Source organism: Methanolobus profundi, assembly GCF_900114835.1.
Classification (GTDB): Archaea; Halobacteriota; Methanosarcinia; order Methanosarcinales; family Methanosarcinaceae; genus Methanolobus; species Methanolobus profundi.
Window position 1 is genome coordinate 171,758 of sequence record NZ_FOUJ01000001.1, and the last position, 115,343, is coordinate 287,100.

At 43.1% G+C, this 115,343-nt stretch carries 119 protein-coding genes, 4 tRNA genes and 1 pseudogene (2 of these 124 running past the window's edge); 72 read left to right on the forward strand and 52 right to left on the reverse strand.

Annotated elements, in window-relative coordinates:
- From cobT to BM008_RS00925, 3 genes are all read left to right on the forward strand, one after another.
- Positions 1-444: the end of a nicotinate mononucleotide-dependent phosphoribosyltransferase CobT gene (gene cobT, locus BM008_RS00920; protein ID WP_091931901.1), read on the forward strand. It extends 633 nt beyond the left edge of the window; only the last 444 of its 1,077 coding nucleotides appear in the window; the start codon falls outside the window, past its left edge; it ends in the stop codon at positions 442-444.
- 81 nt (positions 445-525) lie between these two features.
- A tRNA-Trp gene (locus BM008_RS14790) sits at positions 526-720 on the forward strand.
- Positions 721-925: 205 nt separating this feature from the next.
- Positions 926-1,687, forward strand: coding sequence for a response regulator (locus BM008_RS00925; RefSeq protein WP_091931902.1), 762 nt, complete (start codon positions 926-928; stop codon positions 1,685-1,687).
- 31 nt (positions 1,688-1,718) lie between these two features.
- Here the strand turns inward: BM008_RS00925 and BM008_RS00930 are convergent, their stop codons facing one another.
- On the reverse strand, positions 1,719-2,009 hold the full coding sequence (locus tag BM008_RS00930; protein WP_091931905.1) for a DUF4405 domain-containing protein: 291 nt from the start codon (positions 2,007-2,009) through the stop codon (positions 1,719-1,721).
- A gap of 222 nt (positions 2,010-2,231) precedes the next feature.
- On the opposite strand from BM008_RS00930, the gene BM008_RS00935 reads away from it, so the two are divergent.
- From BM008_RS00935 to BM008_RS01025, 19 genes are all read left to right on the forward strand, one after another.
- The gene (locus tag BM008_RS00935; RefSeq protein ID WP_091931907.1) at positions 2,232-2,822 is read left to right on the forward strand and encodes a 50S ribosomal protein L15e; all 591 of its coding nucleotides are present in this window, start codon (positions 2,232-2,234) and stop codon (positions 2,820-2,822) included.
- Positions 2,819-3,274, forward strand: coding sequence for an RNA-binding protein (locus BM008_RS00940; protein ID WP_091931909.1), 456 nt, complete (start codon positions 2,819-2,821; stop codon positions 3,272-3,274). Before BM008_RS00935 ends, BM008_RS00940 begins: the two co-directional genes overlap by 4 nt.
- The gene (rnp3, locus tag BM008_RS00945) at positions 3,267-3,989 is read left to right on the forward strand and encodes a ribonuclease P protein component 3 (RefSeq protein WP_091931912.1); all 723 of its coding nucleotides are present in this window, start codon (positions 3,267-3,269) and stop codon (positions 3,987-3,989) included. The genes BM008_RS00940 and rnp3 overlap by 8 nt, the downstream gene beginning before the upstream one ends.
- Positions 3,986-4,360: an Rpp14/Pop5 family protein gene (locus BM008_RS00950; RefSeq protein ID WP_091931914.1), complete on the forward strand. Its 375-nt coding sequence runs from the start codon at positions 3,986-3,988 to the stop codon at positions 4,358-4,360. The genes rnp3 and BM008_RS00950 overlap by 4 nt, the downstream gene beginning before the upstream one ends.
- Before the next feature lie 71 nt (positions 4,361-4,431).
- A complete protein-coding gene (gene psmA, locus BM008_RS00955) occupies positions 4,432-5,220 on the forward strand; it encodes an archaeal proteasome endopeptidase complex subunit alpha (RefSeq protein ID WP_091931917.1) in 789 nt (262 codons plus the stop codon).
- Positions 5,221-5,250: 30 nt separating this feature from the next.
- The gene (locus BM008_RS00960) at positions 5,251-5,943 is read left to right on the forward strand and encodes a ribosome assembly factor SBDS (protein WP_091931919.1); all 693 of its coding nucleotides are present in this window, start codon (positions 5,251-5,253) and stop codon (positions 5,941-5,943) included.
- A gap of 9 nt (positions 5,944-5,952) precedes the next feature.
- Entirely contained in the window at positions 5,953-6,729 is a 777-nt protein-coding gene (gene rrp4 / locus BM008_RS00965) for an exosome complex RNA-binding protein Rrp4 (protein WP_091931922.1), read from the forward strand.
- A 53-nt stretch (positions 6,730-6,782) separates the two neighbouring features.
- Entirely contained in the window at positions 6,783-7,799 is a 1,017-nt protein-coding gene (gene rrp41, locus BM008_RS00970; RefSeq protein ID WP_091931924.1) for an exosome complex exonuclease Rrp41, read from the forward strand.
- 9 nt (positions 7,800-7,808) lie between these two features.
- A complete protein-coding gene (rrp42, locus tag BM008_RS00975) occupies positions 7,809-8,591 on the forward strand; it encodes an exosome complex protein Rrp42 (protein ID WP_394328906.1) in 783 nt (260 codons plus the stop codon).
- A 51-nt stretch (positions 8,592-8,642) separates the two neighbouring features.
- The gene (locus BM008_RS00980; RefSeq protein WP_091931929.1) at positions 8,643-8,936 is read left to right on the forward strand and encodes a 50S ribosomal protein L37ae; all 294 of its coding nucleotides are present in this window, start codon (positions 8,643-8,645) and stop codon (positions 8,934-8,936) included.
- A gap of 7 nt (positions 8,937-8,943) precedes the next feature.
- The gene (locus tag BM008_RS00985; protein WP_084323965.1) at positions 8,944-9,081 is read left to right on the forward strand and encodes a DNA-directed RNA polymerase subunit P; all 138 of its coding nucleotides are present in this window, start codon (positions 8,944-8,946) and stop codon (positions 9,079-9,081) included.
- 6 nt (positions 9,082-9,087) lie between these two features.
- Positions 9,088-9,555: a Brix domain-containing protein gene (locus BM008_RS00990; protein WP_143072235.1), complete on the forward strand. Its 468-nt coding sequence runs from the start codon at positions 9,088-9,090 to the stop codon at positions 9,553-9,555.
- Positions 9,552-9,779 carry a KEOPS complex subunit Pcc1 gene (locus tag BM008_RS00995; RefSeq protein WP_245747898.1) on the forward strand — a complete coding sequence of 76 codons (228 nt, stop codon included), beginning with the start codon at positions 9,552-9,554 and terminating at the stop codon, positions 9,777-9,779. The genes BM008_RS00990 and BM008_RS00995 overlap by 4 nt, the downstream gene beginning before the upstream one ends.
- A gap of 133 nt (positions 9,780-9,912) precedes the next feature.
- Entirely contained in the window at positions 9,913-10,266 is a 354-nt protein-coding gene (locus tag BM008_RS01000; protein WP_091931937.1) for a prefoldin subunit beta, read from the forward strand.
- Positions 10,267-10,326: 60 nt separating this feature from the next.
- Entirely contained in the window at positions 10,327-11,316 is a 990-nt protein-coding gene (locus tag BM008_RS01005) for a DHH family phosphoesterase (protein ID WP_091931940.1), read from the forward strand.
- A gap of 30 nt (positions 11,317-11,346) precedes the next feature.
- Positions 11,347-12,651: a phenylacetate--CoA ligase family protein gene (locus BM008_RS01010; RefSeq protein ID WP_091931942.1), complete on the forward strand. Its 1,305-nt coding sequence runs from the start codon at positions 11,347-11,349 to the stop codon at positions 12,649-12,651.
- Between the two features lie 43 nt (positions 12,652-12,694).
- Positions 12,695-13,132, forward strand: a complete 438-nt coding sequence (locus BM008_RS01015; RefSeq protein ID WP_091934050.1) for an ACT domain-containing protein — start codon at positions 12,695-12,697, stop codon at positions 13,130-13,132.
- A 135-nt stretch (positions 13,133-13,267) separates the two neighbouring features.
- A complete protein-coding gene (locus BM008_RS01020; protein ID WP_091931945.1) occupies positions 13,268-13,615 on the forward strand; it encodes a DUF2103 domain-containing protein in 348 nt (115 codons plus the stop codon).
- Between the two features lie 11 nt (positions 13,616-13,626).
- Positions 13,627-14,607, forward strand: coding sequence for a methanogenesis marker 12 protein (locus BM008_RS01025; protein ID WP_091931948.1), 981 nt, complete (start codon positions 13,627-13,629; stop codon positions 14,605-14,607).
- A 125-nt stretch (positions 14,608-14,732) separates the two neighbouring features.
- Here BM008_RS01025 and BM008_RS01030 read toward each other — a convergent pair whose 3' ends face one another.
- From BM008_RS01030 to radC, 3 genes are all read right to left on the reverse strand, one after another.
- On the reverse strand, positions 14,733-16,274 hold the full coding sequence (locus BM008_RS01030; RefSeq protein ID WP_091931951.1) for a thiamine pyrophosphate-dependent enzyme: 1,542 nt from the start codon (positions 16,272-16,274) through the stop codon (positions 14,733-14,735).
- A gap of 13 nt (positions 16,275-16,287) precedes the next feature.
- Positions 16,288-17,199, reverse strand: coding sequence for a methanogenesis marker protein 11 (gene mmp11 / locus BM008_RS01035; protein ID WP_091931953.1), 912 nt, complete (start codon positions 17,197-17,199; stop codon positions 16,288-16,290).
- A 63-nt stretch (positions 17,200-17,262) separates the two neighbouring features.
- Positions 17,263-17,952, reverse strand: a complete 690-nt coding sequence (gene radC / locus BM008_RS01040; RefSeq protein WP_091931955.1) for a RadC family protein — start codon at positions 17,950-17,952, stop codon at positions 17,263-17,265.
- Between the two features lie 144 nt (positions 17,953-18,096).
- Between radC and BM008_RS01045 the strand changes: the two genes are divergently transcribed.
- Positions 18,097-18,927, forward strand: a complete 831-nt coding sequence (locus BM008_RS01045; RefSeq protein ID WP_091931958.1) for a molybdopterin synthase — start codon at positions 18,097-18,099, stop codon at positions 18,925-18,927.
- A 24-nt stretch (positions 18,928-18,951) separates the two neighbouring features.
- On the opposite strand, the gene BM008_RS01050 is transcribed toward BM008_RS01045, so the two are convergent.
- Positions 18,952-19,362: a winged helix-turn-helix transcriptional regulator gene (locus BM008_RS01050; protein WP_091931961.1), complete on the reverse strand. Its 411-nt coding sequence runs from the start codon at positions 19,360-19,362 to the stop codon at positions 18,952-18,954.
- 249 nt (positions 19,363-19,611) lie between these two features.
- Between BM008_RS01050 and BM008_RS01055 the strand changes: the two genes are divergently transcribed.
- Together BM008_RS01055 and clpB are read left to right on the forward strand one after the other, a co-directional pair.
- Positions 19,612-20,073 (forward strand): Hsp20/alpha crystallin family protein, encoded by a 462-nt coding sequence (locus tag BM008_RS01055; protein WP_091931964.1) that lies wholly within the window; start codon positions 19,612-19,614, stop codon positions 20,071-20,073.
- Between the two features lie 178 nt (positions 20,074-20,251).
- Positions 20,252-22,867, forward strand: a complete 2,616-nt coding sequence (clpB, locus tag BM008_RS01060; protein ID WP_091931967.1) for an ATP-dependent chaperone ClpB — start codon at positions 20,252-20,254, stop codon at positions 22,865-22,867.
- A gap of 91 nt (positions 22,868-22,958) precedes the next feature.
- Here clpB and BM008_RS01065 read toward each other — a convergent pair whose 3' ends face one another.
- Together BM008_RS01065 and BM008_RS01070 are read right to left on the reverse strand one after the other, a co-directional pair.
- Positions 22,959-24,659: a hypothetical protein gene (locus BM008_RS01065; RefSeq protein WP_091931971.1), complete on the reverse strand. Its 1,701-nt coding sequence runs from the start codon at positions 24,657-24,659 to the stop codon at positions 22,959-22,961.
- 213 nt (positions 24,660-24,872) lie between these two features.
- The gene (locus BM008_RS01070; protein ID WP_091931973.1) at positions 24,873-25,724 is read right to left on the reverse strand and encodes a TrmB family transcriptional regulator; all 852 of its coding nucleotides are present in this window, start codon (positions 25,722-25,724) and stop codon (positions 24,873-24,875) included.
- 193 nt (positions 25,725-25,917) lie between these two features.
- On the opposite strand from BM008_RS01070, the gene BM008_RS01075 reads away from it, so the two are divergent.
- The 8 genes from BM008_RS01075 to BM008_RS01110 all read left to right on the forward strand — a co-directional run bounded on the left by BM008_RS01075 (position 25,918) and on the right by BM008_RS01110 (position 35,131).
- On the forward strand, positions 25,918-26,097 hold the full coding sequence (locus tag BM008_RS01075; protein ID WP_091931976.1) for a hypothetical protein: 180 nt from the start codon (positions 25,918-25,920) through the stop codon (positions 26,095-26,097).
- 637 nt (positions 26,098-26,734) lie between these two features.
- Positions 26,735-28,993, forward strand: a complete 2,259-nt coding sequence (locus tag BM008_RS01080) for a hydrophobe/amphiphile efflux-3 (HAE3) family transporter (RefSeq protein ID WP_245747899.1) — start codon at positions 26,735-26,737, stop codon at positions 28,991-28,993.
- Positions 28,990-30,087, forward strand: coding sequence for a COG1361 S-layer family protein (locus tag BM008_RS01085; protein ID WP_091931979.1), 1,098 nt, complete (start codon positions 28,990-28,992; stop codon positions 30,085-30,087). The genes BM008_RS01080 and BM008_RS01085 overlap by 4 nt, the downstream gene beginning before the upstream one ends.
- A gap of 57 nt (positions 30,088-30,144) precedes the next feature.
- The gene (locus BM008_RS01090) at positions 30,145-31,203 is read left to right on the forward strand and encodes a COG1361 S-layer family protein (RefSeq protein WP_342707553.1); all 1,059 of its coding nucleotides are present in this window, start codon (positions 30,145-30,147) and stop codon (positions 31,201-31,203) included.
- Between the two features lie 42 nt (positions 31,204-31,245).
- Positions 31,246-32,049: a TrmB family transcriptional regulator gene (locus tag BM008_RS01095; RefSeq protein WP_091931982.1), complete on the forward strand. Its 804-nt coding sequence runs from the start codon at positions 31,246-31,248 to the stop codon at positions 32,047-32,049.
- 19 nt (positions 32,050-32,068) lie between these two features.
- Complete coding sequence (locus BM008_RS01100) at positions 32,069-33,118, forward strand: PGF-pre-PGF domain-containing protein (protein WP_177187918.1); 1,050 nt, start codon at positions 32,069-32,071, stop codon at positions 33,116-33,118.
- 20 nt (positions 33,119-33,138) lie between these two features.
- On the forward strand, positions 33,139-34,239 hold the full coding sequence (locus BM008_RS01105) for an AI-2E family transporter (protein ID WP_091931988.1): 1,101 nt from the start codon (positions 33,139-33,141) through the stop codon (positions 34,237-34,239).
- A gap of 196 nt (positions 34,240-34,435) precedes the next feature.
- On the forward strand, positions 34,436-35,131 hold the full coding sequence (locus BM008_RS01110) for a DUF169 domain-containing protein (RefSeq protein ID WP_091931990.1): 696 nt from the start codon (positions 34,436-34,438) through the stop codon (positions 35,129-35,131).
- 68 nt (positions 35,132-35,199) lie between these two features.
- Here the strand turns inward: BM008_RS01110 and BM008_RS01115 are convergent, their stop codons facing one another.
- The 3 genes from BM008_RS01115 to BM008_RS01125 all read right to left on the reverse strand — a co-directional run bounded on the left by BM008_RS01115 (position 35,200) and on the right by BM008_RS01125 (position 37,252).
- On the reverse strand, positions 35,200-35,862 hold the full coding sequence (locus BM008_RS01115; RefSeq protein ID WP_177187919.1) for an MBL fold metallo-hydrolase: 663 nt from the start codon (positions 35,860-35,862) through the stop codon (positions 35,200-35,202).
- A gap of 14 nt (positions 35,863-35,876) precedes the next feature.
- Positions 35,877-36,449 carry a DUF1847 domain-containing protein gene (locus BM008_RS01120; protein ID WP_091931992.1) on the reverse strand — a complete coding sequence of 191 codons (573 nt, stop codon included), beginning with the start codon at positions 36,447-36,449 and terminating at the stop codon, positions 35,877-35,879.
- Positions 36,450-36,553: 104 nt separating this feature from the next.
- Entirely contained in the window at positions 36,554-37,252 is a 699-nt protein-coding gene (locus BM008_RS01125; protein ID WP_091931994.1) for a DUF169 domain-containing protein, read from the reverse strand.
- Between the two features lie 392 nt (positions 37,253-37,644).
- Here BM008_RS01125 and BM008_RS01130 point away from each other — a divergent pair, with 392 nt between their 5' ends.
- Complete coding sequence (locus BM008_RS01130; RefSeq protein WP_091931997.1) at positions 37,645-38,919, forward strand: GTP-binding protein; 1,275 nt, start codon at positions 37,645-37,647, stop codon at positions 38,917-38,919.
- Positions 38,920-38,951: 32 nt separating this feature from the next.
- On the forward strand, positions 38,952-40,019 hold the full coding sequence (locus tag BM008_RS01135) for a GTP-binding protein (RefSeq protein WP_091932000.1): 1,068 nt from the start codon (positions 38,952-38,954) through the stop codon (positions 40,017-40,019).
- Between the two features lie 77 nt (positions 40,020-40,096).
- On the opposite strand, the gene BM008_RS01140 is transcribed toward BM008_RS01135, so the two are convergent.
- The 9 genes from BM008_RS01140 to BM008_RS01180 all read right to left on the reverse strand — a co-directional run bounded on the left by BM008_RS01140 (position 40,097) and on the right by BM008_RS01180 (position 48,247).
- Complete coding sequence (locus BM008_RS01140; RefSeq protein ID WP_091932002.1) at positions 40,097-40,528, reverse strand: N-acetyltransferase; 432 nt, start codon at positions 40,526-40,528, stop codon at positions 40,097-40,099.
- Positions 40,529-40,612: 84 nt separating this feature from the next.
- Positions 40,613-41,008: a sirohydrochlorin nickelochelatase gene (gene cfbA, locus BM008_RS01145; protein ID WP_091932005.1), complete on the reverse strand. Its 396-nt coding sequence runs from the start codon at positions 41,006-41,008 to the stop codon at positions 40,613-40,615.
- A gap of 582 nt (positions 41,009-41,590) precedes the next feature.
- A complete protein-coding gene (gene cfbA, locus BM008_RS01150; RefSeq protein ID WP_091932007.1) occupies positions 41,591-41,986 on the reverse strand; it encodes a sirohydrochlorin nickelochelatase in 396 nt (131 codons plus the stop codon).
- 123 nt (positions 41,987-42,109) lie between these two features.
- Positions 42,110-42,853, reverse strand: a complete 744-nt coding sequence (fdhD, locus tag BM008_RS01155; RefSeq protein ID WP_245747800.1) for a formate dehydrogenase accessory sulfurtransferase FdhD — start codon at positions 42,851-42,853, stop codon at positions 42,110-42,112.
- Between the two features lie 86 nt (positions 42,854-42,939).
- Complete coding sequence (locus BM008_RS01160) at positions 42,940-44,253, reverse strand: formylmethanofuran dehydrogenase subunit B (RefSeq protein ID WP_091932012.1); 1,314 nt, start codon at positions 44,251-44,253, stop codon at positions 42,940-42,942.
- Between the two features lie 2 nt (positions 44,254-44,255).
- Complete coding sequence (locus BM008_RS01165) at positions 44,256-44,645, reverse strand: molybdopterin dinucleotide binding domain-containing protein (protein ID WP_091932015.1); 390 nt, start codon at positions 44,643-44,645, stop codon at positions 44,256-44,258.
- Positions 44,646-44,655: 10 nt separating this feature from the next.
- Positions 44,656-45,465 (reverse strand): formylmethanofuran dehydrogenase subunit C, encoded by an 810-nt coding sequence (locus BM008_RS01170; RefSeq protein ID WP_091932018.1) that lies wholly within the window; start codon positions 45,463-45,465, stop codon positions 44,656-44,658.
- A gap of 5 nt (positions 45,466-45,470) precedes the next feature.
- Positions 45,471-47,225, reverse strand: coding sequence for a formylmethanofuran dehydrogenase subunit A (locus BM008_RS01175; protein WP_091932020.1), 1,755 nt, complete (start codon positions 47,223-47,225; stop codon positions 45,471-45,473).
- Between the two features lie 2 nt (positions 47,226-47,227).
- Positions 47,228-48,247, reverse strand: coding sequence for a 4Fe-4S binding protein (locus tag BM008_RS01180; protein ID WP_091932023.1), 1,020 nt, complete (start codon positions 48,245-48,247; stop codon positions 47,228-47,230).
- A 551-nt stretch (positions 48,248-48,798) separates the two neighbouring features.
- Here BM008_RS01180 and BM008_RS01185 point away from each other — a divergent pair.
- From BM008_RS01185 to BM008_RS01200, 4 genes are all read left to right on the forward strand, one after another.
- Positions 48,799-49,347, forward strand: coding sequence for a hypothetical protein (locus BM008_RS01185; protein ID WP_091932025.1), 549 nt, complete (start codon positions 48,799-48,801; stop codon positions 49,345-49,347).
- A gap of 147 nt (positions 49,348-49,494) precedes the next feature.
- Positions 49,495-50,358, forward strand: a complete 864-nt coding sequence (locus BM008_RS01190) for a shikimate kinase (protein ID WP_091932028.1) — start codon at positions 49,495-49,497, stop codon at positions 50,356-50,358.
- 72 nt (positions 50,359-50,430) lie between these two features.
- Complete coding sequence (locus BM008_RS01195; protein ID WP_091932031.1) at positions 50,431-50,718, forward strand: chorismate mutase; 288 nt, start codon at positions 50,431-50,433, stop codon at positions 50,716-50,718.
- A gap of 11 nt (positions 50,719-50,729) precedes the next feature.
- Entirely contained in the window at positions 50,730-51,119 is a 390-nt protein-coding gene (locus BM008_RS01200) for a 5-(carboxyamino)imidazole ribonucleotide mutase (protein ID WP_091932033.1), read from the forward strand.
- On the opposite strand, the gene BM008_RS01205 is transcribed toward BM008_RS01200, so the two are convergent.
- Entirely contained in the window at positions 51,113-52,042 is a 930-nt protein-coding gene (locus BM008_RS01205; RefSeq protein ID WP_394328908.1) for a response regulator, read from the reverse strand. The two genes, BM008_RS01200 and BM008_RS01205, sit on opposite strands and share 7 nt — an antisense overlap.
- 137 nt (positions 52,043-52,179) lie before the next feature.
- A complete protein-coding gene (locus BM008_RS01210; RefSeq protein WP_091932039.1) occupies positions 52,180-52,977 on the reverse strand; it encodes an ATPase domain-containing protein in 798 nt (265 codons plus the stop codon).
- 380 nt (positions 52,978-53,357) lie between these two features.
- On the opposite strand from BM008_RS01210, the gene BM008_RS01215 reads away from it, so the two are divergent.
- Positions 53,358-55,085 carry a 2-oxoacid:acceptor oxidoreductase subunit alpha gene (locus BM008_RS01215; RefSeq protein WP_091932042.1) on the forward strand — a complete coding sequence of 576 codons (1,728 nt, stop codon included), beginning with the start codon at positions 53,358-53,360 and terminating at the stop codon, positions 55,083-55,085.
- A gap of 1 nt (position 55,086) precedes the next feature.
- Positions 55,087-55,941 carry a 2-oxoacid:ferredoxin oxidoreductase subunit beta gene (locus BM008_RS01220; RefSeq protein ID WP_091932044.1) on the forward strand — a complete coding sequence of 285 codons (855 nt, stop codon included), beginning with the start codon at positions 55,087-55,089 and terminating at the stop codon, positions 55,939-55,941.
- An 8-nt stretch (positions 55,942-55,949) separates the two neighbouring features.
- Here BM008_RS01220 and BM008_RS01225 read toward each other — a convergent pair whose 3' ends face one another.
- The 10 genes from BM008_RS01225 to thiD all read right to left on the reverse strand — a co-directional run bounded on the left by BM008_RS01225 (position 55,950) and on the right by thiD (position 66,489).
- Positions 55,950-58,625 carry a PAS domain-containing sensor histidine kinase gene (locus BM008_RS01225; protein ID WP_091932047.1) on the reverse strand — a complete coding sequence of 892 codons (2,676 nt, stop codon included), beginning with the start codon at positions 58,623-58,625 and terminating at the stop codon, positions 55,950-55,952.
- A gap of 149 nt (positions 58,626-58,774) precedes the next feature.
- Entirely contained in the window at positions 58,775-59,365 is a 591-nt protein-coding gene (locus BM008_RS01230; protein WP_091932050.1) for a HemK2/MTQ2 family protein methyltransferase, read from the reverse strand.
- Between the two features lie 10 nt (positions 59,366-59,375).
- On the reverse strand, positions 59,376-60,185 hold the full coding sequence (gene rsmA / locus BM008_RS01235; protein ID WP_091932053.1) for a 16S rRNA (adenine(1518)-N(6)/adenine(1519)-N(6))-dimethyltransferase RsmA: 810 nt from the start codon (positions 60,183-60,185) through the stop codon (positions 59,376-59,378).
- Positions 60,186-60,200: 15 nt separating this feature from the next.
- Positions 60,201-60,797, reverse strand: a complete 597-nt coding sequence (locus BM008_RS01240; protein WP_091932055.1) for a DUF655 domain-containing protein — start codon at positions 60,795-60,797, stop codon at positions 60,201-60,203.
- 78 nt (positions 60,798-60,875) lie between these two features.
- Positions 60,876-61,229, reverse strand: coding sequence for an RNA polymerase Rpb4 family protein (locus BM008_RS01245; protein ID WP_091932058.1), 354 nt, complete (start codon positions 61,227-61,229; stop codon positions 60,876-60,878).
- A gap of 146 nt (positions 61,230-61,375) precedes the next feature.
- A complete protein-coding gene (locus tag BM008_RS01250) occupies positions 61,376-61,669 on the reverse strand; it encodes a 50S ribosomal protein L21e (RefSeq protein ID WP_091932061.1) in 294 nt (97 codons plus the stop codon).
- Between the two features lie 78 nt (positions 61,670-61,747).
- Positions 61,748-63,040 (reverse strand): tRNA pseudouridine(54/55) synthase Pus10, encoded by a 1,293-nt coding sequence (locus BM008_RS01255; protein WP_091932063.1) that lies wholly within the window; start codon positions 63,038-63,040, stop codon positions 61,748-61,750.
- Between the two features lie 84 nt (positions 63,041-63,124).
- Complete coding sequence (gene trmY, locus BM008_RS01260) at positions 63,125-63,721, reverse strand: tRNA (pseudouridine(54)-N(1))-methyltransferase TrmY (protein ID WP_091932066.1); 597 nt, start codon at positions 63,719-63,721, stop codon at positions 63,125-63,127.
- Between the two features lie 65 nt (positions 63,722-63,786).
- The gene (locus BM008_RS01265) at positions 63,787-65,091 is read right to left on the reverse strand and encodes a DEAD/DEAH box helicase (RefSeq protein ID WP_091932069.1); all 1,305 of its coding nucleotides are present in this window, start codon (positions 65,089-65,091) and stop codon (positions 63,787-63,789) included.
- Between the two features lie 54 nt (positions 65,092-65,145).
- Positions 65,146-66,489 (reverse strand): bifunctional hydroxymethylpyrimidine kinase/phosphomethylpyrimidine kinase, encoded by a 1,344-nt coding sequence (gene thiD, locus BM008_RS01270; RefSeq protein WP_091932071.1) that lies wholly within the window; start codon positions 66,487-66,489, stop codon positions 65,146-65,148.
- A 258-nt stretch (positions 66,490-66,747) separates the two neighbouring features.
- Between thiD and BM008_RS01275 the strand changes: the two genes are divergently transcribed.
- From BM008_RS01275 to purF, 3 genes are all read left to right on the forward strand, one after another.
- A complete protein-coding gene (locus tag BM008_RS01275) occupies positions 66,748-66,966 on the forward strand; it encodes an LSm family protein (RefSeq protein ID WP_023844185.1) in 219 nt (72 codons plus the stop codon).
- A 114-nt stretch (positions 66,967-67,080) separates the two neighbouring features.
- Positions 67,081-67,251 carry a 50S ribosomal protein L37e gene (locus tag BM008_RS01280; RefSeq protein ID WP_091709748.1) on the forward strand — a complete coding sequence of 57 codons (171 nt, stop codon included), beginning with the start codon at positions 67,081-67,083 and terminating at the stop codon, positions 67,249-67,251.
- 23 nt (positions 67,252-67,274) lie between these two features.
- A complete protein-coding gene (purF, locus tag BM008_RS01285) occupies positions 67,275-68,690 on the forward strand; it encodes an amidophosphoribosyltransferase (RefSeq protein ID WP_091932074.1) in 1,416 nt (471 codons plus the stop codon).
- A gap of 321 nt (positions 68,691-69,011) precedes the next feature.
- On the opposite strand, the gene BM008_RS01290 is transcribed toward purF, so the two are convergent.
- The 3 genes from BM008_RS01290 to BM008_RS01300 form a co-directional block, all read right to left on the reverse strand.
- Positions 69,012-69,086 (reverse strand) — tRNA-His (locus tag BM008_RS01290).
- 114 nt (positions 69,087-69,200) lie between these two features.
- A complete protein-coding gene (locus BM008_RS01295) occupies positions 69,201-69,977 on the reverse strand; it encodes a sulfide-dependent adenosine diphosphate thiazole synthase (protein WP_091932078.1) in 777 nt (258 codons plus the stop codon).
- 77 nt (positions 69,978-70,054) lie between these two features.
- Positions 70,055-72,376, reverse strand: a complete 2,322-nt coding sequence (locus tag BM008_RS01300) for a sensor histidine kinase (RefSeq protein WP_091932080.1) — start codon at positions 72,374-72,376, stop codon at positions 70,055-70,057.
- A gap of 138 nt (positions 72,377-72,514) precedes the next feature.
- Here BM008_RS01300 and BM008_RS01305 point away from each other — a divergent pair, with 138 nt between their 5' ends.
- A complete protein-coding gene (locus tag BM008_RS01305; protein ID WP_177187920.1) occupies positions 72,515-73,642 on the forward strand; it encodes an AAA family ATPase in 1,128 nt (375 codons plus the stop codon).
- Between the two features lie 38 nt (positions 73,643-73,680).
- A complete protein-coding gene (locus BM008_RS01310) occupies positions 73,681-73,947 on the forward strand; it encodes a hypothetical protein (RefSeq protein WP_091932083.1) in 267 nt (88 codons plus the stop codon).
- Between the two features lie 43 nt (positions 73,948-73,990).
- On the opposite strand, the gene BM008_RS01315 is transcribed toward BM008_RS01310, so the two are convergent.
- Positions 73,991-74,911 carry a ribonuclease Z gene (locus BM008_RS01315; protein ID WP_091932085.1) on the reverse strand — a complete coding sequence of 307 codons (921 nt, stop codon included), beginning with the start codon at positions 74,909-74,911 and terminating at the stop codon, positions 73,991-73,993.
- 229 nt (positions 74,912-75,140) lie between these two features.
- Between BM008_RS01315 and BM008_RS01320 the strand changes: the two genes are divergently transcribed.
- From BM008_RS01320 to BM008_RS01330, 3 genes are read left to right on the forward strand one after another with little or no spacing between them, the layout of a single operon-like run.
- On the forward strand, positions 75,141-75,515 hold the full coding sequence (locus BM008_RS01320; RefSeq protein WP_091932087.1) for a 30S ribosomal protein S8e: 375 nt from the start codon (positions 75,141-75,143) through the stop codon (positions 75,513-75,515).
- A gap of 57 nt (positions 75,516-75,572) precedes the next feature.
- Positions 75,573-76,064 carry an Lrp/AsnC family transcriptional regulator gene (locus BM008_RS01325; RefSeq protein WP_091932090.1) on the forward strand — a complete coding sequence of 164 codons (492 nt, stop codon included), beginning with the start codon at positions 75,573-75,575 and terminating at the stop codon, positions 76,062-76,064.
- A gap of 30 nt (positions 76,065-76,094) precedes the next feature.
- On the forward strand, positions 76,095-77,270 hold the full coding sequence (locus BM008_RS01330) for an aminotransferase class I/II-fold pyridoxal phosphate-dependent enzyme (RefSeq protein ID WP_091932093.1): 1,176 nt from the start codon (positions 76,095-76,097) through the stop codon (positions 77,268-77,270).
- 139 nt (positions 77,271-77,409) lie between these two features.
- Here the strand turns inward: BM008_RS01330 and BM008_RS01335 are convergent, their stop codons facing one another.
- Both BM008_RS01335 and BM008_RS15265 read right to left on the reverse strand, forming a co-directional pair.
- Positions 77,410-77,616 (reverse strand): DUF5683 domain-containing protein, encoded by a 207-nt coding sequence (locus BM008_RS01335; protein WP_091932096.1) that lies wholly within the window; start codon positions 77,614-77,616, stop codon positions 77,410-77,412.
- A gap of 816 nt (positions 77,617-78,432) precedes the next feature.
- A pseudogene (locus BM008_RS15265) lies at positions 78,433-78,654 on the reverse strand (hypothetical protein); the annotation flags it as partial.
- A gap of 262 nt (positions 78,655-78,916) precedes the next feature.
- Between BM008_RS15265 and BM008_RS01345 the strand changes: the two are divergent.
- Positions 78,917-79,150: a sulfurtransferase TusA family protein gene (locus BM008_RS01345; protein WP_091932099.1), complete on the forward strand. Its 234-nt coding sequence runs from the start codon at positions 78,917-78,919 to the stop codon at positions 79,148-79,150.
- Positions 79,151-79,274: 124 nt separating this feature from the next.
- On the opposite strand, the gene BM008_RS01350 is transcribed toward BM008_RS01345, so the two are convergent.
- Positions 79,275-80,234, reverse strand: coding sequence for an inorganic phosphate transporter (locus BM008_RS01350; RefSeq protein WP_091932102.1), 960 nt, complete (start codon positions 80,232-80,234; stop codon positions 79,275-79,277).
- Between the two features lie 201 nt (positions 80,235-80,435).
- Here BM008_RS01350 and BM008_RS01355 point away from each other — a divergent pair, with 201 nt between their 5' ends.
- The 4 genes from BM008_RS01355 (at position 80,436) to cysN (ending at position 84,667) form a co-directional block, all read left to right on the forward strand.
- Positions 80,436-81,296 (forward strand): 4Fe-4S binding protein, encoded by an 861-nt coding sequence (locus BM008_RS01355; protein ID WP_091932105.1) that lies wholly within the window; start codon positions 80,436-80,438, stop codon positions 81,294-81,296.
- Between the two features lie 106 nt (positions 81,297-81,402).
- Entirely contained in the window at positions 81,403-82,140 is a 738-nt protein-coding gene (locus BM008_RS01360; RefSeq protein WP_091932108.1) for a phosphoadenylyl-sulfate reductase, read from the forward strand.
- Positions 82,141-82,217: 77 nt separating this feature from the next.
- Positions 82,218-83,126, forward strand: a complete 909-nt coding sequence (gene cysD / locus BM008_RS01365; protein ID WP_091932111.1) for a sulfate adenylyltransferase subunit CysD — start codon at positions 82,218-82,220, stop codon at positions 83,124-83,126.
- Positions 83,123-84,667 (forward strand): sulfate adenylyltransferase subunit CysN, encoded by a 1,545-nt coding sequence (cysN, locus tag BM008_RS01370; RefSeq protein WP_218146675.1) that lies wholly within the window; start codon positions 83,123-83,125, stop codon positions 84,665-84,667. The genes cysD and cysN overlap by 4 nt, the downstream gene beginning before the upstream one ends.
- A 387-nt stretch (positions 84,668-85,054) precedes the next feature.
- Here cysN and BM008_RS01375 read toward each other — a convergent pair whose 3' ends face one another.
- Positions 85,055-85,963, reverse strand: coding sequence for an ABC transporter substrate-binding protein (locus BM008_RS01375; RefSeq protein ID WP_091932116.1), 909 nt, complete (start codon positions 85,961-85,963; stop codon positions 85,055-85,057).
- A 41-nt stretch (positions 85,964-86,004) separates the two neighbouring features.
- Entirely contained in the window at positions 86,005-86,280 is a 276-nt protein-coding gene (locus tag BM008_RS01380; protein ID WP_091932119.1) for a ubiquitin-like small modifier protein 1, read from the reverse strand.
- Between the two features lie 334 nt (positions 86,281-86,614).
- Here BM008_RS01380 and moeB point away from each other — a divergent pair, with 334 nt between their 5' ends.
- From moeB to BM008_RS01395, 3 genes are all read left to right on the forward strand, one after another.
- Complete coding sequence (gene moeB, locus BM008_RS01385; protein ID WP_245747801.1) at positions 86,615-87,478, forward strand: molybdopterin-synthase adenylyltransferase MoeB; 864 nt, start codon at positions 86,615-86,617, stop codon at positions 87,476-87,478.
- Positions 87,479-87,659: 181 nt separating this feature from the next.
- Positions 87,660-89,207 (forward strand): tetratricopeptide repeat protein, encoded by a 1,548-nt coding sequence (locus BM008_RS01390; RefSeq protein WP_091932125.1) that lies wholly within the window; start codon positions 87,660-87,662, stop codon positions 89,205-89,207.
- Between the two features lie 103 nt (positions 89,208-89,310).
- Positions 89,311-90,849, forward strand: a complete 1,539-nt coding sequence (locus BM008_RS01395) for a tetratricopeptide repeat protein (protein ID WP_091932128.1) — start codon at positions 89,311-89,313, stop codon at positions 90,847-90,849.
- Positions 90,850-90,978: 129 nt separating this feature from the next.
- Here BM008_RS01395 and BM008_RS01400 read toward each other — a convergent pair whose 3' ends face one another.
- Complete coding sequence (locus BM008_RS01400) at positions 90,979-92,001, reverse strand: AI-2E family transporter (RefSeq protein ID WP_091932130.1); 1,023 nt, start codon at positions 91,999-92,001, stop codon at positions 90,979-90,981.
- A 106-nt stretch (positions 92,002-92,107) separates the two neighbouring features.
- Between BM008_RS01400 and BM008_RS01405 the strand changes: the two genes are divergently transcribed.
- The gene (locus BM008_RS01405; RefSeq protein WP_091932133.1) at positions 92,108-92,935 is read left to right on the forward strand and encodes a YihY/virulence factor BrkB family protein; all 828 of its coding nucleotides are present in this window, start codon (positions 92,108-92,110) and stop codon (positions 92,933-92,935) included.
- Between the two features lie 312 nt (positions 92,936-93,247).
- Complete coding sequence (locus BM008_RS01410; RefSeq protein WP_091932135.1) at positions 93,248-93,733, forward strand: TspO/MBR family protein; 486 nt, start codon at positions 93,248-93,250, stop codon at positions 93,731-93,733.
- A gap of 173 nt (positions 93,734-93,906) precedes the next feature.
- On the opposite strand, the gene BM008_RS01415 is transcribed toward BM008_RS01410, so the two are convergent.
- Entirely contained in the window at positions 93,907-94,206 is a 300-nt protein-coding gene (locus tag BM008_RS01415) for a carboxymuconolactone decarboxylase family protein (protein WP_091932137.1), read from the reverse strand.
- A gap of 156 nt (positions 94,207-94,362) precedes the next feature.
- Here BM008_RS01415 and BM008_RS01420 point away from each other — a divergent pair, with 156 nt between their 5' ends.
- The 4 genes from BM008_RS01420 (at position 94,363) to BM008_RS01435 (ending at position 98,974) form a co-directional block, all read left to right on the forward strand.
- Complete coding sequence (locus tag BM008_RS01420) at positions 94,363-94,974, forward strand: TetR/AcrR family transcriptional regulator (protein WP_091932140.1); 612 nt, start codon at positions 94,363-94,365, stop codon at positions 94,972-94,974.
- A 3-nt stretch (positions 94,975-94,977) separates the two neighbouring features.
- A complete protein-coding gene (locus tag BM008_RS01425; RefSeq protein WP_091932142.1) occupies positions 94,978-95,961 on the forward strand; it encodes an ATP-binding cassette domain-containing protein in 984 nt (327 codons plus the stop codon).
- A gap of 4 nt (positions 95,962-95,965) precedes the next feature.
- Complete coding sequence (locus tag BM008_RS01430) at positions 95,966-96,715, forward strand: ABC transporter permease (protein WP_091932145.1); 750 nt, start codon at positions 95,966-95,968, stop codon at positions 96,713-96,715.
- A 297-nt stretch (positions 96,716-97,012) separates the two neighbouring features.
- Entirely contained in the window at positions 97,013-98,974 is a 1,962-nt protein-coding gene (locus BM008_RS01435; RefSeq protein WP_091932147.1) for a PAS domain-containing sensor histidine kinase, read from the forward strand.
- A gap of 124 nt (positions 98,975-99,098) precedes the next feature.
- Here the strand turns inward: BM008_RS01435 and BM008_RS01440 are convergent, their stop codons facing one another.
- Positions 99,099-99,473, reverse strand: a complete 375-nt coding sequence (locus BM008_RS01440) for a helix-turn-helix domain-containing protein (RefSeq protein WP_091932150.1) — start codon at positions 99,471-99,473, stop codon at positions 99,099-99,101.
- Positions 99,474-99,586: 113 nt separating this feature from the next.
- Here BM008_RS01440 and BM008_RS01445 point away from each other — a divergent pair, with 113 nt between their 5' ends.
- Positions 99,587-100,276, forward strand: coding sequence for a DUF5591 domain-containing protein (locus tag BM008_RS01445; protein ID WP_091932152.1), 690 nt, complete (start codon positions 99,587-99,589; stop codon positions 100,274-100,276).
- 44 nt (positions 100,277-100,320) lie between these two features.
- On the opposite strand, the gene BM008_RS01450 is transcribed toward BM008_RS01445, so the two are convergent.
- The gene (locus tag BM008_RS01450) at positions 100,321-101,049 is read right to left on the reverse strand and encodes an RAD55 family ATPase (protein WP_091932155.1); all 729 of its coding nucleotides are present in this window, start codon (positions 101,047-101,049) and stop codon (positions 100,321-100,323) included.
- A gap of 304 nt (positions 101,050-101,353) precedes the next feature.
- Here BM008_RS01450 and hmgA point away from each other — a divergent pair, with 304 nt between their 5' ends.
- On the forward strand, positions 101,354-102,598 hold the full coding sequence (gene hmgA, locus BM008_RS01455) for a hydroxymethylglutaryl-CoA reductase (NADPH) (protein ID WP_091932157.1): 1,245 nt from the start codon (positions 101,354-101,356) through the stop codon (positions 102,596-102,598).
- 71 nt (positions 102,599-102,669) lie between these two features.
- Here the strand turns inward: hmgA and BM008_RS01460 are convergent, their stop codons facing one another.
- From BM008_RS01460 to BM008_RS01480, 5 genes are all read right to left on the reverse strand, one after another.
- A complete protein-coding gene (locus BM008_RS01460) occupies positions 102,670-103,521 on the reverse strand; it encodes a cohesin domain-containing protein (protein WP_218146676.1) in 852 nt (283 codons plus the stop codon).
- Positions 103,479-103,682, reverse strand: coding sequence for a DUF8180 domain-containing protein (locus BM008_RS01465; protein ID WP_091932163.1), 204 nt, complete (start codon positions 103,680-103,682; stop codon positions 103,479-103,481). Before BM008_RS01465 ends, BM008_RS01460 begins: the two co-directional genes overlap by 43 nt.
- A gap of 37 nt (positions 103,683-103,719) precedes the next feature.
- The gene (locus tag BM008_RS01470) at positions 103,720-104,961 is read right to left on the reverse strand and encodes a 3-isopropylmalate dehydratase large subunit (protein WP_091932167.1); all 1,242 of its coding nucleotides are present in this window, start codon (positions 104,959-104,961) and stop codon (positions 103,720-103,722) included.
- A 157-nt stretch (positions 104,962-105,118) separates the two neighbouring features.
- Entirely contained in the window at positions 105,119-105,493 is a 375-nt protein-coding gene (locus BM008_RS01475; RefSeq protein ID WP_091932169.1) for an MreA family transcriptional regulator, read from the reverse strand.
- A 470-nt stretch (positions 105,494-105,963) separates the two neighbouring features.
- Positions 105,964-106,040, reverse strand: a tRNA-Ile gene (locus BM008_RS01480).
- Positions 106,041-106,220: 180 nt separating this feature from the next.
- Between BM008_RS01480 and BM008_RS01485 the strand changes: the two genes are divergently transcribed.
- Positions 106,221-106,292: transfer RNA gene (locus BM008_RS01485), tRNA-Ala, on the forward strand.
- Positions 106,293-106,454: 162 nt separating this feature from the next.
- On the opposite strand, the gene BM008_RS01490 is transcribed toward BM008_RS01485, so the two are convergent.
- Positions 106,455-107,285, reverse strand: a complete 831-nt coding sequence (locus tag BM008_RS01490; protein ID WP_091932172.1) for an archaellin/type IV pilin N-terminal domain-containing protein — start codon at positions 107,283-107,285, stop codon at positions 106,455-106,457.
- A gap of 273 nt (positions 107,286-107,558) precedes the next feature.
- On the opposite strand from BM008_RS01490, the gene BM008_RS01495 reads away from it, so the two are divergent.
- The 4 genes from BM008_RS01495 (at position 107,559) to BM008_RS01510 (ending at position 110,766) form a co-directional block, all read left to right on the forward strand.
- Complete coding sequence (locus BM008_RS01495) at positions 107,559-108,092, forward strand: FKBP-type peptidyl-prolyl cis-trans isomerase (RefSeq protein ID WP_245747803.1); 534 nt, start codon at positions 107,559-107,561, stop codon at positions 108,090-108,092.
- A gap of 12 nt (positions 108,093-108,104) precedes the next feature.
- Positions 108,105-108,488 (forward strand): OB-fold nucleic acid binding domain-containing protein, encoded by a 384-nt coding sequence (locus BM008_RS01500; RefSeq protein WP_091932174.1) that lies wholly within the window; start codon positions 108,105-108,107, stop codon positions 108,486-108,488.
- Positions 108,489-108,552: 64 nt separating this feature from the next.
- On the forward strand, positions 108,553-109,713 hold the full coding sequence (locus BM008_RS01505) for a nucleotidyltransferase family protein (protein ID WP_091932177.1): 1,161 nt from the start codon (positions 108,553-108,555) through the stop codon (positions 109,711-109,713).
- A 30-nt stretch (positions 109,714-109,743) separates the two neighbouring features.
- Positions 109,744-110,766, forward strand: a complete 1,023-nt coding sequence (locus tag BM008_RS01510; protein ID WP_091932180.1) for a lysylphosphatidylglycerol synthase transmembrane domain-containing protein — start codon at positions 109,744-109,746, stop codon at positions 110,764-110,766.
- A 30-nt stretch (positions 110,767-110,796) separates the two neighbouring features.
- Here BM008_RS01510 and BM008_RS01515 read toward each other — a convergent pair whose 3' ends face one another.
- Positions 110,797-112,473 carry a radical SAM protein gene (locus BM008_RS01515; RefSeq protein WP_091932182.1) on the reverse strand — a complete coding sequence of 559 codons (1,677 nt, stop codon included), beginning with the start codon at positions 112,471-112,473 and terminating at the stop codon, positions 110,797-110,799.
- 503 nt (positions 112,474-112,976) lie between these two features.
- On the opposite strand from BM008_RS01515, the gene ilvD reads away from it, so the two are divergent.
- A complete protein-coding gene (ilvD, locus tag BM008_RS01520; protein ID WP_091932185.1) occupies positions 112,977-114,638 on the forward strand; it encodes a dihydroxy-acid dehydratase in 1,662 nt (553 codons plus the stop codon).
- A 109-nt stretch (positions 114,639-114,747) separates the two neighbouring features.
- Entirely contained in the window at positions 114,748-114,924 is a 177-nt protein-coding gene (locus BM008_RS14675; RefSeq protein ID WP_245747806.1) for a hypothetical protein, read from the forward strand.
- Between the two features lies 1 nt (position 114,925).
- On the opposite strand, the gene BM008_RS01525 is transcribed toward BM008_RS14675, so the two are convergent.
- Positions 114,926-115,343, reverse strand: partial view of a hypothetical protein gene (locus BM008_RS01525; RefSeq protein ID WP_091932187.1) — the 3' portion only. The gene runs 1,613 nt beyond the window's last position; only the last 418 of its 2,031 coding nucleotides appear in the window; its start codon lies off the right edge, out of view — the gene reads right to left on this strand; it ends in the stop codon at positions 114,926-114,928.

The window sequence follows — 115,343 nt, forward strand, 5'->3', positions numbered from 1 at the left end:
ATAGAGGCCGTGGGTGATCCTATGATGGTTGCAGTTGCAGGTATCACTGCAGGTCTTGGTGATACTCCTGTGATACTTGCAGGTGGTACTCAGATGGCCTCGATATTTGCTGTTGTCAAGCACATGGGATATGCTATGGATGATGTCAAGATAGTCACCACCAGCTATGTGGTTCGTGATGAGACTGCTAACTTTGCAGAGCTTGCTGCTGAGATCGGTGCTGAGTATGAAGGTGCTGATCCGGAATTTGGCAGATCATCTTTCAAAGGTCTCCAGCAATATGAAGTGGGCTTTGTAAAAGAGGGCGTAGGTGCAGGTGGAGCGATCTATCTGACCGCCATGTTCGGTCATACCATGGAAGAGCTGCGCCTGAAGATAGAAGAACTCTGTGATGAGCTATGTAAGTTCGGTGATATCAACAGGGTTGCTGAAGCGGATATATAAAGATAATAGCAAAGAAGAGCGAGTGGTACCGCTAAATATATCTTTGATAAGATGTATTGTGGGGGTACTGCCCGAATATATGGGGCTGTGGCCTAGCCCGGCATGGCGATGGGCTCCAGCGGATAAATGATGAACAACGGGTCTACTGAGACCAACCCGACGGGGTAGGTCTGTGAGGAACCGTTGGAGCACTGATGTGTGCTCAAGAACCTAGGCTGTTATACGCAGCTGTTCGGAGAGACCCGTCGATCGTGAGTTCGAATCTCACCAGCCCCACTATCACCCTTGCAGCATTTGTTTCTGCAAGGTGGGTATTTTCTTTTCTAAGCCTAACCTTTATATGTAGATAGAACTATATAATTAATAGTAAAATTAAAACCAATAATTTTACCACTTTAATGGACCTGATCAAGAGTTAACCATTAAATTTATATTGGAATGTATTTATTTAATTTACTTGTAAAAAGGGAGCCTATTATTCATGCATGACAGGGATAAAGTACTCATAGTTGATGACGAACAAGCCATAGTGGAGTTAATGGGCCTTTACCTTAAGTCAGACTATGAAGTGATTCCTGCATATAGTGGTCAGGAAGCACTGGACAAGGTAAAAAGTGAAAAACCTGATATCATTCTTCTTGATGTAATGATGCCGGATATGAATGGCTATGAGGTCTGTCGTGTCCTTAAGACGTCGGTTGAGACCCAGTTCCTTCCTGTTGTGATGGTCACTGCTCTTTCCGGTAAGGATGACCGTATCAAAGGTATCGAAGTAGGTGCTGATGAATTCCTTGGCAAGCCTGTAAATCGTCTTGAGCTTGTTACAAGGGTAAGATCTCTTTTAAGGATAAAACATCTTCAGGATAAGATCCTTGCTGAAAGGAATGAGGCAATGAACTATCTGGATGTTGCTGGTTTTATTGTTTTTGTCCTTGATGCTGACATGAAGATACATCTTGTCAATACCAAGGGTAACGATATTCTGGGCTATGGTGAGTTCGAACTAATAGGTAATGATTTCATCAAGTCACTTGTTCCTGAAGCTACAGGGGAATCTCTCAGGGAAACATTGTCTCAGGCAGTTGGTGGTGAAGCTGAACTTCCAGAGTTCACTGAACATCCTGTTATTACAAAAGATGGTAATGAGATACCTGTGCGCTGGTATGATGTTGTTCTGAAGGATAATTCAGGTAATGTCACCGGGATATTACGTTCAGGCGAGGATCTGAGCAAGTTCCAGTGATCATTGTTCTGTTATCCGTATAATATCTCTTTTATTCAAGGGTACAGTCCGTATCCTCTTTTCTCAGAACGTTCTTTGTAACGCAACACATCCATTTTTTATGTAGTGCAAGGTGTATTCCAGTGAATAGTATCATCAGGAATGCTGACCTGTTGTGTATGAGTGTCCATGTGGCTTTTGTGATCCCTATATATTCCTGATATCTTCCTCTGGGAACGCCGGAAGGCATCATGAAGTACATAACGGCTCCGGTTATGGCAACTATCAGGAACAGTATTATTAAAACAAGGTCTATGGAATAGTTGAGCTTTGTTCTGTTCATTTTATCTCTCTTTTTTAATCTGCATTGTCTTATATGCTATATTTGCAATGTATCAGTTGTTATTCAAGTATTATATTCTTTTATTCAGTTCAGCTTGGTGCAAAGGTTTAAATTCGATCACGTTAAGTAGTAGTCCTGTTTCATTACCGGGATAAGTCCCGTGGGAATGTAGCTTCAAAGGAGCTGAACCGTGAAACTAGAAATGAAACTTAGGTGAACAAATTGTCAAAATCATTTTACGCATACGTAAGGGACGCATGGAAAGACCCGGACAGCACATATGTCCAGGAACTAAGATGGGAAAGACTCCAGGAATGGAGGAAGGAAGGCTCTGTCACAAAGATCAGACGTCCAACCCGTATTGACCGTGCCCGCTCCCTTGGATACAAGGCAAAGCAGGGAATCGTTGTAGCTCGTGTAAAGGTACGCAGAGGAGGTCTCCGAAAGTCAAGGTACATTCGTGGAAGACGTACACAGCGCATGGGTAAGAACAAGATCACCGGCGGAATGAGCATTCAGAGAATTGCTGAAGAGCGTGCTGGAAGGAAATTCCCTAACATGGAAGTTCTCAACTCATACTGGGTTGGAGAGGACGGAAAGGCAAAATGGTACGAGGTCATTCTCGTAGACCCAAGCCACCCTGTGATAAAGAGTGACAAGAACCTCAACTGGATATGCGCTAACACCCAGAAGGGACGTGCACAGCGCGGTAAGACCAGTGCAGGCCGTAAGGGCAGAGGTATGATGTCACGTGGTACAGGTACTGAGAAGAACAGACCAAGTATCAGGTCAAACCTTAACAGGGGCAAGTGATCCATTATATTAGCCTGCGCGTGATCGCGCACTCAACTGAGGATCTTTCCAGGGTACGAGCTGCCCTGGACTTATTTTTACGGAATGCCATGGGCATGCCCGATGATGCTGTTACTGATGAATTTGTTGATGTAACTGATATTGAAGGTCATTATGGTAATTCCTCTGTGATGCTCAGTTCTCAGATCACTCGCAGATCGGACTCTGTAAGACTTGCCAGGTTCATCCGGGAGAATATGTCCCAGGATGATGTGGATACCCTGCGCAGTGAAATGCCTGACAGGCTGGATGATGATCAGTTGTTCCACATGAGGTTCGATAAACAGTCCGCTTTCCTTGGAAAGATGGTACTTAGTTCCTCATCAGATTCCATTACTGTAAAGGTAAAGATAGCCACTTACCCTAAGGACCGTCTTCAGGCGGGTCGTATAGTGGAGGAATTATTTGGCTAGACCCAAATTCTATGACCTGAATGTCCACACTGCTCCTGAAGGCAAAAACACGATCGAAGAAATGGTCCCTCTTGCAAAGCGCTTTGGCTATGCAGGAGTTGCCGTAACGGATCCTTCAAATTCCTGTAAACCTCTCAGATCTGCTGTAACTGATGGTTTCGAGATCATCAGTGGGGTCGAACTGAGTCCTGAGAATGCTTCTAAATTACATGGACTTGTAGGCAAGTACCGGCAAATGGTCGATGTGGTCGTTGTCCGTGGTGGCAGTGAAAGCATTAATCGGGCAGCGGTGGAGAATTCAAATGTGGATGTCCTATCTAACTTTGGTTCTATGAAGGAAAATGGTCTTAACCATGTTCTGGCAAAGTCCGCAAGCGACAATGATGTTGCTATTTCTTTTGATCTTTATGATATTATATATCTGCGTGGTGGCAGGAGAGTAAAAGCACTTTCTAATTTCAGGAAAGACCTGTCCCTTGTTCGTAAGTATGATGTTCCTTTCATTCTCACAAGCAATGCAAGGTCATTATATGACCTGCGTGCTCCTCGTGAACTGATGGCCCTTGCATCTCTTTTTGGTATGACCCGCGAGGAAGCTTTACATGGGCTTTCTGTGGTACCTCAGAGGATCCTTGCAAGGAATTGTCCGCCCGCTAATTATGTTATGGATGGCGTGGAGATCGTGGACCCGTCGGAAGGAGGTTGTGATCAATGAAGGTACTTCCACCCACACTTCGTGAGAACAAAAGGTATCTTGCATTCGAGCTCATTGCAGAGGGGCAAGTGAGCAGGGATGAATTGATAAGAGAGATATTTTCCGCATCGGGGAGTTTACTTGGTGATCTTGGCTCAAGTGAATGCAATATATGGCTTTTCGAATTCGAGGACCTCAAAGGTGTCATTAGTTGTGACAGGGATCATGTCTGGCAGACACGTGCTGTTCTTGCTACGATCAGTAGTATCAAGGGTAAAAAAGTGATCCTCCATGTGCTTGGTGTGTCCGGTACGGTTCTGGGTGCAACAAAAAAGTATTTAGAGGGTGCAGATATATTTAACCCCAAAGAACAGTCACATATAAATGAATAGAAAGCATATTTCAGTTAGTTATCGTATATATTCTATTATTATTTACAAATAAATTAGGAGATGAAGTGAAGATGCAAATGGCACCACAAATGGGTTATGATCGTGCAATTACAGTTTTTAGTCCAGATGGACGTCTCTTTCAGGTAGAATATGCAAGAGAGGCCGTTAAGAGAGGTACAACTGCAGCAGGTGTAAAAGCAAAGGACGGTGTGGTAATACTTGTGGACAAGAGGATCACAAGCAGATTGATCGAGGCGGAGTCCATTGAAAAGATATTCCAGATCGATGACCACATAGGTGTCGCCACTTCAGGACTTGTTGCCGATGCCCGTGCACTTGTGGACAGGGCAAGGGTCGAGGCCCAGGTCAATATGGTCTCATATGATGAGCCTATTGGTGTTGAAGTGATCGCCAAGAAGATATGTGATCACAAGCAGACCTACACACAGTATGGTGGTGTCCGTCCTTATGGTACTGCTCTTCTTATAGCAGGTGTTGACGATTCAAGACCACGTCTGTTCGAAAGCGACCCAAGCGGTGCACTCCTTGAGTACAAGGCAACAGCTATCGGAGCTGGAAGGAATGCATTTATGGAGATATTTGAAGCAGATTACGATGATGACATGGACATCGACGCTGCTATCATGCTGGGTATGAAGGCACTTTATACTTCCACTGAAGGAAAGGTAGATGCAGCAACCCTTGAGCTTGGTGTAGTGACCCTTGAGGACCGCCAGTTCAGAAAACTGTCCGAAGAAGAGGTCTCAACCTTTGTTACAAGAGTTAGCGAAGAGCTCAAGGACGAAGTAAAAGAAGAAGATGCTGATGGCTCTGAAGGTCAGGAAGGGTCAACTGAATAATATTAATTAAGGTCGCGGGGTGAATGTAACATGGTATCTCTTGATGAGTCGGTCATTGCAAGACTCAAGAAAGGAAAGAATCATTTTGAAGTATTCGTCGAACCAGAGGGTGCTTTTGCACTTAAGAGGGGAGAAAAGGCGAATATGGAGGATATAATCGCTGTAGAATCTATCTTCTATGATGCAAGTCAGGGTGACCATGTTGCAGAATCTGATCTGGTAGCCGCATTTGGCACCAATAATGTTCTGGAGATCGCTGAACAGATACTTGTTCACGGTGATCTTCAACTTACAAAAGAACAAAGGAAACGCATTCTGGAAGAGAAGACCAAACAGGTCATCACCATCATAGCACAGAATGCTATTAACCCCCAGACAAAAGCCCCTCATCCACCTACAAGGATCGAAAGAGCAATGGAAGAAGCAAAGGTCCATATCGATCCTATCAAAGGTGTTGATGAACAGGTGAACATTGTAATGAAGGCGATCCGTCCGATAATACCCATAAGGTTCGAAGAGGTCGATGTTGCTGTGAAGGTTCCAGGTGAATACGCAGCAAAAGCTTACGGGGATATCGCCGGTTTTGCAACCCTTGTCAAGAATGAATGGCAGAGCGATGGTTCATGGGTTGCGGTTGTAAAAATGCCTGCAGGTCTGCAGAATGATTTCTATGGGCTTATCAATCATCTCACCAAAGGGGATGCTGAAACTAAATTATTATGAGGCTGCATAATGGAGCGTGAAATTGTAATTCCGGGGCAGCTATTGTCCGAAAACAAGGCAGATTCCGGTCCTGGTACATATGTAAAGGACGGAAAGGTCTATTCCCTTTTATATGGAGTAAAGAACGCAAAGAACAAGATAACTGTTATTCCTTTTTCCGGTAAATATATTCCATCACCCCGGGATTATGTCATAGGTACGGTCATCGATGTTACTCCTTCCAACTGGATATTCGACATAGGTTCCCCGTATGACGGGCTACTGCATGTTTCGGAGTATCCAAGACGTGTGGATTCCGATAAGATGGTAAGTACAATGGATTTCGGAAGTTCTGTTTTGCTTCGTATAAAAGATGTAAATTCATCCATGAAGGTCGAACTGACCATGAGAGAACGTGGTCTTAGGTCACTTGATGTTGGCCGTGTAATTGAAGTGACACCTACGAAGGTCCCGCGTATCATAGGACACGGTGGTTCTATGGTATCCCTGCTTAAGAAAGAGACGAATTGCGAGATGTTCGTTGGTCAGAATGGAAGAATATGGATAAACGGTAAAGATAGTGAAATGGACCTTCTCACAGAAGCTATTGAGCTTATTATGAAACATTCTCACACATCCGGATTGACGGATAGGATATCTCATTTCCTGAATAATGAGGATGATGTTGTTTCTGAGAAGGATGACGCTGTTTTGGAGAAGGATCTCGCTGAGGATGAAGAAGATGAAGGCGAGATAAGGGAAGATACCTACAGAAAAGTAGATGCTCTTCTGGAAAATGATGATTGATCCGGAGTATCTCTTTTTGATCAGAGAGAATGTGCAAACATTGGAGAATTAATATGAGTGATAAACCTGAAAAGTTCATTGATGAAAATGGATTGCGTCTAGATGGCAGACGCATCGACGAGATCAGGCCTATGAAGATGGAGATCGGTGTGCTCTCCAGGGCTGATGGTTCCTGTTATCTGGAGTGGGGTAAGAACAAGATACTCGCAGCAGTATATGGCCCAAGGGAACTCCATCCAAGAAGATTACAAAAAGCTGATTCTGTATTGATCAGATATCGTTATAATATGGCTGCTTTCTCTGTAGAGGACCGTATAAGGCCGGGACCAAGCAGAAGAAGTACTGAGATCTCAAAGGTAAGCAGAGAGGCATTCGAGCCTGTAGTTCTTACTCATCTTTATCCTGGTGCTGTTATAGATGTATTTGCTGAGGTTCTTCAGGCAGATGCCGGAACCCGTACAGCAGCTATCAATGCAGCTTCCATGGCTCTCGCAGATGCCGGTATCCCTATGAAGGGACTTGTCTCTGCATGTGCTGTAGGAAAGGTCGACGGACAGCTTGTTCTTGACCTTAACAAGGCAGAAGATAATTTTGGTGATGCTGATATCCCTATGGCTATCACTTCCGAAGGTGAGATATCCCTTATCCAGATGGACGGTGACGTTACACAGGAAGAGTTCAAGAAAGCTATCGAGATGTGTAAGGAAGGATGCCGCCAGATCCTTGAGATACAGAAAGAGACCCTCAAGAACAAGTTCACGAAACTCGATGAGGTCGAGATCCCTGAGGATGAGGAAGAGGATGTTTCAGCTCTTGTTGAAAGCACACTCACATCCGCTGATGAGGGTGAGGCTTGCGAGGACGAAGAGGTCGTTGAGGAAGCTGATGCCGAGGATGACTCTGAAGATGTCGATGATGTAGAGGATGTTGAGGACGACGAAGAGGCCGAAGATGAGGATGACGTTCCTGAAGAAAAGGCTGACGAGGTCGTTGAAGCAGATCCTTCATTCGAGGATGTCGAAGAAGAGGAAGATGAAAACCCGGAAGATGATGAAGAAGAGACTGTCTGAGGTGTGATCATGGGTAACGAAGTAATGTCTGTACTTAAGAAAGATTATATTTACAACCTTATGCTCAAAGGAAAACGTCAGGATGGTCGTTCCTTTGATGAGATAAGAAACATCGATCTTAGAACCAATGTCATTGAAAAGGCAGAAGGTTCTGCATGGATCAAACTTGGAGAGACCGAGATACTTGTTGGTGTAAAGTTACAGGTAGGTTCTCCATTCCCTGACTCTGCCGGAGAGGGTGTCATCATAACAAGCATGGAGCTGAATCCAATTGCTTCTCCTGACTTCGAGGCTGGTCCTCCTAAGGAGAAAGCTATAGAGATGGCACGTGTTGCTGACAGGGGAATTCGTGAATCAGGCGCAATTGATTTAAGTAAGCTCTGTATTACGGAGGGAGAAGAAGTTTGGATCGTATTCATCGATATCCATGTTCTCAATAACACAGGGAACATTCAGGATGCTGCATCTCTGGGTGCAATTGCCGCCCTGCTTACCGCAACAGTCCCTGGTGAAAGAGAGGGACGCGGAGAGGATATGCCTATGCCTATCAGGGACATGCCTGTGGCCGTTACACTGGCAGACCTCGGCGGTGAGATGATGGTAGACCCTGATCTTGGTGAAGAAACAGTTTGTGACTCCCGCATAACCATTGTTTCCAATCAGGATGGCTCAATATCAGGAATGCAGAAGAGCGGTGATGGTGCACTTACAGAGGAACAGTTGTTAAAGGCTGTGTCACTGGCATGTGAGAAAGCATCTGAGCTAAGGGAAAACTATCTGTTGAATATCTGAACGGAACATTCAATATCATAGAATTCACACAATTTCAAGGAGATAAGATTCATGGCAAAAAAGTATACACGAAAAGGACGTGTATCCAGATCAGCTGGTAGGTTTGGTACACGTTATGGTAGAAGGGACCGTAAACTGGTGGCAGATCTTGAAGAAAAGATGCGTGCCCCTCATAAGTGCTCAAAGTGTGCACGTCCAAATGTAAAGAGAATAGGTACAGGTATATGGAAATGTACAAAATGTGGCCACACATTCGCTGGCGGTACATTCCTCCCTCAGACCAACGTAGGCAAGACTGTAGCCCGTTCTGTAAAGAAGGCAAAGGAAGCAGCAGCAGCAGAGTAAGGTTAATATGGCCTATAAATGTACAAGATGCAAAAGGAATGTTGAGATCGACTACGAGTATACAGGTATACGCTGTCCATACTGTGGACACCGTATCCTTGTGAAAGAGCGTCCAACAACCATCAAACGCATCAAAGCAGAGTAAGAAGCGATGCTTATCACTTCTTCTCGCAAACCATCTGCCAGTACGCGTACTTTATGTAAGCATCTGGCATCTTTTTTCGGTTGTGAATATCCCAACCGGGGTAAGATGGGTATGGGTGAGGTCATTGACCTTGCTCAAGACTCACTTCTTATTATTATTGGTGAATATCACGGTAACCCCGGCAGTATTGTATTCTATGGTCCGGGAGGTCACTGTTTACTTTCGCTTTATATCTCAGTGTTATCTGTACCTGCTTCATACTCGAGGACTTCTGGTCCTGTAATAGAAGGGGACAATGAGCTTGTACCTTTGATGTCCGAGCTCCTTTCAGAGGATACTGAAGGATCTTCACAGTCTCTTGTACTGGACATATCCGGTAATACCATGGAGTTCAAAGAGAATGGAAAGGTGCTTTTCAGCCTGAGGATCAAGAGCTATATGGTCTATGAAGGTGATGAGGATTGCTCCTTGTGACCAGGTCCGTTTTTGAAACTCCTGCAGCTTCATCCATATATCGCTCTCTGCGACCGGAACTTGAGAGTCAGGTAACTGAAAGGTCCTCTGTGGAAATGAAAGTGGAGGATTCCTGTCTTTTACTTACTGTGAGCTCTGATGATCTTGTGGCCATGCGTTCGACCATGAACACCTGGTTGCGTCTGATCCAGGTGGCTTCAGAGACCGCAGAATGTCTTGCATAGTCATTTTTGCAGTGTAGTTATGTAGCTCTTAAATTTCCAGTGTATGCCACCTTCACATCATTGTTTTTTGTTTTGAAGGACATAGAAACATTAAAATCACTTTAGGTTTATTGGTATGCCAGGTGAAACCAAAATGAGTACGCAAATACCCCCACAGATACAGAACCAGCTGGCACAGTTGCAGCAGGTCCAGCAACAGGCACAGTCTCTTGCGATGCAGAAATCTCAGATGGAGTCCATGCAGAAAGAGTCTGAAATGGCACTCGAAGAGCTTGATAAGGTCCCTGAGGATGCTGTCATCTACCGTACAGTAGGTGAGCTTCAGATCAAGTCCAGCAAGGAAGAAGCAGTTTCTAAACTGAACGAAAAAGTAGAGACACTTTCACTCAGATTACAGTCTATTTCCAGACAGGAAGAAAGGATCTCAAAGCGTTTCACACAACTTCAGGAACAGATCGAACAGTCCATGGGGAACCAGGCTCAATAAGCCCCTCCCTATACTGATGACATGACCAGCATCAATGCCTGGTAATGTCCAGAGGTTTCCATGCAAGTTGAAGAAACGGAGTTTTTCAATAAACTCCTGGATTACAATAATATTCTTTATCTTTGCCACCGGAATGCTGATCCAGATGCAGTAAGCAGTGCTTTTGCCCTTTCTGAAGCCTTAGGCGGGACTATTGGTCTTGTAGATGGCTGCAACAGAGTTGCTTCACTTCTTATTGACAAACTCAATATAGATGTGGTCGAAAAACCTGACCCGTCTGAATATGATATTACTCTTGTAGTTGACACTTCGACCAGTTCACAGCTCAATGATATCCAGCTTGGGAAGTATTGTGTGATAGATCACCATGCCACCACAGCTCTCATTGAGAATGCCGAATTCTACCTTCATCGTCATGCAACATCAACTGCAGAGATGGTCTTTGATATACTCCGTTCCATTGGTGCTCCTGTAATGCGTCGCACTGCTATGGGTCTTTTGACGGGTATAATAACCGATACGGGTCATTTCAAACATGCCACCCAGGATACTTTCAAGACCGTTTCTGAGATCATAGCATGTAGTGGTGTGGAATATGCAGATGTACTGGAGATGATGGCTGCAACTCCACAGGACATATCAATGCGCATAGCTATGCTGAAATGCGCTACAAGGGCGACCATCGAAAGAGTGGATGACTGGCTTCTGGTTGATTCTCACGTCAATTCTTTTGGAGGTGCTGCTTCTTCGATGTTCCTTAACATCGGGGCGGATGTTGCTCTTATAGGCACTTCGCGTGATGCTAACATAAGGGTCAGTGGCAGGGCCAAGCGTGAAGCGGTCGCTGCAGGTGTTAACCTGGGCAAGATAATGGAAGACATAAGTAAGAACTATGATGGTACCGGAGGAGGGCATGCAGGTGCTGCCGGTATAGATGTGGTAGCAGACATGGATACCATCATCTGGGAATGCAAGTACAGGATACGTGATATCCTCCAAGGCAAACCAAATCCTTCAATATGTGATTCATTGAATGAAGAAAATAAATGATCTTGATCGATCTTATCAAGGGGCAGTTAGATGATAGAGTATTGGAACCCATTGGTTGAAAGGATGCCAGTCGATGAACTGGAGAAGTTACAGGAAAAGAAGCTCAGAAATCTGGTAGACTATGTCTACAATCATTCTGATTTCTATAAGAAGCGATTTGATGATGCAGGTGTGAAGCCGGAAGATATCCAGACGCTTGATGACCTGAAAAAATTGCCATTTACATATAAATCAGACCTGAGGGATACCTATCCAACAGGCATGTTCTGTGTACCCAATGAACAGCTTGTTCGTTTCCATGTTTCATCAGGGACCACTGGTAAACCTACTGTTGTAGGTTACACACGCAATGACATCAATGAATGGTCAACCTCCCTTGCAAGGGCATTGACCTCCATAGGTGTAGGTCGTGGAGATGTCATCCAGGTAAGTTATGGCTACGGTCTTTTCACAGGTGGTCTTGGTCTTCACTATGGTGCAGAGGAAGCAGGTGTCACTGTTCTGCCTACAAGTTCTGGTAATACAGAAAAGCAACTTGATCTCATGAGGGACCTTGGTACCAGTGTAATGGCATGTACACCATCTTATTTCCTCTTCATGAACGAAGTGGCTAACAACATGGGTGTAAGTATAAATGACGATACTAAGCTCCGTGTTGGGATATTCGGTGCAGAACCATGGTCCGAAGAAATGAGGGCAAGGATCGAGGAAGCTACAGGTATCAAAGCCTATGATGTCTATGGTACCTCAGAGCTCAGTGGTCCTCTCTGTACGGAATGCCAGTACCAGGATGGTATTCATATATGGGGTGACCAGTTCCTTATAGAGGTCATCGACCCTGTTACCGGTGAACAGCTCGGTGAAGGTGAGCGCGGTGAACTTGTCATAACAACACTTGCAAAGGAAGCACTTCCACTTATCAGGTACCGTATAGGTGATATTACGGTCATCAACAAGGAACCATGTAAATGTGGACGTACACATCCACGTATCATGAGGGTACTTGGACGTGCAGATGATATGCTTATAGTTCGTGGTATCAACGTGTTCCCCGGACAGGTTGAATCTGTATTGATGACAATTCCTGAGGTGGGTGAACACTTCATGATCGTTGTGGACAGGGTAAATGAACTTGACACCATGACGATACAGATCGAGATGACAGATGAAGCATTCAGTGACAAGGTAAATGATATCATTGCTCTGGAGAAAAAGGTCCAGGCTGCACTGAAGAATGTACTTAACCTTGCAGTGAAGGTCGAACTTGTAGAGCAGGGTACCATTCCAAGGTCAATGGGCAAGGCCAAGAAGGTAATGGACAACAGAAAGCTATAATATGCCACAGGACATAACTTCTAATAGAATTGCAGGTGTTAACATGGAAGAGAAGATAATCAAACAGATCTCCCTTTTTGCCGAGAACAAGCCAGGTCGTCTTGCTAACATTGCAGCGAACTTCAGGAAAGCCGGTATCAATATCAGAGCTTTCACCATAGCTGAAGCAGGTGATTTTGGTATCATAAGAATGGTGGTTGACCGGCCCGATGCTGCACATGAGGTCCTGCATGATGCGGGATTTACTGTCTCTGAGACCAGTGTACTGGGAATTGAGATGGAGGATGTGCCAGGAGGTCTCGGAAAGATCGCTGACGTGCTTGGTGACAGGGATATCAATATTGATTATGCGTATGCATTTGTCACAAAGACCGAGAAGGCGCTTCTTATTCTCAGGGTAAGTGATATCGAAGCAGCTATTGAGGTACTGCATGGGGCAGGTATCAAACTTATAGATATGGCTGACATTCAGGAGATATGATCTAAAAGATCATTCTCTTTTTATCTTTCATACTTTTTAATAACGTATCTTTCATATTCTCTTCCGGTTCTTGTTCCTGCTATTTAAAAGTCAACCACTACTGTTTTATAGTACTTCTTGTCATTCCCCTTGAAAATGAGTGATACTACTGGCAACAAAGAAGTTAGCAGGCCAAAGTCCAAACTGGGAGGTTCACATTCCACTATAATAGGTGGCAGAACCGGCAAAAAAGTAGTATCATTGGTAAGCCAGCATCCTGAAGTAAAAAAGATAATACCTTCTGTGATAACAGTCAAAGGGAAGGGGAATTCAGGAGGGATGCTGAATGCCAGGGTACAAAGACCTGATGACAGGGGTAACCTCAGATTGTTAATATCGCACGGTACCTCTTTTCAGGAGCTGCGTCTGATAACTACGGTAGGTAGCTTTTCAGATGGTGAGCGTATCATGGAAGAACTCAATTCATTATTATCTGATGACTAAGGTGGAATAATATGTTCGTTGGAATTGATCACGGTACTACTGCAATGCGTTTTGCTGCACTTTTCCCGGGGGGAGATGTGCTGAGACTTGAAATTCCGCGAACCGAAGCTGCTAATATGACCGAAACCCAGCTAGTTGCAGCTATGGAGGATGCTTTTGGTGTGAAGAGCAAGGACATCTCTCTTATGGCTGTTACATACTCAATGGGTGACGGTATCAGTGATATAGAGGACATTAGGACTGTAAAGGACCGTGGTGTCAGAAGCATAGAGGGAGCCGGTAAGAAGACTGGTGGTGGAGGCAGGGTATTTGATGCAATAAGATCCTCCGGTATCTCTGCTGTTGTTATTCCTGGTATTCATGACGGAAGCGATACAGATGCCCGTATGAACATCTTCTCACATTCTACAAGTCCTGAAAAGATCGGTATAGCCTATCATGCATATTCACTTGGACTGAAGGACTTCGTTCTTTCTGATATAAGTTCCAACACTGTCACCGTAGGTGTTGCAGCAGGAAAACTGATAGGTGCCATAGATGCCTGCATCTTTGCTCCTGGTCTGCAGCATGGTCCGCTGGATGTAGGGGCATTGAGGGAAGTGGATGCCGGGAAGATGAGTGCCAATGAAGCATTCGTCCATTCAGGTGTTCTCAAGAACACTCCTTTCTTGAACAGGCATGATCTTCTTGAAGCATTTGAAAAAGGTGACCCTCAGGCAATATTTGCACTGGACAGCATCGCTCTTTTTGCATCCATGGAGGTTGCAGGTATGCAGATCCTGATGCGAGATCATGGTTCAGATGGTGAGATCGTCATCGAGGGTTCAGTTGGTGAGATACCTTATGTGGTCGAAAGGATCGAGCAACATCTTGGTGTAAAAGCTCATGTGCTTGACAGGTGGAGTGCAGCTATCGGTTGTGCTGAGATAGCACGTGATATTCATGAAGGTTCACAGGATATACTTGGTCTTCGTGTGAACTTATCTAATTAATTGTTTGATATTTCAAATTTGAAATTATAAATATGAAACGATATATTTCAAACAACCAATTTGAAACTTCAAATAACTCCTATCACTGATCAGGCTAAAAATAAGTTTGCATCAATTAAAATAGACTAGAATTTTATGCATTTTCCTTCCAGATAGAGAACAGAAACTCCTTTTGCTTTTCTTTGTTCATCTATCAGTTCCTTTAGCATATGCTGCGTGTTCAAGATCCCTTGTGAACTGATACTCCTGTCAACGTCAATGATCGTCATATCCGGGACCAGTGCTCTTACAAGTTCGCGCAGGTCTGGTGTTCCCTGTCCTCCTGTCATTGCAGCGACCTCATTCTGCAGTATTATTACAAGGAGGTCGAAACCGCCATCCACTGCATTTATGAGTCCAATGATGCCGGAGTGTGCAAGTCCGAAATCTCCTATTACAGCTATGCCCTTTCCGGGGAACCCGCATGCTGTGGAAATAGCACCTCCAAGTGCAAATCCTGTGTCAACAGCATTCAATGGGTCAGGTGCTGTGCGTATTGAACAGCCCATATCTCCTGCCACTGGTCTGATGTCATGCAATACATTGTATAGTGGCATGAATGGGCAGTCACTGCAGATCGGCCTTGAACCCCTGTTAGCTATCGTCTGGATCTCGGTGTATTTTGAGACCGTGTCCTTATCGATGTTCTCAAGTGCAAATTCCACATGTTCCTTCTCTATCATTCCGGTGGGCAGATGTCCGCTCTTTTTCCCGAGAATGGTGTTACATGTGCTGATGTGTGATTCTATGAATGCCTCACTTTCTTCGATAACGATGATGCGTTCGTGTTGATCTATGAACTTTCTGACAAGTTTATCCGGGAATGGTGAGACCACTCCAAGTGCCAGATGTGAATAACCTGAATAGACAAGTTGTGTGGACAGCAGACCATCTATGATCGCTGTTGGATAGCCAGATGATATTATCCCTGTCCTATCTCCATTTATCGTCATACGGTTGAAATGTGAACCTTCAGCTTCATGTATCAGGATGGGTTCTGATCTGATGTGGAAACGCTGGTGCTTTCCATGCATGGTCAGTTTCCAGATGTTCCTGTCAAATTCTTGCCCAGAACCTTCAGTGAACTTTCCTGTATTCGATCTTACAAGATCCTGCATGTCCTTTTCCAGTCTGTCCGTAATTCTCATTATTACGGGGACCTTAGCTTCCTCTGAGAGCTCAAAGGCCCTGTTCAATGAGTCATAGGCATCCTGTGGTGTTGCCGGGTCAAAGACCGCAGTCTCTGATATCGAACCATAGAACCTTGAATCCTGCTCGTTCTGTGATGCCTTTGCAGCGGGGTCATCGCCTGCAAGTATAACGATCCCTGCACCGGTGGTGTGCATCATTGCGGTCATGAGCGGGTCAGACAGCAGGTTCATTCCAACGTGCTTCACCATTACCATGGATCTCCTTCCGGTAACGGATGCGCCCAGTGAAGCCTCCATGGCTGCCTTCTCATTGGTGAACCAGTGAATATCATACCCACTGGATCCCTTATTCTCAAAAAAGTGGTCTATGACAGCGGTCATTGGATATCCGGCAACGGCAGTAATGAACCTTACATTACTGTCGAGGGCTGCAAGGTATATTGCCTCAAGACCGGTTATATCCTTCTTGTCTGTCATTTCTCTTTAGTAATTATTCTAATTGTGCCTTCAGCTTTACTGAATCATCGGGACGAGCGAACCATGCCAGTGCAGCAAGCGCTCCTATGACGCCATTTCCATCAAGCCAGACATCGACGCCGCTGTCCTTTGCATATTCCATGGCGTATTCTTTTGTGAGCTCTCCACTGCGGCACTGTTTGCTGTACTCATTTATTTTCTTAGCATCGAAATCTGAGAGTACGACCATTCCGGTCTCATCGGACACACTATATTTAAGGAGTGCTGCTTTGATGCTTTCGAGCAATTCCTGTTTAGCATTCTCATCCACGCATGCGAATTCCAGTACTGTTGATACACAGTTCTGTGTTCTTGCAGATACCGGGAAAAGCTGTACCAGTGAGTGTGAGAGGTAAACGGATTCGTTGCAGTCCAGTTCCTTTGCCATGTTGTGTGTAAGTGTCCAGGTAGCACCTTCTTCCTTGGTGTCGGTATCATCGATACCAATGAGCACTCTTTCTCTCTTAGGGACTGTGATCGTGCCTTTTGCTGCACGGCCGCCACCTGATTCGGTGTAGTCGCAGCACAGTACTCCCTGCGCGAATGCTCTGCATTTGGTGGCACCTACTCCGCCTCCGCCAAGTCCTGCATATGTGATATGGACCTTATCGTCTTCCACAACAACGGACTCTATCCCTGCTGCTGCGGTTGATGGCTTAAGCTCAAGGGTTGATGTACCTGTCTTTACATTGTATCTGATCATGTTCCCGATGGAACGTGTGTTCAGGATAAGCGGCGAGTGTGAATAATGGAACTTAGACCATGCAGCACCACCATAACAGTTAGTATGCTCGATGATCTCAGCATATTCGTTCTTGCTGTCGCATATTGCATATATGCCCCTGTATGGAGTGGTATAGGGGTCACTAAGTTCGATCTCTTTCATCTGGGTGTTAATTGCTGGTCAATACCTTAAATGTTTTGTTAGGTATGAGCGATTATGAGAATATCATCTGATATATCCTTCATCTTTCAGGCTGACATACCTGCCATCTCCTATCACAACATGGTCCAGTACATCAATTCCAAGCAGTTTTCCACCGTCTACTAACTTCTCGGTAACAGCAATATCCTCTCTGCTTGGTGTTGGGTCGCCTGATGGATGATTATGTGAAAGAATAACTGAAGCACACGATTCCATGAGTGCTGCTTTGAATACCTCTCTGGGATGCACGATGTTCGCGTTCAGGCTGCCGATGGATATGATCTCTTCCCGCATAACATGGTTCTTTGTGTCAAGTAGAAGTGCCACAAGTCTCTCGCGCTTATGTTCGCGCATCCGGGGATAAAGGAGTGAGTAGACATCAGCAGGTGACCTTATCTTTCTTTTAGGCTCGTCGGTGTATCCTTCAAGCTTGCGGGCAAGTTCAAAGACCGCAGCTATCTGCGTTGCCTTTGCATTTCCAACTCCATGTATCTGGGTGAGCATGGAAATGTTCGCCTGGCTTAGCTGCTTGATATTGTACTCAGAGAATATGCGTCCGCACATATTGACAACATTTTCTTTTCTGGAGCCGGTTCTGAGGATTATCGCCAGCAGTTCTGCATTAGATAATGACTCCGGTCCGTATTTCAGAAGTCTTTCACGCGGCCTGTCATCTTCCGGCATATCGTGGATACTTATTTTGTACTCACTCATTGCAATTGCTACAGAACGGATGAATATAAATTATTCGTAATTGTCATATTATAATTTTTAACTAATCAAAAAGATAATGTCTATGACCTGCCAGGGTGCATTCTCGTTGTGTACTTATAGAATGACCTGGCATAATGCCATCACATGAAAGTTATTTGCGTTGCAGGTTACAAGAATTCCGGCAAGACCACGCTGGTAACACGTCTTGTTGATGCTCTCTCTAAAAAAGGGTCCACAGGAACTGTAAAACAGATGCTGCATCATCGTTTCAATCCGGAGAACACAGATACTGGCAAACACTTCGATGCAGGTGCTGACGTGGTTGCAGCTATTACTGATAGCGAGCTTGTAACGATAAAAAGGAATCCTACACTTGAAGATTCCCTCAATGCCCTTGCTGACAGTGGAGTTGAATTCGCCATAGTCGAAGGTGCAAAGAGCAGTGATCTCCCAAAGATATTCCTTGGGGACGTTGAAGGTTCTGATGATATTTCTAACATCATTGTCCAGTTGCCTGTAAGGTCGGAGTGGGACATAGATGCTCTTGTGGAGCTGGTCCTTGACCAGCCGGAATGGGTGACACTCGATTCTCTTATCAGGAAAGTACGTTCCAATCCTGATATTCGTCTTTCAGGTGGTATTGCAACATTTACCGGGATCGTCAGAAGGATCAATGGGGATGTTGAGACCACAGCAATCGATTTTGAAAAGTATGAAGGTGTTGCTGACAGGGCCATCGAGAAAATATGTTTTGATCTAAAACAAGAGGATAATATCATAGATGTGCTCATTCACCACAGAACAGGCCTTATCAGGTCAGGTGAGGACATTGTCTACATCGTGGTAGCTGCTGCACACAGGCAGGAATTATTTGAAACCTTGACCGAGGCACTTGAGCGTATAAAAGATGATGTGCCAATATGGAAAAAAGAATTCACCATCGAGGGTGATTTCTGGGTACACGATAAATTATAAATTAATTTTGTTTATGGAAATGGCTTACCTGTTCTTCAGGCCCATTTCCTCATCGATCTCTTCGGCTATCTTTTCCAGTTCCTGGAACATACGTTCGGAGTCTTTTCTCATTTCCTGAACTGCGGCCTTGAGGCTTCCTCCACGAAGGCAGAGTGCTCTCTTCTCTCTATATATAAGACCTGCATTGACAAGGTTCCTTATGTGATGGTTCACTCTTGAGAGGTTAACGTCAAGGTTCTCTGCAATAGCATCAGAAGATATTCTTTCCTCTCTTTCTGCGAGTTGCTGCAACAGGTCATGAACTATCTGTGTTGCAATGTTCTCAGTATCCCTTCCCGAGGATAATCCAAAGCTATTACAGAACCAGCGGATATCTTCTTCCAGCTTTTTTTCCCTGGGTTTTTCCAGGTTGATCAGGATTATCTGTTGTGGCATAGGATTACTCTATTGAACTATCAGTATATATAAGTTTCTTCTATTTTGTTGATATCATATCGATAAAACCGATAAAATAGCGATTTTTTGCAAAAGATTTATATAGGAGTTCTGCAATATAATTGCTCAGTTGACCGGAACTATTCTGGTCATATCGTAACAGGACAAGAACAATACATCGATAAAAATATTGAACCGTCGGACGAACAAAGAACAACTGAATATCCATAAGCTAAAAGGAGTGATAACATGAGATTTGGTTTAACAAAAGTAACACCTGCAAGTGGAGGATTATGGGATCCTATGGGAGATATCGTACAGATGCAGGATATGCTGAACAACATGTTCAAAGAGCGAAGCCTTGGGGAAAGATGGTCAGAGGCAGGAATACTTGCACCTCTTGTGGATGTAAAGGATGAAGGTTCTGGGATCCTTGTAACCACTGATCTTCCGGGTGTTGAGAAAGGTGATGTGGATCTTGATGTCAGTGACAACATGTTAACGATATCTGCAATGCGCAGTGCAAGCAATGAGGACAAAGATGAAGGCTATCTTCGCAGGGAAAGGACCTATAGTTCATTCTCAAGGACCGTGACATTACCGGATGCTGTGACCAGTGACGGTGCGAAGGCAAAACTTGAGAATGGAGTGCTCACTGTCTCTCTTCCGAAGTTGCTGATCGAGGAAAAGAAGAAGATACTCATTGAGTAGATGGTCTTGTACATGAGTGATCATGCCTGCAACTTATCCCTGATCGGGAGTATTGCAGGCTTTCAACTTTAATTTTCGCCGGGTTGGGCATGGCCCTATAAAAACGTGTCAAAAGTGATTTAAGCTAATTATTCACAAATAAAATAATGGGGATGTTGATCCCGGGGAGTTTACAATAATGGACATTGAACGTTTCACACAGAAAGCCCAGGAAGCTATTCAGGGCTCAAGCACTATCGCTGCAAGATACAGAAATCAACAGATAGATTGTGAACACATGTTCCTTGCATTACTCGAACAGAGCGGGGGACTTGTAACTACATTATTACAGAACATGGAAGTTCCGGTGGACCGCCTGAAGCAGAAGGTTGAGGCACAGCTTGCCAACCTTCCTCAGGTGTCAGGTCCCGGCGGTGAACAGGTCTATATGACACAGACCATGAGGCGTATCCTCGATACTGCTTCACAGGAAGCCGGAAAGATGAAGGACGAGTATGTCAGCGTCGAGCATCTTTTACTTGCAATGGTAGAGGAAAAAGATAGCCAGTGTGGCAAGATCCTCGCCAGTGAAGGTGTGACCCGTGACAGACTTCTTGATGCAATAAAACAGGTAAGGGGGAATAGAAGAATTACTTCAGAGAATCCGGAAGACACAATGGAACCGCTAAAGAAGTACGGTATTGACTTCACAGAACTTGCAGCTCAAGGTAAGCTTGACCCTGTTATCGGAAGGGATCATGAGATCAGGCATTCTGTAGAGATCCTTTCACGCCGCAGAAAGAACAATCCTGTGCTTATAGGTGAGGCTGGAGTAGGTAAGACCGCAATTGTTGAGGGTCTTGCACAGCGCATTGCCAAGAAGGATGTTCCTGATGCCATGAAAGACAAGCGTATCATTGCCCTTGATATGGGTGCATTGATAGCTGGTGCCAAGTTCCGTGGTGAGTTCGAGGAAAGGCTCAAGGCAGTGCTTAAGGAAGTCGCTGATTCTGAGGGTCAGATCATTCTCTTCATTGATGAGATACACACCATTGTAGGTGCAGGTGCAACTGAGGGTGCCATGGATGCAGGAAACCTCCTCAAACCCATGCTTGCCCGTGGTGAACTACATTGTATCGGTGCTACAACAGTAGACGAGTACCGTAAGTACATTGAAAAGGATGCAGCACTTGAACGCAGGTTTCTGCCAGTATTTGTCGAGGAACCAACGGTAGAAGACACAATATCCATCCTTCGTGGACTGAAGGAGAAGTATGAAGTACACCACGGTGTACGTCTTAAGGACTCTTCACTTGTTGCTGCTGCAATCATGAGTAGCCGTTATATTGCAGACAGGTTCCTTCCTGACAAGGCTATTGACCTTGTAGATGAGGCTGCTGCAAAGAAGAGAACTGCCATTGACAGCAAGCCAGCAGAGCTTGATGAAGCAGACCGTAAGATCATGCAGCTTGAGATCGAGCGTGAGGCACTGAAGAAGGAGAAAGATGCGGCTTCAAAGGATCGTCTGGAAATCCTCGAGAAGGAACTTGCAGACATCAGGGCTGAATCTGATGCCATGAGAGCGAGATGGGATCGTGAAAAGGAAGCCATCTCAAAGCTAGGTGCTCTGAAGCAACGGATAGAAGATGCAAAGATCCAGTACGATCTTGCTGAGAACGATGGAAATCTAGAGCTTGCATCACGTCTGCTGTATGGTGAGATCACCCCACTGCAACATGAGTATGCTGAAGAAGAAAAGCAACTTCAGGAAATGCAGGGTGAGATGCTCCTGAACGAGGAGGTCGGTGAAGAGGATATTGCCGAGGTCGTCAGTCAGTGGACCCACATACCTGTTACAAGGCTCATGGAAGGTCAGCGTGAGAAGCTTGTTCACTTCGAGGATAACCTTCACAACCGTATCATCGGTCAGAGCGAAGCTGTAAGGGCAGTAGCTGATGCGGTCATACGTAATTATGCAGGTATCAAGGACCCGAGACGTCCAATTGGTAGTTTCATCTTCCTTGGTCCGACTGGTGTAGGTAAGACCGAACTTGTAAAGGCACTGGCAGCAGAGCTGTTCGATGATGAGAACAACATGGTGCGTATCGACATGTCAGAGTACATGGAGAAGCACACTGTTGCAAGGATGATCGGTGCACCACCTGGGTATGTAGGACATGATGAAGGTGGTCAGCTAACAGAGGCTGTTCGCAGGCGACCATATTCAGTTGTGCTCTTCGATGAGATCGAGAAGGCACATCCTGATGTGTTCAATGTCATGCTTCAGATCCTTGATGATGGCCGTCTGACCGATTCAAAGGGAAGGACCGTTGATTTCAAGAACACTCTGATAATCATGACCTCGAACATCTTTGCAGGTGACCTTACTGAGGTCCTGAGGTCCGGTGAGGATGAACAGGATGTGGACTACGCTACATTGCAGATGCGTGCCATGACCGAGCTTGGAAAGTTCTTCAGGCCGGAGTTCCTAAACCGTGTCGATGAGATCGCTCTCTTCCATGCATTGAAGCCGGAAGAGCTTGTCAGGATCGTTGACATCAAGGTAGCTGACCTTGTTGACAGGCTCAAGGACAAGCGTATCGGTCTTGAACTCACAGATGCTGCAAAGGCATACCTCTCAAAGACCGGTTACAGCGAGACATTTGGTGCAAGACCACTTAAGAGGGTAATTCAGAACGAGGTCGAGACCATGATCGCCAAGCTCATCGTTGCAGGTGAGGTTCCGGAAGGTTCCACAGTTCACGTTGATAGCAATGGGGCTGAGCTGACTGTGGATATAAGGTCTGCGGAATGAAAGGACAAGTATCGTATCTGATATATCTAAAATAAGGTCTGGATGCTGTAAAAGCATCCAATTATCTATTTTTCTTTTTCTAATTACTTAATTAGGATCCGAGTGCCATTCTGATAAGTACTATAGATCCAACAAAAAGGTCAAGGACTATCAATCCTCCAATGACCATGCCTCCCAGTTTCAGGTACTTTGTGTCAAAGTCCAGTATCGAGAGTGCATTCTTCACGGAATCCATGGTATCATTGGCTTTCTCAACGGTTCCCTGTGCTTCCACAAGGGTTGCATTGACATTATCAAGAAGAAGGTCGATACGAGGTTGTTCCTCTGTTCTGATATTTTCAAGAACACCGTGCAGTTCATCCAGTGTCTGTGGAATTACTCCAGGAACCTCTTCCCATTTGTTAGAGAGGAGTTCATATTTCCTTTCCATCTTCAGGGATTGTCTGAAGTAGAATGCCTTCTGAGCCTTCATCAGGTCATAGTTGCGCTGGTATCCATCGAACTTTGTGCTCAGGGATGCTGATATCTTTGCACCGTATGGCTGCATCATTGACATCGAGTTGCCAGGTGCTTTGATAGATGTTGCAAGTCTGGCTATGTTGGCTGCAGAGATATTTGTTCTCTCTTTATTGATGCTTGCTGCATTTGCTGAAATGCCAGTTGCTTCAATGTTCTTTGTGGATGTTGTTCTTAATGTGGGCTGGGGATCTGCAATGTTCCTGACCGTTCTGTCACCTGTGCTGGCATCAACTGATCCTACGGTATCCTTGGTATCTATATTATCTCTGACACTTTCTACATCCTTGCTCACGTCAACAGTTCCGGCGCCAACATTGATGTTCTCTTTATCAATTATATCTGCAACATCGATATTGTCCTTGATCTGATCGCCTATGGTCTGATCGCCTATGGTCTGATCAGCGAACATGTCAGTTGCATTTATTACATCGTCAAGGACACTGCTGGCATAGATCCTGTCCTTTGGGACCTTGATAGCTCCGGCAGCTATCTCAAATTTGTTCTCAGGGTGTATCTTGATTATGTTTCCTAGTTGAGCGGTAACAGTATCCTTTCTTGAGATGAGTCCCTCATAGTAGAGCTTGTCAGTCTGGATCATGTCCAACTGATCTCTTATCGATGGACTCAGTTCAGTTATTGATACCGGTACTTTTCTTTTAGTGACAAAGAGCTTCTTTACTTCCTTGAGGACCTCTTCGGTAACATCCAGATTATCATCAAGTGATGCAAGTATGTCCTCTATCATTGGCTGCTCGATCGTGTTCAATCGTTCAAGGACTTCCTTTGCATTGTAAATGCCCGTTGTGACAACACCTGGTTCCTGGTAGAATATGTCATGTATCTCCTGGTTCGCGGTTGCCAGTTTTGCCATGAGCTGGAACTTTTCTATCACATCACTAAAGTCTGAGATGATGTCCCAGAAATTAAAGTCAAAATTGCCGGTGTCAGTGACACCATTTTCTTTAAGTTTGTTCTCAAGCCGTGTCTTTTCCTGCCTGAGTGAATCAAGTCTTTCTTTTTCTTCGTCCCAGAGATCTGCTTCACTTCTTGGTGTGAGTCTCTGGATCGTAAGGAGTTCCTCTGCCTCTTTTAATGTAGAGTTCAACTGTTCCCCAACAGCCTGTATGGTCGAACCGATCACTGCAATTGCCATACCTGCTTCTTCGGCTGCCTCACCTGCATCTTCAGCAGCATTTCCTGCCTGATAGATCGCTTTACCAACTGTGTATAATCCTCCAGTGGCAACACCTGCTACTACATCAAACCATCCCATATTTTTTCCTCCTGTCCTCTTATGATCTTATCCGAAGGTGACAGGCTCCGCTTATCCCGATTGCTATCTGGCGGTTCCACATCTCTGAATGTCCTGTTCACTCTACGGATGCTGCATTAGGACTTCAGCAATTTTATTGGCAACTTATAATATATACTTTGCCTATATTTTTATGGTTTCTGTTAGGTTTGCTGTTATATAATGTGATAATTTCTACAGGTTAATATTGACCTTCTCAGCCCTTAGCCACAGATCCTCAAATTTATCTCTAAGCTTCCCTGCATATTCCCGATCATAGACCTTAAGCTCTCCAAATAGCTTTTTTGGTTGGAGGGGTTCGGGTATAGGTATGTAAGTTATGTATTCATCAATTAGTATGAAATCATATTCGCATTCAAGTACTCTTACTTCCATGTTCTTCTTTATCATTGTCCGGGTGTTCGGGTCGTGTATCTGCTCAAACTTTTCTTTCATGGCAATGGTGAACATATCTTCAGGAACTATCGTTTTGATCTTTATCCCTTTCTCTGCAGCTTTGACAAATTCATCGATCACTGTAGGAATAAGTGTTTTTGGATCGACGCATTTCTGATCCTGCAGCATCTCTGCTATTCTTCCTGGTTTGACATGCACGATCTCCATTTCGGTTTCATCCAGCATGCTTTTGATGTTCTTGATGATGTCCTCTTCACCTATCAGGGTGGACCAGAACTGGATCTCTGTGTGGTCAGGCTGGCTAATGTCGGATAATTTCGTTTCCAGGTCAGCAACTCTTAACTTGAAGTTCTCCAGCTCGTTTCTGGATTCTTCCTCTTTTTTTGAATATAGGTTATTGAGAGCTATGGTTGGTTTGACTGCTCTGTATTGTCTGGGTCTTGATCTCTGGAACTCTACAAGTCCCATGTTGTTGAGATTAGAGAGTACTTCGTATATCTTTCCAACTGGGATCTCTGACTTGCGTGATAGTTCCTGGGCACCTGAGACTCCTTCTTTAAGAAGGGTTGAATAGGCGGATGCTTCGTATTTTGTGAGTCCGAGGTCTCTTAGTTCTCTTTCAGTATCCATATTATTCACTTCATGAACGTTTTTTTGCAGGTAAAAGGCTTATTAATATCTAAGTTAAAACAACTATAAAGAGGTTTTCTCTCTGTAATTATATTATTTGTTGAAAAAAGCAACTTTATATACAATCAACACATCGTCTAACTTGACTATACATCGACAAGAATTTGTATTGATCAGATCATGGAGGTCTTTAATGCCAGTAAGAAATAACGTTTCATCATCCTCGGTGGATATATTAAAAGAGCACATCGCTGATCTGCCGATAAGGAGTCTGGATGATGAATGGATTATGTGTAATAAGGTAGAGCTAGGTTCTGTAATGGAAGACAGGTCCAGGGTATGTGCTCATATGAACAGCACTCGGAAAGAATGAGTTTTCTAAACTGCCTTCTCATAACAACTTTATTTACGTTTTTTTAAGAGTGTAATGCTTATATTCTGGTTTGTATATACAAAGCCTGTTGGATTCGATCTTAACTGAAATATTGTTATTGATGAGCTTATTCTTTCAGAGTCATACTATTCTTTCTATATTCTTGATGTCTATTTTTATGGGTGTATTGTTTCAAAATAAATCAAACTTGTCTATAAATCGAAAGACTTATCTACTAATACGTTCCTAGTAATCATGTGTACCATCAACACGCTAGTCGTGTAGTTTAGTACCACCCTATCCAACCCCCAAAACGAGACATCCTTTCAGGATGTCTCATACCCAATTCTACTGTGATCAATGATGAACTATTTTATATTCTGCTTTGGCACCTTTTTTTAACTATTTATCAGTTTATTACAGGGTAAAATCCTTTTATATACAAGAAAGTCATTAGAGGTCTAATAAAACAACTAAAAGAGAGTTTTTTTATTATCATAATTAATCATTAGGAGTGTTTATCATAAAAAATATCTTTGAAAAATTGGGTGTTTTCATCGAAGACAATACCGTACCCATTATATTGATAGCACTGCTTCTGATCATCATCTCATTCCAGGGCGCCCAGTTGATAGGGATGGCTTCAGGTACGGATACCTTTGTAGATAAGAACTCAAAGTTGTATCAGGACTATGACCATCTTTATTTGAACCTGTTCGGTACGGAATCCATTGTAATGATGGTTGAAGGTAGTGATGTGACCGATCCGGAGATATTGAAAGCCTTTGACAGGGCTTATACCTCAATTAGTAACATTCCCAGTGTTGTGGATGTGACATCTCCGTCGACCGTTATAAAACAAGCTAATTATCAAATGACCGGCAGAAGCAAAATTCCTGATGATGCCGCTACGATAGATGCGATAATTGACTCTTCTATGCCTTCTTCTCTTATTACTGACGATACTCATGCTACGATGTATGTGGTTGTTGAGGGAACTGCATCTGACTCGACCAAAGAGGAGATCCTTCGTGAGGTAGAGATATCTGTCAGACAGGCAAATTTCCCTGCCGACTATAACGTCATTGTAACAGGTGACCCGGCGTTCAGCATAGCAATGAATGAGGAAATGAACACAAGTATGGGATTATTGTTGCTACTATCTGTACTTCTGATGGTGGTTGTTCTGTATCTTGTCTTCAAACATGTAAGATGGAGACTTCTCCCTCTTCCAATAGTGTTGGTTGGTATTATCTTTACATTTGGTGCAATGGGTTTTCTTGACATTCCGATGTCGATGGTTTCCATGTCGGCGTTTCCGGTACTCATAGGCCTTGGTATAGATTATGCGATCCAGTTCCACAACAGGATAGAAGAGGAGCTTGCACGTGGTGAATCAGAAGAAGAGGCTATTATAGATACCGTGAAACATACTGGTCCTGCAGTTCTTATAGCACTTATAATCACAGCTCTGGGTTTCTTCTCGCTGTTCACATCTACAGTTCCAATGATCCAGGACTTTGGAAAGCTTTTGATGATCGGTATCATAATGTGTTTCATCTCATCCCTGTTCCTGGGGGTAACTATCCTTTATGGATTTGATAAACTATCCAGGTACAACATACTTGGGAAACTGGGATTGAAAAGAAAGAATGATGGATCCAATGCCCATTCTTCTGCAACTATCGATCCTGAGGACCATGACCCTGATTTCCTTGAGAAGGCCCTGAAAGGGATCGCTACATTCTCAATGAAGAACCCTGTCATTATTCTGGCAGTTGCCGGATCCCTTTGTCTTGGAGGTCTCTATGTGGATACAATGGTCCCTATACAGACAGATACCGAGACATTCGTTCCCCAGGATATGCCAGCACTTCTGGAGCTTCAGCATATGGGTGAGATCCTTGGAGGCGATGACCAGCTCAATCTTATCATCAAGACAGATGACAACACAGATCCTGATCTGCTTGAATGGATCGATGACTTCTCTGAACACGAGGTAGAAGGCCGTAGTCATATAGATGGCTCCTCAAGTATCGTTGACCTTGTAAAAGAAGCGAACTCAGGTACTATTCCTGATAGCTCGGCCGAGGTAGCAGCTATCTATGAACAGCTTTCTGATTCTCAAAAGGAGACCTATCTGGAAGGGAACAATATCATCCTTCTTAACCTTAATATAGGAAATGCCATGAGTGAACTCGGTCTTGAAGGGATAGAGGCTCTTGGAGATGTGGTGGAAGAGGATCTTGTATGGATGGCACCTCCTCCAGGGAACAGTGTGACCATCACCGGTCATTCAATGGTATTTGTCGCAGTTATATCTGCACTTACTTCAGGACGTTCACTTATGACGCTGCTGGGAATAGTGCTTGTATTTTGTGGTCTGCTGGTCATATACAGGGATTTCCTGAAAGCTTTCACTCCTGTCATAACAATGATCATAGTGGTCGGATGGTCTGGTGGCCTCATGTACTACACTGGCATGGAATATACACCCATGACAGCTACCCTTGGTGCACTTATCCTTGGTGTTGGTTCTGAATATGCCATTCTTATGATGGAGCGTTATTTCGAGGAAAGGGACAAAGGAGCAGACCCTGAGTTAGCAATGCAGGAAGCAAGTGTTAAGATCGGTAAGGCTATCGTTACATCAGGTCTTACGACAGTCTTTGGTTTCTCGGCATTGATAGCTTCACCATTCTCAATAACAAGTAATTTCGGTGTCATCACGGTTATGGATGTGGTGCTCGCCTTACTTGCAACATTTGTGATCTTCCCGCCTGTTATTGTTACACTTGACAAGTACAGGGAAAAGAGGAAGCACTATATTGCAACGCACAAAAAGAACGGATCAAAAGGCGTTCTAAACAACATTCAGGAGGCAAGTACCCAATGAATGTGAATTATGGAAAGATCATGACAAAGAAGTATACTCTTCCTTTGGTGGCATGTATTCTGCTTTCAGTTTGTTTTGTAGCGGCAGTCCCATCTGTATCTGCAAAGGAATACCTGCCTCCTACATATGAATACACGACCAATTATTACAACTCGTACGGGGAGCCTGACATTTCGGCTTCCATTATCGGTGATGTAGAATTCGAACGTGGCGAGACCGCCCGTCTGGAAGTGGTGCTCGCGAACAGGGGTGTTATCTATGGTTTCAAGGCAGACCAGGGCGTAGGTACATCAGAAACAGAACATGAACTCTCACTTCAGGAGTTGGAATATGAGACTATGAGGACCACTGCGTATGGTATAAAGGCAAGTCTTGTGTCCACCACCGACCAGATCGAGGTCGATGCTGAAACGAATATCCATACACTTGAGGAGCTGTATCCCGGAGTTCTTCCAGAGGATCCCATGGTGTTTACAATAACGATATCTGAGAATATTCCTGCAGGTGTCTATATTCTGGAACTTCCTCTTAGTTATGAATACCAGAAAGATGTCAGGATGACAGAAGGTGAGTCTGTGATACTTGGTGAACCTGATCTTGACCATGCAAGTTTCTATGAGAATGTAGAGACAACACTTCAGATACCTATAGTTGTTGAACCGGAGGCAATGTTCGAAGTCACAAATGTCACTGGGACACTTGAAGCTGGCAGTACCAATGTTGTGAACATCACCTATACCAACATCGGTGAACTTCCTGCAGAGGATGCGGTTGCAAGGATAGTTGTCATGAAGCCTCTGAGCACAGAGCGTTCAACAAGATCCCTTGGTTCTATGCAGCCTGGTGAGAGCAGAACAGTGTCTTTCAATATAGCTTCTGAACAGAGTGCTATTGCGAAGTCATATGGTATTGACAGTGAGATAAAGTATTATGATGAGGATGGAGAGGATTCCTTCTCCAATAATATGAAAGTAAGTCTGGAACTGAACGAGCCACAAAGGCAGATCAATGTTATAGGACTTGCTATTGCTGGAATTGTAATAATATTGATCGTATTGGTAGTTAAGAACAGAAGGAAAAACGGTTCAAAATAATCTGGATGGATGTTAATGATGAAGAATATATATCTTAATAAGGTGGTTTTGGTATCATTGGTCCTCAGTATGCTCTTTGTATTGCCTGTGAGTGCTGAGACGATGACTATAGATTCAGAGCTTCCTGACTTTTTCAACTTTGATGAGAACTATTACACAGTTTACGGTGGTCCTGATGTCAGTGCCACTCTTGTAGGAGATAATGAATACTCAAGGGGAGATGAAGTGACCCTTGATGTAAATCTGATGAACAAAGGTGTCATAACAGGTTTCAAGTCAGAAGAGGATGATGACCCGATATCTGATCTCGATCAGAAGATACAGAAGACAGAGATGGGTTATGAAGCTCAGAGAACAACAGCTATTGGTATAGTTGCTATTCTCTCTTCAGATGACTCCAATGTGAGGGTAACCTCAGGTCCACAGGAAGCCGGTACACTCGCATCCGGTGAACAGACCTCTGATCCGCTGGAATTCAATATAGAGATATCCAAGAATGCTCCTGCCGGAGAATATCCACTCAACCTGACACTCTATTATGGATATCAGGAGAATGTGCAGATAAACGGTGACAATGAGACCGATCTTGGTATCACCAATATGGAAGTTGGTCTGTGGTATGCAGTTGGTCAGCAGTTCGAAGAACTGAGTGTCATTGTAGAAGATGAGGCTGATTTCGAGGTCGTAAATGTGACCGGTGAACTGGAAGCAGGACAGGAAGGTCTTATCTATGTGACCTACAAGAACACTGGTGAGGAAGCTGTAAAGGATGCAACCGTCAGGATAAGTTCTGATGATCCGTTCAGTACTACCGATGACCAGTCCTTCATTGGTTCACTTGGACCTGGAGAAACTGCTGAAGCTGTCTTCAAACTGAAGGTCGATGAGACCGGCGTTCCAAAGATGTATGCTATCAACAGTGAGATCAAGTACGAGGATATGGATGGACACAGTCAGATATCCGATACTATAAAGATAACAACAGAGGTACTTCCTGCAGGTTCATCCGGATCAGGTTCAGGAGCTTATGTTGGTATTGTTGTAGTGCTCATCATTGCAGTTGTTGCTGTAATAGGCGCTAAGAAATTCATGGCTAAGAAAGAAGGAGATAACTGATCTCCTTCTTCTCTCCCTATTTATGGGGGTATTCTCATTACTATGCTTTTAACATCTCTTCAGAACCTTGGTTTCACATCTTATGAGGCTAAGGTATTCATTGCTCTTGCGAAGAATGAAAGTGCAACAGTATCTGCCTTGCATCTTGATTCTGATGTTCCTAATTCTGCTATCTATGGTGCGCTCAAAAAACTGGAAAAAAGGGGTATCATCGAATTCCAGAACACAAAACCCATGCGTTACAGATGCCTTCCTCCTGAAGATGCTATTTTAAAATTAAAGCGTGACTTCGAAGATGAATGTGACAAAGTTCTCTCTGAACTGAACGAGATATATGGTGTATCTTCCTGTGGCAGAACAGAAGAACTTATCTGGACCATCAAAGGTGCCAGGAATGTCACTGATAAGGTCATACAAATGCTCGAAGGTGCTGAAAAGGACATACTCGTAATGAGCTCCTCAACCCCGTTCCGTACATTTGCGGAAAACTATCCATCTCTTAGAAAGGACTACATGACGATCATCGGTATCTTCAACAGGAAAACAACTGATGAGGGTGTAAGTGTGAGGGTCATTAGTTCAAGTGATGATGAGGCCAGAAAGATCTCTAATATGGTGCCGCTTGCATCTGTCAAGGTGAATTCAGTGAAGGATGCTTCATTCGATCTCAAAAGCTTTGTTGTGGTGATAGATGACAATGAGATGCTTGTTGATATAATGAAAGAGGATGATGGGGAAGCTGACCTTACGGCTGTGTGGACCAATGGTGCAGAGTTCGCCTATACTATGTCTCATCTACTTAATGCTAAGTGGGAGACTTCAGAGGACTACGATACCGTTAAATAAGATAATTCAGGTGTTCCCTATGAAGATCCATAGTATCATTTTGTTGACCATTTTACTGATAATACTGGTTGTACCAGTATCTGCGGAAGTGAGTCCTGGTTTTAATGTAACGTTCTCTCCGGATGAGGATGTTATAACTTCAAGAATTGACCGTGAACCTGAGTTCATAGTTAATGTAAGTGAGAGCTCAGATATTTTTTGGTATCTGGACGATGAGCTTGTCAATACGTATAATGATGTTAACGATTCGGTCTATGTGCCAGACCTTTCCGAGACTGGTAATTATAGTATCAGAGTGAATGTCTCCAATCTCAATGGAACTGACTTCAATCAGTGGTACTGGGTAGCTACGGCAACCCCTTCACAGATTATGTCCAGTGGGGGTGGAAGCAGTGGTAGTTCTTCAGGCTCTGTGTCCTCAGGAGAGGACTATGAGAACATCATGTTAAAAGAGGTACAGATGCTGGTTGTAAATAAAGGAACAACCACTGTCTATTCATTCCCTGATGGATCGGACCCAATAGATTCCGTGGCGTTCGTTTCCTCGGTCAATGCAGGTTATGTGAAGACGACCCTTGAGGTTCTGAAGAACAGGTCATCTGCAGTGTCAAAGGATCCGGATGATCTTGTCTATTGTTATTCTAATATAATACTCAGCAATACGGGTCTGGAAAACAAACTGAGTGATACCCGTATCGTCTTCCATGTTGACAGGGAATGGATCGATGAGAATGACATTGTACTGGATTCCATAAGGTTGAAAGTGTTCGGCAGTTCGAATTGGAAGTCATTTCCTGTCAAGGTCATTGATGAGAATGAGAACACCATCACTTTTGTTTCAACAACTACTGAATTCGGTAATTTTGCCATTACAGGAAAAGTAAGCGAAGATCAGGATGAAGATGTTGTGGTTGTTGATCTTGGTGCTGATACAACTGGTAGTTCTTCATCTGATGCAGGTAACGGGTCAGATGGGAACGGTACTACATCAGAGAGTGAGGATGTATTAACATCTGTCCTGAGGTCCATGACAGAGTTATTTATAAAAAGAAATCCTGTAAGTAACTGATCCAATAACAGGTTTAGAATATGGCACTGACTACCAATTCCAAAGTATGGAGCATAATGCTCCTTGTTTTTTCGTTCCTGACCATGTTCTTTGTGGTCCTTTTCCATTTTGAGGATCTCTTCATCGTGCTTATAGTCGGAAGTATCCTTGTACTTGTGACTGACAGGATACTTACAGGTTTCAATAAGAGATTCGGCCACAGATCATTATGGGAAAGAAGGGTCTATGGTCTTACATTGTTAGTGCTGTCCATTCTTTTTGTTTCTTTACTATTCGTGGGTCAGTTATCAGATATGAATTCCCTGGTTGACTCTCAGGAAGAGTATGAATCAGGTATAACAACCCTATTTTCAACATATGGTAGTTTCTTTACGTTCTCAGGTGGGAATGCTGACATGACCGGCACTCCTGGTGCATCACCGGAAGGTGCTCCGAATGGAACTGCAGCACCGATAATCTCAGGAGAGGACATGAGGTCCGTGGGCGATTATATATTCAGCTTCTTTTCCTCATTGATATCCAAACTGTCTTTCTTCCTGTTCACTGGTCTGCTTATCATACCAATGATGTTCCGTCTGTATTTCTCAAAGAAGAATGTGATCGTCAATGAGTTCATTGAGTATATCCCATTAAAATACCAGGACTGTGTAAATTCATCGATCTCTGATATAGGAAAAAGACTTGGTGATTTTTTCTCTGCCAAGATCCTTGAAAGTGTTATAGTAGGGGCAATATGCTGCATAGGTTTCTATCTTGCAGGTATCAACGGATGGTTCTTCCTTGGTTTTGTTGCAGGACTGCTCAATATCGTTCCATATATCGGGCCGGTGGTTGGAGCCATTCCTGCCGTGATAGTTGGTTTTATAGTAAGTCCCACCACTGCATTGCTGGCAGTAGTGACAGTTGTCATTGCCCAGCTTGTTGACAATCTCTACCTGATCCCCTATATGATCTCAGGAAAAGTTGCAGTAAGTCCTCTGGTCAGTATCCTTCTCACACTTATATTTGCGGATATGCTTGGTGCGCTGGGTATGATACTTGCCATCCCTATCTATATAGTCTACAAAGTGGTGTTAACAGAGTTCTACAATGAACTGTTGAAGATATATCCTGATGAGTAGTCCTCTCAATGTGGGTATTCTCTTCATTTTTTTCTTAATTTTATACCTGAATTCATTTTTAATAACTTGTTAACAACGTTAACATTATGTGCCGCAGTATGCTGATTTTTGAATGCCGGTATAGTAAGTTTGATATAGCAGTTGTGCGTAGTATATGCACATCCAATACACAATTTTTATGACAGGAGATCATGCGATGAACAACGAAGAAATTCAAAAATTAGGAAAAGAACTTAAAGACGTCCTTAATATCGGCACTTCCCCGGTTGCTGTACATCTGGTAAAGGTGGATGAGGATATTCCTGAAGATATCCCTCACATAGGTGAGACAACAAGACACTGCCAGATGGTAGATAATGTTAGAAGGCTGCACAACCAATTCTACGCTACACTGGATGATCAGATGTGCAAGGGTGGAGCATCCGTAATGGGTCTGGCTGAGATGAGCCCAAAGCTCAAATCCGGTGAGGTCTACTATAATCTCAATCACTTTGCTTCCCTTGAAGCTGCAAAGGCAACCATGGAAAAGGTGCCCATGGTAGATGCAAATTCCATCAAAGCTGTGCTATATGCTCCACTTGAGAAAACAACTTTCCTTCCTGATGTCATTCTCGTTATCGCAAAGCCTAAGATCGTGATGGAGCTCTCACAGGCCCTGCTCCAGAAGAACGGTGGTCGTGTGAACGCAGGATTTGCCGGTAAGCAGAGTGTCTGTGCAGATGGTGTCTCATACCCATACCTCACAGGTGAAGCAGGTGTTACTATCGGTTGCAGTGGCAGCAGAAAGTACACAGAGATCCAGGATGAGGAAATGATAATGAGCGTACCTGTGGACATGTTGCCTGCTCTTGTAGAGTCTGCAAAAGCCATGTTCGGCACTTACGCCTGCTAATATCTATATTTTCGATCCGGCACTTTTGAAGCGCTGGATCTCTTTCTCTTTTTAGTTCAACTCGGATATCATAGTTCAATAGTATATCCGGCAAATATCTTTACGAAATTATCCGGGTACATTTTCCTGATAACATCCTTGTGTGATGTGCAGTGCCCTGCTCCTATCATTTGCATGTCTTTGAACACGCCATATTCCTGACTGTCGTGTAACCCGCCGAATATGCCTGATATATTTCCAAAAGAAGATGCAGCTTCGGTTATCGCCAGCATTCCAGGGTGTGCACATCCGGTGACTATGTAATTGTCATTTTCCGATCTAAGGACAAGGGCTTGTTCTTTTGTTTGATCTCCGAGTTCCCCTGTTGTATACACATTCCTGCATATTTCTCCGGGGTCTTTCATTCCATAAAGTTTCCCATTGATCCGTGTTGCCATCTCTTTTTTCAGATTAGCTGAAAAACTTGAGGGAACATACAGGTCCACATCCGCATTCCTGTTCAAAAAAGTTGTCACGCCACCAATATGGTCCCAGTGCTGATGTGAAAGAACAAGTGTATCGATACTTTTAGGATCAATAGATAATTTCTCCATGTTATCAAGAAGTGCATGCCCATCCCATCCGGTGTCGAACAGGATGTTATTATATCCTGTTTCTATAAGGCAGGAGAATCCCCATCCTTTCTGGAGACCTTCTTTTGCTTCATTATCATAAACAATGGTGAGTTTCATAATTATCCTCCGTTTCACTCATCAATTCCAAATGTCTTCTTGAGGTAATAGCCTGAATATATGGCTCCTGCCGGATTATGGGCAAGTACCCTGTCCTTTACTATGAATGTGGTAACAGGGGCTGCTGAATGTTGTGTGAACAGGATATCATGGCCGATGCACAATCCTATGATCAGGTTCAATTGTGTATCCTTCTTCCCGAGAAGCATTGCCTGTCCTATGGGGTTGCATGTGGGGTCAAATGAGTCTGGATGGAGTTTCTCAAGTCCGTAGTCTTCTTTGCTGATGGCAGAGACCTTACAGCACACAGAGTATACATCAAAGTATTTTTCCAGTATCTTCTGAATGACCTCAGCTTCCTTTTCCATGCCTACACAGAAAGCAAGTCCAAGTCTTTTGTATCCCATTTCCTTTGCGTAGAGGATTATCTCTTCAAGTCTTGTCTTTTCCATGTAGTAGCGGGCTTCTATGGCAGCAGATGTTCTCATGGATCCGAGCTCGTCGCCTGAATAGTCTATATTATCAGTTATGCCTGCACAATCCTTGCCTTCCCGGCACAGTTTCTCGTCACAGCGTGCACATTTCATTTAGAACCACCATATGACCTGAAGTATGTCATATGAGTGCGTATATTCTCTCATATGAGATAAATATGTGGTAGCCGGGGATATGTGCTTAAAAAAGTTAAAGGTCACTTCTGTCTGGCTTTTTGCATTGGACCTTCATGTATCTTTTCAAGAGCCTCTATCATTATCTCCAGGTTCTTGTAAGGTATGCCTGCTATCATCTCTTCATTCTTGATATCTGTTGACCTGCGACATCCGTAACATCCAAGGCTCATGTTCATGTTACCGGTAAGCATCGGGATTATTGTGGAGTCCACGCATGTTGCCTGGAAGGCTGCTGTACTGAAAGCCTGTCTTCCTCCTTCAAAGAAGGTTGCTGCGGGAATAAGCCAGTAAAGTGTTTCAGGAAGGTCTACCAGTATTACCACGTCAGGGTCGATCTTGAAATTCTTCAATGGTCCGACAACAGTAGCTATTGTGCTTTCCTCTTCGATCTCAGAGCGTTGGCATATCATGTTCGCAGCAGCATCGGAACAGTCGAACATGCCAAGATTGGAATGGAATTCTCCTTCTTTCACTTTATCTGGTATTGGTACCAGGCCAAGACTGGAAGCTCCGACCACACACGCATGTTTCTCAGCAGGGATCACAAAGGATTCTCCTTTCCTTGCTCTCATTATTGACTGACAGTGCCTGATGTTCTTATCAGGCTCGTTGAACCCTTCAGGGATCTTCTCTCCTTTCTTAATGACTTTTACTGCAACTGGTTCATATTTGAGGTCAAGGATCTTTTCGAGCTTCTCTGCTATCTCATAATTGTCCATGTTTTCAACTCCTCAAAACCTTTATCAGTGTTATTTTGGTCTGGCAGATATTTACTGCTTTCGATGTATTCTCTGTTATTACTGGTGTTTCCTGACTACTAGATTATTGCATCATATGCAAAAATAGTTACTATCATATTTTATTTAGTAAATTAAGTACTGTCATTTGATATTGTTTTTAATGCATTATTTATGTAACTATATTGTTTAGTATCTGTTATTTTTACTAAAGCAGTCTATAATATATTATATTTCTATGAAATCGCCGTCAATCATGCATATTTTTCTCGTATATATAATGTCTCTATATTTGGATACTATGCAACTTTATAAAAAGATTATATATTATGAAGTGATACTAATTTTTAGTTGCGTTTAAGGAGGTAGCTAAAATGGATGCAATAATAATAGGTGGATTTTTAGGAAGCGGAAAGACAACTACGGTGATAAATGTAGGAAAGGAACTGGCTCACAGGGGTCATACGGTTGCGATCATAGTGAATGAGGTAGGGGAAGTAGGTATCGATGGTGACCTTATATCCAAATATGGACTTGATGCAAAGGAAATAACAAATGGATGTATTTGCTGCACACTGAAGCTCAATATGAAAACAACACTTGCCGAACTTTACAACTCATACGATCCGGACTATGTCATAGTGGAGCCATCTGGTATTGCTTTTCCAAATGTTATCAAAAGAGAGTTCGAGCTTATGAATTTCGGTGATAATGTAAGGGTTGCACCTCTTGTTACGCTGATTGATGGAAGTCGTTTCAAGGACATCATGAGATCTGTAAAAGTGTATGCACTAAGACAGATAGAGGATGCGGAGATCCTTGTAGTTAACAAGACAGACCTGATCGATCCTATCAGGATACCTATCCTTGAAGAATCTGTCCAGCAGTTAAATCCAAAAGCTAAGGTCCTTAAAATGTCTTCTGAACCTGAAGATGAAGGTTTCATCGAATTGATGGGTATTGTTGTTCCACAGAGCAGTGATGATGAGGCTATCGATAAGGAAACTTCCAGTGGGCAGGTCAATGAAACTGTAACAGTTCAGGAAACAGGGCATGATGATGGATCGGACCATTCTCACCTTCATCACACCCATTATGATAGCGAAAGCTCGGGACTTGCTTCTTATGCTAATGATTACAGGATACTTGAGGAGGATATTGATGCTGAAACTGCAAGGGAGATCATAATGGAAATTGCAGAAAGGATCAGGTCTGATGTAATTGTGTCCAGCCCTGAATTTGTAGGTCACATCAAAATGTTCCTTGAAACCTCTGAGGAGACTGTGAAAATAAGCATAACTTCCTATTCTGAAAGACCTGCAGTAAATGTTATACCAACATCTGCTCATTCAGGTCTTCGTTTTAAGATACTGACGGCGGTTTCAGGAATAGATGAGGATCGTCTTATCCATCTTGTTGATGAGGATGTGGAGTACATATTTGGCAGCAGGGATATGCTGATACAGCGGCTTCACGGATTGCATGATCACGATCATCACCATGACCATCACCACGATCACGATGATGACCACCACGACCACGATCACCATAATCACAAGCATTTGCATGAGGAAAACGATGCTATGGATGATATCTACGACCATGACCTGACAGCTTGTAGTACAGGAGATAGTGACTGTTTGCTCTGATCTTTAAGTGATCTGGATCGGTGGAGATAGACATGAAAATAGTCATCATCAGTGGTTTTCTTGGTAGCGGAAAAACAACTTCTGTTATCAGAATAGGAAAATACCTGCAGAGCAAAGGACTGAGTGTTTCAGTGCTTGTTAATGACATTGGGGATGTGGGTGTTGACGGACATGTCATCAGTGAGAACGGACTGAGATCAAAGGAAATACCTAGAGGTTGCATCTGCTGCACCCTGAAGTATGCCCTGGAGGGAAATATAGCACTAGTACAGGCACAATATGATCCCGATATCCTCCTGATCGAACCAACAGGAGTTGCATTTCCCCTAAGGATCAAGGAGCAGATAGAGATGATCGATCTCGGACCTGAGGTCACTATGGGCCCGATCATAGGAATGATCGATGGAAGTAAATTTGAAGACCTGATGCAGCATTCCGGTGATGCAATTACAAAACAGATAGGGAATGCAGATATTATACTGCTTAACAAAAAAGACCTGTTAAGTACATCAAAGCTGTCTGAATTTGAAACTGCTATAAAGGAAATAAATCCAGATGCTGAATTTCATTCTCTCTCACTTAAATGGGATGATGGTTCATTTGCAGTTTTTGCAGACTCATTTTTCAGAGATCTCAAGGAGGATGTGCATTCTTTTGGAATGGATCATGATGCTGCAGGATCTGCGGGAACAGACGGGTCAGTTCAGTGTGACCCCTGTACTTCTGAAACAGATGAGTTCAACCACTTCAATGTAAGCAGTTATGCTGATTCTTATTCTATAAACAGTTCCACTGAGCTGGGTCACTTAACTCATCTGGCTCTGGATCTGATCGGATCGATCAAGAAAAGAGTAATGGAATTGAACCCTCGGTTCCTGGGGCACCTTAAAATGTTTCTCCACACAGGGTCTGTATCTTTTAAGATCAGTGTTACCTCCTACCAGGATCAACCAGAGATTGAATATCTCAGCATCGGAGCCAATGAGGGTGGCAAAATGACCGTATTTGCAGCAGTAACTGATATTACACGCGATGATATTGCAGACATAATAGACGATGCTGTCAGTTCAAGGTCAGGCCAGTTCGGGATAATTGTCTAGAGTTGAATGTTCATGTGGAGCTTCCCATTAAAGAATGAAAACCCATTACTTCCATTCCAGTGTAACTCAATGGCTTTTCATTCTTTTTTCCAGGACATGAGATATTCCATGAAGCCTGAATCCTCATTAGGCTGTTCTTTCTTTACTCTGAAACCATTCTTCGTGTAAAACCTAATAGCCATCTTATTTTCTGAATATACTCCCAATTCCAGATCAGAACAGAGTGACTTGCAATGGTCCAGCAGTCTCCTTCCGACCCCTTTTCCCTGATATTCTTCCATGACGAACAATGCACCAATGAAATGGTCATCAATTACGCCTATAAAGCCCCTGATCACATCATCTTCTACATAGACAAATGTCTCAGACATCGGCAGATATTCCTCTTTGACAACATTATAGTTATCCAGCCAGTATTTTTCAGGTATGAAGCTGTGTGCTCTGATATTGGTCTTCAGCCAGATATCCATAATTGTATCCACTTCGAAGCTTTCAAGTTCCCTGATCATGTATTCACATCAATGACTAAAAACAGGATTCTTTGACCGACTAGAACAAAAAAAGAAAAGAATGGGTCGTGTCAGTGGCACAGCTTAAAGAGCTTCCTGAACTCTCTTGAAAATAAGGTCTGCAATGAGCTTATCGCTGCCAAGCGGTTTTGCATAGGTGATCTTTACTTTTTGTCCGTCGAACTCTATCTCCCCTTCGTTCGTCTCCTGATCAAGATCGAGGAACTCCGGTATGTCTTCTGTGAGGTGGACTCCCGATGCCATGAATACAGGTGTTGCAGCTATTTTAGTCACACCTGTCCCTTTAAAGGACATAAGTGCCTCCCTGACCTTAGGCTCACTGTGCTCTACGAATCCTACTTTAATGATGTATCCCGGATGCTTCTCTGTTATCATATCAGCGATCGCAGTGACCACCTGGTTGTTGTATGGTAATCTGCTGCCGTGCCCAATGATCAAAATGCCTATTTTTTCACTCATGATATACCTTCTATGTCTTCTTTCCGGAAATATCATTAGTAAGAAAGTATATATCTCTTTGCTAAACGAACATACTTGATCGAGATAAATTTGTGCTTTGTAGGGAATCTTAATTTTTGTGACCCTTACGATTGTGCGTACCTGGCATGAGCGTGGGATAAATTATGATCTATTATTACCGGGATGTAGAAAATGAATAAAGAACAGATTATCATATGCATCTTTCTCGGATTGTGCCGGCTTCGCCGGACCCTCCGTGATGATCTTAGTTATTCATGAGTTCCTATTTGCCAACCCTGATAGTCCTCGTGTTCTTGTGTTTCTGATAGCTCAACAAGAATTATCGAAAACAAAAACGGTGCAACCATCCGCCGCAGGCGGCACGTTCCTTTACTGCCATCCTGAAGACTATTGAAATAATGTAGTTATTGAAAATAGTGGCCATCAAAGTTGTGATCAACAAGATCTTCTACGGGGCCGTGATTCGTAAACAATTCCTGTTGTAAGATAGAACGAAAAGATTTCCAAAAGGATATTCAGGTAAAAAAAGAATGAAAAAGAGTACTGTGTCAATGACACAGTTTACAGGACTTCCTGTGCTCTCTTAAAGATGAGGTCTGCAATGAGCTCGTCACTGCCAAGAGGCTTTGCGTAGACGATCCTTACTTTGTTTCCGTCAAGTTCGAGCTCTCCTTCATTTGTCTCAGGGTCGAGCTTGAGGATCGCAGGGATATCCTTTGTGATGTGGATTCCTGATGCAAGGAATACTGGTGCTGCAGCGATGGTTGTTACTCCGGTTCCTTCAAAGGACATGAGTGCCTCTTCGACTGTAGGCTCGCTGTTCTCCATGAATCCTGCCTTTACAACATATTCAGGATGAGCTTCTTTGATCATGTTAGCGATCTCTGTTACTACCTGGTTGTTGTATGGTAATCTGCTGCCGTGTCCAATAGCTAAAATTCCGATTTTTTCACTCATAATGTAACCTTCTTTGTAAAATATAGTAATAATCTCAATAGTATTTGTGTTACTAACGGGGGTAGTAGGGTGTTTATGGGATATAATGTTTTTTGTTTTGCAATGGGTTCACAGTGAGAAGCTTTAATTCTCCTCTGTCAGGACTCGTTTTTCCCCTGCATATACATACAGATTTCTTCCCCTCACAAAAGCCACCAACGCGATTCCAGCTTCTTCTGCCAGTTCCACAGCCTCACGCACCGTAGCACCCTTACTTGCAATAAGGGGAATACCTGCATTCACAGCCTTTGAAACCATGGTGGATGCAAGTCTACCAGTGGTCACCAGTGCACATTCTGAAAGCTCGGTCCCATTCATCAGAGCCTTGCCTACAACCTTGTCCACGGAGCATGCTCTTCCCACATCCTCGCAGAAGAAGAGTATCTCTCCATGTTTGTCGCAGATGATCGACGTGTGTGCGCCTCCGGTCCTGTGCCAGATCCTTCCGACCTCTTTAAGCTGGCCTACTGCACGGATGATGGCATCGGGTGTGAATTGAGTATTGGAATTGTTGTGTCTGACAACATCCTTGCGATATGATGTTGTTCCGCATCGTTCAAGATGTGTCAGTTCTTCAAGTTCAGGAGTATTGATTCCAATCTCACAGAAGACCGATCTGTCTTCGATCTTAATTGGATCAACTTTAGTATCAGGTTCAATGAATCCCTCGCAGACGAGAAATCCCAGTGCAAGCTCTTCCAGTTCCTGTGGGCTTGCAAAAAAAGTGGTTATGTGGATGTTATTCACGAAAAGGTCGAACCTTTCCTCGATGATAACATCCACCTCTATGTGTTGTTTACTGTTATCAGTGATCTCCAGGCACTTCATGGGGGTATAAAAGGGAGAGGATATATCGTCCTCCTCCTTTCGAAAGACTTGCGTCTTCCTGTTCCTTTCTGAGTACCAGTTCTCACTCATGCTTCCTTTTTGGCCTTTACCTTTGCAAAGAGCTGCTTGAGGGTGTCCTCATTGCTCTTTGTTTCGGAGAATGGTGAGTCTGTGAATGGCTCGAAGTATACAGGCACATTGTCAAGCCTGTAGAACGTACCATCACATTCCATAGCATCAATGACACCAGGCAGAACTACTTCTGCTGCTGTGGTTGATGGGCATGGTGCAATATCGAGGCAGATCATTGGTATGTCTGCAAGATACTGTGCACTCTCTGCAGGGATGTGGTCCATCAGGTCAGCTGACATAACAAATGCAGCATCTACATCCTTCTCTCTGAGAAGGTCCACACAGGTTGTCTCTCCAGGGTTGTACCTTGGGTATCCCTTTGTAAAGTCAAGACCGAATGGATAGCCGTAGAGGTAGGATGCAAGCTGGTTGAATCCTGCTACGTTACAGTGACCTCTGAGAGCACCGATGTTACACTTAGTGTAGTTGTTCATCTCTTTGACGAAGTTCAGTGCGATCTCAATGTTCCTGTGCTTTCCGTATGAGGATGAAACACCAAGACCTACGTAGATAGCTACGAAGTTTGATTCCTTCATCATCTCAACTGTCTGCTTCATTACTGAGATCGGAACTCCTGTGATCTCTTCTACAGATGGGTGTGGTTCCTTTCCGTTAAGGATAGTGAACATAGCACTGAGAAGCTCATAGTCAGAGTTAGGGTTAAGCTGAACGTGCAGGTCTGATGCAGCGGCCGTTGGTGTTACTCTTGGGTCCACTGTGACCATTGTCCTGTCGAATCTTCCTCTCTTTGTCCAGTATCCTCTTGGGAAAACACCATACCTTGACATGTGTCTTGGCATGGATTCCAGTGCGTTGACACCCCAGTACACGATCATGTCGGCTCTGTTCTTTGCCTGACCAGCTGTAGCTCCGACCATACCGGATTCCTGGATACCCATGACGGTTGGTCCGTGGCAGATAGTTGCGTTTGAATCTGCAAGGCCACCAAGGTATTCTGCGATGTGAAGTCCTACTTCCTGTGCTTCACAGGATGTCTCACTTCCAAGGAAGAAGAAAGGCTTCTTTGAATTTACAAGAATGTCTGCTGCCATTTCCAGTGCTTCATCCCAGCTTACATCCTTTACCTTACCATTCTCTCTGATGGTTGGTTTAAGGATCCTGTGGTGACTTACAACTTCCTGGAACTTGGCGTTACCCATCTTACATGCGTTCTGGACATCTATTGTACCGTTCTTTTTATCCAGGTTCACCTGTACGTCGTCACATGAACCACCGCAAACAGGGCAGATAATGTTCTTATAGACCATTTTTATTCGCCTCCCATGTACATCTTCGTGACAAGTTCCTCGGCGCTGAGGATCTCATCGTCTGTAGGTTCAACAAAAACAGGGCTTCCCTTGTAACGTGGTGAACCGGTTGAGAATGTGTCAGGCTCAACAACTACATTTGCCCAGATGGACCTTGGTATGAATACCTGACCTGATCTCATTGCTTCAGTCACTTTTGTGGTAAGTGCAACTGAGTATTTTCTATCTCTTGATATGACTGCCACTTTCTCAGGGCAACCAAGGGATGTAAAGTCCTCTGCGCACATCCAGCAGACTGCACATTCCTTTGTGTAGTCGTCGGTATACTTGCTTCCACCTTTTGCAAGTCTTCCTTCATCGATCGTACTACCTGTATTGAGTAATGCTTCCATGAATATCACCTCACAGACACTCGTTGTTGTTACAGGAGACGTACAGTGTGCCTTTTCCTTTCTGTGGAATGGCATAGTCGCCTGTGAACTTTTTGTATTCTCCAGGGCACTCGATGTCGTTGAACTTGAGATCAGATTCTACATCCACCATTTCAAATCCTGGTGTGAATCTCTCAATGCAACCTCCGACAACGATGGTACCACCGGTCATCTCTGCTCCAACGGTTCTGACAGCATTTCCTTTTACAACGATAAGACCACCGCTGATACGGATACCACAGAAGTGTTTAACGCTGCCGCCGATGATGATCTCTCCACCGACAAGACCGCCGCCTACCTGGCTTACTGCATTTCCATCGATGGTTATGCGTCCGCCAGACATGCCTTTCCAGCTACCACGGTATGCACAGCCAACGTGATCCTTTGTATCACCTTTGATGTGGATGGAGCCGCCTTTCATTTCCATTCCTGCCCATGATTCAGCGTCACCTTCTACAATGATCTCGCCGCCAAGCATTCCTGAGCCAACGTGCATTCCTGCACTGCCCTTGATGAGTACCTTACCACCGGTCATTTCCTGTCCGATGCGCTTGACCCTTGGGATCTCACCATCTATTATGATGGTTGTGTCCTCTGCTGAGCTTCCACCGTTCCCTTCAACTGAAAAGAAATCTGCAAGTGGTAACTCTTCTGGACCCTGCCAGACGAGTAATTTTCCTATATCGTCAGCACTTTTTCCGGCAAAGTTGTCAGGTGTGACAACCTCTGCTTCTACGGTAAGGTCGAAATTTCCTATTGGTTTAAGTATTACGTCTGCCATTTAGATCACTTCTCCGCATTGACCTGGATCGGTGTTGGGTTTGCCAGGTACTTGTCAGGTGTTGGGTATCTGTCGAAACCAATTGTGTAGTACTTGAACCACTTCTTTACATCTGCAAGCATGCTCTTCTCGTCATCTGCATCTGTTGCAATGTCAGAGTAGAATGTGTTCTTCTCTGGGATCGCTACGATCTCACCCATCTGGGAAACGACCTCTCCAGCCTTGACAGTGTATGCAGTATTCTCGAATCCTCTTACGATACTCTCGTAGTCGTTGACCTCGAGCTTCTTTGGATCGATATCATAAATTGCAACGTCACCATCTGCACCGACACCAAGGGTACCCTTCCTGTATGACATTCCGATAGTCCTTGCAGGATTTGCACGTGTGATGGTTGCGATCTCAAAGAGATCCATTTCCCTTGTCTCTGCAGCCAGGTCAGTTCTGTCCTGTGCCCACTTGTGACATTCGTCAAATGTATCCTGTCTTGCCTTGTTGGACATGAGCCATGCAATGATCAATGGGTATTTTGTGAATGGTCCACCGTTTGGACTGTCTGTTGTCATGATGGTCTTCCATGCGTCCTTGACGTAGAGAAGTGATTCAAGACCCATTGCCCACTGTACACTGTGTACAGGGTTGCCTTTCAGGTATTCGAATGGAAGTACACCTGATCCACACTCACACTCTACATCGGTGTTGGACCATTTGTGGCCTGTAAGCATGTAGAGGTCATGGATAGCAGGACCGTCACCGGTCATTACTGTTGCGTCTCCGAAAGGTACACATCCACTGTCAAATACAACATGGTCATTGCTGTTGACATAATCGGTGATCCCCTTTATACCAGACTCGAAGTCTCTCCAGGATGTACCACCGAAAGCATTGAACTGGCAGTGTGTAAGGTACACAGATTCGTGTCTCTTAGCGTTCTTCTTTGTCTCTGCCCATTCAACGTCTGTGTTTGGCTTTGCCTTGACGTTCTTTGGTATCTTGAGTGAGTCCCTTGTGATCTCCCAGCATCCTGGGTGTCCAAGGTTGTTTGCGTGAAGGTGCACTGGCATTGGAATACCAAGCTTCTCGTTAAGCTCGGTAAGGCTCTTTATCATATCTTCTGGTGTGACCTCGAAGTGAATGTTAGCCTGGTCAAGAGCACTTACGTTCTCTCCCCATCCCCAGTTCTCTACACCGGCAGGATTGACACATTTAATTCCATATGTCTTATGTGTCCTCATCATCCATGCGATGTATGCTGCTGCCTTATCGACATCTCCCTCTTTGAGATATCTCATGAGGAACCAGTTGTTACCCAGTACAAGGTATCCACCCATATCGAGCATAGGGGTTGAGCGCATTTCCTCGTGTGTGTGGCGTGCTTCCATTGGTGGGACAGCTGCCTCGAAAACAGTTGTATATCCCATCTTTGAATACTCGTATCCTCCAAGGTATACTGAAGGTACACTGTATCCACAGCCTGAGTGTGTAAGTGGTGTCTTCTTCTGGTAGTGTTTGTAGTGGTCTTCCGGCCTCATCATCCTACCAACGTTGACCTTTGCTCCTGCTACGTGGGAGTGTGAGTCAACACCACCGGGCATAACGGTCTTGCCCTTTGCATCTATCTCTTTGACATCCTTCATGTCTGCACCGGAAAGCTCTGTTACGACCTTTCCGTCTTTGATGAAGATGTCCATCATCTCACCGTTTATGTCGTTGAGTGGATCATAAACGTAACCGTTCTTGATTGCAATAGTTCCTGCCATTTTTATTCCTCCCTGGTCTCAAGTGTGATGGCACCTACAGGGCAGATCATTGCGCATGCTCCGTCGGAACCACAGAGGTCCTGATCGACGACCTTTGCTACACCATTCCTTACTTCAAGGACCTTCTTGCCATCTACCTCATTAAGGTATCCTGCTCCGACCTCATCGTCGGTTGCATTGACCGGACATACAATAACACAGTTTCCACAGCCGAGGCATGAATCCTCATCGATGATAAGCGTGGATGTGAGTGTAGGTCTCTTCATCTCTGCATTGAGCAGTTTCTTTTCAAGGAGTGTCTTCTTCTCAACTTCAGGAATAATTGCTGTCTTTGTGACAGTGATAGCATCGACAGGACATGCCATGTCACATGCACCACAGTATATACATGCATCAGCACGCTGTGCCACTTTATCGACTCTCTCTCCAGCGTCCCAGTCTGGGTTGAACAGGGCATTGCATGGGCATGTGTCAACACAGCTGCGACATGCGGTACAGATATTCTCATCCCTGAACCATGTACCTTCGAATGGTTTTTCAACACTGATGGCTTCAGCAGGACAAACCTCTGCACACCATCCACAGTGTATACAACAGTCGGTGTCGATCTTTGTCTCACCGTCAACACTTGCACTTCCGTCATTTGCAAGCCACTGTTTTACTTCAATGCATCCCTGCGGACATATCTGTTCGCAAAGTCCACAGTGAACACAGTTGTCGTTGACAGTTGTGTCTTTAAGTGCAACACTAATGTAACTATTGTCATTTACAGACTCTCCGGCCTGTTTCATTTCAAGTGCACCTGTAGGGCATGTCTTTGCACAGATACCACATACAATGCAGAGCTCTGTCTGGTTCTCAAGGAAATCTTTGTCGATGAGTCCTCTTGCTACGGCTCCAACTGAACCGATAACTAATGAACCTTTAGGACATGCCATTACGCACGTTCCACAACCGATACACTTCTCTGGAGTGTATTCAAGTTGCTTGTCGTCTTTTACTCCAAACACTACTTCGTTCATTTGATCTTCTCCGTAATCCTGCCTATGAATACAAATGCTTCCAGGTCGATGTCTTGTGAAAGATCGCAGCGGTTCTGCAAAGCATATTGCAGATATCAGTTTTACTGAAGCCACTAAAGAACATTTACCGATCAAGCACCCAATGTGTTTGCGGGCATGAATACGCCTTTTTCAACAGATCCTTACATCAGGACAAAAAGTCCTCCTGAGAGGTCTGCTTACAATCTTGATCCTCAATGATCGCGTCACTGTATATTTAAACTATCTTCGGGTCCTGCGGACCAAAGAATTGTAAATATAGTGACACGTATTTGTTATAAAAGTATCGTTTGTACACGTCGCTGGCTTTTGTATATTAGAACTTATTATATTTCGGAGAATCTTTACATACTAAATAATATTACATGAGTTATAACATTCGGTGCATTTATATACTAATACCTTACCCATAATATATGGGGCATTATATTTGTGTCTTAGATGTTTTAGGGTCGCTTTATTGCAGGCTATCATCTTTTGACCATTCTACTAGTGATCGAGGAGATGGGAATATGTCTTTGATGAGTATTATCGGTTGTACCGAATTTGAAAAGGAGATCGTGAGATTATTGGCCGAGGACGGAATGATCGAACATCTTCTTATAATGGGGGATTCCCGTTCGGAGGACCTTATATCGGACCTTGAACAGAAAGGTCTGAAACCCAAGGTGCTTTTTCCGGAAACTATCCCGGTGGGTTTGAAGAAAAGTAAGGATTTCAATGTGCTTGTGACAATTCAGGATGCCAATAGATACAGGTCGCCACAGCATATGAAGAAAGAGACGTATGAGAGGATCAAGTTCTATGGTCCTGTGTCCGATGGTATCCTCATGTTCTATGGATCATGTGAGGGTATATTCGATGATGCACTTCTTGATTTCAGCAACAGTAATTTTTTCCTTGAACTATTGTCTTCTGAAAATGGAAAATATATGGAGAACCTCAACAAATGCCTTGAAGGTCCGCAGATGAGAAGCGGTGTATCCACAGAGCTGGAAGATAAGTACAGGAACTGTTACAATCGTCTGAAGGATCTTATATTATCTCCCGGAGCGAACTAAGCAAAACATGTTGAATAATTTTTTTGGCCTGTTCACACTGAACATTATTCTTTAATAGTTTATGGTAATGGTATGGGTGAATGCAAAGGTCCACTATAGGGCATTATCAAATACTTTGCAGATCCACGAACGTTAAGGAATGTCTGAATGGTCTTAAAGGGAAGTGCCTACGCACTTGGTGCTGGCACAGTTATCAACGCAATAGCTACATGGAAAGGTGCAGCTTTTGGTATCGATCTTAAAACTTTTGCAGATGTGGAACTGGTAGAAGACGGTTCTGCAATATCCGGGAATATTGAAGGTATGCCGGATGCCGATACCACTCTTATTGAAAGATCAGTCTCTTATGTGCTCGAACACTTTGGTGTCGAGATGGGAGGAATAGTGGCCACAAGGTCAGAGGTACCTCTTGCGAGTGGTCTTAAAAGTAGTAGTGCTGCAGCCAATGCATCAGTACTTGCGACACTTGCAGCTATAGGTGAGGAACTCGATCCTTTTGAATGTGTGAAGATCGGTGTGAGAGCGGCCCTTGATTCCGGTGTTACGATCACCGGGGCTCTTGATGATGCATGTGCCTCTTTTTATGGAGGATTCGTTGTAACGGATAACCGGGAAATGGAACTCCTTAAAAGGACGGAACATGAATATGATGTGCTGATATTTGCACCAGACAGCAGATCTTTCAGTTCCGGGACCGATGTATCACGCTCAAGGCTGATAGCTCCGTGGGTCGATATCGCCTACGATCTTTCCATTAATGGCGAGTACGAAAAAGCAATGACGCAGAATGGTTTCTTATATTGTAGTGCTCTTGGGTTCGATACGGAGTTCCTGATGCGTGCACTTGACATCGGTGTTCATGGAGTAACACTTTCAGGTACAGGTCCATCCTATGTTGCACTTGTCAATGAACAACAGGCAGGTGAACTTGAGGATGCGTGGATGGATATTGGTATCAGCGGAAATGTGATAAGGACCAAGGTAGATAATAAAGGTGCTAGCAGGATCTGACAAGATCCAATTTCCAATTATTCATTGATCATAGTATAGTATAGTATATGCATAGATATGCACGGGGTAAACATGTCCACTATCAACGAAGTACGTCAGGAAATAAGACTTATAGATAGCGAGATCATGCAGTTGATCCATAAAAGGGTTGGTATGGCTGCAAAGGTACTTGAAGCCAAGAAAAAGGAAGCGATCAACATCAATGATCCTTCCCAGAACACGGTGGTACTCGATCGTGCAGCAGATGCTGCAGTTGAACTGAATCTTGATGTCTCTGCTGTAAAAGAGATATTCAAGATACTTATTACAATGAACATAGAACGTCAACAAGAGTTAAGTGGTGAAGGTAATCTTCCTTAGGAGAGAGGGAAATGGTAGATATTGCAATAGTAATGGGTTCAGAGTCTGACCGCGCTGTGGCTAACAGGGTGACCGGTGTACTTGATAACACTGATTATACCTATGATGTCCAGGTCATATCTGCCCACAGGAATCCTGACAGGCTTGATGAATATGTTGGAGAGAGCGATGCAAAGGTGTATATTGCCATTGCAGGTCTTTCTGCTGCACTGCCTGGTGTTATAGCCTCAAAGACAAAAAAACCGGTGATAGGTGTACCGGTAAGTTCGAAGATGATGGGTCTGGATGCTCTTCTTTCAACAGCACAGATGCCTCCGGGTGTACCGGTAGCCAGTGTGGGTGTTGATAATGGTGCCAACGCTGCTCATCTTGCAATAAGGATACTTGATCTGATTCAATAATCGATCTTGTTCAATTGGAATATGCACTGCTCGTCGCCATTTCCCATGGTCTCGAGCACGTCTACTTCCAGATCCTGATCGTATATGTCCAGTATCCTTGCAAAGATACCTCTTGATAACGTACATAGTATCGGGTTCATCTGGGCTTCTTCTTTTCCCCATGGACATACGCTTCCATGGATGGTGAATTCAGTGTTACCTTCTTTTTCATGATCTGCATGGAAATCTGCTCCTAACTGGTTTATTATGTGGCAGCAGATGTCGCCTATATTCTTCTGACCTGTGATATCGGTTTCCGGGTCGATGTTATCCAGTATGGATTCAACTACCATTTCTATCATCTGGTGAATAACAATGCTTTTTTGTTCAGGTGGCAGATTCTTGAACAATGCAGGGATTATCTGTGTGAGCACTGACCTGACCTTGTTCTGAAGGTTCAGTTTGTCTCTTTCTTCCAGAAGATCATAGTGCATTCTCTTTAATTTTAGCAACGAATTGATACGTGTGAGGAGCTCCATCTTGTTGACAGGTTTTGTGAGGAACTCGTCAGCTCCTGCCTCTATACCTGTGATCCAGTCGTCACGTCCTGACAGTGCTGTTACCATGATCACTGGTATGAACTGGGTCTCCGGATGAGCCTTAAGCCTTTCACATACCTGATATCCGTTGATGTCTGGCATCATGACGTCAAGAAGGATCACGTCAGGCCTTTCCTCAGGTATGAGGTCAAGTGCTTCCTGTCCGTTCATAGCACTAACTACATCATATTTCTCTTCCAGGTATGCCCTGAGCAATTCAATATTCATTATCTCATCATCAACGACAAGGATCTTAGGCTGGGTGGTGGCTGTAATAGTAAAAACTCCTGGTGTCTGATCATAATACGTTTTTTCTTTTTTGTTGATCTGGATATGGTTGACTATATTATATTTAAATTATATAATTATCTTGTTATTATAAATACATAATGACTCTGCTGTATTTCATAAGTATTCTTCCTGATCTGGAATTCTCTGGGCAGAGTAAAGAAAAACAATAAAAATAGTGGTATGTGTCCTGATCAAAGTTCTACAAGCTTGGCCTTGGAACCTTTAAGACTTATGCCGGCAGAGGTTATATCGAACACATTGATATCAAGGGATATCTTTGTACTTCTCATCTTGGGTATACTAAGGAACCGTTCATTCTTTCCTGTGTATGGATTCTCTTTGACCATAAGCTTAACAGCTCCGTATGTGGAATAGTCTGCTATCTTATGTGTCATCTCATAGGCAGCTTCATCCATAATGTAGAGTGTGCTGGTCTTCTGTTTTGCAAGTAAACGGTTCAGAGTATCGAACTTATCTCTGAATTCCTTTGCTTTCAGGCCGAATGCAAGTACTCCCATATTATCGATAACTGCCACTTCGGTTCCTTCCGGAATTAGCCTTGCAAGGTCAAGGAGGTCGATCTCCTCTATATTGAAACCTTCCTGATCAGGTCTTATAGACCTGTCAAGGTGTGTTTCCTCTATGATCTCGATCTCAGTATCACTGAAATCATCTATAATATGTGCTTCTCTGGCAATTGATCTTGTTCTGAACTCAATTACCTGTTTGATCTTCAATGTCCCATTCTCTAAAAATGATTCCAGCCCAAGTCCCAACATTGATGCCTGTTCAAGCAGGTCTTCTGGTGTTTCCTCGGTTGCCACCATTATGCACTTCTTTCCATCCATGCATGACTTATGCAAAAAGTGCAATCCAAATATGGTCTTCCCTGCACCAGGTACTCCGGTGATGAGGATACCTTTACCTTTAGGGTAACCGCCACTTATCTTCTTGTCCAGATTAGCTATTCCTGTGGGCATTCTTTCCATTTGTATCACATTATATTTGAGTAAATATCAGTTTCTACCAATTTATATATTATTAAGGATAATATATTATATAAACATATTCTTAGGTTCATATTTATTTTCTAGTCAACTTTCAAATCATCTATTAAGGTCTTTTGATACTGGTTCTGATGCATAATTTTATTTCTCATCATGGAGTACCTGATAATTATTGCACGATCTGCGAATGATATTTATAGATTCAGTCCAAAAAAAGATAAAGGGATTGGATCGTCCGCTCTCATATACGCGGGCGTGGTAATTTGAATATTAATTTGGGACAAATACGAGCAGGACCTTTCACGTTAATACAGGCCTGTTATCTATCTACTATTATACAATTGAAATAAAAGGGGATAATCGTGAATATAGATCTCAATCTAAAGATAGGGGGTGCGGCAGGCCAGGGTCTGCAGACCACCGGTATGGCTCTTGCAAAGACGCTTAAGGAAAGCGGTTTCCATGTCTTTGCCACACAGTATTATCTTTCAAGGGTACGTGGGGGACACAATACATTTCAGATACGTATCAGTGACTCTTCTGTATATGCAATGACAGAGGATGTTGACCTGCTTCTGGCTCTTGATCCGGATTCAATAGAACAGCATCTTTCAGAGGTCAGGGATGGTGTTGTCATAGTTGATGCAGATGTAATTGAAGTGAAAGATCCGTCCAACATGATCTTCCACGTTCCTATGTTAAAGATAGCTAAGGATGTGTGTGGGGATAAGATCTATTCCAACTCTGTATCCATGGGTTCTATAATTGGACTTCTGTGCCTTGAGCTTTCTGATCTGGAAAAGGTCCTTACCTTATCTTTCAAGAAAAAGGGAGAGGACATAATACAGAAGAATATCGATGCTGCAAGGGCAGGGTACAATTATGTCAAAGATAACTATCCTGGTGGTTGTAAGTTCGCTGTAAGCGAGCCCAAAGAAAAAGAAGGTATGATGCTGGTCAATGGTAATCAGGCAGTTGGTCTTGGTGCACTTGCAGCCGGTGTACAGTTCCTTGCAGCTTATCCAATGACACCTTCAACTGGTGTAATGACCTATGTAGCTGCTAATGCTGACAAGTTCAATGTGGTGGTCGAGCAGGCAGAAGATGAGATCGCTGCGCTGAACATGGTCCTTGGTGCTTCCTTTGCAGGTGCACGTTCAATGACAACAACATCTGGTGGAGGATTTTCCCTGATGGCCGAGGCACTTGGACTTGCCAGTATCACAGAAACACCTTCAGTGATCTTCCTGTGCCAGCGTCCCGGACCTGCTACGGGTCTTCCTACAATGACCGAGCAGGGTGATCTTCAGTTCGTCCTCAATGCTGCTCAGGGAGAATTCCCTCGCTGCATACTTGCACCGGGAACGCCGGCGGACTGTTTCTACCTCACCGCTGAGGCATTCAATATTGCTGATAAATATCAGATACCTGTTTTCGTTCTGAGCGATCAATATCTTGCAGATTCCCTGTTCACGCTTCCGAAGTTCGATACTTCAAAGGTGACCGTCGAGAGGCATCTTCTGTCGGATCAGGAACTCAGGACGAAAAAAGAGGAGTATAAACGCTACAAGCTTACTCCTATGGGTATCTCTCCCCGTGCCCTTCCGGGTCAGGAAGGTGTGCTTGTCGTTGCGGACAGTGACGAGCATGATGAGTTCGGTCATATCAACGAGGATCCTGATAATCGCATAAAGATGAATGACAAACGTATGAATAAGCTGGAAGTTCTCAGGGAAGAGATGCCAGCTCCAAAGATATATGGCAAACAGGATGCATCAATTACATTGATCGGTTGGGGTTCCACTTATGGTCCTCTTGCTGAGGTAGTAGATCAGCTGAATGAGAAAGGCAAGTCTGTGAACCTTGTTCATTTCACACATATCCATCCGTTGCCTATTGAACATGTAAGGCGATCACTTTCAAAGGCGAAGAGAACCGTCTGTGTTGAGAACAATTCCACGGGTCAGTTCGCCCGTCTGCTTAAGGTGGATGCAGATATAGATGTAACAGAAAAAGTGCTTCGTTATGATGGGAAACCTTTCAGTCCCGAGTTCATACTAAATGCTCTGAAAGAAAAAGAGGTGATCTGAAATGGTAAGCATAGAGGATTATGGTAAATTTGAAACCGCCTGGTGTCCCGGATGTGGTAACTTTGGTATTCTCAAGGCCATAAAACAGGCTCTTGTGAATCTGGGAAAAGAACCCTCAGAGGTGCTCATAGCTTCAGGTATAGGGCAGTCCAGTAAACTCCCTCATTATCTCAAATGCAATGCTTTCAATGGATTGCATGGTCGTTCACTACCTCCTGCCACAGGTGCAAAGGTCGCCAACCACGAGCTGACCGTTCTTGCAGTTACGGGTGATGGAGATTGCTATGGAGAAGGTGGTAACCATTTCCTGCATACGGTCAGGAGGAACCCTGATATTACCATGATAGTGCATGACAATCAGATATATGGTCTCACAAAAGGACAGGCATCACCTACCAGTGAAGTTGGAATGAAGACAAAGGTGCAAACGCATGGTGTCTTCAACATGCCCCTTAACCCTCTGTCACTTGCCATATCTCTGGATTGTTCATTCGTGAGCCGTGGTTATGCCGGAAATATTCCTCATCTTACCGGACTTATAGAAAAAGCAATACAACACAAGGGACTTTCACTTGTGGATGTTCTCCAGCCCTGTGTCTCTTTCAACAAACTGAACACATTCAAGTGGTATTCCGAAAGGGTCTATGAGATGGAGGATACCGGTTATGAACTAGATGATCGTGTGAAGGCATTTGAGAGATCCCTTGAGTGGGGGGATGAGATTCCTCTTGGTGTTTTCTATGTAAATGAAAAGCCGAGTTTTGAAGATCATCAGGAAGTGCTTCGGTCAGGCCCACTTTACAGGAATGTTCCTCGAACAGAAATGGTCAATGAACTGATGGATGGTCTTATCTGATCATCTTTTCAGTTCGTATCTTTAACAGGTAATGTGAAAGTGAAGTTGCTACCTTTTCCATCCTCACTTTCCACTTCTATCTTACCGTTATGTAACTGGATCATCTGCTTTACAATAGATAGTCCAAGTCCTGTTCCCTGGTATTTTCTTGCAATGGATGAGTCCGCCTGATAGAATGGGGTAAAGAGTTTCTCTTGCTCCTTTGCAGACATCCCGATCCCATTATCAATTACTGAGACCCTCAGATCATTCTCTTCTATAGTCGCTTCAATAGTGACATGTCCGTTATCGGGGGTAAATTTTACAGCATTGCTCATAAGGTTATAGAGGATCTGCTTGAATCTGACCTTATCTGCATATATCGTAATATCCTCTGATATCAGGAAATCTATTTCGATATCTTTTTTCTCTGCAAGAGGGATAATTATGTTGTAGACGTTCTTCATCACATCATTTACATTGAACTGTTCATAGTGCAGCTCCATTTTACCGGCTTCTATCTTTGAAAGGTCCAATATATCATTGATAAGGTCAAGCAGGTGTTTTCCACTTGTATGTATGTGTTTTGTAAATTTATTTTGTTTAGGGTTAAGTTCCCCAAAGGCTTCTTCCTGGAGCATTTGTGAATAACCTATAATTGCATTGAGTGGTGTTCTGAGCTCATGGCTCATTGTTGCAAGGAACTCACTCTTTGTACGATTTGCTTCTTCAGCCTGCATTTTTGATATGAGGTTCGCTTTCTCTGATTCCTTCCTGTCCGTAATGTCCTCTACGCTGAAGATGATCTTTGCTTCTTCATCGTAAAGGTCTATATATGCCGTTGATACCAACACGTTCAGGTCAAGGTCAGAGCCATCTGGTAAGCGGACCTTGGTGGAACCTTCTCTTTTGTAGATGCTCTTTTTTGTTCTGAAGGTCTCGTCCTGGATCTCATGGAATATGCAGCTTTTGCATTCTTTATTTCTACCGCATCCTTCTCCTTCGTATGCATTTACACAGGAAAAGACATTTCCTGTTCTAAGGCCAACTGCATTTTCCTTGCTGACATTTGTTATGTCTGTACACGCCTGATTTATGTTCTCTACCAATCCTTCTTTATTCACAAGTACCATGGGTATGGGTGTGAGGTTGAAGATGGTGTCAAGCATCTTTGTCTGTTTTTCAAGTTCAATTGAATTCTTTTTACGTTCACTTATGTCTCTGCTGACACCAAGGAAGAATTTGAAATTACCATCGGGATGAAGAACTGGATTGATGTGCATCTCTGTCCATACTGTTGAACCATCTTTGCATGGCTGCTCCAGTTCCAGTATTCTTGTTATGTCTGGAACGACTCCTGGTTCAAATTGTTCAAAAAAGCTATTCCATGTCTTCCTTACTAATTTTGCAGATTCAAGAGTGAACCGTTTTTCCATGGATAATCCGTTCAATTCTTCTGGTGTAAATCCTCTTAATTTTTCGAGTGATGGGCTGACATAAACTACCTCTCCCCTTGCATCAAGTACCCATATAACGTCATTAGCATTTTCGGCGATGAGGCGGAACATTTCATCCCGTTCCTTTAAGTCATTCTCAGCCTCTATCTTTTCAGTGATATCAGAACATACACCAATTGTCCTTACCACTTCTTTTGTCATCTCATCGATGATAGGGATACCATGCTCTTTCCAATGTCGTATCTCTCCGTTCTTTGTGAACACACGATATTCAGCTTCAAAAGAGTCTCCTGATTCTTTGTATCTCTCGATACTCTTCATAACTTCTGGCAGGTCATCAGGGTGTACTCTATCTGCCCATCCATCAAGGGTATGTGGGAGCTCTCCTTTCTCATATCCGAGTGCTTTTTCGATATCTCCGAACCATTTCAAATGGTCGCTTTTCATGTCCCATTCATATATCTGGTCATTTATGCATTCTGCAGCGACCCTGAAACGCTCTTCTATTCGTTTACGTTCAGTGACATCGTGCATTGTGCCGGTGAAATATCGGAAGTTCTTGTCGTTATCAAAAATAGGATTGATCGAAATTTCGACCCATAATGTAGATCCATTTTTGTGCGGTATCTCTACATCAAAGACGGGTGCTTTTACCGGCTCACCTTTCTTTAGTTTGCTGCAGAAGGTCCCTACGAGTCCTGATATGAAAGTGAATGACTCTTCAGTAACAAGTTCTTTTAAACCCTTGTCTAATGTTTCTTCCTGCGTAAAACCTGTTATATTCTCAACAGAAGGGCTGACATAAAGAATTTTTCCAGTAGCTCCCATGGAAAAGAGTATGTCGTTCACAGGGTCATTTATCAACTGGGAATTCCATTCGCATATTTTTGCTGAGCTTGTAGTCTCTTTGATCCTGGACTTCAGCTCATTCATAGTGTATGGTTCTTTAATGTACCATGCCATTTCTATACTGGCAAGTCTGTCGTATGAGCATTCATCAGGTTTGGATAATATGAATAATATTGGTGATCCATTCTCTGAGGCGATCTTCAGAGCATCGTCTACTATGGTATCTGAATCTGTCTCAGTCCTGCAGATGAAAAGAGCTGGCTTTTCAATAGGGTCGGTCTCGATGTCCCTTCCATGCTCTATGTCATATAAGGTGACTTTTTTATGGATGTCCTCAAGTTCGTTTTTAAGCTTAAGGAGATCGTTCTTGTTGTGGTTAAGGAGGACCAGTTCTTTCATTTATGATCTCCAAATTAGTAATTGGGATTAGTATGTTCAACAAGTGAACATATGCGCATAATATATTATATCTCATATTTAAATCTATATAGGAATATTGTTGGGAGTCTATATATATTATGTTACAATGTACTAATTCATGCTCATTTCTATTCTTTTATGCCTTTGATCACCACAAGTTCCTCAAAAGAGCATTTTTTAGAAGCTATGGTGTTTGATGCAAAGCCATGGTGTCGCATCTCTTCCAGCACTTCATCTATGCCTGTGAGTGATGATATCAATAAAAGAATTATTCCATGTGGTTTGAGATAGTTATGGACCTGCTCCATGAAGGGTTTGATATCTTTGCGTCCGTCCACTCCTCCATCGAACGCATAGTTCAGCCATCCTGGGACCTTCTCATCTTCTGATGTGGGGAGGTATGGCGGGTTGAATATGATCACATCAAAATGCTGCCCATTCTTAAGTCCGGCGAACATATCAGTTCTGATAACATCGATATTGTTGGATCTTGCACATTCTGCAGCCAGGGGGCTGATCTCAGTTGCTATGAGTCGGACATCCCTGTTGGCTTTGATGACCGCGGATACAAAACCACTTCCTGTCCCGATCTCAAGGATATTCATTCCATCCTTTACAAGTTCAAGGGCTGTGTCTGCAAGCAGGTACGAATCTTCAGCAGGGTCATACACCTGGTCTGCAAGGTTTACTCTTGCATTCCTGTATTCGATCGTTACCATGTCAAAACGGTCATTTGTCCCTGTGCCTGATAAGCATGTTGGCAAGTTGTGCGAATTGCTCAGGCTCAAGGTTCTCAGGTCTTTTATCAAGCATTTCCTGAGGAAGTTCGTTTATGAACTCTTTCATATCATCGATCCCAAGAAGCTGTTTGTTCCTGATGAGCGAGTTCCTTACTTTCTTACGTCTCTGTCCAAAAGCAGCAGTTACAAGGTCCAGGAAATATTTTTCATCCAGTACTTCGAAGTCTGCAGGTCTGGGTCTTATCTCGACCACTGCTGAGAGGACCTCGGGTGGCGGTGAAAATGCTCCTCTTGGGATCTTCATTATCATGGATGTATCTGCAAAATAGTGTGCGTTCACTGAAAGGCGGCTGTAGTCCTTTGAATTGGCATGGGCCACGAGCCTTTGCGCGAACTCGTACTGGTACATGAGAATTCCCAGTTCGAACTTATATCTGAATAATTTGAATGTGATCTCGGAAGATATCGAGTATGGCAGGTTAGAGACTACCTTGTCAAAGGATGGAAAATCAACTTCAAGCACATCTCCGTGGATCAGGGTGAGATCATCCCGGTCACCGAAACGGTCCTTTAGAACTTCTACAAGTTCTGGGTCCCTTTCAACGGCAACTACATGGGCTGCCTTTTCCATGAGTCTCTCTGTCAAATTACCGATACCTGCTCCGATCTCAAGTATCGTTTCATCAGGTTTGATATCGGCAGCATCCACTATCCTGTCAAGAATGCGCTCGTCTATCAAAAAATGCTGATCATGGTATCCACCACGGATACCATATTTCCTTAATATATCATATACCAAAAAATGAACACCTTTTTACTGGTTACGGGGACGGCGTGGGGGTGTAGTGAACAGCCTGTACTTGATATTGTCATCTTTCAGTTCATCTATGATCCTGTTGACAATGACCTTTTCAGGTGAATGGACGCCTCCGACCCTTTCATGCAGTTCCTCAAGTGTCTTGAACATTCCTTTCTTCCTTTCATCTATAATGGCCCACATGAGCTTCTTTCCAATGCCTGGTAGTAATTCCAGCATATGGAGCCTGTTAGTGATCGGATGTGCATCATTGAAGAACTTAACGAACCTGTCCTCATGGTGTTTTACAGTTGACTCTAAAATGAATGGTAATTCGAGTTGTGCACCGTGGCTCAGATCTTTGTGGCCTATGCGGTGTTTGACATGATCTATAAGATCCCTGTCTCCGTCTCCAATATATACCCTGGATTGTATCTCCGGGACCTTGCCTTCCTTTGGTACAAGTTCCATCAGCACAAAGTGATTCTCGCCGACTGCCTGTACAAGAGGTTTCTTTTGATAAGAAGGGCGTTTATCGTCAGTGCTTCCATATGGAAGATAATCTAGGATCCATGCAAACTCTTCTTTTTCAGGTGGCTTTCCCCTCGTTGTCATATGTTCCCTCCGGTGACATACCTGCTGCTACTTATGCAAGTTCTCTCGAATAAAAAAAGGGATGTATCGAATATAAATCTAATCCATTGCTTCTTCAACAAGGTTTAGCATTTCATCGAGTTCTTCTTCTGTAAGGGTGAATCTTTCTTTTGCATAAAGTGATCTGAGCTCGTCCCTGCTCTGTGGCATGATGTCAGCCACTCTGATGGCGATCTCAGGTTTCATCTTTTCAAGCTCAAGGAGTTTGTTAACAAGTTCCCTTGCTCTCTCAGGGGTTGTCTTTGAGAACATTTCAGCGTGGTTGATAGCTTTGCGCAGTTCATATCCCAGCTCTTCCTCATCATTGAGACGTTCTTCCATTATCTCGTGCAACATACCCTTGACTTCAGGAAGGGTTAACAATTCCTCACTTAGAACTTCTTTTACTATCATTGGTATACACTCTGTGCATTATTTGGTTTAAGCCATACTCTGATGGCATGGATAAATAGGATCGTATATTCCGTTAAATACACGCAATAAAGATATATCTAACGATAAATAAAGGTAATCCAGGTTATAGAACCTGAATTATGTATCTAGTACTTCTGTGGCTTAAGGTGCTGTGGAAGTGAGATTATCTCTTTCATAGCGTTTCCGTCCCTTACCTGAAGAAGGAAGGCACGTCCGCGCTGGCCAATGACCTTACCGGTCTTGCCCTGGAATCTTGCATTTGGCATTCCCTTCTGGATGCTTGGGTCGATGTCGATGTGGACCATCTGTCCATTGTCGAATTCCTGGATCGCCTTGCTTATTGGGGAGAGTCCTCTTTCTCTTGTTGTCTTCTTCAACTTGTACCTTGTACAGGATTTTTCACCGTGTGATGTTGCCATGATTATTTTCCTCCATTGATCGAATGATTAGTTTGATGTGTAAATATTTGAATTTTAATTAATATGATGCTGCCTGTCTCATATGTCTACGTTCACGACATTGAGTTCAGCTACTGTAGCCTGTATTCCCAGATTACCTGTAATACTTGGCTCAGTTCTTCCATCGTCCCCTGACGTAAGTTCCTTGACATACAGACCACCATCACAGTGTACTTCTATAATGGCATACTCATCTGTTTTCTCTTTGAGCTGTATGTTATGGACGTATCGTTTTCGGACAAGATCTGCACGCCTGTGCGCAACACGCTGTGGTGTCCTTTGATGTATCTGTACTCCGATAAGGGAGTTGATGGCACCTTCGAGCTTATCCGTGGAAACAGGCTCTTTGAATGTAACTTTAAGGTTATAAACTTTATCCGCCTTTGACGACTTCAGTGTCTCAATTACTGCCTTCTCGACTATCTTCAGTCCTTCTACCTCGACCTTTCCGCCAGCAAACTCGTTGATCTTCTTTTCCAGTTCCCATACATCCACGCTGCGGATGGTCGGGTCAAGGGCTTCTACAACGAACGGTCTTCCGGTTCCGAGCATAAGTGCATCTATGTCCTCACGTCCGGCACCGTGGAACTTGGTGTCTGTTCCATTAGCTGCCTTAACGACCTCTACACCTATCAGTTCGTCAACAGATTCAGGATATTGCTTTCCTGTGTTGTCGCACTGTTCACAGCCTCTGCCGCCGCAGCTCCTGCATGGCCATCTGGTCTGTGGGATACCTCTTACGAGCTTTCTGTATCTGCCCTGGATATAAAGTGACTTCACCTGTACACTTGTGGTCCCTTCAGCAATGTCCATTGTCACTAGAATGTCAGGTCTTTCGAAAGCTACTTCCTTTCCTGTGCGTGCTGCTATGAGCTTACCGACCTCACGGTTCATTTCCGTCTTGAACTGTTCGGCCTGTGTGATCCCGCACTCGCTCCAGAGTATCTCTTCATTCTCTCCAATGAGGCCGCTGACCTTTGTGCCTACAAGGAATGTGCTGTACTCTCTGTCACCAATGCTCTCGATAGCCCTGTCTGCCCAGACATCGAGGTCCTCGAATATTCCAAGGCATACCCAGCATTTCTCATCCTCGCCACTTATCTTCAGACTTTTTCTTGCATAAGCGCTGCTGTGTGCCAGTTCTTCAAGCAGGGACTCATCGCCGTTCTCTTTGTAAAGTGCGTCTCCCTCCATAACCATGCTCAGTTTGATGGCCTGTCCTCTTTCTACATTTGTAAGGCCGGTGGACAGTTTGGCGAACTGCCTGCCCATGCAATGGTCGCAGATGGGTCCTTCTTCAATTATCTTCTTAGCGGTTTCAAGTATGCTCATAGGATCACTTTATCTCTCTCTATATCTCGTGTCTCTCTGAATGGTCGGCAACAGATAGGTACTATATAATATAACCTTTATTGGTTATGCTTCCTTCCTGTCCAGTTCATTATGTATTATGATTATGCAGTGGTCGGAATGAAGTGATATGGGGCCTATGTTCAGTGTCTGTTTGGCTACCTTATCGATGATAGCCTCTTCTTCTTCCGTGACTCCCATGTGGTCGCCAAGGACGAACACCGCATCGTTTCCAAGTCCTTCGCATTCCCTGATATCCTCTCCGTCCTCTCTCAGGTAATAGATATCTCTGCCTGCTTCCTTGAACTCATTTAGCAGGTCCTCAAGACCGGCACGGCGTATGTAGACTCCGGGTGTTGACTGTGTCTCATACTCGATCGCATCTCTTTCAAGTGCTTTCTTTATGAGCGAGCCACTGCTTCTTTCGTCAGGGTTGAGGTACTTAAGTTTCTCTCCATTGAACCTTACGACCTTTCCAGGGTCAGGTTCGCCTAGTAATACAAGATGGACATTGATGTCACGCCTCATGCCGTGTGAAAGGAAAAGTGCAGAATTCACGCACCTGCACAGGATATCCATCCTTCCGGCAGAACCGGGCAGGTCGTTCAGTGAAAAATCACCTGTTGTCAATGCTTTATGTCCAATTATAACGAAATCTTTCATTTATTTTCCTCTGTAAGTGTAATTATGATGTTTATGCGCAATTATTTGTAAGTAGCTTAAGGTGATCACTTCTCATTTTTGAGTAGCATCTTTGCAAGTGCAGCAGCGATCTGCCGATAGTTCATATCGTCACCTGCGATGCCTGCCACGAATTCATCGTATTTGTCAAGGTGTCCGCGCCTGATCATCATCCTTATGTCATCAGCAACACGTTCCTCTTTGATCCTCTCGATATCTCTGTTGCTGGGGAGCTCTCTCTTTATAATGTCAGTTCCGGTTATCCTTGTGATCTCGTCCAGCTTTCCTAATCCTTTGCCGGATGCGAAAGTGTATGCAAGTCCCGGTCTGCCTGCTCTGGCGGTCCTTCCTATCCTGTGGATGTAGGTCTCAGGGTCATGCGGCAGGTCATAATTGAATACTACCTCGATATTATCTACATCTATTCCTCTTGCAGCGACATCGGTAGCTATGAGTATGCCTATATCCTCACTCTTGAACCTGTCCATTCTCTGCTCTCTTTTCTTCTGCTTTATGTCTCCATGTAGCGCATCAGCAGGGTATCCTTTTGACCGCAGCTTGATGACAAGCTTGTCCACATCTTTTTTAGTATTGCAGAAAACAAGTGCTGATCTTACATTCTCAGCTTCTATCAGTCTTTTGAGAGCTTCCGGTTTAGCGTTGTCCTTAACTTCAAAATAATATTGCTTTACCTGGGGAACTGTCAGCTCCTTCTGGTCTATCTTAATGTGGACAGGTTCTTTCTGGTATTGTTCTGTAAGCTGGAGTATGGGTTTTGGCATGGTGGCCGAAAAGAGCAAGGTCTGCCTGCCAGCCGGAATTGTGTCCAGTATTGTCTCTATGTCCTCTCTGAATCCCATGTTCAGCATCTCATCTGCCTCATCAAGTACGACGATACCTATGTCATCGGTCTGCATCGTCTCTCTTTCCAGATGATCGATGATCCTTCCTGGCGTTCCTACTATGATCTGCACTCCTGATCTGAGCTGGCTGATCTGGGAATCGACGGATAATCCTCCATATATCGATGCGACCTTTAGTTCAGGGATGTACTTTGCGAGCTTGCTCAACTCTTCGGATACCTGGTTTGCCAGTTCTCTGGTGGGGCATATGACAATGGCCTGGGTACTTTTCTTTTCGGGTTCCAGAAGTTCCATCAAAGGTATTCCAAAAGCTGCGGTCTTCCCGGTCCCTGTACGTGCCTGTCCGATGATATCCTTTCCTTCCATTATGATGGGAATACATCTCTCCTGGACCTCGGTGGGTTCCCTGAATCCCATCTCTTTAATGCTCTTTCTTATCTCTTTTGAAAGATAAAGCCCTTTGAATATCTCTGATCCGTTTGTTTCCATGATGATCTTAACTCTTTATTGAACCTGATGTTTATGTACCATCCGAAGATAGCATTATTGATCTTTCATTGCAGAATATCTCTCAGCTATCTTTATGGCTGAATTTGCAACTTCAGTGGCGTTGTGTCCCATTACTCTTATCATGGGTTCTTTTCCGACTCCACCCTTGTCGTAGATGATGTCAGGTACACTTCCGTGTCTTTGAATTGCATCTGTTGTTCCCCAGTCCATAGTATGTGTGTCCTCTGGCTCTTCTTCCCTGGAGAATGATGCTATGCTGAAGTTCAGTTCCCTGCATATGTCCACGAGCTCTTCTGAATATCTTATATTGACAGAGGCTCTGTATCCGGGTTCATGTTTCATTGCAGCAAGTATTATGCGGGCAACATGACTGCTTGCACCGAACTCTATGTCCCCTACGACCTGTGCCGTATCTCTCACTCTTACGATCCTGCCCGTGACCGCAGCAACCTCGCTTGTCTGGGTGGCATCCTGCACTGCCATTGCTATGTTGCACCCTACTTCAGGAATAAGGTATGACATCTCCTTACGTTCCCTGAGTATTTCCACAGCCTCTTTCATATTATGTAATACGTTGTACTTTTCTGAACTGTGCAGGACATGGGATAGCTGGTTCACCGGTCCAACTCCTTTTCCGATGGACAGACTGCCTTCAATGGCATCTACTACGAACCCTTTTGCCATCTTTGCAGCTTCATCTGTGCTATATCCCTGGGCAAGGTATGATGCCAATGCAGATGAGTAGGTGCATCCAGATCCGTGCGTTCCACCTTTCACAAAGGTTCCCGGGATCATTGTGTATGTGTTGTTGGCAGAATCATATATTATATCAGTTGCATCCAGGTGTCCACCGGTGATGATCACGATCCGTACTCCTGTTCTGGCGATGACCTTTGCAGCCTGTTTAGCTTCCTCTGTATTGGTGATCTGCATTCCTGAAAGGATGTTGGCCTCGTTGATGTTCGGCGTGACAACCTGACTTATGGGAAGTAGTTCTTCCTTCAGGGTGGATATTGCATCTTTTCGAAGCAGATCTCCTCCTGCTTCTGCTGCCATCACGGGGTCAACGACCAGTTTCAGGTCATATTCCTTCACGATATCTGCAACAGTTGATATTATGGCTGATGATGAGAGCATTCCTGACTTTGCCCACTGGATGTTCATGTCCTTGCAAACTGCATCTGCCTGGTTCTTTATGACCTCACATGGGATGTCATAGGCACTTAACACTCCTGTTGTGTTCTGTGATGTGACCGATGTGATGGCACATGCGGGGTGAAGTCCGAGGGTCGATATTGTTTTGATATCTGCCTCTATTCCGGCTCCTCCTCCTGAGTCCGAACCTGCTATCGTCAGTATGACCGGTACTTTGCTCATATCATGTTCTCCTTATCTCTGCTGTTAGTTTCGTAACGGAGCCCTTAAATGTCTTGTAACTTATATACTAGTTGGTTAACAGGGCCTATATATCTTTGTGATCAGGCCTCTGGCTTGTCGATAAATTGTTGTCTACGATAGTTTTATATATTGAATCTGCAACATTGGTGCATCGCAATATGTATAAGTAAATAAACAGATTTACAAGCTAATATTCGCGTATAATTATTTGAATTTATTTAAATGAGGGCGACTAAAATGGGAAATAGACCTCTTGATATATTGAACGATGCTTTGAACACACCTGTAATTGTGAGACTAAAGGGCGCAAGGGAATTCCGTGGAAAACTCCAGGGTTATGATGTCCATATGAACCTTGTTCTTGATGATGCAGAAGAACTTAAAGAAGGAGAGATCGTGAGGAAACTGGGTAGTGTTGTTATCAGAGGTGACAACGTAGTCTACGTTTCTCCATGAAACGAACGTAACCTATAAGAACTAATAGCCATATGAAGGGTAAACTCCAAGCTATAATATTGGCTATAACTTATATACTGATCAATTAAATTTCAAACTTAAAGGTGATTATAAATGTCAAAAGGTACTCCCTCAATGGGTAAAAGACAGAAGCGCACGCACGTAAAATGCAGGCGCTGTGGTAGTGTTTCACTCAACATTCACACAAAACAGTGCACATCATGTGGCTTTGGAAAAAGCACACGCATGAGAAGCTACAAGTGGCAGGCAAAGTGCAAGTATTAGGTCTCTTCAGACCAGTGATATAAATGCGCGAAGAATGCGGTGTTGCAGGGGTTGTACAGTTCAAAGAAGAAACACATCCAGTACCTTCCGCGCTTCGCCTCTATTATGCTCTTTATGCTTTACAGCATCGTGGTCAGGAATCTGCAGGGATAACTGTTCATGATGGCAGGCAACCCCAGACCCTCAAGGGTATGGGTCTTGTTCCTGAGATATTTGATAAGGATGATCTTGTGTCCCTGAAAGGGGATGTTGGTATAGGTCATGTCCGTTATTCTACATGTGGCGATTCCAGAATAGAGAACTGTCAACCTTTCATTGTTAAATATAAGAGTGGCAGTGTGGCTCTGGCCCACAACGGAAATCTTGTCAATGGTCTGGACCTCAGAGCTCAGCTTGAGGCAGAAGGTCATGTTTTTGTTGCTAATTCCGATACAGAGGTAATTGCACATCTACTGGTCAAGGAACTTCTGAAATATGAACCTGTAGAGGCTCTTCGCAATGTGATGAAGCAGCTCAACGGCTCCTATTCACTTGTCATAATGATCGATGACCTGCTTATGGCTGTAAGGGATCCACTGGGATTCAAGCCATTATGCTTTGGTACCATTGATTCCGGTTATGCTGTAGCATCTGAGAGTGTGGCGATCGATACACTTAATGGTAAACTTCTCAGGGATGTAGAGCCAGGAGAACTTATTATCTTCAGGGATGGTGAGGTTGAATCACACCAGCTCTTTGATGAGAAATATTCTGCTCATTGTGTTTTTGAATATGTATATTTTGCCCGTCCTGATTCTATAATTGACGGACAGCTTGTTTACAGGGTCCGTGAGAGGATCGGTGAGAAACTGGCAGAAGAACATCCAGTTGATGCTGACATGGTATCTCCGGTTCCGGATTCAGGTATCACTTCTGCTATCGGGTATTCCAAGGGATCGAAGATCGACTACGAAGAGAGTCTGATGAAGAATCGTTATATTGGTCGTACTTTCATTCTTCCGGGGCAGGCCATGCGTGAGACTGCCGTGCGTCTAAAGATGAACACTATCAATGAGAATATCAAAGGTAAGAAGGTCGTCCTCATCGATGACAGTATCGTGAGAGGTACTACTTCCCGTCGTATAATCGATATGGTGCGTAATGCCGGTGCAGAAGAGGTCCATGCACGTATAGGAAGTCCTCCTATAGTGGCACCATGCTATCTTGGCATAGACATGGCTTCAAGGGATGAGCTTATAGCTGCCCACAAGACAATAAAAGGTGTCGAGGCTGTGATCAATGCGGATTCATTGGGCTATCTAAGTGTTGATGGTCTCGTAGCAGCAATTGGCATTGGTAGAGATGATCTCTGTGTGGGTTGTCTTACGGGTGCATATCCTGTAGAGATACCTGGAGAGAGTATCTGTCAGAGAAGGCAGTTGAAACTGCACGAGTTCTGACCTGTCTCATTCTATTTTTTGAATTTTATTATATTTTCGATGACGATATAACTTACTCATATTATGTATAGAGTTATATAAGAGAAGGTTATTATTCTTTTATTGTATTGCAAAAATGCAATTCATGCAAGGATGTACCACCCCTTGCTAAAAAAAGTGGGATGGGGTTGATCTTAATTCTTTTTTTAAAATATCTGAAGCTTTAGCTCTGGCTTTAGTATCGTTAAAGATCACTGTTGCTAATAGGAATATATTTCAGTATTTGAAAAACAGGAGTATACCTGGCAACTAATGTATTATCAGGTCACAATAATTAGAAAATGGGGCCGGGATCGAGAATCGAACTCGAATCGTAGCCTCCACAGGGCTACAGGATAACCGCTACCCTACCCCGGCTCGAAGTAGGTGCTTTCCATGAAAGCACCCTATAGATGTCCGTTTGTTACATAAACCTTTTCCTTCGAAAGGACTTCAAACGGCATCATTTTACTTCTTTCTTTGTATGTAATTTTACTTTCTTAGCTTCTCGATAGCAAGTTCGGCAGCTTTCTTACCGGAAAGCATCATCCCGCCGAAAACAGGTCCCATTCTCGGTGCACCTGCCACGGCGTTAGCGGCCATGCCTGTTACTATCAGTCCTGGGTAGACTTCCTTGGTCGTGTCCATAAGTATTTTCTCACCTACGTCTGCCCACATTGGTTTCTCTCCGACCACATCTAGCTTGATATCTGTTCCTGGTATCTTACGCTGGACTGTGCTGCAGATGCCTGCATCGTGACCTGTTCCATCAATAACTACCTTTGCACGTATTGCCAGAGGGTCTACATGGAGGCGGTTCATTGAGACAGGTCCCCAGTTGATGACAAGTCCACAAACTGTGTCATTTTCTCTGATCATTACATCTTCCACATCAATAAGGTTGAATATCTCAGCTCCTGCGTCAGTGGCACCACAGATGAGCTTTCCCACAGATTCTATGGAGCTGGCTACATAGTATCCTTTTTCATACTCGTGGTAGTTGATGTTGAAGTCATCCAGTATGTGTTTTGCATCTTCCTGGACCACTATACGTGGGAACATCATTCCTCCGCCCCACATGCCCCCTCCTATGGAGAGTTTCTTCTCAAATAGCACTGTCTTAAGTCCGGCCTCACCCAGATATTTAGCAGCCACAAGGTTCGCAGGTCCCCCTCCAACGAGTGCTACATCCACTTCTATATAGTCAAGAAATACCTTTGAATATTCTTCCACTATAGCCCTTGTAATGATTGTCTCATCAAGTTCCATTTTATTTCCTCATAAAATTGATATCAAATGGTCTGATAAGGGCTATATTCCTTAAAGTTAATGGGACAGAACAAGTATTAGCAGTTAATTTTGAGCGGGATGTTATTTTCAACAGCTGTGTCTTCGAAGCTTATGCTTTCCATCTCGGTATCAATTTCAGTTTCACTGTCGTTGATAATGTTCATATGGTCCTTTTTCAGTCTGACCCAGAAAATACTTCCCTTGCCTTCAGGATTATCCTCGACACCAACTGTTCCTCCTAAAAGTTCGGCTATCTTCTTCACAATAGCAAGTCCAAGGCCTGTGCCCTTTACTCCCTTTTTGTCAACTCTCTTGAAACGGTCGAAGACAAATGGCTTTGACCTATCAGGAATTCCATCTCCCTGATCAGTCACATTCACTCTCCATTCATAATTGAGATCCTGTACATCTATCGTGATCATCGTGCCTTCAGGACTGTACTTGATAGCATTAGATATGAAATTGGCAAATACCTCTTCAACAATAGGATTGAGCATTGCAGGGTAACTGCCTTCTGTCCTGAGCTCAAGGCTCATTTCCTTTTCCTTTAATTGCTGGTGGAACTGCTCGATCACATTGTGCAGAATTATCATTATGTCCATTCTGGATATTTCCAGTTCTTCTTCTGATTCCAGTTTGGCGAACTTGGCAGCTGTATCTATCATTTCGATAAGCTTGTTAGAGCTCTTTTGTAGTATTGTTAGAATATGGGTCTTTTCCGGATCCTCTTCCATTTCCAAAAGGATCTCTGTGAACCCTCTCACATTTCCTGCCGGATTGAGGAGGTCATGGCGCATAATATCTGTAAAAAGGTCTTTTAGTTCATTGGAATGGCGAAGTTCTTCCTCAACTCTCTTTCTTTCATCCAGGTCCATGGTCGTCCCGGTGAATCTAAATGGTTCATTGTTCTTGTCCCATTCAGTGAGCTTACCCCTTGCGAGTATCCATTGCCACTTATCTTTGTGATTCTTCATCCTGAACTCTGATTCGAACAGCGGTGTCTCGCCAGTAAGATGCTTGTTAATTGTGTCATTGACAACTTTTAGATCATCGGGATGGACAAGTCTCTTCCATTCTTCGATGTTCTGCTCAATATCCTCTGGGTCGTATCCCATCATACTTCCCCATCTGTCATTGTACATTACTTCGTTCGTTCGCAGGTTCCAGTCCCACATTCCAAGATCCGCACCTTCAAGTGCCAGTTCCATGACCTCTTTTGTCTTTGCAAGTATGCTTTCGATATCCTTGCGCTTGGTTATGTCTCTGACAATGGCCAGAGCATAGTTATGTTGGTCAAGAGTGGAGAATGTGACGTTCATCTCAACAGGAAGTATAGTTCCGTCCTTTCTCTCCAGTGTTTTGTTAGGTTCAAGGTATCTGTCCCCGAACATATTCCGCAGATCATTTTCCCAGAATTTATCATCAAAGAGTTCACTGATCCCATCTTTCTCCATGGCAAGGAATTCTTCTCTGGTATAGCCCAGTTCCTGGCAGGCAGTCTGGTTAACATCTATGATACTATCTTTTTCCATGTCGATTATGAAAATAAAGTCATTGGACCTGTTTATCAGATCTCTGAAAATGCTCAGGTCCTTGAGGAACGATCTGTGGCTCAGTGCCATGCCTATTAGTTCTGAGACTACTTTTAGTGTTGGCAGGTAGTTCTGACAGGTATCAGTAGTGCTTGTATAGTTCTCGATACTTATGAAACCTGCAAGCTCTTCATTCGATTCCACTGGTATCGCGATAAGTGATTCCAGTCCGTGGTTGGTGATAAGTCTCCTCTCACTTTGTATGCTCCCGATGTCACTACTTTCCTTGGATACCACTGTTGTCTGCCGGTCATTGATCCTCTCGCTTATTTTCGGGAAGTTCGATAGGTTCCGTGTTTCAAATATGCTCTCTTTATTCCTGAAGTTCTCATTCTTCCAATTATGGAATAAGTATGGGGTCCCGTCTGCTTTGAACAGGAACAGGTAACTGTTACCTGCATTACATAGGGCTGTGGTTTTTTCTAGCGTTCTTAGAATAATATTGTCAGTATCTTTTGGCTGAATGAACATCGAGACAAGCGATGATATCATCTCTTCTATCTTTGAATTGCGTTCTACGAGCCTTTCAAGCTCAAGTCTTTTGTTCTCCAGCTCAGTGACCTTTTCTTCCAGCCCATGATTTTTCTTTTCTATGTAGTTGCTGGCATAGATGATCACTATAAAAGTACATCCTATCAGGGCGGAGCTGATCATTATGGAACTTGTGTCCTTTGCGATGACAAACGGTGCAAGAAGGACGAATCCGAAGATACAGACAACTAGAAGAAAGACTATATTCACTATGCCTGGTATCTTCATATTCCTGATATTCGAGCCACGTGCCATATATTATAATATATAGTAATAGATAGTATATTTATGATTCGTCCAATATATTTGATAATTAGTCTTGTGGCTCGAAAGCTTTAAGGGTTAGATTTAACAATTTGCTTAATTCATTTAGGATTGTAGAATAAAAAAGAGATGATAGATATAGTAAGGACTGCCCAGAAAACCAGCACTAGATCGAACAGGGATACACATTCAGAACCTGCAGAATGTACAGCGGAGTTCCTCGTACTGGAACCGGCAGGTTATCCTATGGCCAGTATACTTGATGAGTATCCTGAGATCGAGGACCCGGGTGTTTTTGAACATTATGCGCGGGAGCAATGGAAAGGTTATACTGCCCATAAAGGGGAATATCTCTTTGACCGTCGTATGTATCCTGATTTTGCTTATAAGGTAACCGACGTTGAACCTCCTGCCTCTGTCATAGGTAAGAACACTCATATCATTGTCAGGGATGCGGTCATAAGCAGTGTTCCTGCGGTAGAGTTCAGAAGTGATGTCACCTTTGATGATGTTGTAGGACAGCAGAGCGCACGCAAGAAGTGCAAACTGATCGAACGTTTCCTGGAATCTCCTGAGAAGTTCGGTAAGTGGGCACCACGAAATGTGCTTTTCTTCGGTCCATCAGGCACTGGTAAGACCATGCTTGCAAAGGCACTTGCCAATAAGGCACATGTGCCGATACTTCCTGTTAAGGCTACTGAACTTATAGGTGAGTTCGTTGGCGAGGGTGCCAGACAGATCCACCAGTTGTATGAACGTGCACAGGAGATGGCTCCATGTATCATCTTCATCGATGAGCTGGATGCGATCGCGCTTGACCGCAGGCACCAGGAACTTCGTGGGGACGTTGCAGAGATAGTAAATGCCCTGCTCACAGAGATGGATGGCATAGTCGAACGTCCGGGAGTATGTACTATAGGGGCAACCAATCGTACTGATACTATCGATCCTGCTGTAAGGAGCAGGTTCGAGGAAGAGATCGAGTTCACCCTGCCGGATGAGGCTGAGCGTTTTGCGATACTTGATTCCAATGCCAGTACATTCCCTGTGCCAACAAAGGATGTTGATCTACATGCAATTGCCAGGATGACAGAAGGACTTTCCGGAAGAGATCTTGTAGGAAAGGTGCTCAAGACGGCTCTACATAATGTTATAATCGAGGACAGAGATGCTGTAACTCAGGATGATCTGCAGGCTGCGGTCAAGAAACTGAAGAACCTCCCGGCACCTTCTACTGCTGATCGGATGTATATCTAAGGATCACCTTTTTAAACCTGACAATTATATCGAGTGGCATGACTGAAGTAAATGAATCTGACCGGTTTGAGTGTGTTATTATCAATGTGATAGACACTCTCATGTGGAAGGGAGTTGTAGTTGAAGAGATCGAGTCCGGTGGCCGTGTCTACTTTGGAAAGGTCAAGGCAGAAGGCTTCAATTATGGCCCCGGTGATGTCCTGTATGTAGGAATGAAGCGTCTTCCACAGGAACTTGAGGACCTGTCAATGGAAGTCTCCCTTTACGATGCCGATAATAAAAGGCTCGACTGGACCTTCCTCTGATCCTATTATCTTTTTTTGTTTTGTCTTTGACCTTTAGTTACTATCATGTCCTGTCCCTGTATGGGATATCAAGTTCCATCAGGTCATCTGCAACTATCACTTTATCGAAGACTTCTTTTGCTTCTTTGAGCAACTGTGACGGGTCATCCGAATATCTTGAACTTATATGTGTAAGGACAAGTTTCAGAACATTTGCTTCTTTTGCCAGAACTGCGGCTTCTTTTGCTGTGGAATGCATTGATTCGATAGCCCAGTCCTGCTGATCATTTGCCAGGGTGGAGTCATGTATCAACAGGTCGGCATCCTTGCTTGCTTCGAGTATGGCCTTGCATGGACGTGTGTCTCCTGTATAGACTATCTTCCTGCCCGGGCGCCCTGCTCCAACCACGTCCTTTGAATGTATCACTTTTCCATTCACTTCTACGGATTCTCCGCGGTGGAGCTTTGAGAAAAGAGGTCCTGGTGGGACTCCAAGTTCGATGGCCTTCTGGCGGTTGAACTTTCCGCTCCTTTCATTCTCTACCAGTGCATAGCCAAGACTTGGAATGCTGTGTTCTGTTTTTAGTACCATGATGGAATAGTCATCTCTTTTGATCACATCTCCGGGACTCAGGTCGATCGCATCGATCTCAAAACGAAGTTTGTAGTAACCGAGTGCACTAAGTATCCTGGCAAATTCATGGACCCAGTGAGGTCCGTATATCTTGAGTGGTTCGGTACGTCCGTGAAAGGACATGGTCTGAATAAGTCCCGGGATCCCCAGCATGTGGTCGGCATGGAAGTGACTGATGAATATTGATGATAATGCTTTCATCCCTGTCTTTGCCCGCATCATCTGTTGTTGCGTACCCTCTCCGCAATCAAAGAGCATAAGCTCGCCCTCACGGTTGACCATTACAGCCGAGGGATTGCGTTCCGGGGTTGGAAGGGACCCCCCTGTTCCAAGAAATGTTACGCGAAGCATACATCTATATAAGTGTTGGAATTATTTATGAATTGTCTATGAAATAACTACTTATGGCGTATCCTCTTTGCTTTTGTTCTATTCAAAGGTGCTCTTATCCTGTCACTCGAAAAGTTCATATAGCATCTTATTATTAATGGAACGTCCATAAATCATACCAGATTTAAATCTGAATTACCAATAGTAATTCGTTCATACTTATAAATTAACGATCATAAGAGGATATATCATGAAATGTCAAGGTAGATCTAGAAGAACCTACACAGGTGCTAAAGTAAAGGCAGCTCGCAGCAAGAGGAAATTTGAGCTTGGCCGCGAATCAGCTGACACTCACATTCACGACACTAAGAGGAAGAACGTTTCAACAAGAGGCGGAAACAGAAAAGTAAGGCTCCTTCAGTGTAATGTTGCAAACGTAACCGATGCACAGGGCAAGTGCCAGACAACAAGCATCGAGACCGTTGTTGGAAACACCGCAAACTCACACTACGTCAGGCGTAACATACTTACAAAGGGATCCGTTATCAAGACACCTCTTGGTAATGCAAAGATCACAAGCCGTCCTGGTCAGGATGGTGTTGTGAACGCGGTACTGCTCGAGTGATCGAGCAACTCTTTTTTCTTTTTAATTTAACTATCTGGTTTTATGGGGTTGCTATATATGAATGATAAAACACGTCATATTCTGGAATGTCTTGGAGAGGATGCAAGAATAAGTCATGAAGAGATCGCAACCCTCACCGGACTTACCGTTGATGAGGTCAGCAAGACTGTAAAGGACCTTGAAGAGAGCGGAGTTATCCGTAAATATAAGACCGTTATTGACTGGGATCTTGCAGGTGACGAAAATGTCTATGCAATAATTGAGCTCAAGGTGAGCCTTGAGAGAACAATTGGATACCAGCCCCTTGTTGAGCGTCTGTACAAATTCCCGGAAGTAAGATCAGTAAGACTTCTTTCCGGACAATATGATCTTTCACTTACTGTTTCTGGTAAGACTATGAAGGAAGTTGCTTTCTTCGTTGCTGAGAAGATCTCCACCCTTGAACAGGTACAGCACACAACGACCCACTTTGTCTTGAAGACCTACAAAGAGGATGGTGTTATCCTCCACGAACAGGACCATGTTACACGTTTACCGGTGACCCCCTGATAGGGGTCACATTACAGGATGTATTAATGTATGAGAAAAGCATGCACCCCTTCAAAGTTTGTAGCGGATGTAATGAACAAAGTGCCTCCATCAGGCATACGCCGCTATTTTGATCTTGCATCAGGGCTGGAAGATGTTATTTCCCTTGGTGTAGGTGAGCCGGATTATGTTACTCCCTGGCACATAAGGGAAGCGTGCATTCACTCACTTGAATGTGGTGAAACCTCATATACTTCGAATTATGGCCTTATTGAGCTTAGGGAAGAGCTGGCCGATCATTTTTCCACAAAGTACAGGGCCAATTACGATCCTGATACAGAGATACTTGTTACTTCAGGAGTTAGTGAAGCACTTGATGTAGCCATCAGGGCCATAACCAACCCGGGTGATGAGATAATTGTTGTCCAGCCATCATATGTGGCATATGTGCCTTCTGTGATGTTTGCAGGTGGAGTTCCTGTTATTATTTCCACAAAGCTTGAGAACAACTTTAAGCTGACCGCTGAGGAGCTGGAAGCTGCCATTACACCAAGAACAAAGGCAGTGATCATCAACTTCCCGAACAACCCTACTGGTGCTACCATGGGTAAGGAAGACCTTGAAGCTATTGCAGATGTGGTCTGCGAGCATGATATCATGGTCATTTCCGATGAGGTATACGACTGTCTGACCTACAATGGCGGACACACATGCTTTGCCTCCCTTGATGGAATGCGCGACAGGACCATTCTACTGAACGGTTTTTCAAAAGCATATGCAATGACCGGTTTCAGAATGGCATATGCAATGGCATCTCCTAAGATCATCAGCGCAATGATGCTGATACATCAGTATTCAATGCTCTGTGCTCCCATCACTGCTCAGATCGGCGCTATCGAAGCCCTGAAGAATGGCCAGCACGAAATGGAACGTATGGTCCGTGACTATGACCGTCGCCGCCACTTGATAATCAGCGGCCTTAACAAGATCGGACTTGACTGCTTCGAGCCAAAGGGCGCATTCTACGCATTCCCATCTGTGGAGAACACAGGCTTAAGCTCCGAGGAATTCGCAGAGCGCCTCATGAACGAGCAGAGGGTTGTCACGATCCCTGGTAATGTATTCGGTGAGGCCGGCACAGGTTTCCTCAGATGCTCCTATGCAACTTCCAGAGAAGAGATCGAGGTCGCTCTGGAAAGGATCGGGGCGTTCGTTGATGGATTATAATTAAAAATATCTGCATAGGTCCAGTTCTATGGACCTCAATACTATTTTTTTGAAATGGGTCCTTTATCTGGGTCCAAAAAAAGATGATTCAATATTGTGTTGAAAGGTTATCAGGAAGAGTTACCTCTCCCTGTGATCTTCAGTTCGTGTAAGCATCGTATATCTGCCATAGCCATATAATAGGTCCCGTTACAAGTCCTATCACTATAAACGTTAACATACTGCTAATGATAAGTCCTGCCCATATTCCTATGGCTTTGAACAACTGTCCTTTTATTATCTGTCCTAATCCCGGGATAAAAAATGATAATAATGCCGGAACTCCATATGTTTTGTTCTCACTCATATTCTACACCTAGCCTAGATCAAACAATATTATAATATTTTAGTAGTATATAATACTTCTCGTTTTATTTTTAATGTATGCTTTGCTAGATCAGTTGAGTTTTCTATGTTCTCATTTTCCCATCTCTTCAAATGTAATATCTCATAATGATGAGTCTCATTATATATTTAACTATACATATATTTATATAGTAGTATGTGTTAGTAGAGTCTGCAGTCACAAAACCTAATGACCGGTTTTGGAGACTGATTGGTGGTACGATGTGTTCATCGGAAAAAAACTGAAGTAAAATGGTACGATTAAAAGGAACGCGGGCAGATTCCCTCTGCACTACATCATCTCTCCCAAAAAACATATTTTTGTCCGCGTTCCGATCTTCAGTATACTTGTTCTTTTCTATAATTATCATTCAAAAGCATAGCATAGGCTATGCATCCGTCTTGATGAGTTGTGTTCTTTAGAAAAGCCTATGGCTGATCATCATAGCTTCTTGAATTGATATCTATGATCTCGTCTTGTGGTCAGTTCGATATCATTAAAAAGAGATGTCAGAAAGGTTGCCATGAACTTTTGACAGTTATTGGGGAGCAACCTTTCCTGTATCCTCATGGAAAAACGTCAATTTTTCTTTCCAGCATATTCATATCATCGTTAAATGGCTGCAACTTCATATCTGTCTGCAGTCATATTGAACATGCTTTGTTCTATCTCAGGCTCGCCGGTCATTGCAGTTCCTGCAACACCCGTCATATTCTTCAGGCCATACAGGCTTTGCCTTGCATCCTTGAAATAGAACCTTTCCTGCAGGAAATCTTCCTCCTTCAGTCTGCCAAGTGCATATCTGATAGTTCGTGGAGGCAGATAACTTTCCTGGGCAATTTCCTTTTGAGTAAGGGGTCCGCCATACTCGAGAACCTTAAAGACAAGTTTTGCAGAAGGTGGAAGTCCCTCTATTGTTTTTCTTATTTCCTTGTCTGTCTGTTTCTCGATATTATCTGTTATCTGTACTTTTTCTCTGTAAGTATCAACAAAAACGATCCCTCATTTCAATTACTCCTTTTTATATGTTTGAGCATTCTGCATATGTGCTGGAACACTCTCATCACGATTGTGAATTAACAATTGTGAATTGTATTTATGTTATATATATTTGTCGATAAATCTACGCGAGATAATGCACAGTGGTTATTTTTCGGTCTGCCTTTAAATGTACCTGGTCTATTTTGCCTGTATCTGAGCTATTATATGGATTCATAGGTAACCGTTCCTATCATAGAACTAATGGACAAAGGTTAAGAAAATGGTAAATGAAGCTATAGAACTAGATCTGAAAGGGGAGGTCTGCCCTCTTACTTTTGTAAAGACAAAACTACATTTAGAAGGATTGGAAAGCGGTGATCATCTCACTGTTATCTTTGATTCACGATCAGCGATATCCAGTGTTCCTAAAAGCGTGAAAAGTGAGGGTCACACCATTATTGGTATTGACCAGGAAGATGCTGGGACTTGGAAAGTTCATATTGAAAAAGCCTGATGGCCAGTCTATCAGTTTCACTTTCTCTTTTTTTTCTCTTCTTCTTCTTTTACAAAATAAAAAATACAACTTTAAGGTGCTATTTTTTCCATGGCACCTTATAAGTTATCTCTTATTGGTCATTTCAGGAAATGACCTTCATGGCACTGTATGCTATTAGGCCGGCTATTATTGGTGAAGTTATCCACATGAGGCCGATACGTTTCACTGTCTTATTCCTTATCGTGTTGAATCCTTCATTCGCACATCCAATGCCAATGATAGCTGCGGGTACTATCTGTCCAAGTGACACTGGTATGCCTGCATGTGAAGCTCCATGGACTATGATCGCTGCTATTGCCTCAATGAATATTGCACGTATGGTACAGAGCTCAGTTATATCGTTTCCAACTGTCTCCAGTATCCTTCCACCTATAAGCAGAGCGCCGATCCCAAGTGCCAGTCCGCCAATGATCGTACCTGTTGTCTGATCAAAGAAACCTGCTCCTACAAGAGGACCAACAGCACTTGCAGCATTGTTCGCACCTGCAGAATATGCTACATAACATCCGGAAGCAGTAAGAAGCTTTACAATAATGCTCCTTATCTTCTCTTCCGACTCATGGTCCATAAGCCAGAGCACAAGTTTTGGATGGATGAATTTCCCACAGAGAAAAGCAAGCGCAAAGGCAAGCAATGGTGTGAGTACCCACCATCCTATTATTGTAGAGAGCAGACCTGTATCAAGTACACCGAAGAAGATCCCTATTCCTACTATGGATCCCACTGCTGACTGACTTGCTGATACCGGTACCTTCAATATATTACCTATGAACAGACTGAGTGCAGAAGCAGTTATCGCAATTATCGCTGCAACCAGTGTTATCGTGTTGCCTGGTACGATACCGTCACCCAGTGTCTTTACGACATCACCGCCACTGATGACAGCTCCGAGAAGGGAGAATATTGCTATCAGGATCACAGCCTGCTTCTTTGTACGGGCCTTTGCACCATATGCTGCTCCCATAGAAGCGGCTGCATTATTTCCGCCAATGTTCATTCCCATAAATATTGCAGATGCAATTGCAGCCAGTGCTATGATCATTTGTTATTCTCTCCTGTTCCATGGTTCTAAATGTGAGTTCATTGTCCGTTCATTTGGATAGTTCAGGATAAAGCAAAGTGAGCTTGTTATATAGTACTGGAGAATGGGGCCAAAATTACCCCAACATGCTCCAAAAGGTTGCAACATTTGCCTTTTTATGCACGTATATATCCAAACATGAGAAAGTGGGTTTGATAATACATGGCTGAAAAGACGATCAACTATAACAGGCTCAAACAGGGCGGTTTCCTTCGCCAGAGGCAGCAGGAGGACCTATTCTCCATAAGGCTTCGTATCGTAGGCGGTCAGCTGAACGCTGAGCAGCTTCGTGCACTTGCCGATGCTTCTGAGAAGTATGGCAGGGGCGAGGTTCACATAACCGCACGTCAGGGACTTGAGATCTCATATATCCCATTTGAGGATGCAGATACTCTCCTTGATGAACTTGAGGAACGAGGTGTCCGTCAGGGTACCTGTGGTCCAAGGGTCCGTGGTATAGTTGCATGTCAGGGTAATCGTATCTGCCCCAGAGGACTGATCGATTCAGAGGACATTGCGAAGAAGATCGACGACCGGTATTTTGCCAGGGAGCTTCCAGGCAAGTTCAAATTCGGTGTCACAGGCTGTCCGGCTTCATGTATGAAGGCACAGGAGAATGACCTCGGTGTCATGGGCGGACTTGAGCCGGAATGGGTCGAAGATAACTGTAATTATTGTACGCTCTGTCAGACTGCATGTCCTGCGGATGCCATCAGGGTAGAGAACAAGACCCTGCATTATGACAGGGAGAAATGTATCCTGTGTGGTCAGTGCCGTATGATATGCCCGAAAGATGCGTGGGCAATATCTAAAGAAGGGTATACCGTCTATGTAGGAGGCAAGGTTGGCAGATATCCAAGATTTGGTGTCAAACTTGTTGAACTTATAGATGAGGAAACACTCTTTAATGTGATCGAGAGGTCTCTGGAGTTCTTTAATAATGAGGCAGATCCCGGAGAACGTTTTGGAGATACTATACAGCGCGTGGGTTTTGAAGAGTTTAAGACCTTTGTGCTGGAATGAGTAGTTTCGTCTGGAAGCATATATCTGTGATACTGATCATTTTTATATGTATATACAATATCTCGTATGGATCGATACTCTCATTCAAATTAATGGAAACTCAACAATGCCAGAACAAAAAACAGAAATCGAGAAGCTAGCAAATGAGTATAAGGACAGGAACCCGCAGGAGATCCTTGAGTATGCTCTCAACAGGTTTGGAAATGATATAACCATTGCATTTAGTGGAGCCGAGGATGTAGTACTCATCGATATGGCTACGCGGATCATGCCTGATGTGAGTGTCTTCTCTCTGGATACAGGTCGACTGCACCCTGAAACATACAGATTCTTTGATGTTGTGCGGGATCTCTATGATATCCCTCTTGAGATATTCTTTGCTAACAGGGAAAAGACCGAGGAACTTGTCCTGAAGAAGGGTATGTTCTCATTCTATAGGGATGGGCATGGTGAGTGTTGTGCTGTAAGGAAGGTCGATCCGCTCAGGCGCTCTCTGAGTACCAGGGCTGCGTGGATAACAGGACAGCGTAAGGACCAGAGTCCAAATACACGTGCGGATATTCCAGTGATGGAGGTCGATCCTGCATTTGGTGACGGGAAACTCGTAAAGTTCAATCCTCTGGCCAACTGGAGCTCAAAACAGGTATGGGATTACATCAGAGAGAATGACGTCCCTTACAATGAGCTTCATAATAAGGGCTATGTAAGCATTGGTTGTGAACCGTGTACACGACCGGTCCTTCCCGGGCAGCATGAACGTGAAGGGCGCTGGTGGTGGGAAGAGGCCACTAAAAAGGAATGCGGTCTGCATTTAGGTAACATAAAGGCCCGGGTTTGGGAATAAGGGCCTGGGATCATCTATCTAAGGATAAAATTGAGAATGTCATTAATTACATCTATACAAATTAAAGGAGGGTCACGATGACCATTACGGAAGAATCGTATCGGCTTTCAAATCTAAAGACACTTGAAGCCGAAAGTATTGGGATCATGAGGGAAGTAGCTGCAGAATTCGACAATCCTGTAATGCTTTATTCAGTAGGAAAGGACTCGTCGGTAATGGCCCATCTTGCGATAAAGGCCTTTTACCCGAAAAAGGTGCCATTTCCACTATTACACATAGATACCGGATACAAGTTCCCTGAGATGTATGAGTTCAGGGATCAATACACAAAGGACCATGGGCTTGACCTGAGGGTTCACAGGAATGAGGAAGCTCTCAAAAAGGGAGTTAATCCTCTTACAGTTGGAACTGTCAAATGTTGTGCCGATCTTAAGACAAAAGCACTCCTTGATGCATTGAAAGAAGGCGGTTATGATGCTGCATTCGGAGGCGCCCGAAGGGATGAGGAGAAATCAAGGGCAAAGGAAAGGATCTACTCATTCCGTGACAAGCATGGTCAGTGGAATCCGAAGAACCAGAAGCCTGAGCTATGGAGTCTCTTCAATTCAAAGATCGATCCGGGTGAATCCATCAGGGTATTCCCGCTATCGAACTGGACAGAGCTTGATATCTGGACCTATATCTATCATGAGAATATCGATATCGTTCCTCTTTACTTTGCAAAGGAAAGACCGGTCATTGAGAAGAATGGTCAACTGATCCCTGTTTACACAGATGATCATGAGGGCGAGGTCAAAGATGTCATGTGCCGCTTCAGAACACTTGGATGCCATTATTGTACAGGTGCGGTAAGGTCAGAGGCAGACACTCTGCCAAAGATCATCGGGGAGATGATGGTTTCCCGTCATTCCGAGCGTATAACGCGTGTTATCGACCATGACCAGGATAGCTCCATGGAGCAAAAGAAGAAGGAGGGATACTTTTGAGTTCCGACTCTCTGATCGAGCAGAATCAGAATATCGATCTGTTACGGTTTGCCACTGCAGGTAGTGTGGATGATGGTAAATCGACTCTTATCGGTAGGTTGCTGCATGATTCAAAATCAATATTCGAGGACCAGCTGAGTGTTATCAAGACATTCTCAAAGGCCCACAGGAATCAGGAGATCGATTATTCTCTGGTAACTGACGGACTGAAGTCTGAAAGGGAGCAGGGAATAACTATCGATGTAGCTTACAGGTTCTTTTCGACACCTAAAAGGCGCTTCATCATTGCTGATACTCCGGGGCATGAACAGTATACAAGGAACATGGCTACGGGTGCATCCAATGCATCCCTCGCACTGATCCTTGTTGATGCCCGTAATGGAGTTGTAACGCAGACAAAGAGGCATTCGTTCATATCCTCTCTGCTGGGTATCCGTAATTTTGTAGTTGCGATCAATAAGATGGACCTTGTGGACTATTCGGAAGAAGTTTTCGAGAATATCGTAAGCGAGTTCAATTCCTTTGCTGACAAGCTATCTGAGGAATCGATCTACTACATACCCATAAGCGCCCTAAAAGGTGACAACGTGATCGACAGGAGCGAGAATATGCTCTGGTATAAGGGTTCTACGCTTCTTGATTATCTGGAGAATGTAAATGTGTCCGGTGGGCGCAATCTGGCTGACCTCAGGTTCCCTGTCCAGTATGTAAACTGGGGAGGAGGCGATGATTTCCGTGGCTATTGTGGTACTATAGCTTCAGGTGTTGTCCATAAAGGTGACAAAGTAAGAGTGCTCCCTTCAGGAAAGACGAGCACGGTATCACGGATCGTCACGTATGACGGTGACCTTGATTATGCCTTTGCACCCATGGCAGTGACCATTTGTCTTGAGGATGACATTGACATCAGTCGTGGCGATACGATAGCGAAGGTGGATGATCTTCCTGTGATCGCCGGAAGTCTTGAGGCCAATGTGGTCTGGATGGATAGTGCTCCTATGGAACTCGGGAAGGATTATCTTATCAAGCATACCACAAGCACTGTGAAGGGAAATTTCGAGGAAGTGATGCATGAGTTCGATCCTGACGACATCAGTATGAAGTCGTCGGAGTCCTTAGCTCTGAATGGGATCGGGAAGGTCAAAGTTGAGCTAAAGAGCCCTATATTTGCGGATATCTATTCCGAGAACCGGGCAACGGGTTCGTTCATCGTGATCGATCCTCACACTAACCAGACCGCTGCTGCCGGTATGATAACCAGGTGCAAACAGGTCTCTCCTGACAAGGCATGCAGATCTGTGAAGCCCAGGGTAATTACATATCCAGGTGACAAAAAGCAAGAGGCAAAGGCCAGTTATGACCGTCTCTCAATGCATGGTACACATTGCATCTATGTGGATGATGATCTGCTACAGGAAACCATCTGCAAAGGTGTATCTGTTGACAGTGATCAGTATTCCGAAGGTATCGCTGGTCTCTGTGAGATCGCCACAAGATCAGGTGTCTCTGTGGTTGTGTGCTCTGACCATCTGAAAGATTGAATTAAAATTTCTGCCAGCTCTTAAGGGCGGCAGATTCCTTATCTTTTTTAAAATAGTAATATTTTGGTTATGTGGTAATCCTCATTTGAATCAAAAGGTAAAGCTTAAGCGATCAATTATTTTTCATCTTTTTGAATCGAGCCGGCTTTGCCGGACCCTCCGGGATGATCGAAGTTATCCATCACCTCTGGTTAGCATAACTATTGTTCTCTGCACTTCTGTTGTTATAATAGTTATGCAAAAGATCATTGGAAACAAAGAACGGGATGACCACCCACTGCACGCGGCACATTCCATTGCCACTAATTAAAAACAATTGACTTTATCGGTAATTGATAGTGTTGACTTCAAAGCTGGAATTTACAGGATCCCTACAGAGCCAATATTTTAAAGTTGAAGTTTCTTCACAAATCGAAGGTCAAATATCTCTTCCTGCCTGAGCTTTCCTGAAATATATCCAAGTTCATGTAACACATCCACGAATCTCATGGTGGATGCTATATATTCTTCAGATACCTTTGCAGTGTATTTGGGTGATATCATATACATGTCCTGTACGAAGTCAGCATCAACCATCTTTATGGTATCTGCGACAAGTTCTGAAGCTTCTTCAGTGTTCTCCCGGATGAACCGGCAGGCTTTATCGTGTAGTTCTATGAACTTCAAAAGAGTGTCATGTGAATTGTCTATCATGTTCTGGCTTGCAACGATCCCATAGCTTGGGTTGTCCGGCCAGAGCTTTTCAGGAGAAATTACTACCTTTGCATCACAATATCTCTTTGCGACAACTGCCAGAGATGGTGTCCCTACGGCTGCTTCGATCTCTCCGTCCATGATAGCCTCTGGTATCATGTCTGCCCATTCGTAGTTAAGGATTCTGATCTCTTCGTCAAGACCAGCTTCTTTGATATAGTTCCTTATGATCACGTCATGAATGGAGCCAGCAGGTGGACAGGCAATGCTTAGTCCTCTGAACTGCTCTAAAAAAAGTGTATTATTGTTATTACATTCATCAAGTGTATGATACTTGGCAGTGGCTATCATCACTGTTCCTTCCACATGGCCCCCTGCAATACACTTTGCTTTCAGGCTTCTGTCTATCCCTATCATCGTGGGTGGAAGTCCGATGTAACCTATATCGATCTCGTTGTTCTCAAGTGCACGGACGATGGCAGGTCCCCCTCCAAAAATTTCCCATTTAGGTTCAATGCCTGCTCTTTCCAGCCAGTCAGTGCTCATCAGTATGAATGAGCTGTGGTACATAGTGGAAAGATGACCGATCCTTAGTTCTGTCATGTATTCACCGTTTCTGATGGTCCGGGCTTGTTTTACGATGCTCAGCCACCGCTGATGGCCGGGAGTACTGAGACCTCGTCCCTGTCAGTGATCTTTGTTTCAATGCCGGAAAGATGTCTGATGTCCTCTCCGTTGACGTAAACATTGACGAACCTTCTGATCTCTCCACCATCCATCAGACGTGTTTCAAATTCCTTGCCATATTCGCTGGAAAGCCTGTCAAAAAGTCCTTTCACCGTAGAATCTCCAATGTTGACCGTTGTAGCTCTTGTTCCTGTAACACTGTTCAGGGCTGATGAGAATTTAATAAATACCATTTGTTTTTCACATCCCTTTCCTCAGTTGATATCAGATGCATTCCTGTAGGGTGCAGTGGTCGCATGAGGATATAGTATGGTAATGCTGTACTTTTTCCAGCATTCTGTATTACTGGCCTATTAGTTGATGCTTATACATCTGCCCTTTTATTCAGGCTAAAATAGCCGCATTTTGCAGTCTGAAGTGAGATATGCCTTTCAGCAGACTTGTGTATGCGCCGGTAAGCATGTATGAATACGGTGTTTTATGAATATTTCATACATTTATGAATGGGTATTTTTGCCTCATTCTATACCTATTTATCAAAAAATGGTCCATTCTTAAAAAAGAAACATGAGCTATGATGGTCGACCTGTGTCGGTCTCAGGAAGGTTAATTATGATCCATGGATTTACAGATGAACAGATCACGCGTTATTCAAGACATATCATCCTGCAGGAAGTAGGAGGAAAAGGCCAACAAAAACTGTTATCCTCAAAAGTGTTGTGTATAGGTGCAGGGGGATTGGGTTCTCCTATTATACAGTATCTTGCGGCTGCCGGTGTAGGGACCATTGGTATAGTCGATGATGATGTAGTGGACCTGAGCAACCTCCAGAGGCAGGTGATACATGGAGGTAATGTATCTGTTCCAAAGGTCGATTCTGCAAAAAAGTACGTCGCTGATCTTAATCCTGATGTGAATATCATCACTTATAATGAAAGGATCGGTCCTGGAAATATACTTGATATCATAAAAGATTACGATGTCATTGTAGATGGCTCTGACAATTTCGCCACTCGTTATCTTGTGAACGATGCCTGTGTACTTGCAAAGAAACCACTTTCTCATGGCAGTATATTTCGTTTTGAAGGACAGGCTATGACGGTAGTCCCTGGCGAGGGTCCGTGCTATAGGTGTCTTTTTGAACATGCTCCGCCTGCTGATATGGTGCCAAGTTGCCAGGAGGCCGGTGTCTTAGGCGTGTTGCCTGGTGTTATTGGTACAATTCAGGCCACAGAGGTAATAAAATATCTTCTTGGAGTTGGCGAGCTACTTAATGGTCGTCTTGTATTCTATGATGCATTGAATATGTCCTTCGACGAGATCAAGGTCCGCAAGGATCCGTCATGTCCTGTATGTGGTGAGAAGCCTTCGATAACATCGATAGAGGATGAGAATTATCTTCATGGGGATGGTGTATGTACTTTGGGTTAGGACAGGAGAATGTGAGTATTTAATCATTAATGTCCTCTGTTGTTTTTGTCGCTGGGATAACTAATTTCTAATGCTTTTTTATGTTTCTCTTTTTCTAACATATTATTGATTTTGTCTGAACTAAGGCAAGATATTAAAAAATCTAATAAGATATATATTGTCGTATGCTTATTTTATCCCAATGACCAATAATTCCACAAGTCCCACAGGTAACATCTCATGGATAGACAGCACCTTAAAAGAAACCTCGGACTTCTTCTCTGCTCATTATTCTATTCTATCTATAGAAAATATTAGTCTTGGAATTGGAATTATTGCAATATTAGTTGCATTTTACATTTATCTAAAACAAAAAAAGTCAAGTGAAAAAGGCCATTCAGAACTTCTCTCTAATCAAGAAAAAATGCTTGAAAAATTCGATTCCATTAAACTATTCCCTAACTCTCCAATTTCCAATATTGTTGATTTCTTCTTGGAATTTGATGATGATCACAAAAAAGACCTTTTTGAGTCTGCAATGAAGTTCCGAGATGAATACAAGCCACTTGAGGCTTTAAAAAGATTCAATCAACTTTTAGATCAGGAACTAACAGACAGTGAAAAAATCTCACTTTTTGTAAATATTGGAAATACTAATCTTTTGATTGGAGATTACGATGAAGCCATTAGCAAGTACAATAAAGCTCTTAAGATTGCTGAACAAGCAAATGATATTCGGTCAAAAGGAGTGGCATTAGGAAACATCGGATTGATATACGCTGATAAAGGGGATACTGAAAAAGCCTTAAAATGCCATCTTCAGTCCCTTAAGATTGCTCGAGAAATGGGATACAAGAAGGGAGAAGCAAACCAGCTGGGAAATATTGGTAATATATACAATGCCAAAGGCGATAATGAAAATGCATTGGACTATTATCAACAAGCCCTTAAGATTCATCGTGAGATAGGGCACAAGTCGAGAGTGGCAGGTAATTTAGGAAACATTGGGTTAGTATACAATAATAAAGGCGAATCTGAAAAAGCATTGGAACACTTAGAACAAGCCCTTGATATAGCTCATGAGATTGGATTCAAATTAGGAGAGGCAAATCAATTAGCAAACATTGGGGTGCTATACTCTAAAAAAGAGGAATTTAAAAAAGCATTGGACTATCATCATAAAGCCCTCGAGATTCATCGTGATATTGGACACAAGTTGGGAGTAGCAGCTGATTTGGGTAATATTGGACTTATATATCGAGATAAAGGTGAATTAGAACAAGCCTTGACTTATCTATTTGAAGCCTTGGAAATTGATCGTGATATTGGATATAAATTGGGAGAAGCAAGTGATTTAGGGAATATTGGACTCGCATATAAAACTAAAGGAGAATTTGAAAATGCATTGGAATACTTAGAACAAGCTCTTAAGATTGATTGCGAGATTGGATACAAGTTGGGAGAAGCAAACCAACTGGGAAATATTGGTAACTTATATAGTGCCAAATATAATTTAAAACAAGCATTGAAGTATCACCATCAAGCTCTTGATATTGACCGTAAAATTGGATATAAGTTGGGAGAGGCAATCGATTTGAGGAATATTGGACTGATATATCATGGTGAAGGCCAACAGGAAAAAGCATTACATTACTTAGAAGAAGCCCAACAAATTTTTAATTCAATAGGAGCATGTAATTTGGGAGATAAAGTACAAAAACACATTTTGGAAGTTATACATAATATCTAAAACTTCCCTCTATTTTCTCTAGGACAACATTTCCCCACTTTCACTTATCCAGCCATCACCCCATTTAAAAAAACATATATCTCTTCCTGCTAATTTTATCTTAATGGCTAATAATTCTATAAGTCCTACAGGTAACATCTCATGGATAGATACCGCCTTAAAAGAAAGCATGGACTTCTTATCTGTTCATTATTCCAACTTGCCAAAAGATGATTTATCAATTTTAATAGGAATTGTTGGACTTATCATAGCATTTATTTCGATCTGGTATGCATTTCATTCTTCTCGGAAACAAGATGACACAAATAAAGAAATTCTTGATAAAATAGATTCCATTAAACCATTCGATAAATCTCCTATTTCTAATATTGTTGATTTTTTCCCAGAATTTGATGATGATTACAAAAGAGATATCTTTGAGTCTGCAATGAAGTTTCGTGATGAATATATGCCACATGAGGCACTAAAAAGATTCAGCCTTCTTATAAATCAGAAACTAACAGACTATGAAAAAATAGCACTTTTTGTAGATATTGGAAATACTAATCTTTTGATAGGTGATTATGATGAGGCTATTAGCAAGTACAAGAAAGCTCTCATGATTGCTGAACAAGCAAATGATATTCAGGCAAAAGGAGCAACATTAGGAAATGTCGGACTAATATATGCAGATAAAGGCGATACTGAAAAATCCTTGAAATATCAACTGCAATCTCTTGCTATTGCTCGTGAAATTGGAGACAAAAGGGGGGAATCAAGTGCTTTGGGAAATATTGGACTGATATACAGTGACAAAGGCGATACTAATGAAGCCTTACAATATCAACTTCAATCCCTTGCTATTGCTCGCGAAATTGGATTCAAGGTGGTAGAAGCAAGTGCTTTGGGAAATATTGGACTGATATACAGTGACAAAGGCGATACTGAAAAATCCTTGAAATATCATCTGCAATCCCTTGCTATTGCTTGCGAAATTGGATACAAGGTAGTAGAAGCAAACCAATTGGGAAGTATTGGACTAATCTACAGAAATAAAGGCGATAATAGCAAAGCCTTGCAATCTCATCTACAATCCCTTGAGATACATCGTGAAATTGGGTACAAGGTAGGGGAATCAATTGAGTTGGGAAATATTGGGCTGGTATACTTAAATAACGGCGAATTGGAAAATGCCTTGAACCACTTTGAACAAGCTCTTGATATTGCTAGTGAAATTGAATATAAGTTGGGACGAGCAAATCAATTGGGAAATATTGGAGTGATATGCTTTAGTAAAGGCGAAATGGAAAAATCCTTGCAATATTATCATCAATCCCTTAGTATTGCTCACGAAATAGGATATAAGAAGGGAGAAGCAAGTGCTTTGACAAATATTGGTACGATATATGTTGGCAAAGATGATGCTGATAATGCCTTGCACTGCTTCGAACAAGCCCTTGATATTCATCGCGAAATAGGATATAAGAAGGGAGAAGCAAGCGATTGGGCAAATATTGGACTTATATTTGCTGGAAAAGGCGAACTAGAAAAAGCATTACAATACTTAGAAGAAGCAAAACTTATCTTTGAATCAATTGGAGCTTCTAATCTAGCAGAGCAAACACATCGTAATATATTAGTCATCAAAACTGATATGAAATAACCCAAATTAGCTATTGTTCTCAGTTTTGAAACTTCCAATCATGAATCTATCGCCAACGGATTAATTATATACATTACAGTAAAAAATACGATGCTATGTGTTAATAAGGTTAATGTACAATGAACATTCTTAATTTTGTAAATATTCTTCATTGAACATCCTTGCCATCAGGACTACATATGATATCAACAAGGGACCGATAATGATCCCAAGAAGTCCGAAAAGGTTCAGTCCTATTATCACTCCAATTAGTGATTCCAGTGGATGGATACGTCCGACCTTGTTCTGTATCATGGGTCTCAGGAAATTATCTATGGAACTGAGGATCACTCCTCCAATGAGGATGCCTACAGCAGTAAAATAATCCTGCTGGATAAGCTGGATGATAACAGCCGGGATCCATATGAGCGTTGCACCAACAACTGGCAGGAATGAAAGGATGATCGCAACGAATCCCCAGAGGAATGCACCATCGACTCCAAGCAACAGGAATGTTACTGTGAGTATCCCACCCTGTATGAGGGCAATGATGCCTGAGCTGATGAGTGTTGCATTTACAATGGATGTGAACTCATTCTGAAGGGTCTCTGTATTCTTTTTATTGAATGGGACTGCATTTTTAAGTTTGATCGAGCTTTTTGAACCGGTACCTACAAACAAATAATACAACAGGAAATACATTATAACGAACTCAATGAGTCGTTGTCCCAGGCTTTGTATCGCGTTGACCAGCAGTGTACTGAAGAAATTAGCTGCGGCCGAGACAAGTTCTGTGATCTTTTCATTAATATTGATCTCCATTGGTAATGATTCAAGATGAAGCTGGGCTATGTATGTGTTTGCAGTATTCAGGTATCCTATGATGGTGTCAGTATCGAATAGGATATCCTGTATCTGGATTATCACAACGGTAATTAGCAGGTAAAGTGGTATCAATATCAGGATTATTGTCAGGACTATTATGCTAAATGCAGCTATGCTCTTTTTAAGGCCCCTTTTATCTGTCAGGTTCGTGTATAGTGGCTTGAAGACCACATATAGTATGAAAGCCCCGAAAAATGCATTGATGTAAGGGTAAAGGGCGTAAATAAGAACTGCTGCCAACACTCCAAGTATCAGAAGTGCCTGTGGCATCTTGCTTGGATGGTTCATTACTTTTCACATTCTTGTTCATTGTATTTAAGAGTACTATCCTGGAACTTCTGAGCAGAGATATCACTGATAAAGAATAAATTCTATTGGATGGTTGTTCTAGTAGATGATATCGGAATATGTCTGCCTTTTCAGAAAAACTCTGGTCAAGTGGAGGGATGATGATGGTATCACAAGCAGTGCAGCTCTTTCCTTCCATGCGATAATAGGGCTTCCTTCTCTTCTTCTGTTCACTCTGTTCCTGGGGAGTATCTTTCTGAAAGAACAGCTTATAAAAGCAGCCATCATCACAGATGTATCTCTTTTTGCAGATGATATATCGATAAAGGTATTGAATTCACTTTTCACACAGCTCTCTGTCAGTACATCCTTCAGTTTAGGTGCTTTACTGAGTTTTTTGCTCTATCTCTGGAGTGCAGGTAATATCTTCCTTCAGTTTCAGAGAATGATCAACAGGATGTGGAGCTCAGGTCCGTCCAACAGAAGCTGGCTTCACAGGCAAGTGCGTAAAAGGGCATCTGCTCTGGTTGCAGCATTGGTATTTGGGATACTTGTAGCAATGAGTACTTTATTTGAAGTTGCGTTCTTTGTTGTTTCTGATAGCCTGCAAACTATCCTTCCGGTCTCCACTGGTCTTGTACAGTACTCCAGTCTGGTGATAAATTTCCTGACCCTTATCGTCCTGTTCATGTATCTTTTCAGAGTACTTCCTGATGCTAATCTTGGTATGAGGTATGTATTTACGGGCTCCCTGCTTACAGTTGGTTTACTTACGATCGGAAAGTACCTTGTTGGTATATATCTCTCTTACAGCAGTATAACGACAGTCTATGGTACCATTGGGTCAATACTTGCTGTTTTTCTCTGGATATATCTATCTTCCATTATTGTTACTTTTATGGCTGAGTTTACTGGCGTATATGCAAAATCATGACGTATCGGCATTTCACCTACATAGTATGCAAAAAACTATATTCTTTTTAATATCTACTTTTTATATTCTATTACTAGTAATATACTTTGTTGGCTGCTTGTTATTTGTCATTGGGGATGCAGGATGTTTGAGACTCAGGTGGTGTTCCAAGTTGAAATAAAAATATGACATATCTGGCCAATTTTAATGTATGTCTTACTTATTCATGTATATCATACTATAATCATACTAGTATGATTTTATCGTGTCCGGTTGTATGATGAAAACATATATCTAATATTCAATATGAATCATGTAGTGGGTGTGTGAAATATGAATTTTGAGCATATCGACTGGAAGAAGCTTATAAGCTCTGTCGTTCTATGTCAGTTAACTGGGATTCTGGGTGGGATATTCACTTATAATTCTATATCAAGTTGGTATGTATCACTTGAAAAACCCGCTATCGTTCCACCTGGGTGGAGCTTTTCGGTAGTATGGCCCATTCTCTATCTTCTAATGGGTATTTCACTTTATCTGATATGGCAAAAAGGATGGCGATCACCTGGCATAAAGGTCGCAATGTATGTATTTGGGATCCAGTTATTTCTGAATTTCCTATGGTCACTCTTATTCTTTGGATTGCGTTCTCCTCTAATGGGTTTTATAGATATATTGGCCCTGTGGGTATTGATCTTAGTTAATATTGTGGTATTTTCCAGGATATCCCGTACTGCGGGCTTGATTCTTGTTCCATATCTATTGTGGGTATCTTTTGCAGCGTATCTCAACTATTACTTGATGATCCTGAATGCCTGATCAGTGATACATTCATTCTGGAAATCTCGTATTTCCAGTAGTTGTTCTATAGTTGTTGTGGATCCATGACCCTTGTCAGTCCGATGATCATTTTGCCATGTTTAAGCAAGGCTCGAAGTGGCAGAAAAAAAATTAAAAGAAAAGCATTCTATGGATGCTTCTGGTTTCTGTATTCAGAGTATGTCTCTTAGTGCATTGGCCGCTGCATAAACGCTTCCTATGCCGCCTATATAGTTTGCAATGCGCACAGCTTCCATTATCTCCTCTTTTGTTGCACCTGCATCCATTGCCTGCATTGCCAGTACCTTTACTCCGTCAATTGCGCCATGCTCAGCATCGAGTGCCAGTGCAATAAGGAATTTGTATTTAAGCGGTATGGCTCCTTCTGAAAGTGCGTTCTCACGTACTCCCTCTATCATATTGAAGAATTCACTGTCTTTTTCCTGGATTATGTTTAGTGGATGTCCTTCCATTTGATCTCCTCCTTTTTTTCTTGTCAGTGAAACTATATGTCCTTTCCTGATGGATCATTATTCATTTCTCAAAATGCTTAAATATGACTCTGGTCATTTATGACCGTGGTCATCTAATTATCTGGTCATGGATCATGGTCTTAAATATGAGGTAATATGTCCCTTAGAGAAAAAAAGAAGCAGGAAACCAGAACTCGTATCTTTGATGTGTCTGCTGCTCTGTTCAAAGAAAAAGGATTTGAGAACACAACTGTGGACGAGATCACAAAAGAAGCGGGTATAGCCAAAGGGACTTTTTTCAATTACTTTCCTACAAAAGAAGCATTGCTGTTCTACTTCAAGGAGCAGAAAGAGGAATTTGTGCGTGACCTGATGACAGGACAAATGTCCCTCAATGCTCCTGTAAAAGAAAGACTGATGGATCTCTTTGTTCTTGTTGCAGAACATTATGAAAAGGACAAAGAGCTTTCAAGATTGTTATTCTTTGAACACAAAAGGCTGATCATGGCCTCTGGCAAGATCCCTTCCGGAAGCCGGCATGAGGGACATAGTCCCGGTCATTTTGTCAATATGCTCTGTTCATTGCTTCAGGAAGGCATACAAAATGGAGAGATAAGGCAGACCGTTGATCCGATGGTCGCAGCAAAGACCCTGCATGCTATTTATTTCCACTCACTTATGGGCTGGTTACACTCAAACACTGACTACTCTTTCTCTAATGATATATCAGCAAAGGTCGATCTTCTCTTCACAGGTATCGGGGAATGAAAAATGTACGCAATAACAGTTGAGGATCTTGTAAAGAAATTCGGTGATTTCACTGCTGTGAACAACCTCTCGTTCAACATTGAAAGTGGTGAGGTATTCGGTCTGCTCGGTCCCAATGGGGCCGGTAAGACCACGACCATATCAATGCTTTCAACTATGCTTAAACCTACGTCAGGCAATGCATCTGTAAATGGTTTCGATATCCGTACAAATGAGGATGATGTGCGCAAGTCCATAGGAATAGTGTTCCAGGATCAGAGTCTTGATGAGGAACTTACGGCCTACGAGAATATGGACTTTCATGGAAGGCTATATCGGATACCCAAAAATGTCAGGCAAAAAAAGATAATCGAACTTCTGGAGCTTGTGGAGCTAGATGATAAAAAGGACAATCTTGTGAAAACATACTCTGGTGGTATGAGACGCCGTCTTGAGATCGCAAGAGGTCTGTTACACGAACCTAAGGTCCTTTTCCTTGATGAGCCAACACTTGGTCTTGATCCGCAGACAAGGAACCATCTGTGGGATTATATAGAGAAGCTGAACAAGGAGAAAGGTATCACAATAATCCTTACAACTCATTATATGGAGGAAGCAGACAAGCTTTGCCATCGTGTGGCCATAGTTGACAGGGGGCAGATCATAGCTCTTGATACGTCAGAAAAGCTCAAAAATGATATTGGTGGAGATGTTATCACTATTGTCTCTCAACAGAAAGATGACCTTTATTCGATAATAAGGTCCCTCTCCGAAATAAAAAGCATTGAAGTGCATGATAATTTTATCACTATCGGACTGCAGAATGCTGAAAAGCACGTTGCAAAGATAGTCACTATGGCCTCAGAGAATGGCATCACTATTGAGTCTCTCTCTATTCACAAACCAACTCTTGAAGATGTCTTCCTTCACTTTACAGGCAGGACCATCAGGGAAGAGGAAGCCAGTACCAAGGATAAGATGCGTATGATGATGAAGGGAAGGCGGTGATATCATGGATATAGTTTACACGATCTGGTTAAGGAATGTAAAACGCTATGTTCGTTCAAAGAGCAGGATGCTGGGTAGTCTGGGAATGCCCTTGTTCCTTTTACTTGTCCTTGGATTTGGACTGGATTCTGTAGTAACTCTTCCGGGAATGGAACAAGGTTACATTGGTTTCATAATGCCTGGTATCATATCCATGAGCGTTCTTTTCACTTCGGTCTTTGCAGGTATTCAGATCATATGGGATAAACAGTTCGGCTTCCTTAAGGAAACGCTTGTAGCTCCTGTATCACGACTTGAGATCATGCTCGGACAGACATTTGGAGGCGCAACAACAGCTGTCATCCAGGGTCTGATAATACTGGTACTTTCACTTTTTATCGGTCTTGAGATTACCAGCATCCCCGGCTTTGCCATAGCCATCATGTTCATGCTGCTTATCGGTATCTCATTCACTGCATTTGGTATTGCCATTGCATCAAGGATGGATGACATGCATGGTTTCCAGTTAATAATGAACTTTGTCATCTTCCCGATATTCGGTCTGTCAGGTGCACTTTTCCCTATAGACAGTCTGCCTTCATGGGCAAGGTCCCTTACATTGCTGGACCCACTCACATATGGAGTTGAAGGTATCAGGTATGGCCTTCTTGGAACATCTCAGGTAGATCCTGCAGTAAGCTTCATGGTCCTTTCAGGATTTACAGTTTTCATGGTCTTTGTGGGATCTTATCTGTTCAGGAAGATCAGTATATAATAAGGAAGGGTGAAAAATAATGTGTTGTAAACCAGAGGCTGTTATACAATTAATATACTAATAGTGTTTTAAATTTTGATAAGCTCTGATATTTGCATTAATATTTTGGATATCATTGCTTTATTTTATTAGTATAATGCCCCTATCATCTTATTTTTACTAGTATAATTTTTGATGACCAGTATATTTTTATATGGATACACAATATAACAGTTATAACTTAATGGGATTTATTCATTTGTATATTTATTCAGTAATTATATCTGTTCATTCACTTGCTAGTTGGGATGGTATTAGATGGGGCAATTATTATTACTTGATATTGGAAAAAAAAAGGATTCTGACCTTGGGTCAAAATTCGGGGAATTGGATTACCCGTTACTCTCATTGTCCATGTCAGATATTTCAGAAGATTCCAAAAGGGTCGTTGAGGATACAGATATAATATTCTATTCATATGACAAGGACGAGTTTCGTGAGCTTGCCGGGATCTTGCATGAAAGTCTGAACAATGCATCTTTTATCTTTGTAGTGAACGAATGTAGTGGAGATCTTTTCCTTGATATTTCAAAGGTTCCTAATTCAACATACCTTAAAGAACCCTTTGGAAAAGAAGAGTTAGAGCATATTGTTCGTATGGTCTCATTGTCACATTCGGCAGGGATCCGCAAAAATGAAAGTAATATGCTCATGGGGCAGTTGGTAGCAAACACCACAGATGATGATCTGGATCTCACTATCCAAAAGTGGATCCTTGATGTAGCTTATGATCATGCTCCTTCTTTGATATTGATGATAGATGAGGACCTTCGTATCGATCGTGTCAACAGGCTAGGTCTTGAGATCATAGGAAAGGACCCTGAAAATATCCTTGGTTTCCCTGGAGGCGAGGTATTCTCATGTGTCCATGCCAACAATAATGGGGGGTGTAGTAAAAACCCTGATTGTCTGGACTGTTCTATCCGCGGTCTTGTCCGTGAGACATTGAATTCTGGCGTAGGTTTTCACAAAGTTGAAGGGAATATTGATATCCTTAATGATGATGGCGTTGTGTCAAGCCGTGATTTCCTGATCTCTACGGCATATGTGGGTTTGCAGGATGGGAACCGTGTCATTCTGTATCTTGATGATATCACAGAGCGTAAAAAGAATGAGAAGACCTTAAAGGAAAGTGAGGAACGCTTCCAGACCATGTATGAGAATGTACCCGGAGGTACAATGATCATAGGTAAGGATTATGTTATCGAGGACGTGAACCAGAGAACGTGTGAGATAACGGGTTATAAAAAAGAGGAACTGGTAGGTCAGTTGTGTGATATTGTATGTCCTAAAGGTTCTTTATCAAAGAAATGTCCTATTTGGGTAGATGGGCTCGAAGGTTTCAGGGGTATGGATACTGCCATAAAATGTAAAGATGGTACCAAAACGCCTATTTTGAAGAATACAAAAAGGATCTTCATAGAAGGTAACCAGTATATTCTGGAGAATTTCCAGGACATATCTGAAAGAAAAGAGGCTGAAGAGGCTATAATTCATGCCAAGATCACTGCTGAGGAAGCTAACCGGACCAAAAGTGAGTTCCTTGCTACAATGAGCCACGAACTTCGTACACCACTCAATGCGATAATAGGTTATTCTGATCTGCTTCTTGATTCTACATTCGGTGAACCGGGTCCGCAGCAAAAGAGATCACTTGGTCATATTTCTAATAGTGGAAAGCATCTTTTAAAATTGATAAATGATATTCTGGACATCTCAAAAGTAGAATCCGGTAAGATGGAATTACATTATGAGATGTTCCGTGTTCGGGATATCTTTGATAATGTACTTAACATCGTATCTCCACTGGCAAGAAAAAAGGATATTGAGGTCGAAATTTCCATCTCTCCTGCTGGTCTGTCTCTAAATGCTGACAGGATACGTTTTAAACAGATATTGTTCAATCTCGCCAGTAATTCCGTAAAGTTCACTCCTGATGGTGGACACGTGTTACTTGAGGCCAGTATGGATAACAATATGGCAACAATATCCGTAACTGATACTGGTATTGGAATTGCTGAGGAGGATATTCAAAAACTCTTTCTGCCTTTCCAGCAGATCGATTCGACCATCTCGCGTGCCTATAATGGTACAGGTCTTGGTCTTTCACTGGTAAAGACCTTTGTAGAAATGCATGGTGGTGAGGTATTTGTTGAAAGTGATGTTGGTAAAGGTAGCAAGTTCACTTTTAGACTTCCGCTGGATGTAGCGATGCACTGATCTGCATCAATTGTCCTGTGCGGTATTATCAATATATAACGCTAGGTCATTTCAGATCAGCCTTCAAAAAAGAGAAGCTATGCTTGTTGCATGTCATGCAGATCTGTTATCAGAGAAAAAGGTGTTATTGTGCAAGGAGTTCCTTGTCGAAGTTCTCGATAAGGTCATTCATCTTGTGGTACCATTGGTCGATGGTCTTCCTTATCATTTCTTTGACCATTACCGGTTCGATAGCCACATATTCATAATAATAGCCGCCTATGGATATTGATCTTGTTTCTCTATACACCAGGCCTGCGGATATGAGATTCTGTAATGAACGATATGCTGTACTTCTTTCGCGTCCAAGGAGCTCTCCAAGTCTTTCTGCGGTCATGGCGCCATGCTCCAGAAGTGTCTTGTATGTATTGATGTCAAGTTCTTTCAGACCAAGCACGCATTTTGCCATATCTTCGCATTTACAGTCTGCTCTCAGCATTTCAGGTATAGAACTTGCCATATTTTCTCCTCGTAGTTCACAGAATGATCTTTCCGGCTTTGTTGTATAATTTGCACAAAACCGATTAAAGATTGCGTCAATTATATATATAGTTTGCCAGAATCTCCTTTTCCTTGACAATAATACCTGAAGATGAGCGTTCCAGTCTTCCACTGGACACGGATGAGGTTATCTATCATCCTGATATGATCCGCGCCAATGAGTGGGTTCTTACTGAGTATGAGCCACCTGAGAGAAAACTCTGTATATTTGTCCCCTGTGCAAAGAAAAAACCCTATCATGAAAGTCCTTCACACAAGATATTCGACAAGGTCATATTTGGTATGCTTGAACCTGAGCAGGTGCATGTTGTTGTATTTGGTACATGTGGCATAACTCCCAGGGAGCTTGACACTGAGTATCCTTTTATGGACTATCAGTTCATGCTTGGTAAGTGTAATGTGGCAAAAGTAAAACGTGATTTCATAAAAATGGAAAGCCAGCGTCTGTCGGAGTATCTTATGAAGACACAGGATACTTATGAACATCGTGTAGCATATTGCATTGGAGACTTCAGAAAAGCTATGGAAATGGCTGTTGAGATGTCAGGTGTCGATGTTACTATTGTCCCTTGGGAGGAGACCATTAGTTCACATATGCAACCAGGAAAGAAGTTCATCTATGGGAGTCTTAATCAGGCAAGTTACCTTCAGGATCTTTCTGATGCTATTGCTCTAGCTCTGGGGGAAGATGTTCAAAAGACCGTCACAGATGAAAGTGGTCCGGAAAAGCATACCAATGATAATGATTGGTATCTGTTTTAAGAATAGTATGAAAAAGTAATACTAGTGGCTTTTGATGCCACTATTTAATCTAGATATGGGGATTGCGCGAGTACAGACATACCATTGTCTGAGATATTGAGTACTCTGACCTCATTGATCGTGCCTGATCCTCTCATCTTCATGATGTATATAGAGCGTTGAAGGTTGTTACCTGCAATTATACGATCAAGTTTTATAACTGAGTCTGCACCATATTCTACCATCTCGTCCAGCCCGAACATTGCACCTACAGTTATCACGGATGTAACATCATGTTTACGGAACACACTGAAAACATCATCAATGAGTGTCCTTAACTTGTAGTTTGACTCAATGGCCAGGAAAAGAGCTTCCACTGAGTCAATGAATATGCGTGTTGGTTGTATGTCCTCTATCTTGCTCTCGACCAGCTTCTTGAAGCTCTTTATGAGCTCTGATGGTGCGATCTCAACACTTTTCTGAAGTCGAAGGCTTGGATCTGTTATATCTACAAAAGTGAGGAGTCCCTGGTCAACGTATTCTTCCAGATTCAGATCAAAAGAAGTTTTCATCTCCCTTACGATCGATTTTGATTCCTCTGAGGTGATAATGCACATCACTTTTTCACCCTTCTTGGCTCCCTCAGCAATGAACTGCGTCCCGAATATAGTTTTACCTGTACCAGATTTTCCTGATACGACATTTGCAGTTCCTTTGAAGAATCCTCCACGCAACATCTCGTCCAGCCCGGGTATACCGGAATTCACTCTCTCTGATGGGTCAGCATCTGTCATATATAAACCACCTGTTGATATCTAAAGTTCAAAATATATCCCAAACTTCTTGATCATACAGCTATAATTATGTATTCTATTGAAAAGTATATGATAATTACCATCTGTATCTTTTCGAATATTGTTTATTATGTCATCCTAATATAAAAAATCACGTATTTAATTTTGTTAGCTTCATTATGCGGCCACGGGAATCCTAAAAAGCAATTGGGCGTGAACTATTTGTATCATAGTGACCAAGTCCTTACTTATAAAAAAAGATACAAGATACCTTTTGCTTTTTGTTGATACAAGGGAGATAATAATGACATCAAGAAATGATCTGAACAGGGAAAAGAAAGAGCTGCTGGATGGCGTCGTATCTGGTAGTATCTCATTTCATAAGCTTGACAGCCTGACCGATAAGGACACTGCTGTCATGATAAGAAGATTAGCCCTTGAAGAGGGCCTGGAGTTCAATTTTGATCATATACAGAATTATTCCATAGATGTTGAGAATGCGACAAAGAAGAACATCGAGAATATGATAGGTGTTATCCAGATCCCTCTTGGTGTGGCTGGTCCTCTTAAGGTCAATGGCGAGTTTGCAGATGATCTGTTCCAGTTACCATTAGCTACCACGGAAGGTGCTCTTGTTGCCAGTGTGAACAGAGGATGCTCGGTAATCACCCGTTCAGGTGGTGCTAATGTCAGGATATTCCAGGATGTTATGACAAGAGCTCCTGTATTCAGGCTGGAGAATGTGATAAGGGCAAAAGAGTTCTATGACTGGCTTAATGATCCGTCTGTTCTTTCACGTATGAAGGCCAAGGCTGCAGAGACCACTCGCTTTGGTGAACTGGTTGATGTGAAGGCATTCGTTACCGGTAATACAGTGTATGCACGATTTTCATACAATACTAAAGATGCCATGGGAATGAACATGGTCACAATTGCCACAGATGCTGTTCTAAGCCTTGTACAGGATGAGTTCGGTGCGATCCCTGTGTCCCTTTCAGGTAATATGTGCACGGATAAGAAACCAGCAGCCATCAATAATATACTTGGCAGGGGTAAAACGACAATTGCAGATGTTACTATTCCTGCTGAACTTGTGGAAGAACGTCTCAAATGTAAGCCAGAGACTATGGTAGAAGTGAACTATAGAAAGAACATGCTTGGTTCTGCAAGGGCTGGATCACTTGGGTATAATGCACATGCTGCAAACATCATAGCTGCAATGTATATTGCCTGTGGACAGGACCCTGCTCATGTGGTAGAGGGTAGTAGTGCCATCACTACTATGGAGCTTACACAATATGGTGATGTATATTGTTCTGTAACTCTTCCATCCATGGCCATAGGCACTGTAGGTGGTGGAACGAACCTGGGACCGCAGCGTGATTGTCTAAGGTTGCTTGGTGTAAGTGGATCCGGTGCTCCGCCTGGTTCCAATGCAAAGAAGCTTGCAGAAATAATCGCTTCTGCCGTGCTGGCCGGCGAGATATCTCTGATCGGTGCACAGGCCGCTGGTCATCTTGCTAAGGCCCATGCAGAACTTGGAAGGTAATGTAAAAAAAGGATATTGAAAGATCATTGATACAAAGGGTGTTTACCCTTTGTCTTTTTGTTTATTATTTTTTATTTCCTGTCAAGGAAGTACGCAACTGCAAAGAACGCTACTGCAGCAAAGATAATTACTGTCCAGTTTGATGTTCCGGTATTCTCGAATTCAGGACTGTCTGCTTCGGCTGATACCGCACTGCCTGTCTCACCAGTATCTTCAGTACTTGCAAATCTATCCTCTTCATTGTCCTGGATACTTTGTTGTTGTTCATCTTGTGCTGTTTCAGTTCCTTCATCGTTGGCCGGGATGATGTTGAGATCAGTTTCTCTCTCATCATTGTCATTCCTTTCTGTATCTTCTGTGTTTTCAGCGATACTGATGATGGAGTCGAATGTAACTGCCGGTACTTCCTGTCCATTCTCATCACCGAGAACTACGTTTGTTAATCTGAGCTCGCAGGGTCCATAGTTATATTCTGTTGTCAGTTGAATGGTGCAAAAGACACCTTCATCTGAAACGGTATCTCCCATTATTATGGAGCTGTAGATCATTGAAACAGTGCCCTCCTGTTCATCAATGATGCCTGGGTTGAACATCACTGCAGAACCACTATTTGCAAAGAAGTCCCCCTCTTCGATGCTGTTGATAGTGATCAGTGTGTTATCATATTCCAGATCGAACTGCAGAGCAGCAACGGGTGTATCTGGTTTGACATGAACTTCCATAATGATGTCTTCTCCCGTTCCCACCGTTTGCGAAGATGGTACTATGCTCACGCTTGCGGAAGCATTTGCGATTCCGGGGAGGAGGAGAAGACACAATGCAATAAGCATTGTATATGTTGCTATCCTTGACACTGGCGCATCCACAGATATCATCAGTCCTATTCCAGTTTGACCCTGGCCTTTTCCAAAAGCACGGAACACTCGTCCATCTTTGCTGCTGCCATCCTGATATCTTTGGCAATATCTTCATAGCCTGCAGCTTCTATTTTTTCGGCCCAGTCGGTGAAACTTGTGCTGTGGCTATCGTTGTGTTCTATCCAGTGGCCGATAAGATGTTCAAGTTTTGGTTTATCGAGTTCCATGCTAATAAGCTCCACATATATTCTGTTCTATTTGCATTTATATCTCACGTGGATCTGTGATCTCGCCTGTGAGGGCAGAGGCTGCTGCGGTTGCAGGTGATGACAAATATATAAGTCCGCCAGTTCCCATTCTTCCTTTGAAGTTACGGTTAGCTGTTGAAATGCATGTCTCTCCCTTGCCGATAACTCCCATGTGTCCTCCGAGGCATGGTCCGCATCCTGGTGGACCGACCACAACACCTGCATCAAGTAGGGTTTCAATGATGCCTTTTCTGACAGCTTCAACAAGGACGTTACGGGATGCCGGAACCACTATTGTCCTGATGGCAACCTTCTCTCCTTTGAGGATAGATGCAGCTACTTCCAGGTCCTCAAGTCGTCCATTGGTGCATGTACCTATGAAAGCCTGGTCAAGCTTTGTAGGTTTGATCTCGGATATGTCCTGCACATTATCTACCTGATGTGGGATGGCTATCTGTGGTTCAAGTTCAGTTGCATCGAAATCATATTCTTTGGAATATACTGCATCCTCATCAGCATATACTGGTTCATATTCTTCGCTTGCAATATTCTCAAGGAAGTCGAATGTTGTCTTATCCGGTGGGACTATTCCTGCCTTCCCTCCCATCTCGATCGCCATATTACTGAGTGTCATCCTTCCTGACATAGAAAGTGCCTCGATGGTACTTCCATAGAACTCAGCAGCCTTGTATGTTGCACCGGCAACTCCAAGTGTTCCGATTATCTTGAGAATAAGGTCCTTGGCATAGACTCCATTATTCAGTTTTCCTTCAGCTGTTATTTTGATACTTTCAGGAACTTTGAACCATAGCTTTCCTGATGAGAATATCTCAGCCATATCTGTGGCTCCTACTCCTGTACCAAATGCTCCGAAAGCACCATAGGTGCATGAATGTGAATCCGCTCCTACAATGAGCTTTCCGGGTAATGCAAATCCGTTCTCCGGGAGCAGTTGATGGCAGATACCTTCACCGACATCGTAGAAGTTCTTGATGCCCTGGTCTTTGATCCATCCTCTGATCTCCTGCTGTAGTCCGGCTGTAGTATCCGTATTTGCTGGTGTCAGGTGATCGAATGGTATGATTATCCTTTCAGGGTTCCATACTTTCTCTTCTTCCATTTCCCTGAATGCGTTCACGGCAAGGACGCTTGTACCATCATGTGCCATTGCAAAATCAACATCAGCTATTACAAAATCATTCGCCTTAGCTTCTTTTCCTGAAGCACGGCTGAATATTTTCTCGCTTATAGTGCTCAAAAGATTAACTCCATTAATTAATGTAATAAGGATCGGGGTTGTTAAATATCCCTTTTTAACTTAAAATCTTCGATAGGGATGATCGCTCATAAGGGATGTTATAAAGTTCCCTGTAAAAAAGGTTTTTTGCTGCACAAAGGCAGCAGATAGAAATGAATTATGCCAGTCTCTTGAGTTTCTCAATATTATTGAGAATATAACTGCTTTCCAGAAGGATCCTCTGCTCGATGCTCTGGACGATCTCATCCAGCGGAGTTACGAGCTTGTAGAGTTTGACAGGTCTTCCTTTACCTTCGGTCTTTTTTTCTTCCCTTATGTCTACCCAGTTGTTGTCTTTAAGGTATCTCATTGCGATACTGACCTCAGGTTGCCTCAGGTTCGAGTTCTTTTCGATCTCGCGGGAAGTAATCTCATCTCCGCATGAGAGGCAGGCGAGAGTTAAGGCCACAGGTCTGTTAATATCTAATTTCCTTAACAGCTCTACTATCTCATACTCTTTTTCACTCATGCCACTAGGTTTTTTCTCTCTCATATAAAATCACCAGATAATATGTAATTAATATCGTTTTGATCTCGTGTTTTCAGGATATTTGATCAAAAAGGGGGGAGCTTTTCATCAAAAGTGTGCTCTTGATGCGGAGTCTCTCCTTTGTGTATATCCTTGATCATTGTAATGACTACTAATTACTATTATAGTAATTTATTATATATTAATATTCTTTATATTAAAATAGTAAGTCCATAACATCTATTTTTTATAATATATTATCTACTGATCTTTACGGAAAGCCCATGTCTTGTCCTGAAAAAGTGATGTAATGTATTACCTAGGGCATATTCGGGCATTGAAAATGTTCCCGTTTCAATACAGTCTTCATTTGAAATGGAATAATGCGTTTGGAATAGCAAAAGTAAAATTAACAATCATTAATATTGTACATTCAAATCGTAGCAATAATGATAATTAATAGATATTGATAATATATGTGAAAAATAGATGAATGGTGGGCCCGCTGAGATTCGAACTCAGGACCTCACGGTTATCAGCCGTGCGCTCCACCTAGCTAAGCTACGGGCCCACATTGCGTGTGTCTCGCATGATGCTCTTCATCACGCGACACTCCAAATACGCATGCAGATACTTTAAGGTTTCGCTCGGAAATGGGGTCTGCGCATAATTTTTTCAAAATGTTAATTTTAGCTACAGGTTTGCAGCGATAGGTTTATGTTGGATAATGTTCTGTATGGCTTGATATTCTGGGCTGGTAGATCAGGGGAAGATCGCTACCTTGGCATGGTAGAGGCCTCGGGTTCAATTCCCGACCAGTCCACTCATCTTTTTTCTTAGATCTGCAGCATTGTAGTGACTTTGCTATCGTGTGTGTATATTTCTCTTCTTACAGGGCGCTGCCTATGTTTTTCTTGGGACCTGCTTGAAAATAAGTAAATAAAAAAAGGTAAGTGATCACTGATGCCTGGTCTTCTTCGCTCAATTATGGGTACAATTGGACCATTTCATTGCTTCCGTATGTTGTAGGAAGTATGAAATCTGCATTTGCTGATGCTCCAGCTTCTGGTGTTAAGACCATGTTCACTGTAGCTCTGGGCTCAAGGTTAAGTCCTGAAGATCTCAGCGTAGACGAAACATTTATTGATCTTAAGGTCGTATATCCTGTATTTACAGATGATTGGGATGCCGTTGATACATAGACCACAACAAGATCCCCTGTGGTAAGCACTGGATGTATCTGTGAAAAGGAATCATCTTCGTCCCTTATGTTGTCTACTGTGAAGTATACTTGTGAATTTACATAGGTTACATTTATTTCTGCATCACCCAATGTTGAGGTTTCTGTAAGGAGCTTTTCCAGGTTTGCTGTTGCATTAGTGGTACTAATCCCTGACATGTTCCCTTCAAATTCCGGACTTGGTGCTCTGCTATTTGTATTTCCTGCGTATACCAGATTGTTTGTCCTGTATCCATCTGTGATACTTATTACAACCTCTTTAAGGTCAACGGGCTCACTTGCAGCATTCAATCCCATTGTTATTTTTATGAGATCAAGGGTTGTTGCCATGTCTGTGCTGCTGTTCTTTGCTCTGTATCCTTCTATTTTATGGACCATAAGATTGGATGAAACTTCTTTTGTCGCTTGTTTTCCAGTTGCCTGAGCTTCCTGTTGAAGAACTCCGGACGTTTGGATCAAAACAGCAGCAGCAACGGCAGCTACCAGTACCATTGCAATAAATATTATAAGAGTACCGATACCTATCTGGGCTTTAGTGTCGGGTAAATGTTTTTTATTAATATCAAGGATATACATAAATTATCACCAGTGATCATTAGTCATGTTGTAGTAACAATTGCACATTTATGTACTATATTTATATATTATATATAATTTTGCATAGACTTGAAATAGTATGTATGAATTTTTCTTAATTGTGAATGAAAATAGTGATGTGATCGTTACTTCATCTTTTCATTACTCTTATATATCTTGAAGTGACACTCTGAATTATTGTCATAATTCGTGATTATGTTCTTCTGATGTGTAGCAATTATGAAGTGTATTAAAGAAATGAATGGTGATCATGTGAAACGGATATTATTCCTTATATTGCTCTTCTCTCTGCTTGTAAGTGGTTGTACCGATTCCGATACCTCCCAAAAGGTAGAGGCAGGGGACTATGTCTCAGTGAATTATACTGGCAGTCTGGAAGATGGAACTGTGTTCGATACTTCTATTGAAGAGGTCGCAAAAGCAGAAGATGTTTACAATCCTTATCGGACCTATGAACCTTTGTCCTTCATAGCTGGTGCCGGTCAGATGATACAGGGTTTTGATGATGCTGTAATGGGTATGGAGATCGGTGATAAGAAAACAGTTACCATTCCTCCGGAAGAAGCATACGGTGCTTATTGTCCTGAGCTTCTGATTCCTTTGCCAGTCGATGATTTCCAGTCTGTAAATATTACTCCTGTGATCGGCCAGAAAGTCACATATCAGGGCCAGGTGGGGACCATTGTCAATATATCTGATGTGAACGTGACGATCGATTGTAACCATGATCTTGCTGGAAAGCCCCTGATCTTTGATATTGAACTGGTAGCTATAGAAAAAGCCTGAATTGGTCTGCACATGGAAAAAGAAGAAAAGATCGTTGTGATCCTTATGTGCATGGCTTTGCTGTCATTGGCAATAGCATATGTAACATTTTTCTCAGGAGAGAGTGAAGGAGATGTGATGTCATTCAGTTCTTCTTCTCTTCCTGGTGATATTGTGCAATTTGAGGGTGAGGTATTCTCAAAACACTTTACTTATACAGGCGGTCACCTTCTGCTGGATGTTGACTATGGTCCTGGTGTTGTATCGGTTTTTATCCCTTCGAATAATGGTGCAGATGATGTAGATTCAAGGCTGGTCGAGGGGGATCTTGTGTCTGTGAGGGGTTCTGTGCAGGAATATGGGGGAGAACTTGAGGTAGTGGTAATGGCTGGTGAAGATGTTGTTGTTCTTTCCTGATGTATCTCAAAAATAATTGATGTGTCGGTAAAGATATATGCAAAAAATGACCTCATACTAGAATATGAAAGCCTGTATCATGTGCGGCGGAGAGGGGACTCGGCTGCGTCCATTGACATTTGCCAGACCAAAACCAAGTATTCCTATTTTGAACAAGCCTTCTGTGGTTCATCTGATAGAGCATCTTGCAAAAGAAGGTTTTACTGATATTGTTATCACTCTGGGGTATATGGCTGATAAGATCGAAGAACAACTGGGTGACGGACGTATATTTGGTGTTCATATCGATTATGTTTATGAGAAGGACAAACTTGGTACGGCAGGTGGTGTCAAGAATGCTGAGAAGTATCTGCGCGATGAGCCTTTCATAGTGCTTGGTGGTGATCATGTATTGAACCTGAATCTCAGGGAGATGCACAGGTTCCATGAAAGTACGGATGCCCTTGTCACTATAGGGTTGTTATCAATTGATGATCCTCGTGAGTTCGGTATTGCTGATATGGATGTAAATAACAGGATACGCCGCTTTTTAGAGAAGCCAGGTCCGGGTGAGATCTTCAGTAATCTTGCCAGTACTGGTATATATGTTTGTGATCCGGAGATATTCGACTGGATCCCTGAGAATACAAAGTATGATTTTGCAAAGGACCTTTTCCCGGATATCCTTGCCAGGAAACGGATAATAAATGGTATACTTGCAAGAGGGAGATGGACCGATGTAGGTAGCCCTCAGGCTTACAGACAGGCTCAGCGCTGGATGCTTGAAGCTTTGCCCGGTACTACTATCGAAGGTCATTTCAAGACCAAGGATGCCCGTATTAAAGGACCTGTGGCTCTTGGGCACAATGTATCGGTAGGTTCTAATTCAGCTATTGTAGGTCCTATCGTAATAGGTGAGAATACTACGATCGGTGATAATGTCCTGATCGGTCCATATACAACAATTGGTTCCAACTGTGTGATACATAATGATTCAAGGATCCTTTCCTCTTATCTGTTCAATGGTGTTGTCATAGGGAAGAACTCAAATGTATCTGGGTCTGTGATCGACAATGGTACTACTGTGGGTAGTAACTGTAGTCTTGAGAATGGCACTGTAATTGGACCTGATGTCGTGATCGATCATGATGTAACTGTCCACTCCAATGTAAAGGTGTGGCCGGAGATATCTATACCCTCCAGCACACGTGTCAAAGAAGATATTCTGAATGAATCTTATATGTGATGCAAACCTTGATTATACAAGGTTGGGTCTATGAACAAGATCAAAAAGTGGATAATTGTATCTTTACTTATCAGCCTGATCTCCGGGTTGATAGTTGTCCTTTTTACTTTTGACTCGGATACTCTGTCTGCTTTGATGGAGCTCAAAACAGAATATTTAATTGCTGCTGCCATAATTCATTCTCTCACATATGTTATATGGGGTATGCGGACGCATTCTCTTTGTAAAGCTCTTGGTTATGATATAGGTTATATGCGTTCCATTGAGATCGTGACCTCTGGTACACTGGCTGCCTCAATAACTCCTTCATCTCTTGGTGGTGAGCCACTTAGGATCCATTTGCTCTATGGGGAGAAGATGCCGCTGGGTAAGGCAACTGCCGTAGTTCTTGGAGAAAGGGTACTTGATGGTATCCTCATACTGGCACTGGCTCCGATATCTATCTACATCATACGCGGTGTTCTCAATGATCCTGTTTTTGATGCGATGTTCTTGTTTGCAGAAGCAGGATTGATTTTCATACTTTTTCTTATTTTGTATGCTCTATGGAGGCCAGATCCAACAAAAAAGGTAGTATATTTCTTTGTGCGAAGGGTGGCTCCCTTATTAGGAAAAAAGACAGACGCAGCTCTTGAGAAGGTCATTGACAGGGTTGACTCAGAACTTGAGCATTTTCATGATAGTATCTCAGTATTGATGAATGAGGGTAGAAAGGGTCTTTCATATGGTATATTCCACACACTTGCATTCTGGTTCGTAGATTTCTCAATGCTATATGTGATACTGGTTGGGTTGAACCAGCATCCAGATCCAATAATCGTCTTTGCGGCACAGGTGATCCTGATGATCCTTATTGTAATACCGGCAACTCCTGGGGCAAGCGGTATTGCTGAATTTGCTGGGACCACTGTATTCTCCTTATTCGTTGCATCGTCTGTTCTTGGTATAGCAGTTATTGCCTGGCGGGCATTCACTTTCTATATGAATCTCCTTGTTGGTGGATTCGTCAGTTTCAAGATACTGAAAGATGCAGATTTCATAAAAAATACTTGAATTGAATGGTCATACTGATCAATCAATTCATCAAAGGCTTATGTATGGAAGAATCTCTTCATTGCCAGTCCTTTTTACAATATCCTCTTTGTCCGAGAATGGTATGTTCTGGTGTATTTTGACTGCCTGCTTCTTTCCAATTCCGGGTAATTCCTGTATGAATTGAATGGGTGCTGTATTGATGTTAAGGGGATATGGGATCCCAGTTACTGACCTGTGTCCATGGCGTGTTACAGTAACATCTGTAAATGTGTTAAGTGGCATATTTGCAGGAATTCCTATCAATAGTGGATATGATCCCAGTTGTCTTCCAAAGCACATCTTTCCATCATTGACCTCGCATATTACGTCCTTTAGTATTGTTCCAACAGGTACTACTTTCTGGAGCATTGGGAGGTCTATATCCTTCCTTATCTTTTCTTTGTATTTGAGGAATATCTTCTTGTGCTTTCCTACAAGTTCATCATTCCCGTACATTGGAGTATCCGGGAATGCCATTACCTGCCTTATATTGATCCTGCGTAGCAAGAGGTCTGAGTCAAGGATGCTTTTTAGGAAATCATAGTTCAAATCGAATGTCTTTTTAGATTCTCCTATTAGTCCATGTACTATATTGAGTCCCGGGAGAAGTTCAGGCATACCATTGTTACCTCTGCTTCTTCCTATCTCATTTATTATTCTGATAGCTTCAAATACATCATCTGGCATTGCCTTCAGGTTATTTGCCTTAACAACGTTAGGGTCTGCACTTTCCATTCCAAGGGCAGCTACATCTCCTGGTGTATGATATTTTACGATCGTCTTCAGTATGTCCTTACAGGGTTCGGGATATGTGGCTATGGTTCCTGGGTTTGCATTATCCATGTGCAGCACTTTTAGTTCCGGTGCTACGTTCCTTATCCCTTTGTAGAGATTCAGGATAGCAAGGGGGTCCGGTTCTGGTATATTGCCTCCTGTGTCCTTTGCATGGTAGCTGAGTATATCCGGTTGCCTGCCGATCCTGAAGTTTCTGGCTCCTCTTCCATACAGGCTGGAAACTTCTAATATTACGTCTTCTATCGGCCGATAATCTGAGCTTCCATAAGATGGTTCTGTACAGAATGAGCAATGTCTGTCACGTCCGCATCCTCTGTATGTCTCAAGCTCGCACATGACATTGGGATAGTCTGAATGTTGCTCGATAATGAAGGCACCTTTTACTGCCCATCTTCCTATCTCTTCGACCGATCTGGATCTGTGCTCGATATCTTCCAGGTCTGATGTGTGTTCAGCAAGCATATCAAAGACGAATGCTTCAATATCCTTCTTGCAGATGATCGCATTCGTGTTATCCAGCAGGCTGCTTTCTGCTTTTTTCCCTCCTTCCATTGAGAAACCCAGCCTGATCGGTCCGCCCAGTATGTTAGTTCCGTTGGATGCATTGAAAATGCTCTCTATCTCTCCGAGGCTTATTGGTGTTGAACGCAGGTATTTTCCAGGGACTGTCATGCCTGCAATTATTATCGTGATATCTGCTTTTTTTATGATCTCTGAGACCTTTGTAGGGTCTATGCGGATCTCATCGATAGTTGAATAGGATATGTCCTTTTCCTGCAGTCCTCTTTCCCTTAAAGCTCCTGCAATGTATCTGATATATGGGGATATATAGGGCGGAACTCCGAAACATGCAGGTTCGTCCACATATCCGTCAATTATTATTGCTCTCATGGTCTGTGTGTAGTATATATTAAAATATCTATCTCTAATTATAGCTATTATTTTATAGTTATTATTTATTGTATATTTATGTGCAATTTTTGTTGATGCTGTTTTTCTTTTGCTGGTTTGCAGATATTTATGTGTGTATCTTGTCAGCATTTAATAGAAACCCATTAGCATTATTTTGGTATCTATCGGGTGTGTGATGTTAAAAGGAATGTACTATGCGTTATTTAATCTGGTGGGTGATGGTTGTGCTACGTATCTGATTCGTATGATTGCATACGTTTTCATACGTATGATATTGCATGAAATTGTGTTGTGGTGTAGTTATGGCGTAGTATTACTAATTATGTACAGGTGTATGGTTGTTATGTTGTTTATGTTCACGAAAGGGCTCTGTCAATATTGTTGCTCATGTTTTTGTAATTGCACGACAGCACATACTTATTATATACCACTTTCTCTATTACGTATAGTAGCTTAAGTATAGCAGTAAACGAGGTTTTCTAATGAGAAGTGACAAGACCAAGAAAGGACTCGAACGTGCACCACATCGTTCACTTTTGAAGGCAACCGGCGTAACAGATTCCGAAATGAAAAAACCGTTCATAGCAGTTGTGAACTCCAGGAATGAACTCATTCCCGGTCATATTCATCTCGACAAGGTTGCAGAGGCAGTAAAGGCAGGTATCAGAAGTGCTGGTGGTGTGCCATTTGAATTCCATACTATCGGTATATGTGATGGTATAGCAATGGGCCATGAGGGCATGAAATATTCCCTTCCAAGCCGTGAAGCTATCGAAGACTCCATAGAGCTTGTCCTTCAGGGGCACCAGCTCGACGGTATGGTAATGATCACAGCATGTGATAAGATCACTCCAGGTCATCTTATGGCAGCAGGGAGGCTTGATATCCCTGCCATCGTTGTAACAGGAGGTCCGATGATGCCTGGGTATGTAGATGATGAGCCTCGTGATCTTATATCTGTATTCGAAGGTGTAGGCGAATGTCAATCTGAAGCAGTATCTGAAGAGAAACTGAAGATCCTTGAAGATTGTTCATGTAGTGGCGCTGGTTCATGTGCCGGAATGTATACTGCAAATACCATGGCATGTATGACCGAGGCACTCGGGCTAAGTCTTCCCGGTTGTGGTACAGCGCATGCAGCAGATGCTAAGAAGATAAGAATGGCAAAAGAATCTGGTGAACGCATAGTTTCCATGGTCAACGAAGGTCTCAATCCTCGCAGTATAGTCACCATGGGCTCATTCGAGAATGCAATAATGGTGGACATGGCCATTGGTGGAAGTACCAATACGACCCTTCACCTCCCGGCGATTGCTCATGCATTCGATATCGAACTCTCCCTTGATGTATTTGACAGGCTGAGCAGGACAACTCCTCATCTCATATCCCTGAAGCCTGGTGGGGAGAACTATATGATCGATTTCGAGAGAGCAGGTGGAGTTCAGGCTATAATGTCCAGACTTGGTTCAAAGATGAACCTTGATGAGGCTACTGTAAATGGTAGAACGATCGGTCAGAATCTTGATGATCTTATAATCATAAATCCAAAGCTCAATGCCAAGATCATGGGTACGCTTGAAGCTCCTATTCATGAAGAAGGAGGTATTGCTGTACTGAAGGGCAGTCTTGCTCCGGATGGGTCAGTTGTAAAGCAGGCAGCTGTCGATCCAAAGATGCTCCAGCACAGTGGACCTGCAAGGGTATTTGATAGTGAAGAGGATGCCATGGCAGCTATTCTGGCAAAGAAGATCGTTGCTGGTGATGTTGTCGTGATAAGATACGAGGGTCCAAAAGGCGGTCCTGGTATGCGTGAGATGTTGTCTCCTACTTCTGCAATTGCGGGAATGGGACTTATCGACAAGGTTGCTCTGGTAACTGATGGTCGTTTCTCTGGTGGAACTCGTGGTCCATGTATCGGTCACATCTCTCCTGAAGCTCAGGAAGGCGGTCCGATCGGTCTCGTTCAGGAAGGAGATATAATTGAGATAGATGTCCCTGCACGAAAACTTGACCTGAAGGTATCAGAAGAGGAACTTCAAAAGCGCAGGGGATCATTCGTACCTGTTGAGAAAAAAGTAACTGGTTACCTTGCCAGGTACAGAAGATTTGTAAGCTCTGCAAGCAAGGGTGCCATCATCGAATAATGTTGAACAGGATAGGTCTTTACTGCCCTGTTCTTCTATTTCTTTTTTTAAGATCGCTTATATGCAATAAGCGATGGTTATTTTAATTGTATTGACTGAGTATTATTCAATGGAAAGAGCTGGTATTTGTCCTATATGCGGTTCAGTATCAAAACTGAACACGTGTGCTATATGTGGAAGGCTTGTCTGCAATCGGTGCTATGACCATTCAAGAAGTGTTTGCATCCAGTGCTCTCCTGGGAATATACTTTCGGAAATGTCTACGGAAAGAACTGGATTGGTCTGATCTATTTGAGCCTGTGAAGTTGTTCCACTCCATTCTCCTGTTTGAGAACGAGAACTTCCTTTGAAACAAGTTCTTGTATCTTCCTGTCTATCTCATCCTGGCTGAACTGTCGTGATACCAGGCTTTTGATGATCTCCTTTTTCACCTTTGCACCACGTGGCATATACATCAGTATGTTAGTTTCAAGCTTGTCTGGCTTTTCTCCTGTTCCTTGTTCTCTTGCAGGTGCAGGTGGTGATGCAACTGGTTGTTGTGTGGTTTGAGTTTCGGGTCTGCTCTCTATTCCACTTCCCATTGAAGGTGGGATCTCTCCCATATTGGGTGGTTGTTGTGATCCTGGTGCAGCAAATGGTGGAACTCCTTCAGGTGGCTTCAGCTCTGGCAGTGTGAATGCTGGTGCTTCTTCTGTCTGCTCCGGT

Coding starts and splice junctions, on each gene's coding strand:
- BM008_RS01140 (WP_091932002.1), bottom strand. CDS start 40,528: ATGATCAGGGAACTTGAAAGCTTCGAAGTGGATACAATTATGGATATC.
- mmp11 (WP_091931953.1), bottom strand. CDS start 17,199: ATGAAAGAGATCGAACTTAGTGACCCCTATACCACTCCATACAGGGGC.
- BM008_RS01250 (WP_091932061.1), bottom strand. CDS start 61,669: ATGGCAACATCACACGGTGAAAAATCCTGTACAAGGTACAAGTTGAAG.
- BM008_RS01415 (WP_091932137.1), bottom strand. CDS start 94,206: ATGGAAGGACATCCACTAAACATAATCCAGGAAAAAGACAGTGAATTC.
- BM008_RS01450 (WP_091932155.1), bottom strand. CDS start 101,049: ATGACAGATGCTGACCCATCAGAGAGAGTGAATTCCGGTATACCCGGG.
- BM008_RS01515 (WP_091932182.1), bottom strand. CDS start 112,473: ATGAGAGCAATAATAATTGACGGATATGTGGACGAACCTGCATGTTTC.
- BM008_RS01390 (WP_091932125.1), top strand. CDS start 87,660: ATGACCAATAATTCCACAAGTCCCACAGGTAACATCTCATGGATAGAC.
- BM008_RS01255 (WP_091932063.1), bottom strand. CDS start 63,040: ATGAGCATACTTGAAACCGCTAAGAAGATAATTGAAGAAGGACCCATC.
- BM008_RS01280 (WP_091709748.1), top strand. CDS start 67,081: ATGTCAAAAGGTACTCCCTCAATGGGTAAAAGACAGAAGCGCACGCAC.
- BM008_RS01110 (WP_091931990.1), top strand. CDS start 34,436: ATGAACAACGAAGAAATTCAAAAATTAGGAAAAGAACTTAAAGACGTC.
- cfbA (WP_091932007.1), bottom strand. CDS start 41,986: ATGAGTGAAAAAATCGGAATTTTAGCTATTGGACACGGCAGCAGATTA.
- rrp4 (WP_091931922.1), top strand. CDS start 5,953: ATGGAGCGTGAAATTGTAATTCCGGGGCAGCTATTGTCCGAAAACAAG.
- BM008_RS01230 (WP_091932050.1), bottom strand. CDS start 59,365: ATGGTAACGATCGAATACAGGAATGCAAGAGTAAACCTTGCAGACCAG.
- purF (WP_091932074.1), top strand. CDS start 67,275: ATGCGCGAAGAATGCGGTGTTGCAGGGGTTGTACAGTTCAAAGAAGAA.
- BM008_RS01115 (WP_177187919.1), bottom strand. CDS start 35,862: ATGAAACTCACCATTGTTTATGATAATGAAGCAAAAGAAGGTCTCCAG.
- BM008_RS01405 (WP_091932133.1), top strand. CDS start 92,108: ATGATATCGGAATATGTCTGCCTTTTCAGAAAAACTCTGGTCAAGTGG.
- BM008_RS01190 (WP_091932028.1), top strand. CDS start 49,495: ATGGTCTTAAAGGGAAGTGCCTACGCACTTGGTGCTGGCACAGTTATC.
- BM008_RS00925 (WP_091931902.1), top strand. CDS start 926: ATGCATGACAGGGATAAAGTACTCATAGTTGATGACGAACAAGCCATA.
- BM008_RS01030 (WP_091931951.1), bottom strand. CDS start 16,274: ATGACAGACAAGAAGGATATAACCGGTCTTGAGGCAATATACCTTGCA.
- BM008_RS01225 (WP_091932047.1), bottom strand. CDS start 58,625: ATGAAAGAACTGGTCCTCCTTAACCACAACAAGAACGATCTCCTTAAG.
- BM008_RS01085 (WP_091931979.1), top strand. CDS start 28,990: ATGAATGTGAATTATGGAAAGATCATGACAAAGAAGTATACTCTTCCT.
- BM008_RS01180 (WP_091932023.1), bottom strand. CDS start 48,247: ATGAACGAAGTAGTGTTTGGAGTAAAAGACGACAAGCAACTTGAATAC.
- BM008_RS01095 (WP_091931982.1), top strand. CDS start 31,246: ATGCTTTTAACATCTCTTCAGAACCTTGGTTTCACATCTTATGAGGCT.
- BM008_RS01100 (WP_177187918.1), top strand. CDS start 32,069: ATGAAGATCCATAGTATCATTTTGTTGACCATTTTACTGATAATACTG.
- BM008_RS01420 (WP_091932140.1), top strand. CDS start 94,363: ATGTCCCTTAGAGAAAAAAAGAAGCAGGAAACCAGAACTCGTATCTTT.
- BM008_RS01130 (WP_091931997.1), top strand. CDS start 37,645: ATGGATGCAATAATAATAGGTGGATTTTTAGGAAGCGGAAAGACAACT.
- BM008_RS00980 (WP_091931929.1), top strand. CDS start 8,643: ATGGCAAAAAAGTATACACGAAAAGGACGTGTATCCAGATCAGCTGGT.
- BM008_RS01345 (WP_091932099.1), top strand. CDS start 78,917: ATGGTAAATGAAGCTATAGAACTAGATCTGAAAGGGGAGGTCTGCCCT.
- fdhD (WP_245747800.1), bottom strand. CDS start 42,853: ATGAAGTGCCTGGAGATCACTGATAACAGTAAACAACACATAGAGGTG.
- trmY (WP_091932066.1), bottom strand. CDS start 63,721: ATGAAAGATTTCGTTATAATTGGACATAAAGCATTGACAACAGGTGAT.
- BM008_RS01070 (WP_091931973.1), bottom strand. CDS start 25,724: ATGGATACTGAAAGAGAACTAAGAGACCTCGGACTCACAAAATACGAA.
- BM008_RS01440 (WP_091932150.1), bottom strand. CDS start 99,473: ATGGCAAGTTCTATACCTGAAATGCTGAGAGCAGACTGTAAATGCGAA.
- BM008_RS01315 (WP_091932085.1), bottom strand. CDS start 74,911: ATGCTTCGCGTAACATTTCTTGGAACAGGGGGGTCCCTTCCAACCCCG.
- BM008_RS00930 (WP_091931905.1), bottom strand. CDS start 2,009: ATGAACAGAACAAAGCTCAACTATTCCATAGACCTTGTTTTAATAATA.
- BM008_RS01410 (WP_091932135.1), top strand. CDS start 93,248: ATGAATTTTGAGCATATCGACTGGAAGAAGCTTATAAGCTCTGTCGTT.
- BM008_RS01005 (WP_091931940.1), top strand. CDS start 10,327: ATGCAAGTTGAAGAAACGGAGTTTTTCAATAAACTCCTGGATTACAAT.
- BM008_RS01425 (WP_091932142.1), top strand. CDS start 94,978: ATGTACGCAATAACAGTTGAGGATCTTGTAAAGAAATTCGGTGATTTC.
- BM008_RS00960 (WP_091931919.1), top strand. CDS start 5,251: ATGGTATCTCTTGATGAGTCGGTCATTGCAAGACTCAAGAAAGGAAAG.
- BM008_RS01065 (WP_091931971.1), bottom strand. CDS start 24,659: ATGGGATGGTTTGATGTAGTAGCAGGTGTTGCCACTGGAGGATTATAC.
- BM008_RS01505 (WP_091932177.1), top strand. CDS start 108,553: ATGAAAGCCTGTATCATGTGCGGCGGAGAGGGGACTCGGCTGCGTCCA.
- BM008_RS01170 (WP_091932018.1), bottom strand. CDS start 45,465: ATGGCAGACGTAATACTTAAACCAATAGGAAATTTCGACCTTACCGTA.
- BM008_RS01160 (WP_091932012.1), bottom strand. CDS start 44,253: ATGGTCTATAAGAACATTATCTGCCCTGTTTGCGGTGGTTCATGTGAC.
- BM008_RS01185 (WP_091932025.1), top strand. CDS start 48,799: ATGTCTTTGATGAGTATTATCGGTTGTACCGAATTTGAAAAGGAGATC.
- BM008_RS01360 (WP_091932108.1), top strand. CDS start 81,403: ATGCCAGAACAAAAAACAGAAATCGAGAAGCTAGCAAATGAGTATAAG.
- BM008_RS01325 (WP_091932090.1), top strand. CDS start 75,573: ATGAATGATAAAACACGTCATATTCTGGAATGTCTTGGAGAGGATGCA.
- radC (WP_091931955.1), bottom strand. CDS start 17,952: ATGAGTGAGTACAAAATAAGTATCCACGATATGCCGGAAGATGACAGG.
- BM008_RS01210 (WP_091932039.1), bottom strand. CDS start 52,977: ATGGAAAGAATGCCCACAGGAATAGCTAATCTGGACAAGAAGATAAGT.
- BM008_RS01125 (WP_091931994.1), bottom strand. CDS start 37,252: ATGGACAATTATGAGATAGCAGAGAAGCTCGAAAAGATCCTTGACCTC.
- rrp42 (WP_394328906.1), top strand. CDS start 7,809: ATGGGTAACGAAGTAATGTCTGTACTTAAGAAAGATTATATTTACAAC.
- BM008_RS01105 (WP_091931988.1), top strand. CDS start 33,139: ATGGCACTGACTACCAATTCCAAAGTATGGAGCATAATGCTCCTTGTT.
- BM008_RS01265 (WP_091932069.1), bottom strand. CDS start 65,091: ATGGAAACAAACGGATCAGAGATATTCAAAGGGCTTTATCTTTCAAAA.
- cysD (WP_091932111.1), top strand. CDS start 82,218: ATGACCATTACGGAAGAATCGTATCGGCTTTCAAATCTAAAGACACTT.
- thiD (WP_091932071.1), bottom strand. CDS start 66,489: ATGAGCAAAGTACCGGTCATACTGACGATAGCAGGTTCGGACTCAGGA.
- BM008_RS01400 (WP_091932130.1), bottom strand. CDS start 92,001: ATGAACCATCCAAGCAAGATGCCACAGGCACTTCTGATACTTGGAGTG.
- BM008_RS01305 (WP_177187920.1), top strand. CDS start 72,515: ATGATAGATATAGTAAGGACTGCCCAGAAAACCAGCACTAGATCGAAC.
- BM008_RS01075 (WP_091931976.1), top strand. CDS start 25,918: ATGCCAGTAAGAAATAACGTTTCATCATCCTCGGTGGATATATTAAAA.
- BM008_RS01435 (WP_091932147.1), top strand. CDS start 97,013: ATGGGGCAATTATTATTACTTGATATTGGAAAAAAAAAGGATTCTGAC.
- BM008_RS01500 (WP_091932174.1), top strand. CDS start 108,105: ATGGAAAAAGAAGAAAAGATCGTTGTGATCCTTATGTGCATGGCTTTG.
- BM008_RS01135 (WP_091932000.1), top strand. CDS start 38,952: ATGAAAATAGTCATCATCAGTGGTTTTCTTGGTAGCGGAAAAACAACT.
- BM008_RS01020 (WP_091931945.1), top strand. CDS start 13,268: ATGAGTGATACTACTGGCAACAAAGAAGTTAGCAGGCCAAAGTCCAAA.
- BM008_RS01245 (WP_091932058.1), bottom strand. CDS start 61,229: ATGATAGTAAAAGAAGTTCTAAGTGAGGAATTGTTAACCCTTCCTGAA.
- BM008_RS00985 (WP_084323965.1), top strand. CDS start 8,944: ATGGCCTATAAATGTACAAGATGCAAAAGGAATGTTGAGATCGACTAC.
- BM008_RS01510 (WP_091932180.1), top strand. CDS start 109,744: ATGAACAAGATCAAAAAGTGGATAATTGTATCTTTACTTATCAGCCTG.
- BM008_RS01120 (WP_091931992.1), bottom strand. CDS start 36,449: ATGAAATGTGCACGCTGTGACGAGAAACTGTGCCGGGAAGGCAAGGAT.
- rrp41 (WP_091931924.1), top strand. CDS start 6,783: ATGAGTGATAAACCTGAAAAGTTCATTGATGAAAATGGATTGCGTCTA.
- BM008_RS01055 (WP_091931964.1), top strand. CDS start 19,612: ATGAGATTTGGTTTAACAAAAGTAACACCTGCAAGTGGAGGATTATGG.
- BM008_RS01310 (WP_091932083.1), top strand. CDS start 73,681: ATGACTGAAGTAAATGAATCTGACCGGTTTGAGTGTGTTATTATCAAT.
- BM008_RS01050 (WP_091931961.1), bottom strand. CDS start 19,362: ATGCCACAACAGATAATCCTGATCAACCTGGAAAAACCCAGGGAAAAA.
- BM008_RS01300 (WP_091932080.1), bottom strand. CDS start 72,376: ATGGCACGTGGCTCGAATATCAGGAATATGAAGATACCAGGCATAGTG.
- clpB (WP_091931967.1), top strand. CDS start 20,252: ATGGACATTGAACGTTTCACACAGAAAGCCCAGGAAGCTATTCAGGGC.
- BM008_RS01025 (WP_091931948.1), top strand. CDS start 13,627: ATGTTCGTTGGAATTGATCACGGTACTACTGCAATGCGTTTTGCTGCA.
- BM008_RS01045 (WP_091931958.1), top strand. CDS start 18,097: ATGAAAGTTATTTGCGTTGCAGGTTACAAGAATTCCGGCAAGACCACG.
- BM008_RS01465 (WP_091932163.1), bottom strand. CDS start 103,682: ATGGAACTCGATAAACCAAAACTTGAACATCTTATCGGCCACTGGATA.
- cfbA (WP_091932005.1), bottom strand. CDS start 41,008: ATGAGTGAAAAAATAGGCATTTTGATCATTGGGCACGGCAGCAGATTA.
- BM008_RS01195 (WP_091932031.1), top strand. CDS start 50,431: ATGTCCACTATCAACGAAGTACGTCAGGAAATAAGACTTATAGATAGC.
- BM008_RS01330 (WP_091932093.1), top strand. CDS start 76,095: ATGAGAAAAGCATGCACCCCTTCAAAGTTTGTAGCGGATGTAATGAAC.
- BM008_RS01240 (WP_091932055.1), bottom strand. CDS start 60,797: ATGACAACGAGGGGAAAGCCACCTGAAAAAGAAGAGTTTGCATGGATC.
- BM008_RS01380 (WP_091932119.1), bottom strand. CDS start 86,280: ATGGTATTTATTAAATTCTCATCAGCCCTGAACAGTGTTACAGGAACA.
- ilvD (WP_091932185.1), top strand. CDS start 112,977: ATGAGAAGTGACAAGACCAAGAAAGGACTCGAACGTGCACCACATCGT.
- psmA (WP_091931917.1), top strand. CDS start 4,432: ATGCAAATGGCACCACAAATGGGTTATGATCGTGCAATTACAGTTTTT.
- BM008_RS01200 (WP_091932033.1), top strand. CDS start 50,730: ATGGTAGATATTGCAATAGTAATGGGTTCAGAGTCTGACCGCGCTGTG.
- BM008_RS01080 (WP_245747899.1), top strand. CDS start 26,735: ATGGCTTCAGGTACGGATACCTTTGTAGATAAGAACTCAAAGTTGTAT.
- BM008_RS00950 (WP_091931914.1), top strand. CDS start 3,986: ATGAAGGTACTTCCACCCACACTTCGTGAGAACAAAAGGTATCTTGCA.
- BM008_RS01355 (WP_091932105.1), top strand. CDS start 80,436: ATGGCTGAAAAGACGATCAACTATAACAGGCTCAAACAGGGCGGTTTC.
- BM008_RS14675 (WP_245747806.1), top strand. CDS start 114,748: ATGGAAAGAGCTGGTATTTGTCCTATATGCGGTTCAGTATCAAAACTG.
- BM008_RS01395 (WP_091932128.1), top strand. CDS start 89,311: ATGGCTAATAATTCTATAAGTCCTACAGGTAACATCTCATGGATAGAT.
- BM008_RS01490 (WP_091932172.1), bottom strand. CDS start 107,285: ATGTATATCCTTGATATTAATAAAAAACATTTACCCGACACTAAAGCC.
- BM008_RS01295 (WP_091932078.1), bottom strand. CDS start 69,977: ATGGAACTTGATGAGACAATCATTACAAGGGCTATAGTGGAAGAATAT.
- BM008_RS01010 (WP_091931942.1), top strand. CDS start 11,347: ATGATAGAGTATTGGAACCCATTGGTTGAAAGGATGCCAGTCGATGAA.
- BM008_RS01350 (WP_091932102.1), bottom strand. CDS start 80,234: ATGATCATAGCACTGGCTGCAATTGCATCTGCAATATTTATGGGAATG.
- BM008_RS01175 (WP_091932020.1), bottom strand. CDS start 47,225: ATGGCAGGAACTATTGCAATCAAGAACGGTTACGTTTATGATCCACTC.
- BM008_RS01165 (WP_091932015.1), bottom strand. CDS start 44,645: ATGGAAGCATTACTCAATACAGGTAGTACGATCGATGAAGGAAGACTT.
- BM008_RS01275 (WP_023844185.1), top strand. CDS start 66,748: ATGGGAAATAGACCTCTTGATATATTGAACGATGCTTTGAACACACCT.
- BM008_RS01320 (WP_091932087.1), top strand. CDS start 75,141: ATGAAATGTCAAGGTAGATCTAGAAGAACCTACACAGGTGCTAAAGTA.
- moeB (WP_245747801.1), top strand. CDS start 86,615: ATGAGCTATGATGGTCGACCTGTGTCGGTCTCAGGAAGGTTAATTATG.
- BM008_RS01430 (WP_091932145.1), top strand. CDS start 95,966: ATGGATATAGTTTACACGATCTGGTTAAGGAATGTAAAACGCTATGTT.
- BM008_RS01335 (WP_091932096.1), bottom strand. CDS start 77,616: ATGAGTGAGAACAAAACATATGGAGTTCCGGCATTATTATCATTTTTT.
- BM008_RS01000 (WP_091931937.1), top strand. CDS start 9,913: ATGAGTACGCAAATACCCCCACAGATACAGAACCAGCTGGCACAGTTG.
- BM008_RS01220 (WP_091932044.1), top strand. CDS start 55,087: ATGGTAAGCATAGAGGATTATGGTAAATTTGAAACCGCCTGGTGTCCC.
- hmgA (WP_091932157.1), top strand. CDS start 101,354: ATGACATCAAGAAATGATCTGAACAGGGAAAAGAAAGAGCTGCTGGAT.
- BM008_RS01475 (WP_091932169.1), bottom strand. CDS start 105,493: ATGAGAGAGAAAAAACCTAGTGGCATGAGTGAAAAAGAGTATGAGATA.
- BM008_RS01375 (WP_091932116.1), bottom strand. CDS start 85,963: ATGACAGAACTAAGGATCGGTCATCTTTCCACTATGTACCACAGCTCA.
- BM008_RS01015 (WP_091934050.1), top strand. CDS start 12,695: ATGGAAGAGAAGATAATCAAACAGATCTCCCTTTTTGCCGAGAACAAG.
- BM008_RS00990 (WP_143072235.1), top strand. CDS start 9,088: ATGCTTATCACTTCTTCTCGCAAACCATCTGCCAGTACGCGTACTTTA.